84 protein-coding genes, 2 tRNA genes and 3 pseudogenes (1 of these 89 cut by a window edge) are annotated in these 87,690 nt (G+C 74.0%); 32 read left to right on the forward strand and 57 right to left on the reverse strand.

Annotated features, from left to right (window positions below):
- Nucleotides 1–375, forward strand: the 3' portion of a protein-coding gene (locus HCJ94_RS09735) for an ATP-binding protein (protein ID WP_168000647.1). It extends 33 nt beyond the left edge of the window; the window shows 375 of its 408 coding nt (coding positions 34–408); the start codon falls outside the window, past its left edge; it ends in the stop codon at nt 373–375.
- A 12-nt stretch (nt 376–387) separates the two neighbouring features.
- On the opposite strand, the gene HCJ94_RS09740 is transcribed toward HCJ94_RS09735, so the two are convergent.
- Nucleotides 388–777, reverse strand: a complete 390-nt coding sequence (locus HCJ94_RS09740; protein ID WP_168000648.1) for a hypothetical protein — start codon at nt 775–777, stop codon at nt 388–390.
- 43 nt (nt 778–820) lie between these two features.
- Between HCJ94_RS09740 and HCJ94_RS09745 the strand changes: the two genes are divergently transcribed.
- Together HCJ94_RS09745 and HCJ94_RS09750 are read left to right on the forward strand one after the other, a co-directional pair.
- Nucleotides 821–1,771, forward strand: a complete 951-nt coding sequence (locus HCJ94_RS09745; protein ID WP_168000649.1) for a diacylglycerol/lipid kinase family protein — start codon at nt 821–823, stop codon at nt 1,769–1,771.
- Nucleotides 1,772–2,214: 443 nt separating this feature from the next.
- The gene (locus HCJ94_RS09750) at nt 2,215–2,472 is read left to right on the forward strand and encodes a WhiB family transcriptional regulator (RefSeq protein ID WP_007072794.1); all 258 of its coding nucleotides are present in this window, start codon (nt 2,215–2,217) and stop codon (nt 2,470–2,472) included.
- Between the two features lie 92 nt (nt 2,473–2,564).
- Here the strand turns inward: HCJ94_RS09750 and HCJ94_RS09755 are convergent, their stop codons facing one another.
- The 4 genes from HCJ94_RS09755 to HCJ94_RS09770 form a co-directional block, all read right to left on the reverse strand.
- On the reverse strand, nt 2,565–3,293 hold the full coding sequence (locus HCJ94_RS09755) for a sirohydrochlorin chelatase (protein ID WP_309227213.1): 729 nt from the start codon (nt 3,291–3,293) through the stop codon (nt 2,565–2,567).
- Nucleotides 3,294–3,373: 80 nt separating this feature from the next.
- Nucleotides 3,374–4,135, reverse strand: coding sequence for a phosphoadenylyl-sulfate reductase (locus HCJ94_RS09760; protein ID WP_168000651.1), 762 nt, complete (start codon nt 4,133–4,135; stop codon nt 3,374–3,376).
- Entirely contained in the window at nt 4,132–4,290 is a 159-nt protein-coding gene (locus HCJ94_RS09765; RefSeq protein ID WP_168000652.1) for an IS1 family transposase, read from the reverse strand. The genes HCJ94_RS09760 and HCJ94_RS09765 overlap by 4 nt, the downstream gene beginning before the upstream one ends.
- Nucleotides 4,287–5,996: a nitrite/sulfite reductase gene (locus HCJ94_RS09770; protein WP_168000653.1), complete on the reverse strand. Its 1,710-nt coding sequence runs from the start codon at nt 5,994–5,996 to the stop codon at nt 4,287–4,289. Before HCJ94_RS09770 ends, HCJ94_RS09765 begins: the two co-directional genes overlap by 4 nt.
- 424 nt (nt 5,997–6,420) lie before the next feature.
- Here HCJ94_RS09770 and HCJ94_RS09775 point away from each other — a divergent pair, with 424 nt between their 5' ends.
- Nucleotides 6,421–7,974, forward strand: coding sequence for a glycosyltransferase family 39 protein (locus tag HCJ94_RS09775; protein WP_168000654.1), 1,554 nt, complete (start codon nt 6,421–6,423; stop codon nt 7,972–7,974).
- 40 nt (nt 7,975–8,014) lie between these two features.
- Here HCJ94_RS09775 and HCJ94_RS09780 read toward each other — a convergent pair whose 3' ends face one another.
- Together HCJ94_RS09780 and HCJ94_RS09785 are read right to left on the reverse strand one after the other, a co-directional pair.
- A complete protein-coding gene (locus tag HCJ94_RS09780; RefSeq protein ID WP_168000655.1) occupies nt 8,015–9,646 on the reverse strand; it encodes a PAS domain-containing sensor histidine kinase in 1,632 nt (543 codons plus the stop codon).
- A gap of 25 nt (nt 9,647–9,671) precedes the next feature.
- Nucleotides 9,672–10,703: an SIS domain-containing protein gene (locus tag HCJ94_RS09785; RefSeq protein WP_168000729.1), complete on the reverse strand. Its 1,032-nt coding sequence runs from the start codon at nt 10,701–10,703 to the stop codon at nt 9,672–9,674.
- 185 nt (nt 10,704–10,888) lie between these two features.
- Between HCJ94_RS09785 and HCJ94_RS09790 the strand changes: the two genes are divergently transcribed.
- Nucleotides 10,889–12,715, forward strand: a complete 1,827-nt coding sequence (locus tag HCJ94_RS09790; protein WP_168000656.1) for a tetratricopeptide repeat protein — start codon at nt 10,889–10,891, stop codon at nt 12,713–12,715.
- A gap of 140 nt (nt 12,716–12,855) precedes the next feature.
- Here the strand turns inward: HCJ94_RS09790 and HCJ94_RS09795 are convergent, their stop codons facing one another.
- A complete protein-coding gene (locus HCJ94_RS09795; RefSeq protein WP_168000657.1) occupies nt 12,856–14,436 on the reverse strand; it encodes an MDR family MFS transporter in 1,581 nt (526 codons plus the stop codon).
- 106 nt (nt 14,437–14,542) lie between these two features.
- On the opposite strand from HCJ94_RS09795, the pseudogene HCJ94_RS09800 reads away from it, so the two are divergent.
- A pseudogene (locus HCJ94_RS09800) lies at nt 14,543–15,299 on the forward strand (TetR/AcrR family transcriptional regulator).
- On the opposite strand, the gene HCJ94_RS09805 reads toward HCJ94_RS09800, so the two are convergent.
- Both HCJ94_RS09805 and HCJ94_RS09810 read right to left on the reverse strand, forming a co-directional pair.
- Nucleotides 15,203–15,706, reverse strand: a complete 504-nt coding sequence (locus HCJ94_RS09805; protein ID WP_168000659.1) for a GNAT family N-acetyltransferase — start codon at nt 15,704–15,706, stop codon at nt 15,203–15,205. The pseudogene HCJ94_RS09800 and the gene HCJ94_RS09805 sit on opposite strands and share 97 nt — an antisense overlap.
- On the reverse strand, nt 15,703–15,918 hold the full coding sequence (locus tag HCJ94_RS09810) for a biotin/lipoyl-binding carrier protein (protein ID WP_088973021.1): 216 nt from the start codon (nt 15,916–15,918) through the stop codon (nt 15,703–15,705). The genes HCJ94_RS09805 and HCJ94_RS09810 overlap by 4 nt, the downstream gene beginning before the upstream one ends.
- A 300-nt stretch (nt 15,919–16,218) precedes the next feature.
- On the opposite strand from HCJ94_RS09810, the gene HCJ94_RS31440 reads away from it, so the two are divergent.
- Nucleotides 16,219–16,293, forward strand: coding sequence for a 50S ribosomal protein bL37 (locus HCJ94_RS31440; protein ID WP_373684233.1), 75 nt, complete (start codon nt 16,219–16,221; stop codon nt 16,291–16,293).
- Nucleotides 16,294–16,383: 90 nt separating this feature from the next.
- On the opposite strand, the gene rsrA is transcribed toward HCJ94_RS31440, so the two are convergent.
- The 5 genes from rsrA to HCJ94_RS09835 all read right to left on the reverse strand — a co-directional run bounded on the left by rsrA (nt 16,384) and on the right by HCJ94_RS09835 (nt 19,773).
- Complete coding sequence (rsrA, locus tag HCJ94_RS09815) at nt 16,384–16,671, reverse strand: mycothiol system anti-sigma-R factor (protein ID WP_155330436.1); 288 nt, start codon at nt 16,669–16,671, stop codon at nt 16,384–16,386.
- Between the two features lies 1 nt (nt 16,672).
- Entirely contained in the window at nt 16,673–17,491 is an 819-nt protein-coding gene (locus HCJ94_RS09820; protein WP_168000660.1) for a sigma-70 family RNA polymerase sigma factor, read from the reverse strand.
- A 302-nt stretch (nt 17,492–17,793) separates the two neighbouring features.
- Entirely contained in the window at nt 17,794–18,405 is a 612-nt protein-coding gene (locus tag HCJ94_RS09825; RefSeq protein WP_168000661.1) for an alpha/beta hydrolase family protein, read from the reverse strand.
- Between the two features lie 58 nt (nt 18,406–18,463).
- Nucleotides 18,464–18,859: a WhiB family transcriptional regulator gene (locus HCJ94_RS09830; RefSeq protein WP_155330434.1), complete on the reverse strand. Its 396-nt coding sequence runs from the start codon at nt 18,857–18,859 to the stop codon at nt 18,464–18,466.
- A 194-nt stretch (nt 18,860–19,053) separates the two neighbouring features.
- Nucleotides 19,054–19,773 carry an SOS response-associated peptidase gene (locus HCJ94_RS09835; RefSeq protein ID WP_168000662.1) on the reverse strand — a complete coding sequence of 240 codons (720 nt, stop codon included), beginning with the start codon at nt 19,771–19,773 and terminating at the stop codon, nt 19,054–19,056.
- Between the two features lie 104 nt (nt 19,774–19,877).
- Between HCJ94_RS09835 and aroA the strand changes: the two genes are divergently transcribed.
- The 4 genes and pseudogenes from aroA to HCJ94_RS09855 all read left to right on the forward strand — a co-directional run bounded on the left by aroA (nt 19,878) and on the right by HCJ94_RS09855 (nt 23,813).
- Nucleotides 19,878–21,179, forward strand: a complete 1,302-nt coding sequence (aroA, locus tag HCJ94_RS09840) for a 3-phosphoshikimate 1-carboxyvinyltransferase (RefSeq protein WP_168000663.1) — start codon at nt 19,878–19,880, stop codon at nt 21,177–21,179.
- 97 nt (nt 21,180–21,276) lie between these two features.
- Nucleotides 21,277–22,055, forward strand: a pseudogene (gene rsgA / locus HCJ94_RS09845) (GTPase RsgA).
- A gap of 25 nt (nt 22,056–22,080) precedes the next feature.
- The gene (gene hisN / locus HCJ94_RS09850) at nt 22,081–22,899 is read left to right on the forward strand and encodes a histidinol-phosphatase (RefSeq protein WP_168000664.1); all 819 of its coding nucleotides are present in this window, start codon (nt 22,081–22,083) and stop codon (nt 22,897–22,899) included.
- A gap of 26 nt (nt 22,900–22,925) precedes the next feature.
- Nucleotides 22,926–23,813 carry a hypothetical protein gene (locus HCJ94_RS09855; protein ID WP_168000665.1) on the forward strand — a complete coding sequence of 296 codons (888 nt, stop codon included), beginning with the start codon at nt 22,926–22,928 and terminating at the stop codon, nt 23,811–23,813.
- 45 nt (nt 23,814–23,858) lie between these two features.
- On the opposite strand, the gene HCJ94_RS09860 is transcribed toward HCJ94_RS09855, so the two are convergent.
- On the reverse strand, nt 23,859–25,061 hold the full coding sequence (locus HCJ94_RS09860; RefSeq protein ID WP_168000666.1) for a glycosyltransferase: 1,203 nt from the start codon (nt 25,059–25,061) through the stop codon (nt 23,859–23,861).
- A 202-nt stretch (nt 25,062–25,263) separates the two neighbouring features.
- Between HCJ94_RS09860 and HCJ94_RS09865 the strand changes: the two genes are divergently transcribed.
- The 3 genes from HCJ94_RS09865 to HCJ94_RS09875 are packed head-to-tail and all read left to right on the forward strand — an operon-like array spanning nt 25,264 to nt 27,658.
- The gene (locus HCJ94_RS09865) at nt 25,264–26,262 is read left to right on the forward strand and encodes an SDR family oxidoreductase (RefSeq protein WP_168000667.1); all 999 of its coding nucleotides are present in this window, start codon (nt 25,264–25,266) and stop codon (nt 26,260–26,262) included.
- A 59-nt stretch (nt 26,263–26,321) separates the two neighbouring features.
- Nucleotides 26,322–27,035, forward strand: coding sequence for an ATP-binding protein (locus HCJ94_RS09870; protein WP_240944100.1), 714 nt, complete (start codon nt 26,322–26,324; stop codon nt 27,033–27,035).
- Between the two features lie 50 nt (nt 27,036–27,085).
- Nucleotides 27,086–27,658, forward strand: coding sequence for a DUF5709 domain-containing protein (locus HCJ94_RS09875; protein ID WP_168000669.1), 573 nt, complete (start codon nt 27,086–27,088; stop codon nt 27,656–27,658).
- Between the two features lie 31 nt (nt 27,659–27,689).
- On the opposite strand, the gene HCJ94_RS09880 is transcribed toward HCJ94_RS09875, so the two are convergent.
- Entirely contained in the window at nt 27,690–28,331 is a 642-nt protein-coding gene (locus tag HCJ94_RS09880) for a response regulator (RefSeq protein ID WP_168000730.1), read from the reverse strand.
- Nucleotides 28,332–28,427: 96 nt separating this feature from the next.
- The gene (gene macS, locus HCJ94_RS09885) at nt 28,428–29,549 is read right to left on the reverse strand and encodes a MacS family sensor histidine kinase (RefSeq protein WP_168000670.1); all 1,122 of its coding nucleotides are present in this window, start codon (nt 29,547–29,549) and stop codon (nt 28,428–28,430) included.
- Between the two features lie 120 nt (nt 29,550–29,669).
- Here macS and HCJ94_RS09890 point away from each other — a divergent pair, with 120 nt between their 5' ends.
- Nucleotides 29,670–30,128: an ATP-binding protein gene (locus HCJ94_RS09890; RefSeq protein ID WP_168000671.1), complete on the forward strand. Its 459-nt coding sequence runs from the start codon at nt 29,670–29,672 to the stop codon at nt 30,126–30,128.
- Between the two features lie 105 nt (nt 30,129–30,233).
- Here HCJ94_RS09890 and HCJ94_RS09895 read toward each other — a convergent pair whose 3' ends face one another.
- The 11 genes from HCJ94_RS09895 to HCJ94_RS09945 form a co-directional block, all read right to left on the reverse strand.
- Nucleotides 30,234–31,172 (reverse strand): ribose-phosphate diphosphokinase, encoded by a 939-nt coding sequence (locus tag HCJ94_RS09895; RefSeq protein ID WP_168000672.1) that lies wholly within the window; start codon nt 31,170–31,172, stop codon nt 30,234–30,236.
- A 79-nt stretch (nt 31,173–31,251) separates the two neighbouring features.
- On the reverse strand, nt 31,252–31,446 hold the full coding sequence (locus tag HCJ94_RS09900; RefSeq protein ID WP_168000673.1) for a DUF397 domain-containing protein: 195 nt from the start codon (nt 31,444–31,446) through the stop codon (nt 31,252–31,254).
- Entirely contained in the window at nt 31,443–32,225 is a 783-nt protein-coding gene (locus tag HCJ94_RS09905) for a helix-turn-helix domain-containing protein (protein ID WP_168000674.1), read from the reverse strand. Before HCJ94_RS09905 ends, HCJ94_RS09900 begins: the two co-directional genes overlap by 4 nt.
- Nucleotides 32,226–32,326: 101 nt before the next feature.
- Nucleotides 32,327–33,160 carry a phosphoribosylaminoimidazolesuccinocarboxamide synthase gene (locus tag HCJ94_RS09910; RefSeq protein ID WP_168000675.1) on the reverse strand — a complete coding sequence of 278 codons (834 nt, stop codon included), beginning with the start codon at nt 33,158–33,160 and terminating at the stop codon, nt 32,327–32,329.
- Between the two features lie 100 nt (nt 33,161–33,260).
- Nucleotides 33,261–33,509: a hypothetical protein gene (locus HCJ94_RS09915; protein ID WP_168000676.1), complete on the reverse strand. Its 249-nt coding sequence runs from the start codon at nt 33,507–33,509 to the stop codon at nt 33,261–33,263.
- A 111-nt stretch (nt 33,510–33,620) separates the two neighbouring features.
- Nucleotides 33,621–33,694, reverse strand: a tRNA-Met gene (locus HCJ94_RS09920).
- A 141-nt stretch (nt 33,695–33,835) separates the two neighbouring features.
- A tRNA-Met gene (locus HCJ94_RS09925) sits at nt 33,836–33,909 on the reverse strand.
- A gap of 103 nt (nt 33,910–34,012) precedes the next feature.
- Nucleotides 34,013–34,912 carry a hypothetical protein gene (locus HCJ94_RS09930; RefSeq protein WP_168000677.1) on the reverse strand — a complete coding sequence of 300 codons (900 nt, stop codon included), beginning with the start codon at nt 34,910–34,912 and terminating at the stop codon, nt 34,013–34,015.
- Nucleotides 34,902–35,411 (reverse strand): SigE family RNA polymerase sigma factor, encoded by a 510-nt coding sequence (locus tag HCJ94_RS09935; RefSeq protein ID WP_168000678.1) that lies wholly within the window; start codon nt 35,409–35,411, stop codon nt 34,902–34,904. The genes HCJ94_RS09930 and HCJ94_RS09935 overlap by 11 nt, the downstream gene beginning before the upstream one ends.
- Before the next feature lie 147 nt (nt 35,412–35,558).
- On the reverse strand, nt 35,559–38,552 hold the full coding sequence (locus tag HCJ94_RS09940) for a UPF0182 family membrane protein (RefSeq protein ID WP_205800963.1): 2,994 nt from the start codon (nt 38,550–38,552) through the stop codon (nt 35,559–35,561).
- A gap of 264 nt (nt 38,553–38,816) precedes the next feature.
- Nucleotides 38,817–39,830 carry a YlbL family protein gene (locus tag HCJ94_RS09945; RefSeq protein WP_168000680.1) on the reverse strand — a complete coding sequence of 338 codons (1,014 nt, stop codon included), beginning with the start codon at nt 39,828–39,830 and terminating at the stop codon, nt 38,817–38,819.
- Between the two features lie 182 nt (nt 39,831–40,012).
- Between HCJ94_RS09945 and HCJ94_RS09950 the strand changes: the two genes are divergently transcribed.
- Nucleotides 40,013–41,230 (forward strand): zinc-dependent metalloprotease, encoded by a 1,218-nt coding sequence (locus HCJ94_RS09950; protein WP_168000681.1) that lies wholly within the window; start codon nt 40,013–40,015, stop codon nt 41,228–41,230.
- Nucleotides 41,231–41,357: 127 nt separating this feature from the next.
- Here HCJ94_RS09950 and HCJ94_RS09955 read toward each other — a convergent pair whose 3' ends face one another.
- Nucleotides 41,358–42,164, reverse strand: coding sequence for a hypothetical protein (locus HCJ94_RS09955; RefSeq protein ID WP_309227210.1), 807 nt, complete (start codon nt 42,162–42,164; stop codon nt 41,358–41,360).
- Between the two features lie 103 nt (nt 42,165–42,267).
- Complete coding sequence (locus tag HCJ94_RS09960; RefSeq protein WP_168000682.1) at nt 42,268–42,786, reverse strand: M48 metallopeptidase family protein; 519 nt, start codon at nt 42,784–42,786, stop codon at nt 42,268–42,270.
- A 505-nt stretch (nt 42,787–43,291) separates the two neighbouring features.
- Here HCJ94_RS09960 and HCJ94_RS09965 point away from each other — a divergent pair.
- From HCJ94_RS09965 to HCJ94_RS09975, 3 genes and pseudogenes are all read left to right on the forward strand, one after another.
- Nucleotides 43,292–43,459, forward strand: a complete 168-nt coding sequence (locus tag HCJ94_RS09965; protein WP_007072829.1) for a DUF5679 domain-containing protein — start codon at nt 43,292–43,294, stop codon at nt 43,457–43,459.
- Nucleotides 43,460–43,651: 192 nt separating this feature from the next.
- Nucleotides 43,652–44,695: pseudogene (locus HCJ94_RS09970) on the forward strand (hypothetical protein); the annotation flags it as partial.
- 121 nt (nt 44,696–44,816) lie between these two features.
- On the forward strand, nt 44,817–46,163 hold the full coding sequence (locus HCJ94_RS09975) for an ABC1 kinase family protein (protein ID WP_168000683.1): 1,347 nt from the start codon (nt 44,817–44,819) through the stop codon (nt 46,161–46,163).
- A gap of 329 nt (nt 46,164–46,492) precedes the next feature.
- Here HCJ94_RS09975 and HCJ94_RS09980 read toward each other — a convergent pair whose 3' ends face one another.
- From HCJ94_RS09980 to HCJ94_RS09990, 3 genes are all read right to left on the reverse strand, one after another.
- On the reverse strand, nt 46,493–46,855 hold the full coding sequence (locus tag HCJ94_RS09980; protein WP_168000684.1) for a WhiB family transcriptional regulator: 363 nt from the start codon (nt 46,853–46,855) through the stop codon (nt 46,493–46,495).
- 130 nt (nt 46,856–46,985) lie between these two features.
- A complete protein-coding gene (locus tag HCJ94_RS09985; RefSeq protein WP_168000685.1) occupies nt 46,986–47,243 on the reverse strand; it encodes a hypothetical protein in 258 nt (85 codons plus the stop codon).
- A gap of 123 nt (nt 47,244–47,366) precedes the next feature.
- Entirely contained in the window at nt 47,367–49,529 is a 2,163-nt protein-coding gene (locus HCJ94_RS09990) for an ATP-dependent DNA helicase UvrD2 (RefSeq protein WP_168000686.1), read from the reverse strand.
- Between the two features lie 84 nt (nt 49,530–49,613).
- Here HCJ94_RS09990 and HCJ94_RS09995 point away from each other — a divergent pair, with 84 nt between their 5' ends.
- Nucleotides 49,614–49,856: a mycoredoxin gene (locus tag HCJ94_RS09995; RefSeq protein WP_168000687.1), complete on the forward strand. Its 243-nt coding sequence runs from the start codon at nt 49,614–49,616 to the stop codon at nt 49,854–49,856.
- A gap of 100 nt (nt 49,857–49,956) precedes the next feature.
- Here the strand turns inward: HCJ94_RS09995 and HCJ94_RS10000 are convergent, their stop codons facing one another.
- Nucleotides 49,957–51,225, reverse strand: a complete 1,269-nt coding sequence (locus HCJ94_RS10000; RefSeq protein WP_168000688.1) for an MFS transporter — start codon at nt 51,223–51,225, stop codon at nt 49,957–49,959.
- 160 nt (nt 51,226–51,385) lie between these two features.
- On the opposite strand from HCJ94_RS10000, the gene HCJ94_RS10005 reads away from it, so the two are divergent.
- The 3 genes from HCJ94_RS10005 (at nt 51,386) to HCJ94_RS10015 (ending at nt 53,162) form a co-directional block, all read left to right on the forward strand.
- Complete coding sequence (locus HCJ94_RS10005; protein ID WP_168000689.1) at nt 51,386–52,366, forward strand: helix-turn-helix domain-containing protein; 981 nt, start codon at nt 51,386–51,388, stop codon at nt 52,364–52,366.
- Nucleotides 52,367–52,441: 75 nt separating this feature from the next.
- Nucleotides 52,442–52,678 (forward strand): DUF397 domain-containing protein, encoded by a 237-nt coding sequence (locus tag HCJ94_RS10010; protein WP_168000690.1) that lies wholly within the window; start codon nt 52,442–52,444, stop codon nt 52,676–52,678.
- A gap of 208 nt (nt 52,679–52,886) precedes the next feature.
- Nucleotides 52,887–53,162, forward strand: a complete 276-nt coding sequence (locus HCJ94_RS10015) for a hypothetical protein (RefSeq protein WP_168000691.1) — start codon at nt 52,887–52,889, stop codon at nt 53,160–53,162.
- A gap of 196 nt (nt 53,163–53,358) precedes the next feature.
- Here the strand turns inward: HCJ94_RS10015 and nudC are convergent, their stop codons facing one another.
- From nudC to HCJ94_RS10030, 3 genes are read right to left on the reverse strand one after another with little or no spacing between them, the layout of a single operon-like run.
- On the reverse strand, nt 53,359–54,306 hold the full coding sequence (gene nudC / locus HCJ94_RS10020; protein ID WP_168000692.1) for an NAD(+) diphosphatase: 948 nt from the start codon (nt 54,304–54,306) through the stop codon (nt 53,359–53,361).
- On the reverse strand, nt 54,303–55,646 hold the full coding sequence (locus tag HCJ94_RS10025; protein WP_168000693.1) for a M16 family metallopeptidase: 1,344 nt from the start codon (nt 55,644–55,646) through the stop codon (nt 54,303–54,305). Before HCJ94_RS10025 ends, nudC begins: the two co-directional genes overlap by 4 nt.
- A 56-nt stretch (nt 55,647–55,702) precedes the next feature.
- Nucleotides 55,703–57,013, reverse strand: a complete 1,311-nt coding sequence (locus HCJ94_RS10030; RefSeq protein ID WP_168000694.1) for a M16 family metallopeptidase — start codon at nt 57,011–57,013, stop codon at nt 55,703–55,705.
- A gap of 237 nt (nt 57,014–57,250) precedes the next feature.
- On the opposite strand from HCJ94_RS10030, the gene HCJ94_RS10035 reads away from it, so the two are divergent.
- The 4 genes from HCJ94_RS10035 to HCJ94_RS10050 are packed head-to-tail and all read left to right on the forward strand — an operon-like array spanning nt 57,251 to nt 60,473.
- Nucleotides 57,251–58,315 (forward strand): ABC transporter substrate-binding protein, encoded by a 1,065-nt coding sequence (locus HCJ94_RS10035; RefSeq protein ID WP_168000695.1) that lies wholly within the window; start codon nt 57,251–57,253, stop codon nt 58,313–58,315.
- Complete coding sequence (locus HCJ94_RS10040; protein WP_168000696.1) at nt 58,312–59,091, forward strand: ABC transporter ATP-binding protein; 780 nt, start codon at nt 58,312–58,314, stop codon at nt 59,089–59,091. The genes HCJ94_RS10035 and HCJ94_RS10040 overlap by 4 nt, the downstream gene beginning before the upstream one ends.
- Nucleotides 59,081–59,965 carry an ABC transporter permease gene (locus HCJ94_RS10045; protein ID WP_168000697.1) on the forward strand — a complete coding sequence of 295 codons (885 nt, stop codon included), beginning with the start codon at nt 59,081–59,083 and terminating at the stop codon, nt 59,963–59,965. The genes HCJ94_RS10040 and HCJ94_RS10045 overlap by 11 nt, the downstream gene beginning before the upstream one ends.
- A 1-nt stretch (nt 59,966) precedes the next feature.
- Nucleotides 59,967–60,473, forward strand: a complete 507-nt coding sequence (locus HCJ94_RS10050) for an RrF2 family transcriptional regulator (RefSeq protein ID WP_168000698.1) — start codon at nt 59,967–59,969, stop codon at nt 60,471–60,473.
- A 64-nt stretch (nt 60,474–60,537) separates the two neighbouring features.
- Here the strand turns inward: HCJ94_RS10050 and HCJ94_RS10055 are convergent, their stop codons facing one another.
- The 7 genes from HCJ94_RS10055 to HCJ94_RS10085 all read right to left on the reverse strand — a co-directional run bounded on the left by HCJ94_RS10055 (nt 60,538) and on the right by HCJ94_RS10085 (nt 71,630).
- The gene (locus HCJ94_RS10055) at nt 60,538–60,726 is read right to left on the reverse strand and encodes a hypothetical protein (protein WP_168000699.1); all 189 of its coding nucleotides are present in this window, start codon (nt 60,724–60,726) and stop codon (nt 60,538–60,540) included.
- Nucleotides 60,727–60,951: 225 nt separating this feature from the next.
- Nucleotides 60,952–62,268 carry a DEAD/DEAH box helicase gene (locus tag HCJ94_RS10060; protein ID WP_168000700.1) on the reverse strand — a complete coding sequence of 439 codons (1,317 nt, stop codon included), beginning with the start codon at nt 62,266–62,268 and terminating at the stop codon, nt 60,952–60,954.
- A gap of 213 nt (nt 62,269–62,481) precedes the next feature.
- Nucleotides 62,482–62,685: a transcription antiterminator/RNA stability regulator CspE gene (cspE, locus tag HCJ94_RS10065; RefSeq protein ID WP_007464836.1), complete on the reverse strand. Its 204-nt coding sequence runs from the start codon at nt 62,683–62,685 to the stop codon at nt 62,482–62,484.
- A gap of 200 nt (nt 62,686–62,885) precedes the next feature.
- Nucleotides 62,886–66,380: an ATP-dependent helicase gene (locus tag HCJ94_RS10070; RefSeq protein ID WP_168000701.1), complete on the reverse strand. Its 3,495-nt coding sequence runs from the start codon at nt 66,378–66,380 to the stop codon at nt 62,886–62,888.
- 87 nt (nt 66,381–66,467) lie between these two features.
- The gene (locus HCJ94_RS10075; protein WP_168000702.1) at nt 66,468–70,031 is read right to left on the reverse strand and encodes an ATP-dependent helicase; all 3,564 of its coding nucleotides are present in this window, start codon (nt 70,029–70,031) and stop codon (nt 66,468–66,470) included.
- 199 nt (nt 70,032–70,230) lie between these two features.
- Nucleotides 70,231–70,776 (reverse strand): LOG family protein, encoded by a 546-nt coding sequence (locus tag HCJ94_RS10080; RefSeq protein WP_168000703.1) that lies wholly within the window; start codon nt 70,774–70,776, stop codon nt 70,231–70,233.
- 2 nt (nt 70,777–70,778) lie between these two features.
- Entirely contained in the window at nt 70,779–71,630 is an 852-nt protein-coding gene (locus HCJ94_RS10085) for an LOG family protein (RefSeq protein ID WP_168000704.1), read from the reverse strand.
- A 155-nt stretch (nt 71,631–71,785) separates the two neighbouring features.
- Between HCJ94_RS10085 and HCJ94_RS10090 the strand changes: the two genes are divergently transcribed.
- Complete coding sequence (locus HCJ94_RS10090; protein WP_168000705.1) at nt 71,786–71,956, forward strand: hypothetical protein; 171 nt, start codon at nt 71,786–71,788, stop codon at nt 71,954–71,956.
- Nucleotides 71,957–72,024: 68 nt separating this feature from the next.
- Here HCJ94_RS10090 and dapE read toward each other — a convergent pair whose 3' ends face one another.
- Nucleotides 72,025–73,098 (reverse strand): succinyl-diaminopimelate desuccinylase, encoded by a 1,074-nt coding sequence (gene dapE / locus HCJ94_RS10095; protein ID WP_168000706.1) that lies wholly within the window; start codon nt 73,096–73,098, stop codon nt 72,025–72,027.
- Nucleotides 73,099–73,122: 24 nt separating this feature from the next.
- On the opposite strand from dapE, the gene dapD reads away from it, so the two are divergent.
- Nucleotides 73,123–74,082 (forward strand): 2,3,4,5-tetrahydropyridine-2,6-dicarboxylate N-succinyltransferase, encoded by a 960-nt coding sequence (gene dapD, locus HCJ94_RS10100; protein WP_168000707.1) that lies wholly within the window; start codon nt 73,123–73,125, stop codon nt 74,080–74,082.
- Between the two features lie 21 nt (nt 74,083–74,103).
- Complete coding sequence (locus HCJ94_RS10105; protein WP_240944102.1) at nt 74,104–74,370, forward strand: maltose acetyltransferase domain-containing protein; 267 nt, start codon at nt 74,104–74,106, stop codon at nt 74,368–74,370.
- 10 nt (nt 74,371–74,380) lie between these two features.
- Here HCJ94_RS10105 and HCJ94_RS10110 read toward each other — a convergent pair whose 3' ends face one another.
- The 5 genes from HCJ94_RS10110 to fdxA are packed head-to-tail and all read right to left on the reverse strand — an operon-like array spanning nt 74,381 to nt 78,219.
- Complete coding sequence (locus HCJ94_RS10110; protein WP_168000709.1) at nt 74,381–75,028, reverse strand: nucleoside/nucleotide kinase family protein; 648 nt, start codon at nt 75,026–75,028, stop codon at nt 74,381–74,383.
- Entirely contained in the window at nt 75,028–75,669 is a 642-nt protein-coding gene (locus HCJ94_RS10115; RefSeq protein ID WP_168000710.1) for an SIMPL domain-containing protein, read from the reverse strand. The genes HCJ94_RS10110 and HCJ94_RS10115 overlap by 1 nt, the downstream gene beginning before the upstream one ends.
- A gap of 36 nt (nt 75,670–75,705) precedes the next feature.
- Nucleotides 75,706–76,782, reverse strand: a complete 1,077-nt coding sequence (locus HCJ94_RS10120; protein ID WP_168000711.1) for a prephenate dehydrogenase — start codon at nt 76,780–76,782, stop codon at nt 75,706–75,708.
- A 7-nt stretch (nt 76,783–76,789) separates the two neighbouring features.
- On the reverse strand, nt 76,790–77,896 hold the full coding sequence (gene dapC / locus HCJ94_RS10125; protein WP_305070250.1) for a succinyldiaminopimelate transaminase: 1,107 nt from the start codon (nt 77,894–77,896) through the stop codon (nt 76,790–76,792).
- The gene (fdxA, locus tag HCJ94_RS29580; RefSeq protein ID WP_088992046.1) at nt 77,893–78,219 is read right to left on the reverse strand and encodes a ferredoxin; all 327 of its coding nucleotides are present in this window, start codon (nt 78,217–78,219) and stop codon (nt 77,893–77,895) included. Before fdxA ends, dapC begins: the two co-directional genes overlap by 4 nt.
- A 79-nt stretch (nt 78,220–78,298) precedes the next feature.
- Between fdxA and HCJ94_RS10130 the strand changes: the two genes are divergently transcribed.
- Entirely contained in the window at nt 78,299–79,261 is a 963-nt protein-coding gene (locus HCJ94_RS10130; protein WP_168000713.1) for a GNAT family N-acetyltransferase, read from the forward strand.
- 229 nt (nt 79,262–79,490) lie between these two features.
- Here the strand turns inward: HCJ94_RS10130 and HCJ94_RS10135 are convergent, their stop codons facing one another.
- From HCJ94_RS10135 to mshB, 3 genes are all read right to left on the reverse strand, one after another.
- Complete coding sequence (locus HCJ94_RS10135; RefSeq protein WP_168000714.1) at nt 79,491–79,958, reverse strand: hypothetical protein; 468 nt, start codon at nt 79,956–79,958, stop codon at nt 79,491–79,493.
- 81 nt (nt 79,959–80,039) lie between these two features.
- Nucleotides 80,040–80,474, reverse strand: coding sequence for a hypothetical protein (locus tag HCJ94_RS10140; RefSeq protein WP_168000732.1), 435 nt, complete (start codon nt 80,472–80,474; stop codon nt 80,040–80,042).
- Nucleotides 80,475–80,491: 17 nt separating this feature from the next.
- Nucleotides 80,492–81,418, reverse strand: coding sequence for an N-acetyl-1-D-myo-inositol-2-amino-2-deoxy-alpha-D-glucopyranoside deacetylase (gene mshB / locus HCJ94_RS10145; RefSeq protein ID WP_168000715.1), 927 nt, complete (start codon nt 81,416–81,418; stop codon nt 80,492–80,494).
- An 86-nt stretch (nt 81,419–81,504) separates the two neighbouring features.
- Between mshB and HCJ94_RS10150 the strand changes: the two genes are divergently transcribed.
- Nucleotides 81,505–83,649 (forward strand): S9 family peptidase, encoded by a 2,145-nt coding sequence (locus HCJ94_RS10150; protein WP_168000716.1) that lies wholly within the window; start codon nt 81,505–81,507, stop codon nt 83,647–83,649.
- 105 nt (nt 83,650–83,754) lie between these two features.
- On the opposite strand, the gene HCJ94_RS10155 is transcribed toward HCJ94_RS10150, so the two are convergent.
- From HCJ94_RS10155 to HCJ94_RS10165, 3 genes are all read right to left on the reverse strand, one after another.
- Nucleotides 83,755–85,497, reverse strand: a complete 1,743-nt coding sequence (locus HCJ94_RS10155; protein ID WP_168000717.1) for an ABC transporter substrate-binding protein — start codon at nt 85,495–85,497, stop codon at nt 83,755–83,757.
- 145 nt (nt 85,498–85,642) lie between these two features.
- On the reverse strand, nt 85,643–86,629 hold the full coding sequence (locus HCJ94_RS10160) for an ABC transporter permease (protein ID WP_168000718.1): 987 nt from the start codon (nt 86,627–86,629) through the stop codon (nt 85,643–85,645).
- Between the two features lie 8 nt (nt 86,630–86,637).
- A complete protein-coding gene (locus HCJ94_RS10165; RefSeq protein WP_168000719.1) occupies nt 86,638–87,648 on the reverse strand; it encodes an ABC transporter permease in 1,011 nt (336 codons plus the stop codon).
- Between the last annotated feature and the right edge of the window lie 42 nt (nt 87,649–87,690).

Below are 87,690 nucleotides of genomic sequence, written 5' to 3' on the forward strand. Positions count from 1 at the left end.
GACGACGTGGTGCACCTCACGGTGCCCGCCGACGGCGGCTACCTGGGGGTGCTCCGCACCGCCACCGCCGGGCTCGCGGCGCGGCTCCAGTTCGCCCTCGACGAGATCGAGGATCTGCGCATCGCGGTCGACGAGGCCTGCGCGATGCTGCTCGCGATCGCCACCGGGGACGCCGAGCTGGACTGCCGGTTCTCTGTCACCGACGACGCGCTCACCGTCGAGGTCACCGTGCCGACCGTCCGTGGAGCGAAGCTGCCGGCCGAGTCGTCCTTCGCCTGGAAGGTGCTGACCGCGCTGACCACCTCGGCCTCCGCGACCGCCGCCGACGGTCGGGCCACGATCTCGCTGCTGACCCGCCGCGCGTCCAGCTGGTGACGGGCCCGCCCGTCACTCGAAGCCGAGCGCCCGGGTGGTCGGGGTGCTCACCAGCAGGGCGGTCACGCCGAGACCCAGCGCCATCAGTGGCACACCGAGCCAGCCCAGCCCACCCTGGAGCATGAACCAGCCGATCGGCAACAGCATGAGCTGAAGCACGATCGCGGGCGCCCGTGCGCCGGCCCGCCGCCGGGCCAGCGCCCCGCCCAGCGCCCAGAGCGCGGCCGCGGCGCCGGCCGCGAACGCCGTCACCAGCAGGGCCGACGCCAGGTCGACGGTGGGCGCCGTGAGATCGGCCCACAACAGCCAGACGGCGACCAGCCCCACGGCGACCGCCTCGCCGCGCAACAGCAGGACGGCCCAGCGGAGCGGGCCGGGAATCGGGGCGGAGGCGAGGGTCACGCGCGTCACGATACCCGTGGTACGGCGGGGTACAGTGCCGCCCATGCGGGCCGTCCTGGTGGTCAACCCGAAGGCCACCACCACCAGCGAACGCAGCCGGGACGTGCTGGTCCGGGCGCTGCGCAGCGAAGTCGACCTCTCCGTGCGGTACACGCGACGCCGGGGCCACGCCATGGCCCTGGCCCGCGAGGCGGCCGAGGAGGGCGTCGACCTGGTGGTCACCCTCGGCGGCGACGGCACCGTCAACGAGGTGGTCAACGGCCTGATGACGGCGCAGCCGCCGACCGTGTCGGGCGGCGCGGCCCCGGCCGACCGGTTGCCCGCGCTGGCCACCGTGCCGGGCGGCTCCACGAACGTCTTCGCCCGCGCCCTCGGCCTGCCCCGGGAGTGGCCCGAGGGCACCAGCATGATCCTCGAAGGGCTTCGCCTGGGCCGGCACCGCACGATCGGCCTCGGCCGGGCGGACGACCGCTACTTCACCTTCTGCGCGGGCTTCGGGGTCGACGCGGCCGTCATCCACCGCGTCGAGCAGGCCCGCCGGCGGGGGCGGGTCTCCACTCCGGCGCTCTACTTCCGGTCGACCGTCGCCCAGTACTTCCTCGGCTCGGACCGCCGCCATCCCGCCATCTGCCTGGAACGGCCGGGCGAGGTCGCCGAGGAGCAGTTGGCCACCGTCATCATCCAGAACACGGCACCGTGGACGTACCTGGGCGACCGTGAGGTGAACCCGAATCCGGAGGCGTCCTTCGACCTGGGGCTCGACGTGTTCGCACTGCGTCAACTCCGGGTGGCCAGCACGACACGCACGGTGAGCCAGTTCCTTTCGCGGCAGGCCGACCCGCACGGCAAGCAGGTGCTCCGGCTGCACGACGTGGCCGAGTTCACGCTGGTGGCGCGCCGCCCCCAGGCGTTCCAACTCGACGGCGAGTACCTGGGCGAGCGGGAGAAAGTCAGATTTACCTCCGTACCCGCGGCACTGAGAGTAATCTGCTAGGTCTCGGGTACTCCCCTAGGTTCACGCAAGCTCGCCGCACCCGGGCGGCGGGCGCCACACCGAGGGGCGAGCGCCGGAAATGTCAGCAATGTCACGCGCACCGTACTATATTGATCCTCGACTGTGGTACTCCGGGTAACCGGATCACCGGCAAATCTGGACAAATGGGTTGTGGGCTTGCTCACCGCACGGAGTTTTTCCGAGCGTCACCCTTGACATCGTGAGCGTTCGTGAAAGTATTCACAAGCGAACTTGAGTTACCGGGACATTGCCTGGATATGCTCGGCAGGTTGAGCTGCTCCAGCAGGTCCCCGGGGCCAACAGCCTGCTCACGCAATGCCGAATAGCCGTACGCGAACCGTCACGGCCGGCACTGCGGATGCATAAAGGAAAAGCACCACTGCACCATCTGCCACCCATCCAGAATGAGGAGTGTTGCCGCCATGGACTGGCGTCACCATGCTGTCTGCCGCGACGAGGACCCGGAGCTGTTCTTCCCGATCGGGACGTCCGGTCCGGCTCTCCTGCAGGTCGAGCAGGCCAAGGCCGTCTGCCGGCGCTGCTCCGTGACCGACCAGTGCCTGCAGTGGGCGCTGGAGTCGGGTCAGGACGCTGGCGTCTGGGGCGGGATGAGCGAGGAGGAGCGGCGCGCTGTCAAGCGTCGCGGCGGCCTCCGGGTGCTGCGCGCTCACTCCGCCTGATCACGAACCGAAGCAGAACGCCCCGGTCGGCTCCGCCGCCGGGGCGTTCTGCTGTCCGGCGGCGCCGCCGTTGCCGTCCAGGGCCCCGGGCGTCAAGCAGGGGCCCTCTCCCCCACCGCGTCCACCCGACGGAGGACCAGGTCGGCGAGTTCCGGGGCATCGGTGAGCGGGGCGGCCACGGCCACGGCGCCGGCGTCCCGCGCCGACGCGGTCGCCGCGTCGTGGAACAGCCCGGGCGCGAGGAAGTACGCCGCGACCGCCACGCGCCGCGCGCCACGGGCCCGGAGCCGCGCCACGGCGGCACCGGCGCCCGGCGGCGCGGCGGAGGCGTACGAGACGCGCGTCGGGGCGCTCAGCGCCGTACCGAGGGCCGCCGCGACCCGTCCCACCGAGGCGCGCGCGGCCGGATCCCTGGTTCCCGCCGCCGCGAGCACCAGGGCGTCGTACCCGCCGGGCTCGGCCTCGGCGAGACGCCGCCGCAGCCCGGCCAGCAGGGCGTGGTCGACGTCCGCGGCGGCCGGGCCGAGCACGTCGGTGACCCGTACCGCCAGGCCGGGCACCGTCTCGCGGGCCGCGGCCACCGCCGCCGGGATGTCCACCCGCCGGTGGTACGCGGCGGTGAGCAGCAACGGCACCAGGACCGCCCGGGAATGCCCGGCCGCACCCAGCTCGCGCAGCACCTCGGTCGGCCCCGGGCGGGTGTGGTCGAGCCAGCTCGGCAGCACCCGCAGGCCGGGCCGGGCGGCCGACACCGCCCGGGCCAGCGCGCGGGTCGCCTCGGCGGCCCGCGGGTCCCGGCTGCCGTGAGCGACCAGGACCACCGGGTCCGCGCACTCCCCGGCGTCCGCGACCGCCGGACCGCAGGCCCCGACGGCCGGGCCGCCCGGGACCGTCGCGTCGGTCAGACGTGCAGGCCGCACTCGGTCTTCTCGAACATCGCCCAGCGGCCGGCGCGCGGATCCTCCCCCGCCTTCGTACGGCGGGTGCAGGGCCAGCAGCCGATCGAGCCGTAACCGCGGTTGAACAACTCGTTGACCGGCACGTTCCAGCGGGAGATGTACGCGTCGACGTCGGCCTGCGACCACGCCGCGATCGGGTTGACCTTCACCTTGCCCCGGCGGGCGTCGAAGGTCACCACCGGCGTGTTCGCCCGGGTCGGCGACTCGTCCCGGCGCAGCCCGGCCGCCCACGCGTCGTAACCGGCGAGCGCCCGCTCCAGCGGCTCCACCTTGCGCAGCTGGCAGCAGTCGTCCGGAGACCGGTTGAACAGCCGGGGACCGTACTCGCCGTCCTGCTGGCCGACGGTGAGCCGGGGCCGGATCGACCGGACGGTGACCGGCAGGGTGCGGGCCACCTCGTCGCGGACCTTGAGCGTCTCCGGGAAGTGCAGCCCGGTGTCCAGGAAGACGACGTCCACCCCCGGCGCGACCCTGGACACCAGGTGCGCCAGCACGGCGTCGGCCATCGAGCTCGTGACGCAGAACCGGTCGCCGAAGGTCTCGGCAGCCCAGCGCGCGATCTCCAGGGCCGGAGCGCCCTCCAGGTCCCGGCCGGCCTTCTCGGCCAGCGCGCGCAGCTCGTCCGGGTCGCGCCGGGACGTGTCGGCCGGGTGTGGCCCGGCGGTGCCGACGAGGCCGAGGTTCACGGCGGAGACGAGACTCATCGGGTCACCGCCTTCGAGAGCAGGCCGGTGAACCTGACGGTGAAGACCCGGGCGCAGGCGTGGCACTCCCAGGCGCCGTGGCCGGCCTCGCTCGGCCGCAGGTCCTCCTCCCCGCAGTACGGGCAGTACAGCGGCACGGACCTGGACTCGCTCATCTGAGTTCCTCCTCGTCGACCCTGATCACCCAGTTGGCGAACGTCTCGCCCTCGTTCCGGCCGGCCAGGTAGCGGCGGGCCAGCCGTTCCACGTACTCCGGAAGCTCCTCCGCGGTGGTCTTCAGACCGCGCAGCTTGCGGCCGAAGCCGGCGGTCTGTCCCTCCGCCATGCCGAGACCACCGCCGAGGTGCACCTGGAAGCCCTCCACCTGGCGGCGGTCCGGGCCGACCACCAGCTGGCCCTTGAGACCGATGTCGGCGACCTGGGTGCGGGCGCAGGCGTTCGGGCAGCCGTTGATGTGGATGGAGATGTCGGCGTCGAAGTCGCGCAGCCGCTGCTCCAGCCGGGCCACCAGCTCCTCACCACGCGCCTTGGTCTCGACGATGGCGAGCTTGCAGTACTCGATGCCGGTGCAGGCCATGGTGCCGCGCCGCCAGGCCGACGGCCGTGCCTCCAGGCCGATCCCGCGCAGCGCCTCGACCAGGGACTCCGTCCGCTCCGGCGGCACGTCCAGGACCAGCAGCTTCTGGTACGGCGTGAGCCGCACCCGGTCGCTGCCGTGCGCCTCGACCACGTCGGCGAGCCGGGCGAGCTGGCTGCCGGAGACGCGGCCGACGACGGGGGCGGCCCCGACGTAGTGGCGCCCGTCGCGCTGCGGGTGCACGCCGATGTGGTCGATCGGCTTGGTCGGCAGGTCCGCCGGGGGCCCGTCCAGCAGGGCCCGGCCCAGGTACTCCTTCTCCAGCACCTCGCGGAACTTCTCCACGCCCCAGTCGGCGACCAGGAACTTCAACCGGGCCCGGTTGCGCAGCCGGCGGTAGCCGTAGTCGCGGAAGATGCCGACCACGCCCGCCCACACGTCCGGCACCTCGTGCAGGGGCACCCACACGCCCAGCCGCTTGGCGAGCATCGGGTTGGTGGAGAGGCCGCCGCCGACCCAGAGGTCGAAGCCGGGGCCGTGCTCGGGGTGCTCGACACCGAGGAACGCGATGTCGTTCGCCTCGTACGGGGTGTCGACCAGCCAGGAGATCGAGGACTTGAACTTGCGGGGCAGGTTGGAGAACTGCTTGTCGCCGACGTACCGGCGGACGATCTCGTCGATCGCGGGCGTCGGATCGACCACCTCGTCCCGGGCCACCCCGGCGACCGGGCTACCCAGCACGATGCGGGGGCAGTCGCCGCACGCCTCGGTGGTCTGGAGGCCCACCGACTCCAGCCGGCGCCAGATCTCCGGCATGTCCTCGACGCGGATCCAGTGGTACTGGATGTTCTGCCGGTCGGTGATGTCGGCGGTGTCCCGGGCGAACTCGCGGGAGATGTCGGCGATCACCCGGAGCTGGGCCAGGCTGAGCTGGCCGCCGTCGACCCGCACCCGGAGCATGAAGAACTCGTCCTCCAGCTCGTGCGGCTCCAGGACGGCGGTGCGCCCGCCGTCGATGCCGGCCTTGCGCTGCGTGTAGAGGCCCCACCAGCGGAACCGGCCGCGCAGGTCCTGGGGGTCGATCGAGGCGAAGCCCCGGTGGGCGTAGATGTTCTCGATCCGGGCCCGGACGTTCAGCGGGTCGTCGTCCTTCTTGATCCGCTCGTTGGGGTTGAGCGGCTCACGGTGGCCGAGCGCCCACTGGCCCTCCCCACGCGGACGGCGGGGAGCCCGGACGGGACGGGCCGGGTCCTCGGGCCGGGCCGGGATGCTGCTGACCGCCATCGCGGCGTCCTCCGTTGTCTGGTGTGGCTCGTGGATGCGCCGGGCGCGGCGGCCTGCCCGGTTACGGGCTGGAGACAACGGTGTCGGAACAGCCGGCGCGCAGCGCCCGAGACAGATGGGTCGGGCGTCGTCAGTGGGCCGGACAGATCGCGCTGCGCACGCGGCCGTAATCGACGTGGCGGCGGGCCACGAAGCGGCGGACGACAGCGGCGGTCATGACGTCATGCTGCCACAGCGCCACAGGGCCGGCCAATGCGTGCGTGCGGGATCCCACATCACGGGCCGAAGACCGCACGAACGCGGAAGACGGCACCGCCGGCGGGGGCGAGGCCACAACTTCCCGGATCGAGCACGATCTCGCGGCCTGCACCGCTCCGGCCCCGGGGCGCCGGTCCGCTGTGCGAGGCTCGGCGGCGTGGGCGGAATGTCCGTACTGAGGCGAGTGCCGGTGTGGGTCCCGCCGGCCCTGCTCACGCTCGCGGTCACGCTCACCGGGCTCGACCGCGCGCAGCTGTGGCGGGACGAGCTGGCCACGTGGAGCGGCGCGACCCGCTCGGTCGGCGACCTGCTCCGGCTCGCCGGCACCATCGACGCCGCGACCGGGCCGTACTACCTGGTCATGCACGCGTGGGTGGCCGTCGCGGGCGACTCGGCGACCGCGCTGCGCCTGCCGGCGGCGCTCGCGATGACCGGCGCCGCCGCCCTGACCGCGGTACTCGGCGGGCGGCTGCACGGCCCGCGGGTCGGGCTGCTCGCCGGCCTGCTCCTCGCCGTGCTCCCCGGCACCTCCCGGTACGGGCAGGAGGCCCGCCCGTACGCGCTGGCGACCCTCCTGGCCGTCCTGGCGACGCTCCTGCTCCTCGCCGCCCTCGACGCTCCGCCCGGCACCCGGCCGGCGTACCGCTGGGCCGGGTACGCCGCCGCCGTGGCCACGCTCGGCCTGACCCACCTGGTCGCCCTGACGCTGCTCGCGGCGCACGCGGTCGTGGTGCTCGCCGCCGCCCGCCGGCAGAGCCGGCGGATCCGTGAGGCACCGGCAGCCGTGGCCGGCGCACCGGCGGAGACGGCAGGGGCGGGCGGCGGCGCGACGCGAGCCGGCGCGGAGCCGGCACCCGACCACGAGGGCAGGCAGGCCGCCTGGCGGACGGTCGGCGCCTGGCTGGTCGCTCTCGTGCCGTCGGCGGTGCTGGTGGGCCCGCTGGCGCTCGTCGCCCGGGGGCAGCGCGCCCGCCAGCTCGACTGGGTCGACGCCGCCCGGCCGGAGGACCTGGCCGGACTGGCCGGCGGCGTGGCGCAGAGCGGGGTGGTCGGGGGCCTGCTGGCCGGGCTCGCCGCGCTCGGTGCGGCCCGGCTGGGACGGCGCGCGCTGGTGCCCGGGTCCGCCGTGCTCCTGCCGGTGCTGCTGGTCTTCGCCGCCGGGGTGCTCGTACCCCTCTGGGTTCCCCGCTACCTGGTCTTCGTGGTGCCGTTCGGGTGCCTGCTGGCCGGCGCGGCCCTGGCCACCGTGCCGGTGTCGCCCGCGCTGGCCGTGGTGGCGCTGGCCGGGGCGCTCGGCCTTCCCGACCAGGCGGCGCTACGGCGCACCCACGAGTGGCCCCGCTCCACGCCGGTCGACTACGCGGGCGCCGCCCGGATCGTCGCCGCCGACCAGCGACCGGGGGACGCGGTCGTCTACTCGCCCCGGGAGAGCTGGCTCTTCCTCGACCTCGGCCTGGCGTACCACCTCGGCGACCGCGGCCCCCGGGACGTGCTACTCACCGTGGACCAGGCGCGCCGCGGCGACCTGTGGGCCGCCGAGTGCCCGCGGCCGGCCGAGTGCCTGGCCGGCGTCGAGCGCGTGTGGCTGGTGGTGGCCGGCCGCCGCGCCGACCCACTCGCCGCCGTGCCGGGCGCCAAGGGGGACGCCCTGCGGGCCGGCTGGACAGTCGAGCGCGTCGAGCAGCGCCCCGGCCTGACGGTCGCCCTCCTCACCCGCTGACGCCCGGCGGGTTGTGGCCGCTCGCGGACCGTCCGCCGGGTCAGGCGCCGGCGCCGCGGGACAGCGGGACGACGAGCATCGCCTCGGTGCCGCCGCTGGCGCTGTTCCGCAGCTCGATCGTGCCGCGCAGCTCGCCGGTGACCAGCGCCCGGACGATCTGGAGGCCCAGGTTGCCGCCGCGCTCGGCGTCGAAGTCCGGGGGCAGGCCGCGCCCGTTGTCCGCCACCGACACGTGCAGCATCTTGCGGAAGCGGTGCGCCGAGACGACCACCTCGGGCGTCGGCAGTTCCGCCGTGGCCGACGCCGGGGGCACGACCGCCCCCGCCGGCTCGCCCGGCCCGGCCCCGGTCGGGGCCGGCGCGCCGCCGCCGGCGGGGCCCGTGCGGGCTGGTCCGGCCGGACCCGCCCCCTCGTCCGCCGGGAAGCCGTGCTCGACGGCGTTGAGCAGGAGTTCGTTGAGGACCATCACCAGCGACGTGGCGATCTCGGCGGGAAGCACACCGAAGCTGCCCTGGCGGCGCATCCGGACCGTCGTCTCGGTGGCCGCCACCTCGGTCGCCGCGCTCGCCACCCGGTCGACGATGCCGTCGAACTCGACCGCCTCGTCGCTGGACAGGGAGAGCGTCTCGTGCACCAGCGCGATCGAGGCGACCCGGCGTACCGACTCCTCCAGCGCGACCCGGGCCTCCGGCATGGCCACCCGGCGGGCCTGGAGCCGCAGCAGCGCGGCGACGGTCTGGAGGTTGTTCTTCACCCGGTGGTGGATCTCCCGGATGGTGGCGTCCTTCGTCATCAGGGCACGGTCGCGGCGGCGGACCTCGGTGACGTCGCGGACCAGCACCAGCGCGCCGATCGGCACCCCGGCGGGCATGAGCGGCAGCGCCCGGGTCAGCATGGTCGCCCCCCGCGCGTCGATCTCGCGGCGCGGCGGCGCCTCGCCGCGCAGGGCCGCGAGGACGCCGTTGGCCGCGTCGGTGCCCTCCAGCGGGTCGGCGGCGAGGCGACGGTGCAGCGCCGCGAGATCCTCGCCGACCAGGTGGGAGGCGTGGCCCAGGCGGCGGTACGCCGACTGCGCGTTCGGGCTCGCGTACGTGACCTTGCCGCTCGCGTCCAGCCGGACCAGCCCGTCGCCGACCCGGGGCGCCGACGTGGTCTCCCCCTGGTGCCGGGGCGGCGGGAAGGTCCCGTCGGCGATCATCTGCGCGAGGTCGTCGGCGGTGGTCAGGTAGTTCAGCTCCAGCTGGCTGGGCGTACGGGCGGTGGACAGGTTGGTGTCCCGCCCGACCACGGCGATCACCTCGCCGTGCTCCCCCTCGGCGGTCCGCAGCCGCACCGGGATCGCCTCGTGCCGGGCGGGCACGTCCCCGTACCAGACCGGATCGCCCTCCCGCCAGATCCGGCCCTGGCGGTAGGCGACCTCCAGGTGGGCCACCTCGGGCCCGCCGATGATCCGGCCCACCTGGTCGTCCTGGTACGCCGTCGGCGCGGTGGTCGGCCGGACCTGCGCCACGCAGAGGAACGTCCCGTCCCCGTCCACCGGCACCCAGAGCAGCAGGTCGGCGAAGGAGAGGTCGGAGAGCAACTGCCAGTCGCCCGCGATCCGGTGCAGGTGGTCGATGTCGGCCGGGCGGAGCTGGGTGTGCTCCTCGGCGAGGTCGCGCAGCGTGGACACGCTGACCAGCGTGCCACGCCGGGACTCACATCGTCGCGGTGACCTTCTTGAGCCCCCGGGGCGCGTCCGGGTCCTCGCCGCGGGCGAGCGCGAGGGCCAGCGCGAGGCGTTGCAGCGGCAGGATGTCCAGCAGCGGGGCGTACCGCTCGTCGACCTCGGGGACGGCCATCCGGGTCGCGCCCGGGACGTCGGCCGAGCCGACCACGACCACGTCGGCACGCCGCTCGCCGAGCCGCGGCAGCACCTCCCCCATCGACCGGCCACCGGGGCCCGAGCCGACCACGGCGAGCACCGGCACGTCCGGGTCGGTCATGGCGAGCGGGCCGTGCAGCAGGTCCGCACCCGAGAAGGCGAGCGCCGGCAGGTAGGACGTCTCCATCAGCTTCAGCGCCGCCTCCCGGGCGGTCGGGTACGCGTACCCCCGGCCGGTGGTGACCAGTTGCGCGGCGAAGCGGTACCGGGGCGCGAGCTGGGCGGGGGTCTCGTCGGCGAGGGTGCGGGCGGCCAGCCCGGGGAGCGCGTCGAGGGCCGCCCGCTCGTCGGCGGGGAGCGCCCCGTCGCCGGCCCGGATCCCCTCGACGAGCATCAGGAGGGCGAGCAGCTCGGCGGTGTAGGTCTTGGTGGCGGCCACGGCCCGCTCGTGACCGGCGGCGATGTCGACGCTCAGCTCCGCGACGCCGGCCAGTGGCGAGTCGGGCGCGTTGGTGACCGCGAGCGTGAGCGCCCCGGAGGCACGGGCGGTCCGCAGCACCTCGGCGAGGTCCGGGGAACCGCCGCTCTGGCTCACGCCCACCACGAGCGCGTCGGACAGGTCCGGCCGGGCGCCGTACACGGTGACGGCGCTGGGCGAGGCGAGCCCGGCGGGAAGGCCGAGGCGGATCTCGGCGAGGTACGCGCCGTAGAGCGCGGCGTGGTCGGAGGTGCCGCGGGCCGTGAACACCACGTGCCGGGGGCGACGGTCGGCGATGACGGCGGCGACCCGGGCGATCGCACCGGCGTGCTCGGTGGAGAGCAGTCGCGCGTACCCCGCCGGCTGCTCGTCGGTGTCGGCGGCCATGCCGGCCCCTGGACGCGTCATGGAAGCTCCTCCCAAATGCGCGATTGCCGCGCGTTTCCTGCTCAGTCTTGCACCTTTGATCGGATCCAAGCAATGCAACGAGCAGCATTGCGCAGATGATCACTAAGGTTCCTCAACATCACCTACGCTGACCCGACCTCACACACCACTGGAGCGAAGCGGACGTGTCCGAGCACGAGCGGGACCTGCCCGCGGCGGAGGAACTGGCCCTGGCCCGGTCGGCACTGGCCGACGGCGACCTGGCGCACGCCGCCACGCACGTGGCGGGCGCGCTCGCGCAGGCGCCGACCCTGCCCGAGGTGCACGAGGTTCTCGCCCGCCTCGCCGCCACCGGCGGGGGCGGACTCGACCTGTTCCCCCTGCGCCACAACGTGTTCGTCGGCACCGTGGTCGCCCGCGCCCACCTGCTCGCCGCCGCCGGCCGCCCCGCCGAGGGTCTGGACCTGCTCGTCGCGGCCACCGGCCACGCACCCGCGACGCCCTGGGCGGAGGTGCCCTGGGTGACCGCGCCCGAGCTGGCCGAGCGCCTCGACCCGGACCGCACCGCCCGGATCCTCATGCAGGTGTGCGCGGCCACGCCGGATCCGGTGCCCCCGGCGGGCCGGCCCGCCCTGGCCCCGTACCTCGTGCTCGCCCGCAACGCGGTCATCGTCCACCCGGAACACGCGCTGCTGCTCGGCGCGGCGTCCGCGCTCGCCCGGCGGATCGGCGAGGTCGCGGCCGCGATCCGCTGGGCCGGCCAGGGCGTACGCGCGGAGCCGTCGAAGATCGGCGAGGTGTGGCTCGGGTACGCGTACCGCAGCGCCGGCCGGATCCGGGAGGCGCTGTCCGCGCTCGAACGGGCCGTCGCGCACGACCCGGACGACCTGGCGGTGTACGCCGACATCGCCGGCACCCTCGCCGACCACGGCCGGCTCGACGAGGCGCTCGACTGGATCGACCGGGCTCTCGCCCGGGACCCGTCCTTCGACTGCGCCGTGCACACCGCGCACCGGTTGCGGTTCCGGCGCGACGGCGACGCGGCGCACCTCGTGGCGCTGGCCGACTTCACGCGGGAGCACCCGGACGACACCCACGAGCACGCGGACCTCGCCGAGGCCTGCGCCGGCCGCCCGTGGCTCGGGCAGGTCACACCCGCCGTCGGGCCGGCGGTCGACGCGCTGCGCGCCGTCCTCGCCGACGACCACCGCGGACTGGGCGTCACCGTCCGGCTGGAGTCGCCGACGCCGCCGAGCGCCCTGCGTACGCTCACCGCCGCCGCGCCCGGCCTGCGGGTGGAGGCGATCGACGGGCCCGGCCCGGATCCGCGCGAGCCGCGGCGGGCGACCGGCCGACGGCTGTGGCGGTACGACGGCGACTCGGTCACCCCCGCCCTGCCGGCGCCGTCGGCGGAGGCCGCCGCTCACCTCCGGCAGTTCGTGCACCCGGCCTGGCCGCATCCGCCGGCGGCGTACGACGCCGCGGTCGCACTGGCCACCCTCGATCTCGCGGACCTGCTCGGCCTGCTCGTCCACCCGCCGGCCGCCCCGCCGACCGCGCTGGGCCGGGTACTCGACGGTCAGGACCCGGCGCTGTGGGCCCGCAGCGTGCAGGTCTGGACCTGCCTGGGGCTGCTGCACCACCGCACCGACGAGCCGTGGGCGGGGTCGACCCGACGCCAGGTGCTGCTGGACCTGGTGTGGGGCGTCGAGGACTGGACCACCGAGGCGGCGCTGTTCGCCCTGGTCACCCTCGCCTGGGTGGACCCGTCGGTACGCCCCGACGTCGCGGCGGTCGTGGCGGAGCGGCTGGCCGACGCCGTGGAGGTGGCCCGGACGCGACCGGTGTCGATCGCCGTGTCCCTGGGTCACCTGGCACTGGCCACCCCCGACCTGTCCCCGGAAGCGCGGGCGCTGGCCCACGCCCTGACCGGCGGTCCGCCGGGCTCCGGCGGTCCCGGCGCGCTCCGCCGCCTCTGGCACCACCTGGCCACGCTGTTCCGCCGACCCTGACCGCGCCCTCCCACACCGGCGGCCCGCGCACGTACCCCGCGCACTTTCGCCGAAAGTGCGGCGTCCCGACGCGGGGAGGCCGCACTGTCAGTGCAGATGCGCGGTGGTGCGCGGGCGCTGCGCCACGCGGGGCGGCCGGGTCAGGGGGTCGGGGTCTTGGCGAGGGCGGTCTCCGCCTCGTCGGCCGGGGCCGCGGGCGGGGTGTTCGCGGTGCGCAGCGGGATCTCCTTGATGAACCAGGCGAGCACCGGCACCACGACGGTGAAGAGCACGGCCCACAGGAAGACCTGCGAGATCGCGTCGGCGAGGCCACCGAGGACCACCTCGCGGGCCTGCGCCGGCAGGTCCCGGAGCCGCTCCAGGTCCATCGCCGCGCCGGCCTCGCCGCCCCCGCCGAAGGAGCCGCCGGCCGGGGAGTCGGCCAGCCGGTTGGCGAAGATCGCGCCGAACAGGGAGATGCCGAACGAACCGCCGATCGAGCGGAAGAACGTGGCCGCACCGCTCGCCGCGCCCAGGTCGCGCTGCTCCACGCTGTTCTGCGCGATGAGCATCGAGGTCTGCATGAGGAAGCCCATGCCGACGCCGAGCACCACCATGTAGAGCGAGGACTCGACCTTGCTGGTGTGCACGTCGAGGCGGGCCAGCAGCGCCATGCCGGCGGTCATCACCACACCGCCGACGATCGGGAACGCCCGGTACCGGCCGGTCCTCGTGATCGCCCGGCCCACCACCAGCGAGACCACGAGCATCCCGAACATCAGCGGGAGCAGGAGCAGGCCGGAGTTGGTGGCCGAGGCGCCCTGCACGGTCTGCTGGTAGAGCGGCAGGAAGTTCATCGCGCCGAACATCGCGAAGCCGAGCAGGAAGCCGACCACCGAGATCAGCGCGAAGTTGCGGTTGGCGAAGAGCCCGAGCGGCAGGATCGGCTCCACCGCCCGCCGTTCGACGACGCCGAAGGCGGCGAGCGCGACCAGGGCGAACGCGGCCAGGCCGAGGATCTGCGGGGAGGCCCAGTCGTACTCGTTGCCGCCCCAGGTGGTGATCAGGACGATCGCCGTGATGCCCGCCGAGAGCAGCGCCGCGCCCCACCAGTCGATCCGGTGCTCGGTGCGGTGGCGGGGCAGGTGCAGGGTGGCGATCAGCAGCACCAGCGCGACCCCACCCAGCGGCAGGTTGACGTAGAACGCCCACCGCCACGACAGGTGGTCGGTGATGAAGCCGCCGACGAGCGGGCCGGCCACCATGGCGATCGCCATGATGCCGGCGATCATGCCCTGGTAACGCCCCCGCTCCCGGGGCGGGACCAGGTCGCCGATGATCGCCATCACGCCGACCATGAGGCCACCGGCGCCGAGGCCCTGGACGGCGCGGAACGCGATCAGTTCGACCATCCCGCCGTCGGCCCCGCCGAACAGCGCCGAGCCCGCCATCCCGCAGAGCGCGGAACCGATCAGGAAGACCACCACGGCGGTCAGGAAGACCGGCTTACGGCCGTAGAGGTCGCCGATCTTGCCCCAGATCGGGGTGGAGACGGTCGTGCCGAGGACGTACGCGGTCACGACCCAGGTGAAGTGGTCCAACCCGCCGAACTCGCCCACGATCCGCGGGAGGGCCGTGCTGACGATCATGTTGTCCAGCATCGCCAGCATCATGGCGATCATCAGGCCGAAGAGCACGAGCCGGACGTTCGGTCGTACCGGCGCCTGAGCTTCCTGGGTCATCGGTAGGCTCCCCCCGAGAAGTGTGCAACTTACTTGCCGCCCGGCTAGTCAGCTTACTAGCCGCACGGTAAGTTGGGCACCTAACAACGGTCAAGCGAGTCGGGTGGTGAGGGTGAGGGAGAGCACAGGCGGCACGCGAGAGCGCATCAAGGCCGTCGCGCTGGAGCTCTTCACCGAGCAGGGGTACGAGAAGACCTCGCTCCGGGAGATCGCCGAGCGGTTGAACGTGACGAAGGCGGCGCTCTACTACCACTTCAAGAGCAAGGACGAGATCGTCAGCAGCTTCGTCGAGGACCGCCTCGACCGCATGGACGAGCTCGTCGCGTGGGCCGAGGGGCAGCCGGCCACCCTGGAGACCCGGCGGGCGATCCTCGGCCGGTACGCCGACACGATGTTCGCCGGCGACCAGCCCTCGGTGATGCGCTTCTTCGAGCAGAACCAGACGGTCCTGAAGAGCCTCGCCGCCGGCCAGCAGATGCGGGACCGCATGTTCGGCCTGGCCAACGCGCTCTGCCGGGGTGACGACTCCCCCGGCGCCCAACTGCGGGCCGTGCTGGCGCTGTTCGCCGTGCACAGCAGCTGGTTCGCGGTACGCACCCCGGGCATCACCGACGCCGAGCGCCGGCGGATCGCCATGGAGGTCGCCGACGAACTGCTCGCGGCCATCGGCTCCCGACCGGACGAACGGTCCTGACCCCACGGCGCACGGCCGGGCATGCCACCGGCGCCGGACCGTTCACCCGGCGGCCGGTGGCCGCGGAACGGGTCAGGCCGTGAGGTCCAGCCGCAGGGCGAGCAGGTCCACGCCCGCCAGCGGCGACCAGTCCTTCGCCGGTACGCGGACGAAGCCCCGCCGCTGGTAGAGCCGCTGCGCGGAGGCCGCGTGGCCGTCCCGTACGCAGATCATCACGGCCGAGCAGCCCAACCCGGTGGCGCGCGCGACGCACGCGTCGACCAGCGCCGCCCCGACCCCCCGGCCCTGCGCGGCCGGGTCCACGGCGAGCATCCGGAACTCCGCCTCGCCCGGGCCGGACAGCTCGGCGTACCGGCTGCCGGGCAGCACGAAGGTCACCGAGCCGAGCACGGCGTCCGTGACCGGGTCGACGGCGACCAGCACGTCGCCGTGCTCCGCACGGGTGGCCACGTCGGCGAGCACCACGCCGTACCCGGTCTCGCCCTTGAGCTGCCCGTCGGCCTCGTACGCGGCGACCGTCAGCCGCGCCACAGCGGCGAAGTCGGCCGGCCCCGCCGACCGCACGAGGACACTCAATCGATCACCGCGATCAGGTCGCCGTCCTGCACGACGTCGCCCTCGTTGACAGCGAGCTGCTTCACGACACCGTCGGACTCGGCGACGACCGGGATCTCCATCTTCATCGACTCCAGGATCACCAGTGTGTCCCCCTCGGACACGGTGTCCCCGGCCGACGCGACGACCTTCCAGACGTTCGCCACCATCTCGGCGCGGATCTCCTCGGCCATGTCGGCCCTCCCTTTCGCGACTGCCTGCCGACGTATCCAATCATGTCGGCGGGCCGCGGTGGGCGGGAGCGGGTGGCCGGAGGCGTGATCCACTCCGACGTGCCGCTCCGCCGGCTCCCGGCGTGTCGGGCGGCGCGGCGTACCCGGAAAAGGGGCCCGGAGGGGGGCTGCCGGCGGTGACGGCACTAGGGTCTGTGTCGAAGTCCTCGGTCGGACCGAGGCGGAGTCGAGCCGGCCGGTGCGTGCCGCGGCGTCGCGGACGCCCACGGCGGTGGCAACGGCCATAACGAGGAGGTCACCATGGCGAAGAAGGCCCGTAGGAAGAGGGCTCGCAAGAAGAGCGCCGCCAACCACGGCAAGCGCCCCAACTCCTGAGGCGCCGGACCGGGCGTGCCAGCCCGGTCGGACGCTGGACGCGACGGTGGCCCGGGTCGTCTCCGACCCGGGCCACCGGTGTCTCACGCGTCAGTCGGCCAGTTCCCGTGACTCGCTGCTCTCGAAGACCACGAGCTCGGTCAGCTTGACCCGGAGCCGCTCGCGCAGCTGCTCGGGGGCCGTCTCGTTGCCGCAGCAGCGGGCGACCAGCGCCTTGACCTCCTGCTCGATGCCGTACTCGCGCAGGCAGTGCCCGCACTCGTTGAGGTGGTACCGGATCAGCGTGCGGCGCTCCTCGGCGCACTCCAGGTCCAGGTAGAGGTACACCTCTGCCAGCACCTCGCGGCAGTCCGTCTCGTGCGGCTCTCCACAGCTCACGTCACACCTCCCGGCCGGCGGCAGCGGTCGAGCCCTTCGACGACGAGGCGGAGCTGAAACCCCGCTCCGCCGCGTACTGCTCGAGCAGCTTGCGCAGATTACGTCGGCCCCGGTGCAGGCGCGACATCACCGTGCCGATCGGCGTACCCATGATGTCGGCGACCTCCTTGTAGGAGAAGCCCTCGACATCGGTGAGGTAGACGGCCAGGCGGAACTCCTCCGGCAGCGCCTGGAGGGCCTCCTTGACGTCGCTGTCCGGGAGCCGGTCCAGCGCCTCCGTCTCGGCGGACCGCAGCCCGCTGGAGGTGTGCGACTCGGCTTCGGCGAGCTGCCAGTCGGTGATCTCGTCGGTCGGCGCCTGGATCGGCTGGCGCTGCCGGCGACGGTAGGAGTTGATGTAGGTGTTGGTCAGGATCCGGTACAGCCAGGCCTTCAGGTTCGTGCCCTGCTCGAACTGGTGGAAGGCCGCGTACGCCTTCAGATAAGTCTCCTGGACCAGGTCCTCGGCATCCGCCGGGTTGCGGGTCATCCGCAGGCCGGCAGCGTAGAGCTGATCGACGAAGGGCATCGCGTCCCGCTCGAAGCGGGCCCTGCGCTCGTCCGTCTTCTCGGTGGTCAACCGCACATCCCCTCGCGTCGGATGCTTTCCCGCCGAGGATACGCGCACGGACCTGGCCGCAGATTCACTTCCGGCGGGTGTGCCCGCGCTCACCGGCTCGACCGGCGGCACCGCCGCGGGCCAGTCCGGCCCCTCGAGCAGCCGGCGCAGCTCCCGCGCGCCCCGCTCGTCCCGTTCCCGGGCCTGCGTCTCGGTCGGCACCGGTCACTCCTCTCGCCAGAAATGTCGTCCGGGGAGTGCAACGCGGGACCACGGGCCCGACATTCCGATCGCCGGCCCCCTTCCTGGTCCCGGCTCGACCTCGGCGGAGACCGACGCTGGGACCAGGAAGGGCCTGGGAGGACCGGCACCGCCGCCCCCAACCGGGCAATACGGCACCATCCGGTGCAACGAGGGTGCCCCATGCGGGTCACGCGCGCCGCGCAGGTCCACCCGTCCGGTCAGCCCTCGTGCGCGATCATGCCGACGTTCCTGCCGATGCGGCGTGGGCCCGGATCGCGGGCTCAGGCGGTGGCCCAGCCGCGGGTGCGGAGCCAGTCGAGGACGACCTCCGCGGTGCCCACCGGATCCTTCCGCAGGTCGTGCCGCTCCCCGGGGCGGGTCACCACCCGCACGGCCGGCCCGGCCTCCGGAACGCCGAACGGGTCCCGGTCGCCGTTCACCACCAGGGTCGGCACGCCGGTCACCAGTTCGTCGGCCCGGGACCGCTCCGGACGGCCGGGCGGGTGCAACGGAAACGCGAGGGCGACCACGCCGTCGGCGCCCACCGCCGTCGCGGTCCGGCACGCCACCCGCGCGCCGCTCGACCGCCCACCCACCACGAGGGGTACGTCCCACCGCTCCCGCAGCGCGGACACCACCGCCGTCCACGCCTCGTCGAGCTGCCCGGCGGGCGCGGGAGCGCGCCGCCCCGCCACCCGGTACGGCTGGGTGACCCGCGCGACCACGAGCCCGGCGACCACCACCGCGTCCCGGAGCGCGACCAGATCCGGAGCCTCGACCCCACCGCCGGCCCCGTGCCCGAGCACCAGCAGGGCGGTGGGCGTCCCGTCCGGGACGTCGATGTCGACCCGGGCCGGGCCACGCGGGGTGGCGATCTCCTCGGTCAGCGGCACAGGCACATTCTGCGGCTGTCCCCGCGCCCGTCTGTGGCAGACCCTCGGACGCGGCGGCTCAGCGGCTCAGCGGCACCAGGGTGAGCAGACGGTCCCGGACCGGTGGACCCGCCTCGTCGGCGGCGTCCGGGTCGGGCTGCACCTCACTGCGCCAGGCGACCAGCATGGCCCGGCGCTCGCGGGGCGTGGTGCCACCCCAGACGCCGTGGCAGTCGCCCACCTCCAGCGCCCAGGCCAGGCAGGAGCCCTGCACATCGCAGCTGCGGCAGAGAGCCACGGCCGCGTCGGCCGGCTCGTTCGGCGCCGGAAAGAACGTCTCCGGATCGACGCTCTGGCAGGTACCTCTGGTGCGCCACGCCTCGTCCTGCCGGCGTTCCCGTAGGGCCCGCAGCAGGCGTGGGTCTCGTCGTGCGGCGGCAACCTCGTGCGGACGGGGCATACGTGCCCGGGTCATCCACCCACCTCCCCCGTGGGACCGGCAAGATCGATGGACGTGTCCGCCCCGTGCGGATCGACGCCCACTACCGGCGCTGTGTTCTATCGCACTTCCGGACGTCAATACAAGGGGTTACGGAGAACATGGGGCAACAAGCACGGCACCTTTCAGCCGTAACTCTGGCAAATCACACCTGCCGATGCCCGTGACCGTCAGAAGAGCGTCAACTCCCCCGACTCGGCGGCACGGGCCGGCGGCACCGGCGCGGCCACCCGCTCGACGAGCTGCGGGCCGTCGTTGCGGACGTCCCCGACGGCCGGCCCCACCGGCCGGATCTCGAGCCCGGCGAGCCACTCCGGCGGTGGCGGGACGAGCAGGCCCTCCGGCTGCCCGGCCGGCGCCAGCCAGGTGCCCCACCGCTCGCGCGGCAGCAGCAGCGGCATCCGGTCGTGCACCTCGGCCAACTCGCCGAGGGCGGCCGTGGTCAGCACGCTGCACGTCAGCAGCGGGCCGCCGGGCCCCTCCCAGACCGACCAGATGCCCGCGAAGGCGAGCACGGAGCCGTCCCGGGGCGTCATGTAGTACGCCTGCTTCCCGCCCGGGTGGCGGACCCACTCGTACCAGCCGTCGGCCGGGACGAGGCACCGGCGGCGGGCGAACGCGCCCGCGTACGCCCGGCTCGTGGCCACCGTCTCGGCCCGGGCGTTGATCATGCGGGCGGCGCCGGCGGGTGACCGGGACCAGGCCGGTACCAGACCCCAGCGGCCGAGCGACAACGCACGGTGGCCCTCCGGGGTGACCCGGACCAGCGGCACCGGGTCGGTGGGTGCGACGTTGTGGTCCGGGCCGAGCCGGCCGTCCGTGTCGTCGTACGACTCGAACAGCGCGCTCAGGTCGCCCGAGGACCGGGTCGTCGCGTACCTCCCGCACATACCGCACACGCTAACGCGCCGGGCCCGGCCCGGCTGTCCCGCTGACCGGGAGTACCGGCGGGCGGCAGGCGTCGCCGGTCGGCAAAGGCGGCAGAATGTAAACCGTGGGGAATCTGACCGCGACCCGGCCGCCGCAGCCGTGGACCGCTCCGACCGCGTCGGACCCGGTCTCGACGACGCTGCGCCTGCCCGGCTCCAAGTCTCTGACCGCGCGGGCCCTGGTCCTCAGCGGCCTGGCCAGCGGTCCGTCGACGCTGGCCGGCCCGCTGCGGGCCCGGGACACCGAGCTCATGGCCGGCGGGCTGCGGGCGATGGGCGCGCACATGTCGATCAGCGACGACGCGCGCTGGCTGGTCCGCCCGCACCCGCTCGTCGGGCCGGCGCACGTCGACGTCGGTCTCGCCGGCACGGTGATGCGCTTCCTGCCCCCGGTCGCCGGTCTGGCGGACGGGCGGATCACGTTCGACGGCGACCCGCAGGCCCGGGTCCGCCCGCTCGGGCCGCTCATCGGCGCCCTGCGCAGCCTCGGTGTCCGGGTCGACACCCCGCCCACCGGGAGCCTCCCGCTGACCGTGCTCGGCACCGGCCGGGTCACCGGCGGGGAGGTCGTGATCGACGCCTCCGCGTCCAGCCAGCTCGTCTCCGGGCTGCTGCTCGCCGCGCCGCGCTTCGACCGGGGCGTGGTGGTCCGGCACGTCGGCCCGCCGGTGCCGTCCGCGCCGCACCTTCGCATGACGGTGCAGATGCTGCGGGCCGCCGGCGCGGCCGTCGACGACGCCACCCCCGACCTGTGGGCGGTCGAGCCCGGCCCGCTCGCCGGCCGGGGCTGGGAGATCGAGCCGGACCTCTCCGGGGCGGTGCCGTTCTTCGCCGCCGCCCTGGTCACCGGCGGCGAGGTGACCGTCCAGGGTTGGCCGCGCAGCAGTGCCCAGCCGGTCGAGCGGCTGCGTGCGCTGTTGCAGGCGATGGGTGGCGAGGTGACCCTGTCCACCGCCGGGCTGACCGTCCGGGGCACCGGCGCCGTGCACGGCCTGACCGCCGACCTGTCCGACGTCAGCGAGCTGACCCCGGTGCTCACCGCGCTGGCCATGCTCGCCGACTCACCGTCGCGGTTCACCGGTGTCGCCCACATCCGGGGCCACGAGACCGACCGGATCACGGCGCTCGCCCGCGAGTTCAGCGCGCTGGGCGCCGACCTCACCGAGTCCCACGACGGGCTGGAGATCCGGCCCCGGCCGCTGCGCGGCGGGGTATTCGAGACTTACCACGACCACCGCATGGCACACGCGGCGGCGGTCGCCGGGCTGGCCGTGCCGGGAATCGACCTGAGCGACGTGGCCTGCACCTCCAAGACGATGCCGCAATTTCCGGCACTATGGTCAGCGATGGTGACCGGCAAGAACTGACGCGACAGGGGGGCGGGTCCTGGCGACCAGACGACGGGAGTACGACGAGGACGACGTCCGGGTCCGGCCCGGGAAGTCCTCACGCCCGCGTACGCGGATGCGCCCCCGCCACGCCGACGCGGTGGACGGGTTCGTCACCGCCGTCGACCGGGGCCGGTACACGTGCGTCCTGCCCGGCGCCGACCCCGACGCGCCGCCGGTGACCGCAATGCGCGCCCGGGAGCTGGGCCGCAAGTCGGTCGTGGTCGGCGACCGGGTCGGGCTGGTCGGCGACACGTCGGGGGCGCCCGGGGCGCTGGCCCGGATCGTCCGGATCGCCGAGCGCAGCTCGGTGCTGCGTCGCACCGCCGAGGACGACGCGACCACCGCCGAGGGCACTCCGGGGTGGGCAAGTCGACGCTGGTCAACCGCCTGGTCCCGGACGCCGCCCGCGCGGTCGGCCAGGTCAGCGCGATCGGCCGGGGCCGGCACACGTCGACCAGCGCGGTGGCGCTGCGGCTCCCGCGGCTCGCCGGCCGCGACGACTCACGGCAACTCCAGCTCGGCGCGTCTGACGCCGCGCCGCGACCTGGAGCCGCCGAGGGCTGGATCATCGACACCCCGGGCGTGCGCAGCTTCGGGCTCGCCCACGTCTCCGCCGACAGCCTGCTGCACGGGTTCCCCGACCTGGTCGAGGGCACGGTCGACTGCCCGGCGAACTGCCCGCACACCGCGGACGAGGAGGCCTGCGGCCTGGACGCCTGGGTGGCCGCCGGCAAGGCCGACCCGCGCCGGCTGGCGTCGTACCGGCGGCTCCTCGCCTCGCGCGCCGGGGAGAGCGACCCCCGCGGCGAGCCCGACCAGCGGAATCCCGGCGACCCGCCGGCCGGGGCCTGACCGGGCCGCCGCTACCGTCTGCGCCATGACCGGGTACGCCGACGACCTCGCCCTCGCCCACCGCCTCGCCGACGCCGCTGACGCGGTCTCCACCGCGCGGTTCCGTGCGCTGGACCTGCGCGTCGACGCGAAGCCCGACCTCACCCCGGTGTCCGACGCGGACACCGCCGTGGAGCGGGAGATCCGCGCGCTGCTCGCCACCCACCGGCCCGGCGACGGCCTGCTGGGCGAGGAGTACGGCGAGCAGCCCGCCCCCGGTCCGGACGGGCGGCGCTGGGTGGTCGACCCGATCGACGGCACCAAGAACTTCATCCGGGGCGTACCGGTCTGGGCCACGCTCATCGCGCTGCTGGAGGGGGACCGCCCGGTCGCCGGGCTGGTCTCCGCGCCGGCGCTGGGCCGGCGCTGGTGGGCGGCGCTCGGTGAGGGCGCGTACGCCGGGCGCGACCTGGCCTCCGGCACGCCGATCCGGGTCTCCGGCGTCACCGGCCTCACCGACGCGAGCTTCTGCTACTCCTCGCTGACCGGGTGGGAGGAGACCGGCCGGCTGGAGGCGGTCCTGCAGATCATGCGGGACGCCTGGCGCAGCCGGGCGTACGGGGACTTCTACGGTTACATGCTGCTCGCCGAGGGCGCACTGGACGTGATGGTGGAGCCGGAACTGTCCCTGTGGGACATCGCGGCGCTGGTGCCCATCGTCACCGAGGCGGGCGGCACGTTCACCGACCTGGCGGGCCGTCCCGCCCCTGGTGACGCCGCGTCCGGCGAGATCAGCGCGATCGCCACGAACGGCCCGCTGCACGCCGACATCCTCGACCGCCTGGGTCGGGCAACCGCGCGCTGACCCTCGCGAGCCTCTATCCTCGCCAGGTGGTCTCCTCCGGTTGGTGCTTCCTCGCGTCGATGATCGTCGCCTACGGGATCGCCAACCTGCTCCAGTCGGTCGCGGCGGCCCGCACCACCGTGCACCACACGTTCGACCCGGGCCTGCTGCTGCGGCTCGCCGGCCACCGCACGTACCTGGTGGGTCTGGGGTGCCAGGTGGCCGGGTTCGTGCTGGCCTTCCTGGCCCGGCGGGACCTGCCGCTCTTCCTCGTCCAGGCGAGCGTCGCCGCCGGGCTCGGCGTGACCGCCGTACTCGGGGTGCTCCTGCTCAAGTGGCGGCTGCCCGCCGCCGAGGTCGCCCTGCTGGTGCTCCTCTTCGGCGGGATCGCCGCGCTGGTGGTGTCCGCCCGGCCGGCGCCGTCGCGGCAGCTGGGCACCGCCGGCCTGGTCGCCCTGGTGGTGGCCCTCGGGGTGATCGCCGTGCTGGGCTTCTTCGCGGTACGCCTGCACGGCGCGCCCGGCTCGGTGGCGCTCGGCTCGCTGGCCGGGCTGGCCTTCTCCGCCGCGGCCGTGGCGGCCCGGCCGCTGGCCTCCGCGGCGTCGGCGGAGGCGTTCCTCCGCGACCCGCTGCTCTACCTGCTCATCGCGCACTCGGTCGTCGGTCAGCTGCTGCTCGGCCTGGCCATGCAGCGCGGCTCGACCACGGCGGCCGTGGCGGCGATGGACGCCGCCGGTGCGGTGCCCGCGGCGATCGTCGGGCTGCTGCTGCTCAACGACAAGATCTGGCCGGGGCGGGAGTGGCTGGCCGGCGTCGGGTTCCTGGTCACCCTCACCGCGGTGATCGGGCTGACGCGGTACGCGGAGCCGCAGCACCACCACAAGGTCGCCGGGGAGCGGGAGCCGGCGATGGTGGGCGCCGGCCGCGTGGGCTGAGCGCGACACCCGACCCGGCGTCGCCCGACGGCACTCCGGCCGGGGTCAGGCCGCCTCGACCGGCCGCCGGCGGCCGACCACCCGCTCGTAGAGCCGTTCCAGCGCGCCGGCGGTCCGGTCCCACGTGTAGCTGCACCGCACCCGGTCCACCGCCGCGTGCCCGTACGCGAAACGCCCGGCGTTGTCGGCGAGCAGCCGGCGCAGCGTCACCCCGAGGGTCCGGACGTCGCCCGGCGGCACCAGCCGCCCGGTCACCTCGTCCACGACCGCGTCGGCGATCCCGCCCATCGCGTAGCCGACGACCGGTACGCCGCAGGCCATCGCCTCCAGAGACACCCGCCCGGCGGACGAGTAGCGCGGGGTGCAGGCCACCACGTCGGCCGAGCGGTACCAGGTGGCCATCTGCTCGTGCGGCACCGCCCCCACCAGGGTCACCTGGTCGGCCACCCCGCTGCGCTCGGCCAGCTCCCGTAGCTGGCGCGCCTCGGCGTGCCCGGCGAGCTGCTCGGCGGGCGGGCCGCCGGCGATCACCAGCTCGGCGTCCCCGACCAGCCGCATGGCCCGGATCAGGTCCTCCTGGCCGTGGCCGGCGTCGAGCGCGGCCACCGACAGGATCCGGGGCCGCGCCTCGCGCGGCGCCGCCTCGCCGTCGGGGTGGAACCGCCCGGTGTCGACCCCGGGGGGCACCAGCGCCACCGACGTGCGTTGCAGGCCCATCCGGGTCAGCTCGTCGACCTCGTCGTTGGACTGGGCCACGGCGATGTCCACCGCCCGGATGAGCGCGCGCTCCAGCGGGATCCGCTCGTCCGGCGCGTCGTAGCGGGGGCCGAGATGGCGGAGCTGCTCCACACCGAGCGAGTGGAAGGTCTGCACGACCGGGATGTCGGTCTCGCGGACCGCGTGCGCCGCGGCCAGCCCGCCCACCCAGTAGTGACCGTGCACCACCTCGGGCGCCCACTCCCCCGCCCACCGGTCGGCCAGCCAGCGACCGAACTCGGCGACGTGCGGGACCAGCTCGGCGGTGGGCAGGCCCGCGGCCGGACCGACCGGGACGCGCTCGACGAGGTACCCGTCGACCGTCTCCGTCGCTTCCTGCCCCGGGGCGTCCCGGCGCTCGTACACCCGGACGTCGTGGCCCCGTACGGCCAGCTCGGCGGCGACCCGCGCGATGTGGTGGTGGGTCCCGACGGCCGGGCCGCCGGCACGCCGCGACGGGTCGGCGTGCGCGCAGACGAGGCCGACGCGCATGGGTCACCTCCAGGGGATCTTCTCCGCGGTGCTCCTCCCGGTCAGAGGGTCCCATTAACCCCGGGCCGGGGAGCCGAAACCTGGCAGATCGGAAAGAGGCTGACGGGTGCCGCGCATGGTTGCCCGGTAGCAAGGATCAAGGGACCTGGATCCGGGCGGGATTCGTCCGCATGACCCCCACCTGGTGGGGTACGGGCGGAGAATGCCTCTCACCCGCAGACTCACCGACGCCGTCGTGGTGATAACCGGGGCCTCCAGCGGGATCGGCACGACGACCGCGTACGCCCTCGCCCGCCGGGGCACCGCCGTCGTGCTGGCCGCCCGCAGCGACCCCGCCCTGCACCGGGTCGCGCAGCGCTGCCGCGAGCTCGGCGGGCGCGCCGCCGCCGTCCCGACCGACGTGACCGACCCGGCGGCCGTGGAGCGGCTCGCGGAGCAGGCGGTGGCGGAGTTCGGCCGGATCGACGGCTGGGTCAACAACGCCGCGGTCAGCGCAGTCGGGCTGTTCGACGAGATCCCCGTCGAGGAGTTCCGCCGGGTGCTGGAGGTCAACCTGCTCGGCGCCGCGTACGGCATCCGCGCCGCGCTGCCCCACCTCGCCGCGGCGGGCGGTGGCGTGGTCGTGAACAACGCCTCGGTGCTCGCCGAGGTCGCCATGCCGTACCAGTCGGCGTACAACGCGACGAAACACGGGATCCGGGGGCTGGCCGACACGGTCCGCCAGGAACTGCGTGTCACGGGTCGGGGTGACATCTCGATCTGCACGGTGCTGCCCGCCACCATCGACACTCCGTTCTTCCGGCACGCGGCCAACCACAGCGGGCGGGAACTGGTGCCACCGCCACCGGTCTACCCGCCGGAGGTGGTGGCGCAGACGATCGTCCGGATGCTGCGGCGACCGCGCCGCGAGGCGTACGCGGGAGGCGCCTCCCGCCTCATCGGCCTCCAGTGGCGGGTCGCACCGGCGCTCGCCGAGCGTGCGCTCGGCTGGTACGCCCACCGCACCCAGTTCGGCCCGGCCGCCCGCCTCGACAGCAGCGGGAACGTCTTCTCGCCCGACGCCGCCGCGGAGCGCAACGGCGGCTGGCACGGCCGGCGCCGGCACCTGGTCCGGATGGGCGCCGCCTTCGGCCTCGCCGCCGCCGGCACGGCGGTCGGGACGGTCGCGGCGATGACCCGACGGGGACGGACGGACCGCTGATGGACCGGGTCGAACAGCCGGATGCGAGGCTCCGCCGGGGCGTGCACAGTAGGACGATCATGCCGACGGACGTGCGCTACCTGGTGGAGACGGACGAGTCCTCCGGGGTGGTCCGCGTGAGCGGCGTGCTCGACGCGTCAGGCATCGGCACGGTACGCGACGCGCTGCTCGGGCGGCTCTGCGACCGGCCCGGCCCACTCGTGGTCGACGTGACCGGGCTGCGGGCGACCGACCCGGCGAGGTGGGACGTCTTCGGCGCGGTACGCCGGGCGGTCCTCGACTGGCCCGCCGCCGACCTGCTGCTCTGCGACCCCTCCGGCGCGGCACGGGACGTGCCGGCCTGGCCGACACTCGACGGCGCGTTGGCGGCCCTCGCGGCCACACCGCTCGCCGCGGTGCTCACCACCGACCTCGAACCGGTGGTGGGAGCCGCCCGGCAGGCCCGTCAGCTGGTCGGCGACGGCTGCGACCGCTGGGGCGTGCCCGAGCTGATTGAGCCGGGCACCATCGCCGTCACCGAGATGGTCAACAACGTGGTCGCCCACGCGCGGACGCCGATGACGGTCCGGCTGGCCCCGCGCGACAGCGCGCTGCATGTGGCGGTCCGCGACCACTCGTCCCGGCTGCCCTCCTTCACCGGGTTCGCGCCGCTGCACACCGCCGGCGGGCGGGGTCTGCTGCTGATCGACACGGTGTCCGAGCGCTGGGGCACCACGCCCGTACCGGACGGCAAGGTCGTCTGGTGCGTTCTGCGCCCCGAGGACCGGAGCTGACGGGCCCGGCCGGCGGTTACGGGGTGGTGGGCAGTGGGTAGAGCACTGGCATGCGCGACGACCAGTACCCGACCCCGGTGTCCGATCCCGAGGCGGAGGGCCTGCCCGATACCGCCGACGACGACTCGACCGCCAACGACGACGTCCTGACCGGGCGCGAGGCGGACGGCCCGGAGCCGGCCCAACTGCCCGGCGACCGGACGCCGGTGGCGGTCGACCGGTTCGGGACCACCGCCGACGAGCAGCTCGACGGCGAGTCGCTGGACTACAAGCTCGGCCGGGAGCAGTACGAACGTCCCGCCGACGACCCGCTGGCCGGTCCGGTCGACCCGGACATCGCCGCGGAGGCGGACAGCGAGGAGCAGGCCGCCCAGGCCCAGCTCGACGCCGACGTGATGGATCCGGGGCCGACGTCCGACCCGAAGTCGCCGGTGTCGCTCTACGACCACGGCCAGCTCGGCAGCACCGCCGACGCGCAGGTGGGCCGGCTGGTGGAACCGGACGAGGGCGCCCACACCGACCAGGAGACCGACTCCATCGCGTACGACGCCGGGTCGGCCGGCGGTGGCGCGACCGCCGAGGAGCTGGCCATCCACGAGACGCGCCCGCCCCACTCGGTCTGAACCAGGACACGTTCCGAGGCCCGACAGCCTCTCAGTCGTCGAGCCCGCGCTCGATCGCGTACCGGGTCAGCTCGACCCGGTTGTGCAGCTGGAGCTTGCCCAGCGTGTTCTGCACGTGGTTCTGCACCGTCCGGTGCGAGATCGCGAGCCGCTCCGCGATCTGCTTGTACGACATCCCCTTGGCTACCAGGCGCAGCACCTCGGTCTCCCGGTCGGTGAGCCGGGGCGTGCCCGCCGCTTCCGGATCGGGAGCGGGTGGGCCGGCCGCCAGGCGGCGGTACTCGCCCAGCACCAGACCGGCCAGCCCGGGCGTGAAGACCGGCTCCCCCGCCGCCGTCCGTCGCACCGCGTCCAGGAACTCCGCCGGGGCCGCGGACTTCACCAGGTATCCGGTGGCGCCCGCCTTCACCGCGTCGAGCACGTCCTGCTGTTCGCCGCTGGCCGACAGCATCAGCACCCGGACCTCGGGCAGCGCGGCGCGCAGCCCGCGGATCACCTCAACCCCGGAGACGTCCGGCAGTTGCAGGTCGAGGACGACCACGTCGGGCCGCGCGGCGGGCGCCACCCGGACCGCTTGACGTCCCTCCCCCGCGGTGGCCACCACCTCGTGACCGGCCTCGGTCAGGTCGCGGGCCACCCCTTCCCGCCACATCGGGTGGTCGTCGACCACCATCACCCGCGCCACGTCGCCTCCTTCACCGCACTCCGACCCGACGCTCCCCGCCGTACCCCGTGTCCCGGAGTCGGCGCCCGGCCGCGCCGGGACGCTTCATGTCCGCTGCCGGGGAACGGTCAGCTCGACCTCGGTCCCCGTGCCCGGGGTGGAGGTGATCCGGACCGTCCCGCCCAGCTCCTCGATGCGCCCCCGGATGGACCGGGCCACCCCCAGCCGCCCCTGCGCCGCCGCCTCGGCCAGCCGGCCGTCGGCGAAGCCGGGGCCGTCGTCGCGGACCGACACGGTGACCGTGTCCTCCTCGTCCTCGACGAGCACCCACGCCCGGCCGCCGGCGTGCCGGGCCACGTTGTCGAGGGCCGCGGCCGTCGCGGCGGCCAGTTCCCGGGCCACCGGGGCGGGCAGTGGCACCGGACCCGCCGGCGCGGACAGCGAGACCGACGGCGACGCGTACCGCCCGAGCAGCGCGCGCAGGTCCGCCGGCCCGTCGTCGGCCGGTGGCGCCGCGGCGCCGGCGATCAGGGCGCGCAGCGCCGCCTCCTGCTCACCGGCGAGCCGGGCCAGCTCGGCGGCCTCCCCGTCGAGGTGGGCGCCGCGCCGCTGCACCAGCGCGAGGACCTGGAGCACGGAGTCGTGGATGTCGCGCGCCAGCCGCTCCCGCTCCCGGGTGGCGGCCTCCAGCTCGACGGCCCGTTGCAGCCGCTCCTCGGCGGTCACCGCGAGCCGGGCCACGTGCCCGACGACCACGCCGGCGAGGAGCAGCAGGATCACGCCGGTGAGCGAGGACTCGCCGATCCGTTCCCGGGTGGCGAGGTCCGCCGCGCCGAGCACCAGCGCGGCGACGGTGCCCCGGCGCCGTCCGCCGGACACCGCCCAGGCCAGCACCGGGCCGGCGAGCCAGGCCACGCCCAGCGTGGGGACGCCGGCGGCGAGCGCCGCCCGTCCGACCACCCACGGGGTCGCGAGGACGACGCCGAGGACGACCCCCAGGTCGGCCAGGAGCAGCGGCCAGCCACGCCGGGACGGGCGCGCGTACCCGAGCGCGGTCACGACGGTCCAGGCCGCCATCACCAGAACCACAGCGGCGGCGGCCAGCGGGTGGGCGTACCGGTCCGCGTGGCGCAGGGCCACCACGCACACGTACGCCAGGGACGCCACCCGGAACACGGCGATGGCCCGCCAGAGCGGGACCTCGAAACCACCGGGGGACGTCGGCACGGTCGACACGATGCCACAGCGCGACGAGCGGCCGGTGGGCCCGGCTGATGCGCGTCGGGAAACGCTGACGTACGGTGGAAATGCCGCGAAAGACACGAGATCCACTGCGGAGACGGGGCCATGACGAACGCAGAACCGGACGCACCGCGTACGGTTGTGCCCATCGACTCTCCCCTCCTGATCGCCGAAGCCTTCGACCAGGCTCAGGTGACCGAGCTACGGCACTCGGTCACCTCCTGCGCGCACGCCTCGGGGCTGCGGGGGCAGCGGCTGGACGACTTCGTGCTGGCGGTCAACGAGCTGATCACCAACGCGGTCCGGCACGGCGGCGGCCGCGGCTGGCTGCGGGTGTGGCGGCAGCGCAGCGCCCTGCTCTGCGAGGTCGCCGATCACGGGCACGGGATCAGCATGCAGCGGCTCAACGACCGCAGCCGCCCCGCGCCGGACACGGCGGGCGGCTGGGGCCTGTGGCTGGCCCGGGAGCTGAGCGACTCGATGGAGGTCGAGACCGGCGACGCCGGCACGATCGTCCGCATCACGACAGCCCTCGTCCCCGCGCCCCAACCCACCCACGACTGACCTCCGGGGGAATCCCCGCGATCTTGCAGTTTCGGCCCCTGGTACGTCCCGTAAGACCGGTATGTCAGGGCAGAAAGTGCAAGATCGCGGAGAGTACCCGGGGGATCAGCCGAACAGGGCACTGACGGACTCGCCGTTGTGGATGCGGCGCATGGCCTCCGCCAGGGCCGGCGCGACCGAGAGGACCCGCAGCTTCGGCACCCGCTTGTCGGCCGGAATCGGCACGGTGTTCGTGCAGACGATCTCCAGCACCCCCTCCTGGTCGCTGAGCCGTTGCAGCGCCCCACCGGAGAAGAGGCCGTGGGTGCAGGCCAGCCGGATCGAGCGGACGTTCAACCTGCGCAGGTGCTCCATCAGCTCGATCACCGTGCTGCCCTTGGCGATCTCGTCGTCCAGCACGATCACGTCCCGGTCCGCGACGTCGCCGATGACCGCGCTGATCTGGACCCGGTCGTCGCTGAAGCGCTGCTTCGCCCCGGCGGCGACCGGCGTGCCGAGCCGGCGGGCGAACGCGGCGGCCTCCTTGGCGTTACCCAGGTCCGGGGAGACCACGACGGTGTTGCTCAGGTCGTGACCCGTGAAGTGGAGGGCCAACTCGCGCAGCGCGTGCAGGTGGTCGACCGGGACGCTGAAGAACCCGTGGACCTGCGGCGAGTGGAGGGTCATCGCGAGCACCCGGTCCGCGCCGGCCGAGGTGAGCAGGTCCGCGACCAGGCGGCCGCCGATCGAGATGCGCGGTGCGTCCTTCTTGTCCGACCGGGCGTACGCGTAGTGCGGCAGCACCACCGTGATCCGGCCGGCCGAGGCGCCCCGCGCCGCGTCGATCATGAGCAGCAGCTCGACCAGATGCTCCTGCACCGGCGGCACCAGGGGCTGGATCAGGAAGACGTCCCGCTCCCGGCAGTTGGCCTGCAACTGCACTTCAAGGCAGTCGTTGGCGAACCGGGAGACCCGGACCGGGTACAGCGGGACACCGAGGTGGGCGCAGATCTCGACGGCGAGCTCGGGATGGGCGGTTCCGCTGAAGACGGCGATGTCACGCACGTCTGCACATCGTACGGACGGCGGGGGGCGGACCGTCGGCCGCCGCGCGGCATCCCCGGGGTCGGGTGGTGTCGACAGCTTAGCCCGCGGACTTGACCAGCTCGACGAAGGAGCGCCACGCCACCGGCGCGAAGGTCAGCATGGCGCCGCCACGGTCCGTGGAGTCGCGGACCAGCACCCGGTCGGGCAGGTTGTCGGCCACCTCGACGCAGGTGTTACCGCCGTTGCCGGACCGGCTCGACACCCGCCACCGAGGGGCGGGGGCAGTGTTCACAGCTCGCTCACCAGCTTCCCGATCAGCTCGACGGACACGCTCGCGGGGAGGGCCTCGCTGAGCAGCGTGTCCCACATGACCCTGATGGTATCGACGGCGTCCGGCCGGTCGACAACCTGACCGTAGACTCCGTCCACGTAGGCCACCTCGTCCCCGTCCGGAAGCGTGGCCAGCACGAAGCCGCCGGCCAGCCCGGGGTGCGCGCCGACGGCGGCCGGGACGACGTAGAGCCGGATGTGCGGCAACGCGGCCAGCTCGACCAGCCGCTCCAGCTGCGCCCGCTGGACGTCCCGGTCACCGACCACCCGGCGCAGGGCGCCCTCGTCCACGACCGCGGTGAACCGCTTCGGGTCCTCGCCGGTCAGCAGCGCCTGGCGGGCCATCCGGCCGGCGACGAGCTGGGTCACCTCGTCGGGGGTGTGCGTGCCCTGGGCGCTGAGCACCGCGTGGGCGTACGCCTCGGTCTGCGTCAGACCGGGCACCAGCGACGGCTCGGACGTGCGGAGGGCGACCGCGTCGGCCTCGATCCCCCGCCACGGCGCGAACCAGGCTGGTGACTGCTGCCGGGCCGCCGCCGCCAGCAGCTCGGCGAGCAGGCCGCCGGTGCCCAGCGCCTCGTCCGCCGCCGTGGCGAACTGGGGCGTCGGCCGGCGCCGGCCCGTCTCGATCGCCGCGATGGTGGACGGACTCCACCTGATCAGCTCCGCGAGGGCCTCCTGGGAGACGCCCGCGCTGGCGCGGGCCGCCTTGAGCGCCCTGATCCACATGTCGCCGTTCATCCGACCGTCCCGAGAGCCACACGAGCACCAAAGGTGACGGGAGCATCCTCGACGGTCACCGGCCGGCGGGTCCAGCCCGACCCGGATAATCGGGGTATCGATCAGTCCCAGCGGTTCCCGGTGAGCTTCTCGTAGACGTCGACGTAGCGGGCCCGGGTCGCCTCGACGACCTCGGCCGGCACCTCCGGCGCCGGACCCTGCCGGTCCCAGCCGCTCGCGGTGGCCCAGTCCCGGACGTACTGCTTGTCGTAGGAGAACTGGGCGCGCCCGGGCTGGTACGACTCGGCCGGCCAGAACCGGGAGGAGTCCGAGGTGAGCAACTCGTCGCCGATCATCAGGCTGCCGTCGGCCGCCCAGCCCAGCTCGATCTTGGTGTCGGCGATGAGGATCCCCCGGTCGGCGGCCAGCTCGGCTCCCCGCCGGTACACGTCCAGGGTGATCCGGCGCAGCCGCTCGGCGGTCTCCGCGCCGACCTTGTCCACCACCTCGGCGAAGGTCATCGGCTCGTCGTGCTCCCCCACCGGCGCCTTGGTTGAGGGAGTGAAGATCGGCTCCGGGAGGATCGAGGCCTCGACCAGCCCGCGCGGCAGTTCGACGCCGGAGACCGCGCCGGTGCGCTGGTACTCGGCGAACCCGCCCCCGGTCAGGTAGCCCCGGGCGACACACTCCACCGGGACCATCTCCAGCCGCCGGCACCGGATCGCCCGGCCGGCGAACTCGGCCGGCACGTCGGTGGCGGAGATCACGTGGTTCGGCGCCAGGTCGGCGAGCTGCTCGAACCACCACAGCGAGAGCGCGGTGAGCAGCTTGCCCTTGTCCGGGATCGGCGTCGGCAGCACCACGTCGTAGATGGAGATGCGGTCGGAGGCGACCAGGATCAGGTCCTCGCCGTCGGCGTAGACGTCCCGGACCTTGCCCGAGTGCAGAAGTTCCACGCGGCCTAGTACACCACGTGGCCTGCGTACGGCCCGCGCCGGTGGCCCGGGGCACCGGCGCGGGCGTTGACGTCCGCGCCGTCGCCAGCAGCCGCCTCGGTCAGCGCGGGCCGCCGCCGCGACGGTTGCGCATCATGCGCAGGATGAGGTAGACGATCACGGCCACCACGGCCAGGCAGCAGAGCAGCCCGAGGAACCCGAAGCCGCCGCCACGGCGCCGCCGGACGGCCTCGACCGCCACCTCACCCGGACCGGTGGACGCCCAGGCGGCCACCGGCACGAACACCGACAGGACGACCACACCGAGGACGGCGCTCAGCCGGCCCCACCACTTGCCGAAAGCAGACATGGCCCCATCCTCGCCGAGAAGTGCAAGCGGGGCACGACAGTCGGCGCGGATGGCGGGCAGACTGCGGCAACGACGAAGGCCCCGGAGGGATCTCCGGGGCCTTCGAACGAGTAGCGGGGACAGGATTTGAACCTGCGACCTCTGGGTTATGAGCCCAGCGAGCTACCGAGCTGCTCCACCCCGCGTCGGCTTCACTACTGTACCCCATCGCACTCGACCATGATCCGCGCCCCCCGGACACCGGTAGCGCGGCACGAGTGGGCGGCACCACGACGCGCCCGGACACGACGAAGGCCCCGGAGGAGTCTCCGGGGCCTTCGGACGAGTAGCGGGGACAGGATTTGAACCTGCGACCTCTGGGTTATGAGCCCAGCGAGCTACCGAGCTGCTCCACCCCGCGTCGGTCCGTCAACCGTATCGCACCACCCCGGCCCGCCGCAAAACGACCGGCCACCCCGCCGAAAACGTGGAGGATTCCGGAGGCCGGAATCCCCCACGTGTCGTCAGCGCTGGCCGAGCCAGGACTCGATCGCCGCCACCGCGCGGCGGCTGTCGGCGTCGACCTGCGTACGCTCGGCCGAGGTGCCCTCCCAGCCCTGCTCCCACAGGATCGTCACCACGTCGTCGATCCGGATCGCGCGGATCAGCCGGACCTCCTCACCCTCGACCGGGTTCCCCTCCAGGTCACGGGCGTCGCTCCGGATCTCGAAGAGCACCGAAGCGTCGCCGTAGCCACGGTCGTCGAGCAGCCGCAGCCGGTACGTCACCGGGTTCTCACCCGTACCCTGCTGCTCCGGGCAGGCCTGGACCGCCTCGCGCAACTCGCGCAGCGCGTCGTCGGCGCGACCCGCCTTGTAGATGGTGATGGTGTGGATGTAACTGCCGTCCGGGACGTAGTCGGCGGGATTCTTGGCGAACTTGTAGGCGAGGGACCGGGTCCGCCGTTGCACGATCGTGTCGTCGCTGGGGAAGCGGGCCCCGCACACCGACGGCAGCGCCTCGGTGTCCTGGAACGACTCGAGCCCCTTGTCGTTCGCCGCCGCGAGCCGGAAGAACGCCTTGTCCGGGATCGAGGTCGGGCCCGGCCGAGCCGGGGACGTCGAGGTCGACGCCGAGGTCCGCGGCGTACCGCTGGGGGTCGTCAACGGGGTCGGGGACGTGGTCGGCGACGGCGCCGTCGGACTGCCGCCGGGCGGCGCCACCGGGGTCGGCTCGGCGGAGAGCGCGAGCCGGGTGCCGGTCGCCACACCGGCCACCAGGACCGCCGCCGCGAGGGCGGTGCCGGTCATCCGGACCCGGGCGCGCCGGTCGGCGGCGCGCCGGAGCGTCTCCGGGACGGGCAGGGTTCGGGCGTCCGCCTCGTCGGCGAGCGACCGGTAGAAGTCGTACAGGTCACGCGACATCGTTCGCCTCCAGTCGTTCGTCGGTGAGGTCGGGCAGGAGGGCCGCCAGCCGGGCACGTCCCCGGGACAGCCAGGACTTCACGGTGCCGGTGGGCACGTCGGTCTCGCGGGCGATGTCCTCCACCGACATGTCGTAGAGGTAGTGCAGGGCGAGCGCCTGCCGTTGCGCGGCCGGGAGCTGCCGGAGCGCGCCGACCAGCAGCACGGTGTCCTCGTTCGGTGGCGGAACCGGGTCCGGTGGGCCGGTGCGGCGGACCACCGCGCGCCAGCCGGTCAGCCGCCGCCAGCGGTCGGTGGCCAGCCGGGCCACCACCAGCCGCAGCCACGCCTCCGGTGCCGGGTGCGTGGTGAGCCGGCCCCACTGCCGCCAGGCCCGGGCGTACGCCTCCTGCACCAGGTCCTGCGCCTCGCTGTGGTCGCCGGTGACGGCGTAGCCGTAGCGGAGCATCCGGTGCGCGGTGCTCCGGTAGAACTCGTCGAAACTCTCCGCGTCCCTCATGTCGCCATCACGTGTCCCCAAGGTCCGTCGCTGTCGTTGTCCTGAGAACGGGCCCACCGTCCCGCCGGTTGCATCCAGGCTGTCGGGAAGACGACGGCGCCCCCGGACCCCAATCCTGGGGTTCCGGGGGCGCCGTCGGTCGCGGTGTCAGCCGCCGGGCCTCGGGGAGGCGCTGCCGCTCGGCGTGGGTGTGCCGCCGGGGGCCGCCGTGGGCGCGGCGGTCCCCTGGGCCTGCTGGAAGGCGGTGATCGCCTCGTCGAGCGCCTTCAGCGCGCGCCCGTACCGTTCGAAGTCGCCCGAGGCCTGCGCGGCGCGGACCTCCGTGATCGCGGTCTGGACGCGGTTCGCGGCCTCGGCCAGCTCACCGGTGAGCGGGGGCGGCGTCGCACCCGGACTCGGTGAGGGCGGCGGGGTCTCGCCGGGCGGTGGCGGCGGGGTGGGCGTGGCGCCGGCCCGCTTGCCCTGCTCGACGAGCTGCTTGATGCCGTCGGTGAGGTTGTCGGCGAGCACCACGTACGAACCGCCGTCGCCGTACGACAGGAGCACCTTCTGGAGCAGCGGATACGCGTCCTGCTGGTTGCTCTTCACGTAGACCGGCTCGACGTAGAGCATGCCGTTGCCGAACGGCAGGGACAGCAGGTTGCCGTACTGGACCTGTGCCTGGTTCGACGAGAGCAGGTTCAGCTGCTGCCGGATCTGGGCGTTGTTGGTCATCTGCTGGTGCACCTGCACCGGACCGGAGATCCGCGTCTGGTCCGGCAGCTCCAGCACCTCCAGCCGTGGCTGCCCGTCCACGTACGACCCGGAGATCAGCGCGGCCAGGTTCTGCCGGCCGTTCGGGGTGACCGCGGCGGTGAGCTGGAACCGCGGGGACTCCTGCCCGGGGAACTGGGTGAAGAGGTAGTACGGAGGCTGCTTCTGCCCGCTGTCCGGCGCGTCCGGCACGTTCGGCACCTGCCAGAAGTCCTGGCCGGAGTAGAAGTCGCCGGGGTTGGTCACGTGGAACCGGGTGAGCAGGTTGCGCTGCACCTTGAACAGGTCGGCCGGGTACCGGAAGTGCGCGGTCAGGTCGGCCGGGATCTCCGACTTCGGCTTGACCAGGTCACCACCGAAGGCCTTGTTCCAGGCCTTGAGCACCGGGTCGCTCTCGTCGAACTCGTACAGCGTGACGGTGCCGTCGTACGCGTCGACGGTGGCCTTCACCGAGTTGCGGATGTAGTTTACGTTCTCCCGGGCCAGCTGGAAGGTGCCGCGGCCGGTCAGCTCGTCGGTCGTCTCCTGCTGGAGGTTGACCCGCTCCGCGTACGGGTAGGTGGCGGCGGTGGTGTAGCCGTCGATGATCCACTGGACCCGGCCGCCGACCACCGCCGGGTACGGGTCGCCGTCCACGGTGAGGAACGGGGCGACCTTCTCCACCCGCTCGCGGGGGTTGCGGACGTAGAGCAGCTTGGAGTTCTCGTTGACCGCTTCGGAGAGCAGGAAGTTCGACTCCTGCTCCTTGATCGCGTAGAGCAGCCGGCGGGTGAACGAGCCGATCTCGACACCGCCGGAGCCGGTGTACGTGTAGTAGGACTCGGGGCCGTTGTCGCCGCCCTCGCCCACCGGCCGGTCGAACTCGGCGGGGTTCGCGTCGGGGTCGGCCTTGCCGACGATGGCGTAGTCGCCGTCCTCCATCCGCTCGCCGTAGTAGATGCGCGGCTGGCTGGACGGGATCTGCTCGGTCTGCGAGGAGCACGCCTCCTGCGACTTTTCGCCGAGGAAGCCGCTGACGAAGAACGGCTGGCCGCCGCAGACGACCTGGTTGGCCGGGGCGGCCACCACGCCGTACCCGTGGGTGTAGACGGTGTGGCGGTTGATCCAGTTGCTCTGCTGCGCGGTCAGCTCGCTGTAGTTGATCTCACGGACACCGACCACGTAGTCCTGGGTCTTGCCGCTGACGGCGTAGCGGTCGATGTCGAGCTTGGGACCGAAGTCGTAGAAGCCGCGGACCTGCTGGAGCTGCGTGTACGTCTCGCTGACCAGCTGCGGGTCCAGCAGGCGGGCGTTGGGCACGACCGCCGTGTCCGTGGCCAGCGTCGCCGGGGGCGTCAGGTTGCTCGCCGCGTACGGTGTGGTCTCGGCCCCGGTGAGGCCGAACGCCGCCCGGGTCGCGTCGATGCTGCGCTGGATGTACGGCGCCTCCTTGTCCCGGGCGCTCGGCTTCACCTCGAACGTCTGCACCGCCCACGGGTAGATGCCGCCGATCGCGACCGCGGAGACGCCCAGCAGGGCCAGCGAGATGCCCGGCCAGACCAGGTTCCGCATCCAGGCGTTCGAGAAGACGATGATCGCGATCGCCACCACGACCGAGATGTAGGCGAGGATCTCCTTCGCCGGGAGCAGCGCGTTGACGTCGGCGTACCCGGCGCCGTACACGTTGGCGCCGTCGTTGTACTCCAGCAGCATCGCCCGCCGGTCGAGCACGTACGCGATGGCCTTGAGCAGCACGAAGACCGCGACCAGCGTGCTCAGGTGGGCGCGCGCGGCGTTGCTCATCCGGTCCCCGACGCCCTGGAGCCGGACGCCGCCGAAGATGTAGTGAACGGCGAGCGCCCCGATCAGCGCCAGCACCACGGCGGTGAAGGCGACCCCCAGCAGGTAGCGCCAGAACGGCAGGTCGAAGACGTAGAAGCCGACGTCGACCCCGAACTCCGGGTCCTTGACACCGAAGTCGCCGCCGTTGCGGAAGAGCAGCCACTGGTTCCACCGGCTCTGCGCCGACAACCCGGCGAAGAGGCCGACCACGGCGGCGACCAGCGCGATCCAGGTGCCGAGCCGCGGGCTCAGCAGCATCCGGTAGCGCTCCAGGGTGGCCTGCTCGGGGGACTGCGGCCGCATCCGGGGCCGCAGCCGGTGGGCCAGCCAGAGGTTGCCGCCCACGACGACCGCCATGCCGAGCCCGACCGCGAGGAAGAGCAGCAGCCGGGTGGCGAGCACCCCGGTGAAGACCTCCTTGTAGTCGACCTCGTCGAACCACAGCCAGTCGGTCCACGCCTGCACACCCCAGCCGAGCAGGGTGAAGAGCACGAACACCCCGACCAGGACACCGATCGTGACGCGACCGCGTCGGCTCATCCTCGGTAGGGGGGCGCTGCTACGCATGACCACTGTTGGCTCCGCACGCTCGATGTGATCGGCTCCGACCAGGCAACCAGAGTACGGGGTCTTCCTGAACGTGTCGGTCCACGGTCGCGCCGGGTCGGCCGTGGCGGGGCGGGCCCGTCGCCGTGACCTGGCTAGATGGGGGTCGGCCCGGGTGCCGGCGACGATCGGAAGCGGTCAAGGGGTGGGTCGCGAGCGTGCCGGCCGGCACCCCCTGGCAGCGAGCGTGCCGGCCGGCACCCCCTGGCAGCGAGCGTGCCGCCCCTAGCAGCGGGCGGGTTGGCCGCCGGAGCGCAGCGCCTCCAACGCCATCAGCGCGTCGTCCAGCGTGGCGACCCTCAGCAGCGGCAGGTCGGGCTGCGGGTTGCGGACGGCCTCGGCGCAGTTGTCGGCCGGGACCAGGAACGCGGTGGCGCCCGCGTCCTTCGCCCCGACCAGCTTCTGAGCGATACCGCCGATCGGGCCGACCCGGCCCTCGTCGTCGATCGTGCCGGTGCCGGCGATGATCCGGCCGCCGGTCAGGTCCTGCGGGGTCAGCTTGTCCACGATGCCGAGGGCGAACATGAGGCCGGCGCTCGGGCCGCCGATGTCCTCCAGGTCGATCGTCAGCGTGAACGGGTGCGGCTGCTGCTGGTCGATCTCGATCCCGATGCGGGGCCGGCCGTCCTGCTCACGGCTGGTGATCCGGGCGGTCGCGGCGGCGCCGTTCCGGGTGTAGCCGATCGCCAGGGCGGTCCCCGCCGGCTTGGCGCGGATCAGCTCGGTGAGCCGGGCCGCCACCGTGACGGGCTGCCCGTCGACCGAGGTCACCACGTCGCCGGGCTTGAGGACGCCGTTCGACGGACCGTCGGCGGCGACCGTCTTGACCACCACCTGCACCGGGTACCCCAGCTCGCGCAGCGCCGCCGTCTCCGCACTGGTCTGGGAGACCTTGAAGTCCTCCGCGTTGCGCTCCTCGACCTCCTCCTGGCTCTCCCCCGGCGGGTACACCAGCTCGCGGGGCACCACCGCCTCGTCGTCGGAGAACCAGCCCTGGATGGCCGAACGCAGCTTGACCGAGGGCTGCACCCCCACCGTGGTCAGCCGCAACTGCCCCGCCGAGGTGGAGGTCTCCCGGCCGGTGATCTGGATGACCTCCTTACCGTCCTCGGCGCCCAGCGTGTTGACGGTCGGACCCGGGCCGAGCACCACGTACGGGATGGGCGCCGCGAGCACGCCGATGCTGAGCAGAGTGGTGAGCAGGGCACCGAGCAGGACGGTCACGCCGCGACGTCTCATGCGGCAGAGCGTACCGAGCGGGCCGGTCGGCGCCGGCGGACGAGCCGGGACTTCGCCCTGAGCGCAACGCCAGCAGGCGCGACCTGGGGCGCGGCGCGCGTACCGTAGACCTCGTGCCTGATATTCCGTTCGGTTTCGCGCTTCCGGGTGGGCAACCGCCAGACCCCAACGACCCTGCGCAGATGCAGCAGTTCATGTCGCAGTTGCAGCACCTGCTGTCGGCGCCCGGCAGCGGCCCGGTGAACTGGGACCTGGCCCGCCAGGTGGCCGCGAGCCAGCTCGCCGCGTCGGGTGACCCGGCGGTCTCGCCGTACGAGCGCAACGCGGTCGAGGAGGCACTCCGCCTGGCCGACCTGTGGCTGGAGCCGGCGTCGGCGCTGCCCTCGGGCATCCACACCTCCGTCGCGTGGAACCGGAACGAATGGATCTACAAGACGCTCGACGTCTGGCGCAAGCTGTGCGACCCGGTGGCCAGCCGGATGGTCGGCGCGATGGGCGACCTGGTGCCGCCGGAGGCGCGCGCCCAGCTCGGCCCGATGCAGTCGATGGTGGCCACCCTCGGTGGCGCGCTCTTCGGCGGCCAGCTCGGCCAGGCCCTCGGCTCGCTCGCCGCGGAGGTGCTCTCCGCCGGTGACATCGGGCTGCCGCTCGGCCCGGCCGGCACGGCCGCGCTGATCCCGGCCAACATCCGGGAGTACGGCGCCGGCCTGGAGCTGCCGGAGGACGAGGTCCGCCTCTACGTGGCGCTGCGCGAGGCCGCCCACCAGCGGCTCTTCGAGCACGTGCCGTGGCTGCGCGGGCACGTCCTCAGCGCCGTGGAGATGTACGCCTCGGGCATCCGGGTCAACCGGGAGGCGATCGAGGAGGCGATGGGCCGGGTCGACCCGACCGACCCGGAGTCGATGCAGGCGATCGCCCTGGAGGGCATCTTCACGCCGGAGGACAGCCCGGCGCAGAAGGCGTCGCTGGCCCGGTTGGAGACCGCGCTGGCCCTGGTCGAGGGTTGGGTGTGCCACGTGGTGGACAGCGCGGCCGGGGGCCGGCTGCCCAACGTCGTCCGGCTCGGCGAGGCGCTCCGGCGGCGCCGGGCCGCGGGCGGGCCGGCCGAGCAGACCTTCGCCGCCCTGGTCGGCCTGGAGCTGCGCCCGCGCCGGCTGCGGGAGGCGGCGGCGCTGTGGGCGGCCCTCACCGAGCACCGGGGCATCGCCGGCCGGGACGCCCTGTGGGGCCACCCCGACCTGCTGCCGTCCGACGACGACTTCGCCGACCCGGTGGCGTTCGCCCGGTCCCAGCCGGATCTCGGGGAGCTGGAGAGTTTCGACTTCAGCGCGCCGGGCGGCCCGGAGGAGAAGGCCCCGGGCGAGCCGGGCGAGGGACCCGAGGAGCCGCCGGCGCGCTGACGGGCCAGCGTCTGATCGTCTCGGGTTGCGGGCGGGTCGGGGTGTCCGGCCGCCGCCGGATGCCACCGACATCCCGCAACCCGGGTCGATCTCGACCGGCGCCGCGTCACGGCGGCGCGGGCGCGGGTCAGCGTAGGCGGCCGGTGCCGGAGAGCAGGGCTCGCGTGGTGTCCCAGCCCTCCAGGGCCGGGTTCAGCAGGGCCAGGTCGCCCGGGCCGCGCAGGCGGTGCCACGCCGGCGTCACCGCGAGGTCACCGGGGCGGGGCGCCGCCGCCCGCACGGCCGCGGGCCGCGCGCTGTCGAGGTCCAGCGTCGGCAACCACTCCGGTACGGGCAACCGCGCCGCCACACCGAGCAGGCCGGGACCGCCGCCCTCGGCCGGCGCGACCGCGACCGGCCTGGTGGTGAGGGGCCGGAGCAGCTTGCCGATGACCAGCCCGGGCAGGTCCGGGGCGTCACCGGCGATCACGGCCACCTGGTCGTAGCGTCCGGAGGGCACTTCGCGGTCGGCACCGGCTGGACGACCGGCCTCGGCCCACGCCGCCCGCTCGGGCAGTGCGGCCCGCCCACCCGGCCCGGCCTCGGGACCCGGCCCCGCCTCGGAACCGTTGACCGGGCCTGGCGCGCCGCCCGGCACGCGTTGCGACGGGTCCCGGGCGAGGCCCGGACCGGCAGGGCGGTCCGGCCCGCACGCGTCGAGCACGGCGTTGACGGTGGGCTCGGGTATCTCGTACACCCGCGTGCCGGGCCAGACCACGGCGTCGGCCAACCACCGGTCGGTCGGGGTCACCGCGACCGCGGTCTCGACCTCGTTGAGCGTGGCGAGCAGGTCGACGACGTCCTCGGCGAGCGCGGTCCGCCACTCGATCGGATCGATACCCGGCGGGGACCACGCCACCGGACCGAGCAACGCCACTACCAACCGTCGAGCCACGGACCGACCCTACGCCCGGTCTCGTTCGAGATCGACTCCATGTCGCTGGCATCGCTCGATCACCGGACCCGGACACCGCCGTGCCGCCGTCATGGCGTGGCGGTCAGGAGCCGGAGACCGCGGCGACACCCTCCAGGTAGCCGCGGGCGCGCTCGGTCTTCGGGTACCGGCCGACCAGCTCCCAGAACCGGGCGTTGTGACTCGGCACGATGAGGTGGGCCAGCTCGTGGAGCAGGACGTAGTCGATGACCCAGTCCGGCATGTCCTGGACCCGGTGCGAGATGCGGATCGTCCGGTCCGCCGGGGTGCAGGAGCCCCACCGGCCGTTCTGGTTGGTCACCCAGCGAACGCTGCTGGGCACGGCGTCCAGCCCGTGGTCGGCCAGGTAGAGCGTGATCAGTCGGGTGGCGCGGGCGAGCAACTCGGCGTCGGACCGGGCCAGCCGGCCCTCCCGGGCGGCGAGCCGGGCGAGCATCCGGTCGACCCACTCGCTCTCCTCGGCCCGGGAGAACTGGTCGGGGATCAGGACGACGACGCGCTCACCGTCGCGGTACGCGGACACCGTCCGTCGCCGGCGCTGGCTGCGCCGTACCTCGACGACCGGCTTTCGCGCCCCTGCCATCAGCGGGCCGCGCAGCCTCGGATTCCTGTCACGAGGGAAAGCTACTGCGTGGTGACCAGGGGTCCGCAAGAGTCAACACGACGACACGCGCCCGGAAAGTGGGGATTGGTCGCCAGGAGTCCCGAAAATTTCTGTGACAGAGAGTCCCCAGCCACGGTCCGTAGCGGGCCGAGGCGTCCGTCGACCGCGTCCTTTCACCGTAAGTGATCATCCAGGCGTACGCCACGCGGGGGTGTCCTGATGGACGTTTTACGGGCATCCGGTCGGCGTGTCCCCGCCAAACTCACTTATCCGACCTAATTCGCCATGCACACTCTCGACGTCAACTTGCTCACAGAGTCGATGCAGAGCTGACATGGAACTGCCCACACCTGGGTAGGGTCCGCGGACCAGCGGTCACGACAGTGGCCGCGACGAAAGGCCCAGCGCCGGAGCCATCCCGTGGCCCGCCGCCGGGAACACCGCCGGATGAGGGTTCGCCGGCGGACGAGACGAGGAGGGCACCGTGGCCGACCAGGCCCAGACCTACAACGGTTACTGCGTCAAGTGCAAGGAGAAGCGGGACTTCGAGGGGCACATCGAGGTCTCCAAGACCGGAATGAACATGGCCAAGGGCAAGTGTCCGGTGTGCGGCACAACAGTGAACCGCATCCTGGGCAAGGCGAAGGTCTGACCCGTCCGGGTCGCGTGGAAGGGGTGGCCACGGCCACCCCTTCCGCCGTATCCGGCAACTGTCAGTTGCCGGACAGGCACACACGGCTCCTGTGGATAACCCGCCGCTCCCTGTGGACAACCCTGGACAGGGCGATGCGCACCTGTGGACAACGATCGACGGACAGCAGGGACTCGGTCACGATTCGTGGTCATGACCCGTGCCGCGCTGCCCCGACCCACCCTCCTGCCCGGCCTCACCCGCCTCTGGCGTGACCGGCACACCCTGCAACTGGGTGTCGACCCCGGCCGGGCCGTCCTGCTGGAGATCGCCAACCCTCGGGCGGCGCGGCTGCTCGACCTGCTGGACGGCACCCGCAGCGAGCGGCACGTCCTGGAGCACGCGGCCACGATCGACGTCGGCCGGGACGAGGCCCGCACGCTGCTCGACACGCTGCGCGGCGCCGGTCTGGTCGTCGCCGCGCACACGCTGGTGCCGCGCGACCTGGCCGGCCCGCCACGGGCCCGGCTGGCCACCGAGGCCGGGGCTCTCGCCCTGGCCGCCGCGCGACTACCGGGCACGCCGGCCCAGGTGCTGCGCCGCCGGCTGGCCGCGCGCGTGGTGCTCGCGGGCGCCGGCCCCCTCGGCGCTCCCATGGCGCTCGCCCTGGCCCAGGCCGGGATCGGCCACGTCCGGCCCCAGCTGACCGGGCCGGTCGGTCCGGCCGACCTGGTCGGCACCGGGATCCCGGCCGCCGATCTCGGCCGCCCGCTCGGCGACGCGGTCCGCGACGCGCTCGCCCGCACCGCCCCCGGCACCGCCACCGGTCCGCTCCGCCCCGGCCGGGCCGACCTCGTGGTCCAGCTCGGTACGGACCGGCCGGCCGCCCTGGTCGCCGCCGCCCACGCCCAGCGCCGCCAGGTACACCTGCTGGTCGACCTCCGCGAGGGGGTACCGGTGGTCGGCCCCCTGGTCCGGCCGCCCGTCGGGCCCTGCCTCAACTGCCTCGACCTGCACCGCACCGACCGCGATGCCGACTGGCCGGCGCTCGCCGCCCAGCTCGCCGCCGGAGCGCCCGAGGCGATGTGCGCGACGCCGACGCTGCTGGCCGCGACGGCGTACGCGACCGCGGAGGCGCTGGCCCACCTCGACGGGAGCACGCCGGAGACGCTCGGCTGCGCCGTCGAGGTGACCGGCGCGGGTCGGTTGCGCCGCCGGCTCTGGGCTCCCCATCCGTCCTGCGCCTGCTCCCGGCGACCGCACCCCGCGCGGCCGGAGCGCGCCGCCGCCGACGCCGCCACGACGGTCGGGTCCCGCGGAACGGCCCAGCCCGGCCGCACGGCAGCCGCGGGCCCGTCGAGTCGGTAACAATGACCGGGTGACCGACATCCCGCGCCGGGCCGTGTCCCGGACCGCCAAGCTCGCCGCTCTGCCGCTCGGCTTCGCCGGCCGGACCGTCCTCGGCATGGGTAAGCGCGTCACCGGGCTCGCCTCCGACGTGATCTCCGCGGAGATCCAGCAGCGCACCGCCGAGCAGCTCTTCAGCGTCCTCGGCCAGCTCAAGGGCGGCGCGATGAAGTTCGGCCAGGCGTTGTCGGTCTTCGAGGCGGCGCTGCCCGAGGATATCGCCGCCCCCTACCGACAGGCGCTGACGAAGCTTCAGGAGGCCGCGCCGCCGCTGCCGGCGGCGAGCGTGCACAAGGTGCTCGCCGAGCAGCTCGGCCCCGACTGGCGGGACCGTTTCCTCGAGTTCAACGACACCCCGGCGGCGGCCGCCAGCATCGGCCAGGTGCACCGCGCGCTCTGGCGGGACCCGGGCTACGGGCCGGCGGGCGCGCCGGCCAGCCGCGAGGTCGCCGTCAAGATCCAATATCCGGGCGCGGGCGACGCGCTCCTCGCCGACCTCAAGCAGCTCTCCCGGCTGGGCGCGATGTTCCGCGCGATCCAGCCGGGGCTGGACGTCAAGCCGCTCCTGGTCGAGCTGCGGGAGCGGATCACCGAGGAGCTCGACTACGAGCTGGAGGCGGAGTCGCAGCGCGCCTTCGCCGCCGCGTACGCGGACGACCCGGAGATCTACATCCCGGCGGTGGTCTCGGCGTCGCCCCGGGTCCTGGTCACCGAGTGGGTCGAGGGCACGCCGCTGGCCGACATCATCCGTGAGGGCACCGAGGAGCAGCGCGACGAGGCCGGCCGGCTGATGGCCACCCTGCACCTCTCCGCGCCGCAGCGCGCCGGGCTGCTGCACGCCGACCCGCACCCGGGCAACTTCCGGCTGATGCCCGACGGGCGGCTCGGTGTGATCGACTTCGGGGCGGTGGCCCGGATGCCCGAGGGCACGCCGGAACCGATCGGCCGGATCGCCGCGCTGGCGCTGCGTGGCGACGCGGAAGAGGTGGTCGCGGGCCTGCGGGAGGAGGGGTTCGTCAGCTCCTCCGAGCCGATCGACGCCGAGGCGGTGCTCGACTTTCTCCATCCGATGCTGGCGCCGATCGCCGCCGAGGAGTTCCGGTTCACCCGGGCCTGGCTGCGCGGCGAGGCGGCCCGGCTGGCCAACCCCCGCTCCCCCGCGCACCAGCTCGGCCGGCAGCTCAACCTGCCCCCGTCGTACCTGCTGATCCACCGGGTGACGCTCGGCTCGATCGGGGTGCTCTGCCAGTTGGAGGCGAAGGCGCCGTACCGGGGCATCCTGGAGCGGTGGTTGCCCGGCTTCGCGCCGGTCGCCTGACACTCGGGCGGGCGCGCCCGGAACGACCGGACGCGCCCGACGTGACGGGTACGAAAGAAGGGCCCCTCCCTCGGGAGGGGCCCTTCGCACCTACAGAACGCCCAGCTCGCGGGCCGACCGGCTGCGGGCGGCCATGGCGACGGTACGGGCGGAACGGGTTGCCTCAGTGCTCGTGGTGGTGCGACCGGCCTGAGGCCGGAGCATTCGAGCCCGGGACAACGCTTCGTTGAGTAGTTGCGTCTCGGTGGTGTTGAACAGGTTCAGCATTCTCGTCAGCTTTCTCGCGGCCGGTGGGTCACCGGCGGTTGGTGGAACGGATCGGGTAGTTGTCAGGCCGCCAGCCGGACCGCGTCACGCGTGGACAGCCCACTGGCCGCCAGGCGCGCCTCGGCCTCGACCCGGAGCGCGGCGTCACGGGCGACGTCCTCCTTGCGCGGACGGCCACGGGGCCGCTTGCGCGGGACGACCGCGCCACGCTCGAAGATCTCGCCACCCCAGACGCCCCAGGGCTCGGCCCGCTCCACCGCACCGGCCAGGCACTCGACGCGCAGCGGGCAGTCCCCGCAGAGCGACTTGGCCAGCTCGAGCTCGGTGGGCGAGTCGGAGAACCACAGGTCGGGGTCGAACTTCCGGCAGGGCAGGTTCGCCTCCAGCTCGACGTTGATGTCGAGCGGGGCCAACGCCAGACTCATCGCCCGGTCACCTCTCTCTCACTTCGATCTCGTGGATCGCACTTCCGACGTACTTCGGCGGGGCAAAAAACTGAGGCCGCGGATCCCGGTGTGCGGGTTCCGCGGCCTCGAGGTGAGCCGGTGGTCTGGTTCAGACCGGTCTACCTCGAGGTGGAACACCGCGGACGTCCATGCGCCGCTTGGCGACATCGACACCCTTGCCCGTGAAGCCACTGGTCCCCTGGGTACCGTTCGGTGCCGGCGCGAGAATCAGCTCGGCCTGAGTCTCGGCCTGGTGCACCTGCGGAACCGACGGTCGCGCAACGGCGTGGGCAACCTGGACAGCCGACAGCGGAGCGACGGCAGCGGGCAGCGCCGCCGGACGCTCGTTGATGTAGAAGATCTCCATTGGTGCCACCTCCTCTGACGTTCCTCGTGCCGACTGGACCCACACCCGTGAGCAGCCCGAATGCCGCCGCTCGCGAGGTGTGCCATGAGGCTATGACGCCCGCGGGGGCGAGGGCAAACGAATTTACGACGAGATTTCGAAAGTTTTCTCCGGGCAGATTTCGTCCACCGCCGCACCGGCCACCAGCGCCAGCACCGCCTCCCCGTAGAGCCCCAGCTTGCGCGGCCCGATCCCGGCGATCGCCGTCAGGTCCTGCGGCCGGCTCGGCCGCCGCTCGGCCAGCGCGACCAGGGTCGCGTCGGTGAAGACCACGTACGCCGGAACCCGCTGGCCACCGGCCACGCGGCGTCGCCACTCGCGTAGGCGCTCGTGCAGCTCCTCGTCGATGTCCGACGGGCAGGTGGCGCAGCGGCCCACCTTGCGGTCCGGACCGGCGAGCAGTGTCGCGCCGCAGATCCGGCAGGAGACGATCTGGGTACGCCGCCGCTCGGCGGTACGCCGGACCCCGCCCGCCCCGGCCCGCTCGGTCCCGCCCGACCGGTCCAACTGGGGCAGGAACCGGCAGGGCCGCCTAGCCCGCCCGCCCGGCGAGCGGGCCGAGGCGTACGAGAGCCAGAGCCACTCGCGGGCCCGGGTGATGCCCACGTACAGCAGCCGGCGCTCCTCCTCCACCTGCTCGGGAGTCTTCGCGTACGTGGTGGGGAGGGTGCCTTCGGAGAGCCCGACCAGGAACACCGCGTCCCACTCCAGGCCCTTCGCCGAGTGCAGGGACGCGAGGGTCACGCCCTCGACGGTGGGCGCGTGCTGGGCGGCCGCGCGCCGGGCCAGCTCGTCGGTGAAGTCGGCCAGCGTGACCGGGCGCTCCACCGAGGCGGCCGGCCCGATCGGCAGGACCGGCGGGGTGGCCGCGTACTCCTCGGCGAGCTGGACAAGCGCGGCGAGCGCCTCCCACCGCTCGCGGGCCGCGCCACCGGCCGGCGGGCTGTCGGGTGCCCAGCCCACCGCGCCGAGCGCCTCGACCACGGCGACCGGCAGCGGGGTCTCCCCCGGGATCGAGCGGGTGGCGGCCCGCAGCGCGACCATCGCCTGCCGCACCTCGGCGCGCTCGAAGAACCGCTCCGCCCCCTGAACCTGGTACGGCACCTCGGCCTCGGTCAGCGCCTTCTCGTACGCCTCGGACTGCGCGTTGGTGCGGAACAGCACGGCGATCTCGCGGGCCGGTGTGCCGGCGTCGACCAGCGCGCGGCAGCGGGCGGCGACGGCGGCGGCCTCGGCCGGCTCGTCGGTGAAGATCCGCAGATCCGGCTCCGGGCCGGCCGGTCGCTGGCCGACCAGCTCCAGGCGCAGCCGGGCCTCGGTGCCCCGGGCCTGCGAGATCACCGCGTTGGCGAGGCCGACGACCTGGGGGGTGGAGCGGTAGTCGCGGACCAGCCGGACCACCGTCGCGCCCCGGTGGCGACGCGGGAAGTCGACGAGGTACGCCGAGGTGGCGCCGGTGAACGAGTAGATGGTCTGGCTGGCGTCGCCGACCACGGTCAGGTCGTCGCGCCCGCCCAGCCACGCCTCCAGCAGCCGCTGCTGGAGGGGGTTGACGTCCTGGTACTCGTCGACGACGAAGTGCCGGTACTGGGCGCGGACCTGCTCGGCCACGTCCGGGTGCTCCTCGATGCCCCACACCGCGGCGCGCAGCATGTCCTCGAAGTCGATCACACCGCCCGACCGCTTGAGCTTCTCGTACGCGGCGAAGACGTCGGCGACCTTCGCCGGCTCGTACGGGGTGTCGCGCAGCGCCTTGGCCGCCGCCACCACGTACTCCCCGGGCTCGACCAGGGACGACTTGGCCCACTCGATCTCACCGGCGAGGTCCCGGGCGCCCGCCCGGTCGGCCCGCAGCCCCACCTTCCCGGCGGCGAGGGTGACCAGCCGGACCTTGCTGTCCAGCAGTTCGGGCATCGCCCGACCGTCGAGGAGCCGGGGCGCGAAGTACCGCACCTGGCGCAGGGCCGCCGCGTGGAACGTCCGCGCCTGCACGCCGGGCACCCCGAGCGCGGTGAGCCGGCTGCGCATCTCGGCGGCGGCGCGGGCGGTGAAGGTGACGGCGAGCACGTGCCGTGGCGAGATCTCGCCGGTCAACGCCCGGTGGGCGATCCGCGAGGTGACCGCCCGCGTCTTCCCGGTGCCGGCGCCGGCCAGGATGCAGACCGGGCCGGCCGGGGCGGTCACCGCCGACCGCTGCTCCGGATCGAGCCCGGCGAGCACGCGCTCGGACGTTGAGTGAACCACCACAGCGAGGAATTGTCTCAGCTCCGCCGGACGTTGCTCTGGTTAGCCTCAGCTTGATTCACGACTGCGACCTTGGAGGACCCGACGATGCTGACGATGTATTCCACTTCCTGGTGCGGCTACTGCCACCGCCTGAAGTCGCAGCTGGACCGGGAGGGCATCGGGTACGAGGTGGTCGACATCGAGCAGGACCCGAAGGCCGCCGAGTTCGTGATGAGCGTCAACGGGGGCAACCAGACGGTGCCGACGCTGCGCTTCGCCGACGGCAGCGCGCTCACCAACCCGTCGGTCAAGCAGGTCAAGGAGCACCTGGCCAAGCTGGCCGCCTGACCGTGGATCAACACCCGAGCGGCCGACCCCGGCGGGGGTCGGCCGCTCGTCGCGTCCGGGGCCAGCCGTCCCGGCCGGCGCGCAGGTCGCCGGCGAACGATCAGGACGTGCGGCGTCGACGTGCCGCGCCCACCACCTCCTTCTCGACCCGACGGCGCGGGAGCGGGACCGGCGGGTGCGCGTGGGCCGGTGGTGGGGTCAGCGCCCGACCCCGCCAGAGGTAGGCGCCGGCCACCAGGGTCGCCAGGCCGACCGTCGCGAAGAGCAGGCGGTAGTCGAGGACGCCGACGAGCAGCGCGCCGGCGCCGATCGAGAACGCCTGCGGGCCGCTGACCACCGCCTCGGAGGCGGCGGCGACGCGGCCGATGAGCCCGGGCGGCGTACGCCGCTGGATCAGCGTGTGCAGCCCCACCATGGTCAGCGGCAGCGACACCCCGGCCAGCAGCACCGCGCCGAAGCCCAGCCACAGGCTGGGGTACGCCAGCGCCAGCGCGGCCGGCCCGAACAGCGCCACCCCGGCGGCCAGCGCGCCCACCTCGCCCACCCGTCGGACCACGCCGGGCGACAGGAGCCCGCCGACCAGTCCCCCGATCCCCTGCACGGTCACCAGCACGCCGACGAACGCGGCGTCGCGGCGCAGCCCCTGGTCGACGTACGCGAAGATCAGCGACTCACTGAAGCCCATCACCAGCGAGCCCAGGCCGTAGCCGAGCAGCGCGCGGCGCAGCGCCGGCTCGCCGGCCAGGTGCCGGATCCCGGCGCCCAGCCCGGCCGGCCAGCGCGCCCCGCGCGCGTCCCGGGGCGTCTCGGTGACCCGGAGCACGCCCACCACCGCCCCGGCGGTCAGGAAACCCGCCATCGCGACGCCGGTCAGCAGCCAGCCCCCGGCGGCGGCGTAGAGACCGGCGCCGGCCAGTGGGCCGACGAGGCGCAGTCCCTGGCGCACGGTCTGGAGGACGCCGTTCGCGTCGGCGAGCAGCTCGGCCGGCACCAGTTGCCGGATCAGTCCGCTGAGCAGGGCGCTGAGCGTGACGTACGACAGCCCGTACAGCGCCGCGACCAGGTAGATGATCCACACGTCGGCGCCGTCCCGGACGACGAACAGCGGGGTGAGCAGGACCGCGGTGACGAGGTTCGCGCCGACGAAGAAGGGCCGGCGGGGCACCCGGTCGACGAACCAGCCGACCAGCGGTGCCAGCGTCATCGGCGCGATGATCGCGAAGATGGTGGCACCGGCCCGCCCGTCCGACCCGGTCAGCTCCTTCACCCAGACGGCGAGTGCGAGCAGCAGGATCGACTCGGCCGCCATGCTGGCCAGCAGGCCGGCGAAGAGCAGCCGGAAGTCCGGGCGGCGCAGGACGGTGCGCATGTGTCCTCCGTCGAGGTGGTGCGCGGCGTGCCCGGTTTCCGACGAGACACGCCATTGGCCGGAACCTCCGGCGCCGGTCACGCCGTCCATACTGACGGTGGGGGGCGAATTTCATACAGTTACCGTCGCGTCCGCGGCGGTCTACGGGAAAGAGGACATCGTGCCTCCAGCCTCACCCAGTCCCATCCTGCGACGGCGCAGGCTGGGCATCGAGCTGCGCCGGCTGCGCGAGGCCGCCGGTCTCACCGGGGACCAGGTCATCGAGCGGGTCGGGTGGGCCTCCGCGTCCAAACTCTCCCGGCTGGAGAACGGTCGCAGCCGGCCGGACCCGCAGGACGTCCGTGACCTGCTCGACCTCTACCGGGCCGACGGGGCGTTGCGCGAGGAGCTGCTGGCCATCACCGGGGAGGCCGGCGACATGCGGGGGTGGCTGAGGAACTACCCGGTGATGACCCAGCAGCAGCGCAGCTTCGCCGAGCTGGAGGCGGGCTGCGTCGAGATCTCCGAGTACAACCCGGTCCTGGTGCCGGGGCTGCTCCAGACCCCGGGGTACGCCCGGATCCGGATCGCCTCGGCGCGTGAGGTCGACGAGGCGGCCGGGGAGCCGGAGGTCGCCGAGGACATCGAGACCGAGGTGGGCGCCCGGCTGGCCCGCCAGTCGCTGCTCACCCGCGCGCCGGACGCGCCCCGCTACACCGCCGTGCTCGAGGAGGCCGCGCTCGGCGGCCGGGCCGGCCCGCCGGACGTCCTCCGGGAGCAGTTGATGCAGCTGTGCGAGCTGGCCATGCTGCCGAACGTCGTGCTCCACGTGCTGCCCGGGGACACCCCGGTCGGTGACTGGTACCTGCCGCCGACCGCGTTCTCCCTCTACCGCTTCGCCGACCCTCAGGACCCGGAGACCGTAGCGATCGAGGGCGGTTTTCTCAACGTCATGTCGACGGAGGTAAAAGCCCTAAATCGCTATAAAGTAGTGTTCGAGTGGTTGTGCACGGCGGCGCTCTCCGCATCGGACACTCTCTCCTGGCTGATCCAGGCCACGGGGCGGCTGCCCGACGCGGCGGCCCCGTCCACAGTGGCGTACGGGCCGGCAACGGCGCCGACCCAACGCCGCCGGCACCACGGGCGCCTGACGGAACGGTGAACGAGCCGGCACCCCGCCGTCGGGTCGTGCGGCACCACTCGTTCCATCGGTCGGTTCACCCACAGGAGTGAGACCATGCACGAGATCCGCAACACGCCGTCCGTCCTTCCCGAGCTGGCCGACGTGCCATGGCGCAAGAGCACGCGAAGCCAGACCTCCAACTGCGTCGAGGTGGCGCCGCTGCCGACCGGCCCGGCCGCCGTCGCCCTGCGGGACAGCAAGGACCGCGGCGGCCCGGTGCTGCTGTTCGACCGGGCCGGGTGGCTGGGCTTCCTGGCCGGGACGAAGGACGGCCAGTTCGACCGGGCCTGATCGTCGTACGCCTCGGGGCCGCCGGCATCGTGCCGGCGGCCCCGTCGCGTGTCCGGATCGGACCCACCGGCCTCGCCTGATCGGACGAGCCGCCCGGCCGATGGTCGCGTTTCACTTGCTGGGACAGCTACGCGGCGTAACATGGCCCGTGAATGACGTGGAACTTCCACCCCGTTCCTCGATCGTCGCGGCACATCCGGAGACCGACATGCGGTTCCTGATCGTACGCACCGACGTCCGCGCGGCAGCCGACGTGGACATCGCCGCCGCCTGGGCCGGCGGTGGCCGCCTGCGCGACGAGACCACCTCCCCCGAGCCACGCCGCCAGGTCGTGCACGCCGACGACCGGGACGCCGCCCTGGTGCTGGCCCGGGCCCTCGCCTCGGTCGGCGCGGTGCGCGCCGGCAAGCAGCGGGTGAAGGTGCTCCCGCTCGACGAGCCGACGGCGGCCTGGCCGGGCTGGACGGTCGACCGGGGCAGCTGACCACGAGACGTCCGTCGTGGCCGGCCCGGCTCCCCCGCCGTGTTCCTTGCCCCAGCCGGCCACGACGGCCCCGGGTTCCCGGCCCGTGACCGTCGCGGCAACGGCGGCCACGGGCCGGGACCCCGTTTTCACGCCCGCCCGGCAACCGACCGTTGCGGCGGCCGTCCGCCGCGCCCGCGGGCGGGTCCGGCGGCGGTCAGCAGTGGCCGTCGAGCCAGCGGTGGACCAGGAACAGGGCGATCGACGACGGCGGCGGCAGCACCAGCCGGTCGCCGTCCACGTCGACCGTCCGCCCGGCCAGTGCCGCGCCGATCTCGCCCCGGGTGAACCAGCGGGCGTACGCGATCTCCGCCGGGTCGACGCGGACCGGGTGCGCCGGATCGGCCGTGGCCAGGAAGCCCAGCATCAGCGAGCCGGGGAACGGCCAGGACTGGCTGCCCGCGTACGCGATGTCGGTGACCGGGACGCCGACCTCCTCGTGGACCTCGCGCAGCACGGCCGCCTCGGCCGACTCGCCCGGCTCGATGTAGCCGGCGAGGCAGGAGAACCGGCGCTCCCCCGGGACGCGCGGCCAGGTGGCGTTGTTGCCGAGCAGACAGCGCCCGTCCGGGCCGGGCACCCCGTCGTGCACCAGCACGATCATCGCGGGGTCGGTACGCGGCCAGACCCGCTCGCCGGCCGGGGCGACCCGGGACCAGCCCGCCTCGTCCATGGCCGTCGGCTGTCCGGTGACCGGCGAGAAGGCGTGCCGCCGGTGCCAGTTCAGCAGGCCCAGCCCGGTGGTGAACAGACCGGCGTCGCGGTCGCCGAGCAGGTGGCCGATCTCGCGCAGGTGCGCCGGACGGGTGCCGGGCAGTTCCGGCAGCGGCGCGTCGACGAGGAACACCGGCACACCGTCGGGCTCGACGCCGAGGAACATCGCCCGCTCGACGGCCTCCTCCGGCACGTCCTTCGGGCCGACGAGCGCCAGCGTCGGTGGCGTGGCATCGGCGTCCACCAGCGCCCGCCCCTCGGAGTCGCCGTCCAGCACCAGCACCCGGGCCCCGGCCCACGCCTGGGCCAACCAGCCCGGATCCGTACGCCGGTGCGCCGCCCGGTCCAGGGTGGATCGGGCCAGCGGTGGGGCCTGCTCCCCGCCGCTCACTGCCCGCCCGGTTCGGTGACGATCGGGGTGAGCGCCTCGAGCTGCGGGGCGACCCGCTCGGCGTCGCCCAGGACGACCATGACCCCCCGGGCCGGCGCGAGGTACCGGGCCGCCGCCTCGGCGACATCGGCCACGGTCGCCTTCGCCAGCCGGGCCGCGTGCTCGGCCAGGAAGTCCAGGCGGAGGCCGCTGCCGGCGTACGCGCTGGTCAGCGACGCCAGCCCGGCCTGCGTGGACATGCCGAGCTGGAGGGTGCCGAGGGCGTACTGGCGGGCCTGCTCCAACTCCTCGGCCTTCGGCGGTACGGAGGCCAGCCGGCCCAGCTCGTACGTGGTCTCCAGCAGCGCTGGCCCGGTCACCTCGGTGGCCACCTCGGCGGCCGCGACCAGCACCGACCCGGCGACCGAGTGCTCGACCAGCGAGTGCGGCCCGTACGTGTAGCCCTTGTCCTCGCGGATGTTCTCGACCCAGCGGGACGAGAAGTAGCCGCCGAAGATCAGGTTGGCCAGTTGCAGCGCGGCGTGGTCCGGGTGGGTGCGCGGCACCGCCGGCAGCGCCACGCGCAGCGACGACTGCACCGACCCGGGACGGTCGACGAGCAGCAGCGGCCCCGGCTCCAGCGGCGGCGTGGGCGGCAGCTCGGCCACGTGCCCCGCGCCGTTCCAGCCGGCGAGCGCCTTCTCGGCCGCGTCCAGCGCCCGGTCCGGCTGGACGTCCCCGACCAGTACGAGGACCGCGTCGGCCGGGTGCACCCGCTGGGCGTGCAGGGTCCGCAGCACACCCGGTCGCACCGCCCCGACCTGCTCCGGATCGGGGGTCTGCACCGCGTACGGGTGCTTGCCGTAGATCCGCTTGAGCAGGGCGGTGCGGGCGAGGTGCGCCGGCTGGCTCTGCGCCACCTGGATCCGGTCGATCAGCCGGTCCCGCTCGGTGGCGACGTCGTCGGCCGGGTACGTCGCCCCGGTCAGCACGTCGGCCAGGATCTCCAGCGTCCGGTCCAGGCCGGTGACCAGCCCGGCGCCGGAGAGCATCAGCCGGTCCGGGTCGATCCCGGCGGACAGCCCACCGCCGACCTTCTGCAGCTCGGCGGCGATCTGTACGGCCGTCATCGTCTCCGTGCCGGAGAGCAGGGTCTGCGCGAGCATCGCGCCCCGGGCGAGGTGCACACGCCCGAAGGGCATCCAGAGCCGCAGCTCGACCAGGGGCACGGCCGGCCGGCGTACGGCGATCACCGTGAGCCCGTTGCCCAGCGTGCGCTCGGCCTGCTTCGGCAGCTTGAGCTTGCGGGTGGGGCCGAGCGGCGGCAGCGTACGCGGAGCGGTGGGGGCGACCGTGGTCACCGGGCCCTTCTTCGTACGCGACCGCGGGGCTCGCAGGCCCGGCTCACTCCTCGCGCTCACCGGGCACCGCCGGCGATGACCTCGATGGAGGCGCGGCGCTCCGGGCGCAGCGTGGCGGCGGCGGCCTGGACCGCCTCCTCGGTGACCTCGCCGACCAGGCGGGGCAGCTCGTTCAGCAGGCCCGGTTCACCGCGCTGCTGCTCCAGGACGGCCATCCGCAGGGCCCGCCCGAGCACCGCGTCGGTGTCGCGCAGCAGGTGGGTGGCCATCCGCGCCTGGGTGCGGGCCAGCTCGCCGTCGGCCAGCCCGTCGGTGGCGAGCCGGTCCAGCTCCTCGTCGACCGTCCGCAGCACCTTGTCCACGTCGCCGCCGGGCGGCAGGTGCGCCTGGAGCAGGAGGGCGGTCGGGTCGCGTACGTCGAACGGGTCGCCCATGAAGCTCAGGTACCCGCCGACGCTGGTCACCGTCCGGTCCCGCAGGACCAGCCGCTCGACCAGCCGGGAGGCGTCGCCGTCGGTGAGCACCTCGGCGAGCACCACGTACGGCAGGTAGCCGGCGAAGTCGCCGACCGGGTCGGGCACCCGCCAGGCGGAGGCGACCGCGGGGAGCGGGGCCAGCGCGTCGGTGTACGACGTGCGGCGCTCGGCGGTCAGGTCCGGCTCGTCGAAGCTCGGCCGCTCGGGGGCGGGGCGGGCGGGCACGTCGCCGAAGTGCCGCTCGATCAGCTCGGCCGCCCCGGCGACGTCGATGTCCCCGCTGACCGCCAGCACCGCGTTGCCGCTGGCGTAGTAGCGCCGGAAGAAGTCGGCCGCGTCGACGACGGTGGCCGACTCCAGGTCGTCGAAGGAGCCGTAGCCGTCGTGCGCGTTGGGGAACGTGTCGAACATGACCGGCGGGAGGGTCAGCCAGGGGAAGCCCCCGTACGGGCGGTTGAGCACGTTGACGCGGATCTCCTCCTTGACGACGTCGACCTGGTTGCGCAGGTTCTCCTCGGTCAGCCGGGGGCCGCGCATCCGGTCCGCCTCCAGGAACAGCGCCCGCTCCAGGGCGTTGCTCGGCAGCGTCTCGTAGTAGTCGGTGTAGTCGAGGTGGGTGGAGCCGTTGAAGGTGCCTCCCGCGCCCTGCACGTGCCGGAAGTGGGCCAGTTTCTCCAGGTTCTCCGAGCCCTGGAACATGAGGTGCTCGAAGAGGTGCGCGAAGCCCGTACGCCCCTCGGGTTCCGAGCGGATGCCGACGTCGTAGACGACCGCCACCCCGATCACCGGGGCGCTGCGGTCGGGTGTCAGGACCACCCGCAGGCCGTTGTCGAGGGTGAACCGCTCGACCGGATACCTCGTCGCTGGGATCTTCGCTCTGCGCGTCGGCACGGCTCGACCCTAGCGCGTCGGCACCCCCCGTACCGCCGACCTACCGGCACCGGACACGGCCGGTCCGGCAGGTACGCCCCGCCGCCCCGGACGGATGCCGCACAACCTATCAAGCTAGTAGGAATAACCGTCATCACCGGGATCGCCGTCCCGCGATGTGGATGCGTCTTGACTGAGGCCAGCCCCTGGCCCACTCTTCCTACCTATTAAGTAGGAATACTGCGGATTGGATGGACGATGAGACGCTCTCCCCTGCGCCGGCTGGTCTCCCTGGCCGCCGTCGCCGTCGTCGGCGCGGCGACCCTGGGCACCGCCGCCGCCTGCGGCGACGACAGCGAGAGCGCGGGTGGCGGGTCCGGCCCGGTCACCCTGCGGCTCGGCTACTTCCCCAACATCACCCACGCCCCGGCCGTGGTCGGCGTCGAGAAGGGCATCTTCGCCGACAAGCTGGGGGACGGCGTCGACCTGAAGACCACCACCTTCAACGCCGGCCCCGCCGCGATCGAGGCGATCTTCTCCGGCGCGCTCGACGCGACGTACATCGGTCCGAACCCGACGGTCAACGCCCACTCCAAGTCCAAGGGTGAGGCGGTCCGGGTCGTCTCCGGCGCCGCCTCCGGCGGTGTCGCGCTCGTGGTGAAGCCCGAGATCACCTCCTGGGAGCAGCTGCGGGGCAAGAGGATCGCCACGCCGCAGCTCGGCAACACCCAGGACGTGGCGATCCGCCACTGGCTCAAGGAGAAGGGCCTCAAGACCACCAAGGAGGGCGGCGGCGACGTCACCATCGTCCCGCAGGAGAACGCCCAGACCGTGGAGACCTTCGGCACCGGCGCCATCGACGGCGCCTGGGTACCCGAGCCCTTCGTCTCCCGCCTGGTGAACGCCGGCGGCAAGGTGCTCGTCGACGAGCGGGACCTCTGGCCGGGCGGCAAGTTCGTCATCACCAACCTGATCGTCAGCACGAAGTTCCTCAAGGAGCACCCGGACGTGGTGCAGAAGCTGGTCGAGGGTCAGGTCGCGGCGAACGAGTTCGTCAACACCAAGCCGGACGAGGCCCAGCAGGCGATCTCCGACCACATCGGCAAGATCACCGGCAAGCCGCTGGACCTCAAGCTCATCAAGCAGGCGTGGTCGACGCTGGAGTTCACCAACGACCCGATCGCGTCCTCGCTGAAGACCGGCCTCGACCACGCCGTCGCGGTCGAGCTGACCCAGCCGGTGGACCTCGCCGGCCTGTACGACCTGAGCTACCTCAACACGGCGCTCAAGGCGCAGGGCAAGGCCGAGGTCGTCCAGCCATGACGTCGACCACGACGGCGCCGTGCAGCGCGACCACCCCGGTCGCGCTGCACGGCGTGACCAAGGTGTACGGGCGCGGGACGAACGCCGTCCTCGCCCTGGACGGGGTCTCCCTGGACGTCGCGCCCGGCGAGTTCGTCTGCCTCGTCGGCGCGTCCGGCTGCGGCAAGAGCACCCTGCTGAACCTGGTCGCCGGGCTGGACCGCCCGAGCGGCGGGCGGATCGAGCTGCCCGACGGCGTGAACCCGGGACTGATGTTCCAGGAACCGGCGCTCTTCCCGTGGCTGACCGTCGAGGGCAACGTCGAGGTGCCGCTGAAGCTGCGCGGGCTGCCCCGGGCCGAGCGCCGGGAGCGGGTCGCCGAGCTGCTGCGCACGGTGCACCTCGCCGACTTCGGCCGCAAGCGCCCGCACGAGCTGTCCGGCGGCATGCGGCAGCGCGTCGCGCTGGCCCGCACCCTGGCCCTGGACACCCCGGTGCTGCTGATGGACGAGCCGTTCGGCGCCCTCGACGCGATGACCCGCGACATCCTGCACGACGAGCTGGAACGGATCTGGACCGAGCGGAAGCTCACCGTGCTCTTCGTGACGCACAACGTCCGGGAGGCCGCCCGACTGGCCGACCGGATCATCCTGCTGTCCAGCCGCCCCGGCCGGATCATCCACTCCACCCGGGTCGACGTGCCCCGGCCCCGGCGCATCGACTCCCCCGAGATCGCCGCCATCGCCGCCGACGTCACCGACCGGATCCGTACGGAGGTGGGCCGCCATGGCCAGTGACACCCTCACCAGCGCCCAGCGCAGCGACGTCGAGATCTCCGGACTGGACGCGTTGGAGATCGCGGGTCGCGACAAGGAGCAGTCCCGCCTGAACCGGCTCTGGGCGGGGATCTGGCCCAAGGTCGCCGCGCTCGCGCTGACCATCGGCATCTGGCAGGTCGTGGTCTGGACCGGCTGGAAGCCGCCGTACGCGCTGGCGCCTCCCGGCCCGGTCTTCGCGGACCTGGTGGACTACGTCACGAGCCCCGCCCTCTGGGACGGTCTGGCCGCGACCGGGCGGCGCGCGGCACTCGGGTTCACCGCCGCCGTCGTGATCGGACTGGCCCTGGGGCTGGCCGTCGCCCGGGTCCCGGTTCTGCGCGCGGCGATCGGCTCGATGATCACCGCGTTGCAGACCATGCCGTCGATCGCCTGGTTCCCGCTGGCGATCCTGCTGTTCGGCCTCACCGAGCAGGCGATCTTCTTCGTGGTGGTGCTGGGGGCGGCGCCGTCCATCGCCAACGGCGTCATCTACGGCGTGGACTACGTACCACCGCTGCTGCTGCGGGCGGGTCGCAACCTCGGGGCGCGGGGCCTGAACCTCTACCGCTACGTGATCGCCCCGGCCGCGCTGCCCGCCATCGTCGCCGGTCTCAAGCAGGGCTGGGCGTTCGCCTGGCGCAGCCTGATGGCGGGCGAACTGCTCGTGGTCATCGCGAGCACCACCTCGATCGGCACCCAGCTCACGTACGCCCGCGAGCTCAGCGACGCGGAGCGGCTGATCTCGGTCATGATCGTGATCCTGTTCATCGGCCTGCTGGTCGACGCGGCCTTCGGCGCGGCGGACAAGGCGATCCGGCGGCGCTGGGGCGTGCTGGACCCGGCCGGTCAGTGACGTGTACGTCTCCGCGCGCAGCGACTACGCCCTCCGGGCGATGCTCGCCGTCGCCGCCGGAACCACCGGCGACGCGGCGACGACGGGCGGCGACCGGAAACCGGCGGGCGCCGACGGGCACCCGCCGCCGGGTGGCGAGCTGGTGAAGGCGGCGGCACTGGCCGAGGCCCAGGAGATCCCGCTGAGCTTCCTCCAGGGCATCCTGGTCGACCTGCGCCGGGCCGGGCTGCTGCTCAGCCACCGGGGCACCGAGGGCGGGTACGCCCTGGCCCGGCCGGCGGAGGAGATCACCGTGGGCGACGTGCTGCGCGCCGTCGGCGGCTCACTGACCACGGTGCGTGGGCTGCCCGCCGAGCGGGCCGGCTACCAGGGGGTCGCCACCGGGCTGCGGGACGTGTGGCTGGCCGTACATGGGGCCATCGCCCTGGTCGTCGACCAGACCACCCTCGCCGACCTGCTCTCGGCCGGGCAGCGTCCGACCGCCGACGCACCCCTCGCCGGCACCTGACGGCGGGTGGCTCTGGTCGGGGCCATGCCCCGGATCCCGACCAGAGCCCGTCCCGCGTGGCCTGCTAGCTCTCGGTCGGGGCGGACGCCCCGTCCGGGCTGTGCAGCTCCACCGGCGCGGCCGGGTTGGCACCGCCCGGCACGGCGTGCCACGGGGTGAAGACCGCGACCAGGGCGAGCAGCACCCCGGCGGCGGCGACCGCCACCACCAGCAGCAGTTCCCGTACCGCACCCGAGCCGGTGTCCCCCGTCATCGCGCCCTCCCCGCCGGGCGGTCGGCCCGGCTCTGTCCCCCGGGCACACTGTCACCTGCCACGGTGTAGGGCACAGTCGCCGATCGGACGAGAGCGGTGCTGATTGCCGACTCAAGCCACGCGCCCACACGAGGGGCCGGAACGCACCGGCGGGGTGTTCATCCGGCCCGGCCCCGGCGCCGGGGACGGGCCGCGGGAGGGGCCGGCCGGACGGCGGCCGGCCGGTCAGCTGGTCCGGGGACGGCGGGTACGCCGAGGGCGGCCCGAGGAGCGGTGGCCGGCCCGGCCTCCCGTACCGCCGGCCTGGCCCGCCGCGTCGCCCCGGCGCGGTGCGGGAACCGCCGGCGGCGGCGCGATCGTCACCGGGACACCCGACGGCTCCCGGGCACCGGTCACCCGGACCAGCTCCGGGTGACCGGGGCGTACGCGGGTCGACTCGGGGCTGATCCCGGCCGTCGCCATCAGCCGGGACACCTCCTGCCGCTGCTCGGGCAGGACCAGGGTGACCACCGTGCCCGACTCCCCCGCCCGGGCGGTCCGGCCGCCTCGGTGCAGGTAGTCCTTCGCGTCGGTCGGCGGGTCCACGTTGACCACCAGGTCGAGCCCGTCCACGTGGATGCCCCGGGCCGCCACGTCGGTGGCGACCAGCGCGGTCACCTGCCCGGTGCGGAACTGCTCCAGGATGCGGGTGCGCTGCGGCTGGGACTTGCCGCCGTGCAACGCGGCCGCGCGGACGCCCTTGGCGAGCAACTGGCGGGCGACCCGGTCGGCACGGTGCTTCGTGCCCATGAACATGATGGTGCGGCCCTCCCGGGCCGCGATCCAGCTCAGCGCGGCCGGCTTGTCGACCGCCTCCACGTGCAGCACGTGATGGGTCATCGCGGTGACGGTGGCCGTGCCCGGGTCAACCGAGTGGGTCACCGGGTCGGTCAGGAAGCGCCGGACCAGCCGGTCGACGCCGCCATCCAGGGTGGCCGAGAAGAGCATCCGCTGGCCGTTCGGGGCGACCTGTTCGAGCAGGCGGGTGACCTGCGGCAGGAATCCCATGTCGGCCATCTGGTCGGCCTCGTCCAGCACGGTGACGCCGACCTGGTCGAGCCGGACGTCGCCCCGGTTGATCAGGTCGTGCAGGCGCCCGGGCGTGGCCACCACCAACTCGGCGCCGGCCCGCAGCGCCTCCGCCTGCCGGTTCAGCGACAGGCCACCGACCACGGTGGCGCAGCGCAGCCCGACCGCCCGGGCGTACGGGTCGAGGGCCGTAGTCACCTGCTGGGCCAGCTCACGGGTGGGCACCAGCACGAGCGCGAGCGGGCGCCCCGGCCGGGCGCGGCGGCCGGCGGTGCGGGAGAGGAGTGGAAGCCCGAAGGCCAGGGTCTTGCCGGAGCCGGTACGGCCGCGGCCGAGCACGTCCCGGCCGGCGAGCGAGTCCGGCAGGGTCGCCTCCTGGATCGGGAACGGCGCGGTGATGCCCTGCGCGGCCAGTTCGGCGAGCAGCGCCGGGGCGAGCCCGGTGTGGGCGAACGACGGTGCGACGGTGGTCATGGTGAGCCTTCCTCGACGCGGCACGTGTCGAGGGAGGGCGCCGGGCGGCGCTGTCGACCGGCGGAACCGTCCGCCGGGACTCACAAGCACGAACCGAAAAGGTACGGGGCCGGCCCGCCCCCGCGTCGCCGCCTGGTTGCCAGGTCGACGGCGGGGCGGGCCGGTCCCGTCACCACGCCCGGAGGGCATGGTGGGTGTTACCCGATCCGAAGATCAGAGCGGGCGGATGTTCTCCGCCTGCGGGCCCTTCTGGCCCTGGGTCACCTCGAACTCGACCCGCTGGTTCTCGTCCAGGCTCCGGTAGCCGGAGGACTGGATGGCCGAGAAGTGGGCGAAGACGTCGGCGCCGCCGCCGTCCGGGGTGATGAAGCCGAAGCCCTTGTCAGCGTTGAACCACTTGACGGTGCCAATTGCCATGTTCGTCTCCTTGACGGAACGTCGAACCCGCACCTGTTGCGGGCTCGAGAGGAGCGGACCGCGCCGGATCGCGCGGCCTGCCTGTCGCTTCTGGTCGCCCCGCCCGGAGAACTCCGGACACAACAAAGAGCGCCTGGGGCCACAATCCGCCAGGCGCACACAGAGTCTCTGGGAACCATAACTGCAACGGCACCAACCTATCACGGATGGCCGGAAACGCCACCCGCTTGCGGACTTTCCGGCACCGAAGCGATCAGCGCGGTCAGCCCGGCGACGTCGAGCAGGTCCACCGGCCGGACCGTCACCCCGTCCCGGACGTAGTGGAAGGCCGCCCCGATCCGGTCGACCGGCACGCCGACCAGCTCCGCCCAGGCCAGCCGGTACACGGCGAGCTGCACCGCCGCCGCCTCGGCCGCCGGCCCGGTCGGCTGCCGGCCGGTCTTCCAGTCGACCACGTCGAACCGGCCCCCCGGGCGGGCGAAGACGGCGTCCATCCGACCACGGACCACGATGCCGGCGATCACCGTCGCGAACGGAACCTCCACCTCCACCGGCGTCCGGTCGGCCCACTCGCTGGCAAGGAAGCGCTCCTGGAGCTCGGCCAGCGCCTCGTCCGGCGCGGCGTCCGCGTCCGCCGCGCCGGGCAGTTCGTCGACGTCGAGCAGCCGGTCGGCCCCGAAGCGCTGCTCCAGCCAGGCGTGGAAGGCGGTGCCCCGCCGGGCGTACGGGTTGGGTTCGCTGGGCAGCGGACGGCGCAGCGTCCGGGCGAGGCCGGCCGGATCCCGGCGCAGGGCCACGAGCTGGGTGACCGAGAGCTGCCCGGGCAGCGCGACCTCGACCGGACCGGACTGCCGGGTCAGCTCGGCCCGCTCGGCGAGGAGCAGGTCGGCCTCCCGCCGCCACCGGGTCACCTCGGGATCCTCGGCGACCACGTCGGCGGGCGCGCCGCTCGTCGGCCCGCTGTCCACAGCGCCCGTCGGATCGCTCGCGCCGACCGGGCGCTCGGCGGACCCGTCCGAGAAGCTCCCGCCGGCCGCGGGCGCGTCCGTGGCCGGGCGGGCACCGGCGCCGTCGGCGAGGTACCGCCGGACCAGCGCTGCCGCCTCGGCGAGGGCCGGCCGGCGCCCGCCCAGGGGATCGGCCGGCCACTCGGCCCGGAGCACGACCTCGGTCGTCGGGTTGACCGCGTCCGGGGCGGGCTCGGGAGCCCACTCGTCGACCACGTGCCCCGCGCCACCGTCCAGGCAGGCATCGTGCACCTCGCGCAGCAGCACCGACGGGCCGCGCGGACGCTTCGTGCCCTCACCCCACCAGTGACCGGAACACAGCAGGAGCCGGCGGGGACGGGTCACCGCCACGTACGCCAGCCGCCGCTCCTCCCGCTCGTCGTGCGCGCGCCAGGCGTCGGTGAAGTCCTCCAGCGCCCGCGCCACCCCGCGCTGGTCCCCGACGTCGGCGAGGGCCAGCGCGGGCAGGCCGTCGGCGTCACCGCGCAGCGGGAACGGCAGCACGCCCAGCCCGCCCAGCCAGTGGTCGGAGTTGCGCACCAGCCCCGGCCACACACCGCGGCTGAGCCCGGCGACCGCCACCACGTCCCACTCCAGGCCCTTGGCGGCGTGCGCGGTGAGGATCTGCACGGCTCCCTCGACGACCTCCACCTCGCCGGGGGTGAGACCGCGCTCCTCGTCCTCGGCGGCGGCGAGGTAGGCCAGGAACGCCGACAGGGTCGCCCCCGGCGTCTCCCCGCTGAACCGCGCCGCCACGTCACCGAGCGCGTCCAGGTGACCGCGGGCGAGGCCGGCGTCGCCCGCCCCGTCCCGGCCGGCCCGCACCGCCACCTCCACGTCGAGGCCGATGGTCCGCTCGACGTCCGCGATGAGGTCCGGCAGGGACTGGTCCAGCCGGTACCGCAGCAGGCCCAGCTCGCGGGCGTACGCGCGCAGCCGCGCGTAGCCCTCCGCCGAGTACGCCTGCGCCGGCCCCAGGTCGGCGAGGGCCTCCACCAGCGTCGCCTCGTCCAGCGCGTCCGGGACGATCTCCGGCTCGTCCCCGGCGGCGAGCCGCCGGCGGGCGGACGCGATGGCCTTCGCCCGGCGGTGCAGGGCCACCAGGTCGCGCGGCCCGATGCGCCAGCGGGCGCCGGTCAGCAGGCGCAGCAGCGCCGCGCCGTCGGTCGGGTCGGCGAGCACCCGCAGGGTGCACACCACGTCCCGCACCTCCGGCGTGTCCAGCAGGCCGCCCAGCCCCACCACGTCGACCGGCAGGCCCCGCGCCCGCAGCGCCGACTCGATCGCCGGGATCTGGCTGCGCAGCCGCACCAGCACCGCCGTGGTGGGGCGCGCCGCCACCGGGATGTGCTCGGGCAGCACCCCGGGTGTCCCCGCCGTCCCCTGCCAGGCGCGCAGCACACTGTCGGCGATCCAGTCCGCCTCGTCCGCGTACGTCGGGAGGAGCGCACAGTGGACGGTGCCGGCCGCGGCTCCCCGAGGCGTGCGGTGCGGGATCGGGTCCTTGACGCTCAGCGCCGCGTGCAGTTCCGGCACCCGGGCGCCGGCCGCGCGCAGCGGCGTGGCCAGGGCGTTCGCCACGGCGAGGATCTCCGGGCGGTTGCGCCAGCTGGTGGTGAGGCTGCCTACCGCGGCCGGCGTGCCGTCGGCGCGGGCGAACTCGGTGGGGAACCGGTCCAGCGTGCCGGCGCTGGCCCCGCGCCAGCCGTAGATCGACTGGCACGGGTCGCCGACGGCGGTGACCGGATGGCCGCCGCCGAAGAGCGCGTTGAGCAGCACCACCTGGGCGTGGCTGGTGTCCTGGTACTCGTCGAGCAGCACCACCCGGTACCGGTCACGCTCGACCTCGCCGACCGCCGGGTGGTCCCGGGCGACCCGGGCGGCCCGGGCCAACTGGTCGGCGAAGTCCATCGCCTCGAAGTCCTCCTTGCGCCGGGCGTACGCGCGCACCAACGGGAGCAGCTTCAACCGTGTCTGCTGGAGGGTGAGGGCCTTCTTGACGTCCGCGTAGACGCGGCCGGGCCGCGACTGCACGTCGGCGAAGAAGCGGCCGGTCCAGGCGGCCAGGTCGTCCGGATCGACCAGGTGCTCGTCCAGCTCGCCGGCGAGGGCCAGCACCGCGTCGGTGATCGTGCTCGGCATCCGGTCCACGTCGGACATGTCACCGTCGTAGTTGCGCACGATCAGGTCGACGAGCTGCCAGCGGGACGCCTCGGTGAGCAGTCGCGTGGACGGCTCGTACCCGGCCCGCAGCCCGTGCTCGGTCACGATGCGTCCGGCGTACGAGTGGTACGTGGAGACGGTCGGCTCGCCGGACAGCGGGTCGTCGAACGGGTCCCGACCCCGCCGGCCCAGCCTCCGGACCAGCTGGTCGAGCCGGGCGCGTACCCGGTGCGCCAGCTCCCCGGCCGCCTTGCGGGTGAACGTGAGGCCGAGGACCTGCTCGGGACGGACGTACGAGTTGGCCACCAGCCAGACCACCCGCGCGGCCATCGTCTCGGTCTTGCCCGAGCCGGCGCCGGCCACCACCAGCAGCGGCTCCACCGGAGCGGCGATGATCGCCGCCTGCTCCCGCGTCGGCGCCGGCAGCCGCAGCAGCTTCGCCAGCTCGACCGGCGTGTAGCGGGGGCCGGCGTCCGCCACCCTCGGGGCCGGCGTCGCGGAGCTGAACAGGGTCGGCTGGCTCACGGTGTCGTCCGCGGCTGCGGGGCTGGCACGCTCACTCCTCGCCCTCACTCACCTTGTCCTCGTTCGCGACCGCGGGGCTCGCAAAGCTCACTCCTCGCGCTCACGGGTCTCCGGCCGGGGGATGACGGTCGGCGGTTCGACGACCTGGCGCCCCTGCCCGGACACCGGGCAGCTCGTGCGTACCGGGCAGACCCGGCACTTCGAGTTGGCGACCGCGGCGAAGGTGGCGGCGGCCATCGTATCGGCGGTGCGCCGGACCAGGGCGGTCGCCCAGCCGGCCTCCGGCCCCTCACCGGCCGGCGGCTGGGTCTGCTCCTTCGCGTCCTTGGCGCCGGTGCCGAGCTGCACCAGGGCGGCGCCGCCGGACTCCTCCCCGTACGCGGCGAACGCCCCCGACTCGACCGCCGCCTGGTACGCGCCGAGCTGCGGGTGCTCCGCGAGGTCCGCCGCGGTGACCGCGGTCGACTTGCCGGTCTTCAGGTCGACCACCACGAGCCGGCCGTCCGCGTCGACCTCCAGCCGGTCCACCCGGCCGGCCAGCTCGACCGGCCGGTGCGGATCGTCGAGCCGGACGGCGAACTCGTGCTCGATGGCGAGCAGCCGGCGCGGGTTGGCGGCCAGCCAGCGCAGCAGCTTGTCGACCATCGCCTCGGCGCGGGCCCGCTCCGGCCCGGCCATCCAGCGGGCGGCCAGCTCGATCGCGTCGAACCGGGCGGCGACGTAGTCGAGCAGGGCGCCCCGGTCCGCACTGGCGTCCTCGGCGAGCATCGCGGCGGCGTGGACCAGGTTGCCGACACCCTGGGCGGTGCTGGCCGGCGCGCTTCCGCCGTGCCGTTCCAGCAGCCAGCGCAGGCTGCACCGCAGGGCGCTCTCCATCGCCGACGGGGTGACCCGGACCGGCTCTCCCTCGTCGACCAGCGGCCGGTCGTCCGAGAGGGGGCGCAGCCCCCACCAGTCGTCCGGGTGCGCGCCGGAGACCCCGGCGGCGGCCAGGCGGGCCAGCTCGGCCGCCGCCGCGTGCCGCCGGGCCGCCGGCGCGGCCGGGTCCGTCACCGCGGTACGCAGTTCGGCCACCAACGACGCCAGGGTCAGTGCCCGGGGCGGCCGGCTCACCGGCAGCGTGGTCACCCGGTCGGGTTCGGCGTCGCCGTCCGCGGCCGGCGCGTCGCCGTCCTCCCCCGGAGTCGACGCCTCGTCGATCGGCAACGTCAGCGCGGCGACGTCGCCGGGTCGCCGAGCCGCCGAATCCTCGCCCTCCGCGGGGACGTCCCCGGTCGACGGCTGGCCACCGTCCGACGGGGACGGTCCGGCGGGCCGGGGCCCGGCACCGTCCGGTGCGCCACCGGTCGGGCCGGCACCACCCGTGGGCGGGTCGGTGGGGCCCAGTTCGTAGAGGAAGCGGCTGGGCTGCTCCTCGTGGTCGTCCCCGCCCACGGCCGCGGAGGCGACCGCGCTGACCAGCAGCCGGTGCCGCGCCCGCGTCACCGCGACGTGGAACAGGCGCCGCTCCTCGTCCAGCAGGGCAGAGGTCTGGCCGACCACCGTGGCGAGCCGCCCGTCACCGGCCGAGCGGCCGGCGAGCACGTCGACGAGGCGCTCCGAGCCGAGCAGGCTGCCCCGCAGCCGCAGGTCGGGCCAGACGCCCTCCTGCACGCCGGCGACGGCGACCAGGTCCCACTCCAGGCCCTTGGCGGCGTGCGCGGTGAGCAGCCGGACCGCGTCACCCCGGTCGGCGGTCGGGGCGAGTGTGTCGGCCGGCAGGTCCTGCCCGAGCACGTGGTCGAGGAAGACCTCGGTCCGCGCGCCGGGCAGCCGGTCGGTGAAGCGGGCGGCGGCGTCGAACAGCACCATCACCGCGTCGAGGTCCCGGTCGGCCGCCTCCGCCCGACGGCGACGGGCGACGTCCCCCTCCCCCGTCGTCGCCGGAGTCCGGGCCAGCGCCGCCGACCACAGGTCGGCGAGCCCGCTGGCCCGCCAGACCGCCCAGAGCACGTCCTCGGCGGTGGCGCCCGGCCGGGCGGCCGTCTCCCGGGCGACCGCCAGCAGGCCGGCCACGGTCTGCGCCGGCTCCGCCCACCGGCGGTCGATCCCGGCCAGCTCGGCCGGATCGCGCAGCGCCTCGACGATCAGCTCCCCGGACGGGCGGCGGTCACCCGCCGCGAGCGCCATGACGCGGAGCCCCTGCCGCAGCCGCCGCTCGGCGAGCGGGTCGGCCCCGCCCAGCGGCGAGTGCAGCAGGGCGACGGCCGCCTCCTCGTCGAGCCGCTCCGGCTCCAGCGCGCAACGCAGCAGGAGCAACAGCGGGGCGACCGCCGGTTGCAGGTGCAGCGGCAGATCCTCGCCGTGGACCACCGTCGGCACGCCGGCGGCGTGCAGGGCGCGGCGCAGCGAGGGCAGCTGCCGGGCGGTGGACCGCACCAGCACCGCCATCTCCGACCACGGCACTCCACCGAGCAGGTGCGCCTCGCGCAACGCGTGCGCCAGCCAGGCCGCCTCGCTGGTGGCGGAGCGGAACGTGCGGACCTCCAGCGTGCCGGGGGACGCGTCGGGCAGCGGGCGCAGCCGCCGGTGCGCCGCCGGGCCACGCAGCCGGCGGGCCAGCCGGGCGCTCGCCGCCAGCAGGCGGGGGCCGGCCCGGTACGAGGTGGTCAGCACCACCTGGGCGGCGGGCGCCCCGGAGGCGGTGCGGAACCGGTGGGTGAAGGTCGGCACACCGGTCGGGTCGGCGCCCCGGAAGGCGTACGTGGACGAGTCGGGATCGGCGAAGGCGACGAGGGTCTTGCCGCCGCCGGCCACGGTCGCCAGCAGATCCTGCTGGGCGGGGTCGGTGTCGGCGTACTCGTCGACGTAGACGTACGCCAGCCGGCGCCGCTCGGCCTCCAGCAGCTCCGGGTCGTCGAGCAGCATGCCGGTGACGGCCCGGACCAGCTCGGCGGGGTCGTACGCGATCGAGCCCCGGTTGCTCACGTCGCGCAGCGCGAGCACCGCCACGTACTCCCGGAGGAAGCGCGCGGCGGCCGGCCAGTCGGCGCGGCCGAACTTCTCACCCAGCCGGGCCAGCTCGACCGGGCCGACGCCGCGCTCGGCGGCGCGCATCAGCAGGTCCCGCAGCTGCGCCGCGAAGGCGCGGGTGCGCAGCGCCGGGCGCAGGTCCTCCGGCCAGCCCACCGGGTCGTCGCCCGGCTCCTCGCCGACCAGGTCGAGCAGCTCCCGGATGATCAGATCCTGCTCGGGACCGGTGAGCAGGCGTGGCGACGGCTCGCCGCGCTCGGCGGCGGCGCGCCGCAGCAGCCCGAACGCGTACGCCGGGAAGGTGCGCACCAGCGGTTCCCGCAGCACGCGGTGCCCGTCGGCGGCGACCCGTGCCTCGATCCGCTGCCGCAGCGCGGTGGCCTGCCGGCGGCCGAACGTGAGCACGAGGACGTGCTCGGGATCGACCCCCTCGGCCACCCGGGCGGCGACCGCGTCGACGAGGGTGGCGGTCTTGCCGGTGCCCGGGCCGCCGAGCACGAGCATCGGCCCGTCGGTGTGCCCGACCACCTCCGCCTGCCGCGGGTCGGCGACCCGCGTGCCCCTCGCCGCCGGCCCGCCGGAGCGGCGGTCCCCCGGGGCCGCGTCGGCAGGCCGGCGCACCAGCCGGTACGCCTGCATCCCCCCATCCCACCAGACCCCACCGACATGCCGCCGCACCCCACCCCGATACCGGGCAACGCGTTACGACGCCGCGGCGCGGCGCGCCGCTTCGCGATGCGACTCCGTAGCCACCGCAGTGAGACCGTGGTCGCACAGATGGGGCAGCTCGACAGTTGCCGAGGACGTTCACGAGCCCGCGTCGGGCGAGCGGCCCGGGTCAGACCAGCTGGGACTCCAGGGCGTCGAGGGCGGCGGGAACGGTGTCGACCACCGTGAGCAGGGCCAGGCCCGCCGGCTTCAGGAAGGTCTGGTCGGTGAGGCCGCCCAGCCAGTCGAGCAGGGGGCGGTAGAAGCCGTCGGTGTCGACCAGGACCATCGGCTTGGCGTGCAGGGCCAGCGTGGCCGTGGTCCAGACCTCGAACAGCTCGTCCAGCGTGCCGAGGCCGCCCGGAAGGGTGAGGAACGCGTCCGACTTGTCGAGCATGAGCGTCTTGCGGTCGGCCATCGACTCGGTGACCAGCAGCTCGTCCGAGGCGAGGTCGGCGACCTCGAGGTCGACCAGGGTCTGCGGGATGATCCCCAGCGTCCGCCCGCCCGCGGCCCGCGCGCCGTCCGCCACCGCGCCCATCATCCCGACGCAGCCGCCGCCGCTGACCAGCGTGTGGCCGCGCCGGGCGATCTCCGCGCCGGTCTCCGCCGCGAGGTCCAGGAAGCGCTGGTCGAGGGTACGGGAGGACGCGCAGAACACGCAGATGGCCGCCACGGTCAGTCCCTGCCGCCCTCGTCGGCGGCGACCCGTTGGTCCGCCGCGGTGCGTGCGACCGCCTCCTCGCGGACCGCCTCCTGCTCGGCGGAGAGCATCGCCTCCGCCTCCACGATGTGGCGGACCGCGTCGTTCACGTCGTCGGTGAGGCAGATCAGTTCCAGGTCCACCGGGCCGATCTTGCCCTCGGCGGCCATGGTGTCGCGCAACCACTCGATCAGACCGCCCCAGTAGCGGGTGCCCATCAGCACCACCGGGAAGCGCGTCACCTTGCCGGTCTGCACCAGCGTGAGCGCCTCGAACAGCTCGTCCATGGTGCCGAAGCCGCCGGGGAGGACCACGAACGCCTGGGCGTACTTGACGAACATGGTCTTGCGGGCGAAGAAGTAGCGGAAGTCGATGGCCAGGTCCACCCAGTCGTTGATGCCCTGCTCGAAGGGGAGCTCGATGCCGAGCCCGACGGAGAGCCCGCCGGCGTCGCTGGCGCCCCGGTTGGCGGCCTCCATCACGCCCGGCCCGCCGCCGGTGATGACCGCGTACCCGGCCCGGGCCAGCTCGCCGCCCAGCGCCTCGGCCATCCGGCACTCCGGGCTGTCCGGGAGGCTGCGGGCGGAGCCGAAGACACTGACCGCCGGCGGCAGGTCGGAGAGGGTGTCGAACCCCTCGACGAACTCGGAGAGGATCCGCAGCGCCCGCCACGCGTCCCGGGTCTTCCAGTCGCTGCGCTGCCGCGAGTCGAGCAGCCGCTGGTCGGCGGTGCTGCTCGTGATCGCCGCGCGGCGCAGGGTGACGGCGCCCCGGTGCCGCTCCCGCCGCGGCCCGCCCTCCGCCGCCCGCCCGTTGCTCTCGCTCATGGGAGCAACCGTAGTGGAGTCGCACGCATCGGGCGTGCAGGGCCGAGCAGGCCAAAAATTCGTCGCGATCACGGGCAACTATTTCGGTCGCCCGTACGTCTTACTATTCACATACCGGGTATGCCCCGGCGCGCGCCTTCGGGGGAGGAACCAGCGTGATCACCAACAACGAGAGGATGCGGATCCGCCGTCAGATGCAGCGGCGGATCCAGGACGTGGTGGCCGAGCGCCGCCGCGCCCGCCTGATGGAGCCGACCGCCACGGAGCTGGCCGGCGATCCGGCGGAGTCCACGGCCGGCGGGTCCGCCCTGACCCGGACGGCCTGAGCCGCACGCGCCGCCGCCGGCCGGAAGGGTCCCGGGGGCTGGCCTCCCGGCCGGCGGGGCGAGGTGGATCAGGCGGGGGCGAGCCAGCGGTGCAGGGTGGCCGCGCCCTCGCGGATCTTGCCGATCTCGACGTGCTCGTCCTTGTGGTGGGCCAGGTTCGGGTCGCCGGGGCCGAAGTTCAGCGCCGGGATGCCCATGGCCGCGAACCGGGCCACGTCCGTCCAGCCCAGCTTGCCGATCGGCGCGGCGCCCACCGCCGTCAGGAACTCCTGCGCCGGCGGTGCGTCCAGGCCCGGCAGCGCGCCCGCCGCCGCGTCGGTGACCTCGAGCTCGAAGCCGTCGAAGACCTCGCGCAGGTGCGCCTCGGCCGCCGCCGGGTCACGGTCCGGCGCGTACCGGTAGTTGATCTCGATCTCGCAGTGGTCCGGGATGACGTTGCCGGCCACGCCACCGACGATCCGGACGGCGTTCAGCCCCTCCCGGTAGTCACAGCCGTCGAGGGTCACCCGGCGCGCCTCGTACGCCGTCAGCCGGCGCAGCACCTCGCCCGCTCCGTGGATCGCGTTCACCCCGTGCCAGGACCGGGCCGCGTGGGCCCGCTCGCCGTGCGTGGTGACGATCGCCCGCATGGTCCCCTGGCAGCCCGCCTCGACGATCCCGTACGTCGGCTCCAGCAGCACCGCGAAGTCGGCCCGCAGCCACTCCGGGTGCGCCTCGGAGACGAGGAAGAGACCGTTGTACTTCGACTCGATCTCCTCCGCCTCGTAGAAGAAGTACGTCACGTCGTACCGCGGCTCGGGCAGCGTCACCGCCAGGTGCAGGGCGTACGCCACGCCGGACTTCATGTCGGAGGTGCCGCACCCGTACATCAGGTCGCCACGCATGGTGGACGGGAAGTTGTTGTTCAACGGGACCGTGTCGAGGTGCCCGGCGAGCACCACCCGCTGGGCGCGACCCAGGTCCGTACGGGCCATGACCGTGTTGCCGTACCGGTGGGTCGTCAGGTGCGGCACCCGGAGCAGCACCTCCTCGACGCAGTCGGCGATCGCCTTCTCGTTGAGGGAGACGGACTCTATGTCGACCAGTGCGCGGGTCAACGCCACCGGATCAGCCAGGACCTCGGGGGTCAGCGGGTTCTCCATGTTTCGCACGGTACCGTCACAGTCGTGACGACCGCACAGTCTGCCTGGGGCATCGGCCTGGCCACCGTTACCGCTGACGATCAGGTGCTCGACACCTGGTACCCGACCGGCAAGCTGGGGCTCGGCGACCTGCCGCTGGTCCCCGGCGAGGACGAGGCGGACGTCCTCGACCTCCCACCGGGCGCGGTCGGCGACCGGGCGCTGCCGGGCCTGCGTACCGTCCAGGTGGTCACCGTGATCGGCTCGCTGGAGGACCCGATCAAGGACGCCGCGGACGCGTACCTGCGCCTGCACCTGCTCTCCCACCGCCTGGTACGTCCCAACGAGCTCAACCTCGACGGCATCTTCGGCAAGCTCGCCAACGTCGCCTGGACCTCGGCCGGGCCCTGCCCGCCGGAGCGGGTTGACGAGCTGCGCGTGATCGAGCGGGCCGCCGGCCGGCACCTGGCGGTGTACGGGGTGGACAAGTTCCCCCGGATGACCGACTACGTCGTCCCCTCCGGCGTGCGGATCGCGGACGCCGACCGGGTCCGGCTGGGCGCCCACCTCGCGCCCGGCACGACGGTGATGCACGAGGGCTTCGTGAACTTCAACGGCGGCACGCTCGGCACGTCGATGGTCGAGGGCCGGATCGTGCAGGGCGTGGTGGTCGGCGACGGCTCCGACATCGGCGGCGGTGCCTCGATCATGGGCACCCTCTCCGGCGGCGGCACCGAGAAGATCCGCATCGGCGAGCGGAGCCTGGTCGGCGCCAACGCGGGCGTCGGCATCACGCTCGGCGACGACTGCGTGGTGGAGGCCGGCTGCTACGTCACCGCCGCCTCCAAGATCACGCTGCCGGACGGCCGGGTGGTCAAGGCCCGCGAGCTGTCCGGCGTGGACGGGCTGCTCTTCTGGCGCAACTCGGTGACCGGCGGCCTGGAGGCGAAGCCGCGCACCGGCAAGGGCATCGAGCTGAACGCCGCCCTGCACGCCAACGACTGAGGCGGTCGCCGGATGCCGTCGATGAAGGAGCGCATGCTCGCCGGTGAGCCGTACATCGCCGACGAGCCGGAGATCCTCGCCGACCTGGACCGGGCCGCCCGGTTGATGGAACGGTTCAACAGCAGCTCGGCGAGCGACCCGGACGGCCGGCTCGCCGCGCTGCGGGACCTGCTCGGCGGGCTCGGCGAGGACACGGTGGTGGGTGCCGGCGCCGTGGTCACCAGGGACCTACCGCCGAACGTCGTCGCGGTCGGCAACCCGGCCCGGGTGGTCCGCGAGCTCGCCTGACTCCCGGCCGTCACGGGGGCGGCGGCTCGGTGAGGCGTACGACCAGGTCGGCCCGGTCCGCCGTGGCGGCCACCAGCGCGGCGTTGGCCTCGTCGCTGCCGCACGCCCAGGCCCGGGCCTCCTCGGGCGACCGCCCGTACGCCTCGTGCCGGGCGGTGAGCCGGCGCAGCCGCAGCTCCGCGTCGAGGTCCAGGAACCACGCCTCGTGCAGCAGCGGCCGGATCTCCTCCCACGGGTAGTCGGGCAGCAGCAGGTAGTTGCCCTCGGTGACCACCAACCGGACCTCCGGCGGCACCTCGATCGCCCCGGCCACCGGCTCCTCCAGGTCCCGCCGGAACTCCGGGGCGTACACGGACGTGGGCTCGAGGCGGCGCAGGCGGCGCAGCAGCGAGACGTACCCGTTGGCGTCGAAGGTGTCCACCGCGCCCTTGCGCTCGGCCCGGCCCAGCCGGACCAGCTCGGCCTGCGCCAGGTGGAACCCGTCCATGGGGACCAGCCGGGCGGCCGGGCCCACCGCGGCCACGATCTGCTCGGCCAGTGTCGACTTGCCGGCACCGGGCGCGCCGGCGATGCCGAGCAACTGGCGCGGGCCGGCGTCGGCGAGCGCGCGGGCACGCGCCACCAACTCGTCGAGGGGGACGACCCGGGCCGGCGCCATCAGCCGAGGACCGGCTCGCTGATCGTGAACCGGGCGTGCACCGCCGCCTGCACGGCCTGCGGTTGTGGGTCCAGGTCCAGCTCGGGCGGCCCGCCGGACTCGCCTCCGCCCCGGTACGCCACCTGCGCGAACATCGGCCGGTCGGTGTCGGCGTCGGCCAGTTCGAGGAGCGCGACCACCCGGGCGCCGAGCGCCTCGGCGTACTCGCGGGCCCGCAGCAGGGCGTCGGCGATGGCGGCGTGGCGGGCCTCGCGGTACACCGGGCTATCCGGGCGCAGCGACCACCACGGCCCGGCCACCTCGACCTGGTCCTGGTCGGCCAGGCGCAGCATCAGCTCGCCCAGCGCGGTGAAGTCCCCGACGGTGACGGTGGTGCTCACGCTGCCGTGGTACGCCACGACCCGCTCCCCGGACCGCCGGGTCTCCGGCCGGACCCGCAGGTCGCCGGTCTCCCGCCGCTCGACGGCCGGGCCGTACCCGTCGAGGAGCACCCGGACGGCGGCGGCCCGTTCGGCCAGCCGGCTCAACGTGGTCTCGCGGTCCCGGTCCCGGGCCATCGCGGTCACCGTGAAGCGGGCCAGTTCCGGCGCGACCTCCCGGTGCGCCTCGCCCCGTACCGCCACCACCGGTCCATCCACCATGCCCTCACCCTATCGGCGTCCCGCCGGATGGAGAGATCAGTCGGCTGCCTGCCGTGGCCCGGGCGGGTCCGGGACGTGGGCGGTGTAGGCGACCCGGTCGGCCCGGACGTGGCAGCCGCCCAGGTGGCCACCGGCGGCACCCAGCTCCCGCAGCCAGGCGACCTCGTCGGCGTGGTCACCGCTGGCGGGGAAGTCCCGGACCCGGGTGGCGTACGCGCGACCGGACAGCAGCTCACGCGCGGCGCCCGCCTCGGCATGCAGCGCGGTCAGCCGCTCGGCGTCGCCGGACCGCAGCGCGTCGGCCAACTCGTCGAGGTACGCGGTCACCCCGGCCAGCTCGCGCAGCACCCGCTCCCGGTTGCCGAGCAGCATGTTCGCGGTCCGCACCGCCGGGGTGCCGGCCACCCGCGTGCCGTCGCGGAAGCTGCCGGCGGCCAGCGCGAGGACCGCGTCCCGCAGGGTCGCCCGGCGGACCGCCCCGGCCAGCGCGCCCGCGAGCAGGTGCGGGACGTGCGAGGCGAGGGCGGCGGCGGTGTCGTGCGCGGCGGCGGCCATCGGCACCACCCGGGCGCGGAACACCTCCAGCAGCAGCCCGGTGAGCCAGCGGAACGCCCCGGTCGCCGGCCCCGCCGCCGGGCAGAGCACCCAGGCGGCGCCGTCGAGCAGCGTCGGCGCGGCGGCGGTGAGCCCGGCCGACTCGGCGCCGGCCATCGGGTGCCCGGGCACGAAGCGGTCGAGCAGCCCGTGCCGGGCGGCGGCCGCGGCCACCTCGGCCTTGGTGCTGCCCACGTCGGTGAGGACGCAGCCGGGCGGGCTCGCCGCGGCCACCAGCGGCAGGGTGGCCGGCAGGGTGGGCAACGGCCCGCACAGGAACACGACGTCCCGCCCGGCGACCGCCTCCTCGACGGTCTCCGGGGCGGTCACCCACTGCCGGCGCGCGTGCTCCCGGGTGGCCGGGTCCGGGTCCCACCCGGTGACGTCCAGCCCCGCGTCGCGCAGCCGCAGCAGGACGGATCCGCCGATCAGGCCGGTGCCGACGACCGCGGCGCGGACGCCTGCGTACCCCCCGCCGGCCTCCGGACGGCCCGGGCCGGCGGTCCCGTCGCCCGTCATCGCGACCTCAGGCGGCCAGCCGGCCGGCGACCGCCGCGACGTGCTCGTCGGACTCGGTCAGCGCCACGCGCACGTGCCGGGAACCGGCCGGACCGTAGAAGACGCCGGCCGCGACCAGGATGCCGCGCCGGGCCAGCCAGTCGACGGTCTCCCAGCAGTCCTCGTCGCGGGTCAGCCACAGGTAGAGGCCGGCCTCCGAGTGCTCGGCGGTGAACCCGGCGCCGGTGAACGCGGCGTGCAGCGCCACGCGCCGGGCCCGGTAGCGTTCGCGCTGCTCCTCGGCGTGCCGTTCGTCGCTCAGGGCGGCCACCATGGCGGCCTGCACCGGCGCGGGCACGATCATGCCGGCGTGCTTGCGTACCTTCAGCAGCTCGGCGACGAGCGCCGGGTCGCCGGCCACGAAGCCGGCCCGGTAGCCGGCGAGGTTGGAGCGCTTGGAGAGCGAGTGCACGGCGAGCACGCCCTCGTACGAGCCGCCGCAGACCTCCGGCGACAGCACCGAGACCGGCTCGGCGTCCCAGCCGAGCGGCAGGTAGCACTCGTCGCTGGCGACGACCGCGCCGCGCTCCCGCGCCCAGTCGACCACCTTGCGCAGGTGGGCGGCGGGCAGCACCCGGCCGGTCGGGTTGCCGGGCGAGTTCACCCAGACCAGGCGCACCCGGGGCGTCGGGCCGACCGCGGTCAGCGAGTCGGCGCGTACGACGGTGGCCCCGGCCAGCCGGGCGCCGTCCTCGTAGGTCGGGTACGCGATCGACGGCACCACCACCACGTCCTCCGGCCCGATCCCGAGCAGCGTCGGCAGCCAGGCGACCAGCTCCTTCGAGCCGACCGTCGGCAGGACGCCGAGCCCGTTCACCCCGGCCCCGCAGGCGCGCGCGACCCAGGCCGTGATCGCGTCACGCAGGGCCGGCGTGCCGGCGGTGAGCGGGTAGCCGGGAGCGTCCGACGCGTCGGCCAGGGCCTGCCGGATCAGCGGGGGCACCGGGTCGACCGGCGTGCCCATGGAGAGGTTGATCAGGCCCTCCGGGTGCGCCGCGGCCAGCGCGGCCGCGGCGTCCAGAGTGTCCCAGGTGAACTCGGGCAGCCGAGCCGAGACCGGCGCGGGCCGGTTCAGTGGCCCTCTCCACGCGGCGGCTGGGCGGCGACGAAGGTCGCGTCCTTCTCCACCTTGCCGATCTTCGAGGCGCCGCCGGGCGAGCCCAGGTCCTCGAAGAACTCGTAGTTGGCCGCGGTGTAGTCCTTCCACTGCTCCGGTACGTCGTCCTCGTAGAAGATCGCCTCGACCGGGCAGACGGGCTCACAGGCACCACAGTCGACGCACTCGTCGGGGTGGATGTAGAGCATCCGGTTGCCCTCGTAAATGCAGTCGACCGGGCACTCCTCGATGCATGCCTTGTCGAGCACATCCACGCACGGCTCGGCGATGATGTAGGTCACCGGTCTTCTCCTCCGCAAGACGCGCCGCGATCACCCGCGACGGTAAGAGCCTAGTATCTCGGCGGGGAGGAGGTCGATCGTGCTCCGACAGCAGGACGTGGGACACCGCATCGTGGTCCGCCGCATTGTGGGGATTCGCGAAGGCAGACCGCTCTTCTCCGACGCGCTCGGCGAACTGGTCGAGCTGAGCGAGACCCATCTCACTCTCGCCACCGCACAGGGCCGGATCGAGGTCCCGGTGGCCGAGGTGCACCGGGCGAAGCGGGTCCCGCCGGCCCGCCGGCCGACGGCCGCCGCGGTGGCCGCGCTGGAACTCGCCGCCGACGAGGCGTGGCCGGCGCCGACCCGGGCCCGTCTGGGTGACTGGCTGCTGCGCAGCGCCGACGGATGGACCGGGCGGGCCAACTCGGCGCTGCCGGTCGGCGACCCGGACCGACCGCTGCCCGCCGCGCTCGACGCGGTGGAACGCTGGTACGCCGACCTCGGCCAGCCGGCGCTGGTCAACACGCCGCTCCCGCTCGCGGCCCCGGTCGGCGCCGAACTCGACGCGCGGGGCTGGACCAGCCGCCCGACGGTGCTCGTGCAGACCGTGCCGCTGGCGGCGATGCCCCCGGGCGCCCCCGAGCCGGCCGGGTCACCGCCGGTCGGGCTGGCGACCGCGCCGTCCGAGGACTGGCTGGCCATCGCCGCCGGCCGCAAGGGCGGCCTGCCGGACGCCGCCCGCCACGTGCTCACCGCCGTGGACCAGGTCCGCTTCGCCGAGGTGTACGCGGACGGCCGGCTGGTCGCCGTCGGCCGGGGCACCGTCACCGGGGCGGGCCGCTGGCTCGGTCTGAGCCTGATCGAGGTGCTGCCCGAGGCCCGCCGGCAGGGGCTGGCCGGGCGCGTGATCCGCGCGCTGGCCGGCTGGGGTGCGGCGGCCGGTGCCACCGACGCCTTCCTCCAGGTCGAACAGCGCAACACGGGGGCGGTCGCCCTCTACCGCACGTTGGGCTTCACCACCCATCACACCTACCTGACCCGGGTCGCACCGCCCGCCTGACCACGGCAGGGTTTGCGCAGGTCCGACGGTCCTCGAACCCGGAGCGGACCGACCCGCGCGGCGGTGACCACCGCGCGGCCCCCCCGCCGACGGACGGCAGGAGATCCGTCCCGCGTCCGCTACCGGACCCGGCGTGCTCGGGCCGGCCGCTCCCGACCGGTGCCCGGCCCGGACCTGACAGCGGCGCCAGATCCCACCTGGCGCCGCTGTGAACGCCGCGAGGCCGAGGTCAGCGGCGGACCGGCTTGCGGGGCTTGGCGGCCTTCGTCTCGGCGTACCGCTTGAGCCGCTGCGACCGGTGGTCGAGGCCGAGCGCGACGGCCAGCAGGTAGCCCAGGAGCACACCGATGCCGGACGCGGCGGCGTACAGCCAGATCTGGGCGAAGAAGGTGCCCGCGCCGTCGCCGAACGGACTCTTCCCGACCAGCAACGGCCCCACGAAGAGAGTGAGTGCCAGCGCGACGCCGATCGCCGCCGCCACGTCCGCCCCCCACTCGGCGGCCGGCCGGTGCCGGCTCCAGACGAAGGCGACCGAGGCCAGGATCAGCCCGAGCGTCACGAACATCCCGAGTGTCACCCGGTCGGCGGCCGCGGTGTCGTCCGCGTCGAAGCCGAACCGGATGATCAGCCGGGCGACCACGTTGACCACGAACAGCGCGAGCGCGAGCATTCCGACCGCGCGCCACCGCTCCCTCATCGCACGCCTCCCGCCGTACCGCCCGCCGCCCTCCGGCGGGCCTCCCTGGCAGGAATATCTACCACCAGAAGCTGTGCGTCGTCAGGCCCCGGGTCGGGTGGGCGGGGTCGCGAGCACCCGCCGGAAGCCCATCACGGCGAACGTCATCGCGCCGGCCACCACGAGCAGCAGGTCCACCCACGTCCCGGTCAGCAGCACGTCGCCCTCGGAGGTGCGGATACCGGCGACCGCGACCATGACGAACCACGGCACCGCCGGCAGCGCCACCGCCCACCGGCGCGCGACCGTGGCGTGGGCGAACCAGCTCAGCGCCACGTTCGCGCCGACCGCCACCAGCACCGCGACGCCGATCAGGTACCCGCCGACCCGGACCGGGGCGAGCAGCAGCTCCAGCACCGCGCTCACCACTCCGCCGACGACGGAGAGCAGGCCGCCAGCGACCCGCAGGACGAGGTCGACCGCCCGGCCGGAGCGGTCCGGCAGCGGTGGCACGCCCTCGTCGGGCACGACCGACATCGGCGCGGCGGGGAGGGTCACCGGGAACCGGCCGCGCCGACCGGTGACCGGTCCGGACCGTCGGCGACCGCGAGCCCGGCGAACAGGTCGTCCTCCCAGCCGTACGGGCCGGAGCCGGGGCCCTTCTCGCCGACCGCGAGGGTGTAGTACTCCACCCCCATGAACTCGCTGCCGAAGTTGCCGGCGATCGAGTACAGCCAGGAGTTGTCCGGGATCTGGGTGGCATGGGCCCGCATCGCCGCCTCCTTGGCGGCGTGCTGGTCGGTCGCGTCGATCCGGGCGGCGATCTGCGGGTCGGGGGTGCAGAAGGGCAGCTCGGTGGCCTCCTCGATGCCCACGAACGGGTTGTCCGACGAGCCGGCGAAGTGGGCCATTCCGGCCTCCAGCACGCTCTGCGGCATCGCCGTCCAGTAGATCTTCGCCGGGCCGAAGCCCTCGGCGCCGGCCAGCTCGGCGGCGCGCATCGCCACCCGGTGCGCCTGGATGTGGTCGGGGTGGCCGTAGAAGCCGTTCCCGTCGTACGTGATCATGACCTGCGGCCGGATCTCGCGCATGATCTCGACCAGGTGCCCGGCGGCCTCGTCGAGGTCGGCCTGCCAGAAGGCGCGGGGGTGCTCGTTGGTGGCGAGGCCCATCATGCCGGAGTCCCGGTAGCGGCCGGCGCCGCCGAGGAACCGGTGGTCGGCGACGCCGAGCGCGCGGCAGGCCGCCGCCAGCTCACCGATGCGGTAGCCGCCGAGCTGGTCGGCCTCGGCCGCGGCGAGCTGCGCCAGCGCCGGCACGTGGATCTCGCCCTCCTCGCCCAGCGTGCAGGTCACCAGCGTGACGTGGGCGCCGGTGGCGGCGTAGTGCGCCATCGTCGAGCCGGTGCCGATGGCTTCGTCGTCGGGGTGCGCGTGGACCAGCAGGAGCCGGCGGTCGGGCAGCGTCGTCACGTCCGTCACTCTATCCGGCGGTTGTCCCCGACCGGCCCGGACGCGTCCACGCAGGTCGGCCACATCACCTCCGGCGCCGTCCTACGATCCGACGTGTGGACTTTCCGGAGCTGGCCGCACGTACCCGTCGGTTCCGCCACGGGGCACCGCGCGCCGTCTCCGTGGCCGACGACGGCGCCCGGGTGGTCTTCCTCCGCTCGGCCGGCCCGGAGGACCCGGCCGACGCGCTCTGGCTCCTCGACGTCGCCACCGGGGAGGAACGGCTGGTCGCCGACCCGGCGGCGCTGCTCGGCGGCGACGCCGAGGCGCTCAGCCCCGGTGAGCGCGCGCTGCGCGAGCGCCTGCGCCTGAGCGCCTCCGGCATCGGTTCGTACGCCCTCGACTCGGCCGGCCGGGTGGCGGTCTTCGCTCTCGGCGGCCGGCTGTTCCGGGCCGACCTGGTGCACGGCGACGTGGTCGAGGTCGCCACCGCCGGCCCGGTGCTCGACCCGCGGCCGGACCCGACCGGGCAGCGGCTGGCGTACGTGACGGACGAGGCCGACGGGGTGCGGCGCGGCGAGCTGCGGGTGGTCGAGCACGACGGCACCGACACCATGCTGGCCGGCGAGGACTCCGGCGTGACCTGGGGCCTGGCCGAGCACATCGCGGCGGAGGAGTTCGACCGGTTCCGGGGCTACTGGTGGGCTCCGGACGGGCGGTCGGTGCTCGCCGCGCGGGTCGACGAGTCCCGGCTGGAGCGCTGGCACCTGCACGACCCGGCCGACCCGGCGAGCGCGCCGACGGGCGTCGCGTACCCCCGGGCCGGCGGGCCGAACGCGGAGGTGAGCCTGCACCTGCTCGACCTCGACGACGGCTGGGTCGATGTGCACTGGGACCGGGAGACCTACCCATACCTGACGACGGTGCACTGGGCCGACGGCGGGCCGCTGATCACCGTGCTGCGCCGGTCCCAGCAGCACGGCCTGGTGCTGGCCGTGGACCCGCGTACCGGGGAGACGCAGGTGCACGCCGAGCTGGCCGACCCGCGCTGGGTCGACCCGATCCCCGGCACGCCCGCCCACCTGCCGGACGGCCGCGTGCTGGTCGGCGGGGAGCTGGCCCACGACGGGTACGACGCCCGCTGCCTGTTCGCCGACGGCACGCTGCTGACCCCGCCGTCGCTGTACGTCCGCCGGGTGGTGGGCCGGCTGCCGGCCGTCTCGGGCAGCGGGCCGGCCGACCTGGTCGTGGAGGCGAGCGAGGGCGAGCCCAGCGAGCAGCACCTGTTCCGGGTGCGCACCACCATCGGCGGTGGCGTCGACGCCCGCCGGATCACCACTGACTCGGGCTGGCACGTGGCGGCCGTCGGGGGTGACGTCCTGGTGGTCGGCAGCGCCTCGCTGGACCACGCCGGCCTGCGCTGGACGGTGTGGCAGGGCGACCGGGAGGTGGCGGAGCTGCGGTCGTTCGCCGCGACCCCGCCGTACTCGCCGCTGCCCCTGCTGGAGCGGGTGACCGACCGCCGACTGCCGGCGGCGGTGCTCTACCCGGACAACCACGTCACCGGCCGCCGGCTGCCGGTGCTGCTCGACGTGTACGGCGGCCCGGGCCACCAGGAGGTCCTCGCGGCCCGGTCGGCGTGGCTGGAACGGCAGTGGTGGGCCGACGCGGGGTTCGCGGTGGTGGTGGTCGACAACCGCGGTACGCCGGGCGTCGCGCCGTCGTTCGAGAAGGCCATCCACCGGCGGATGGCGGACGTGGTCCTCACCGACCAGGTGGAGGCGCTCACCGCGCTCGCCGACAAGCACCCCGACCTGGACCTGGGCCGGGTGGCGGTGCGGGGCTGGTCGTTCGGGGGCTGGTTGGCGGGGCTGGCCGTGCTGCGCCACCCCGAGCTGTTCCGGTGCGGGATCGTCGGCGCGCCGGTGACCGACTGGGCGCTGTACGACACCGCGTACACCGAGCGGTACCTGGGCCTGCCGGACGACGGGATGGACGTGTACGCCCACCACTCGCTGGTGGAGCTGGCCGCGGAGCCGGTCACCGGCCCCGACCAGGCCCGCCCGCTGCTGCTGGTGCACGGGCTGGCCGACGACAACGTGGTGGCCGCGCACACCCTGCGGCTGTCGGCGGCGCTGCTGTCGACCGGGCGTCCGCACTCGGTGCTCCCGCTGACCGGCGCCACGCACATGGCGGCCGGCGGCACCCGCGAGCGCCTGCTGAAGCTGGAGCTGGACTTCCTCCGTACCCACCTGGGGTGAACGGAAGGGCCCCCGTCAACGCCTCCGTGGCGGAAGGGGCCCTAGTCAACGCGGAAGGCCCCGGCCGACGACGCTGTCGACCGGGGCCCGCTTCCGCGGTACGGGTTACGGCTTCACGTGGGCGTTCACGAAGGACGGGTACCCGAAGACGCTGGAGATGAACACCCCACCGGCCTTCGAGCCGTGCACGACGTACGCCACGTCCACGTAGAGCGGCACGACCGGCGCGTGCTCCTTCATGATCCGCTCGTCGAGCTTGCCCCACTCCGGACCCTGCTCGGCCGGCGGCAGGGCCAGGATCCGGTCCATCTCGGCGTTGATCGCCGGGTCGTTGAAGTACGACTGGTTGCTGTTGCCCTCGGCCTTGATGGTGCGGCCGTCGTAGAGCACCGGCAGGATCGAGGCGCCGCTCGGCCAGTCGGCCGCCCAGTTACCGATGTACAGGTCCCAGGGGTTGTCCTTCTTCTTGATCTCGTCAAGCTTCGCGTCGTCCGGGATGTTCCGGACGGTGATCTTGAAGCCGGCCCGCTCCAGGTTGGCCTTGAGCTGGGCGCCCTGCTGCTGCTCGGTGCTGTTGTCGGCGACACCGAGGACCAGCTCCGGGGTCTGGCCGCCGAGCAGCTCCTTGGCCTTCTCGACGTTGCCGGTGGCCCCGGCGGGGTACGCGTCGTACGCCTTGTAGCCGATGGTGGATGGCGGCATGAGCGTGGTCATCGGGGAGGCGACGGTCTGCCCGCCGAGCGCCTTGACCATGCCCTCCCGGTCGATGGCGTAGTTCAGCGCCTGCCGGATCTTCAGGTCCTTCACGCGCTGGGTGTTGATGACGAGCTGGTTGGCGCTCGGCGTCGGGGACAGGATGGTCCGCGACTTCAGCGCCTGGTCGTTCGCGACCTTGGCCACCAGCGAGGCCGGGACGAAGTTCCAGGCCAGAGCGCTCTGGTCGGCGCCGTTGTCGGCGATCACCCGGTTGTTGGCGGCGTCGGCCGTCGGGCCGAACGACCACACGAACCTGTCCGGGTACTGGTGCCGCACCGGGTCGGTGTTCGCGTCCCAGTGCTCGTTGCGCTCCAGCACGATCTCGGTGCCGGCCGTGTACTTCGTGATCTTGTACGGCCCGGACGAGAACGGCTGGTTGTCCAGGTTGACGCCGGTGTCCTTGTCGGCCGGCAGCGGCGCGGTCGTCGGCAGGGACACCGCGAACGGCAGGTCACAGCGCGGCTTGGCGAACTCGAAGCGCAGCGTCTTGTCGTCCGGCGTGGTCAGGCCCGGGGGCAGCGAAGCCTTGTTCGCCTTGAAGTCCCACTTGGTGTCGTACTGCGGGGTGTCGGCGAGCCACTCCTGGATGTAGGTCGGTCCGCCGGTCAGGTCCGGGTCGAAGGAGCGGGCGATCCCGTACGCGATCTCCTTGCTGGTGACCGGGCGGCCGTCCTCGAACTTGATCCCGTCCTTGATCTTGAATTCCCAGACCTTGCAGTCGTTGTTGACGTTGGTGCCCGGCGTCTCGGCCAGGTCACCGACCAGGACCAGGCCGCCCTTGCCGTCGTCCTTCCAGGTGGTCAGGTAGCGGGAGAAGAGCGGGGACGCCATCAGGCCCGCGAACGAGTACGTCCGCTGCGGGTCCAGGTGGGAGATGGGGGTCTCCCGGATGATGGTGAAGGTGCCGCCCTTCTGGGCGCCGGGAACCTCCGCCGCCGGGCCCTTCGAGGCCTTCGGGTCGGTCGCGATGACCCCGGTCTGCTGCCGGTTGGTGTCCACCGTGGTGCCCTCGCCCGTGTTCTTCGAGCACGCACCCAGGGCCACCACCAGTGCGATCGCGCCGCCTGCGGCGGCCGCCACGCGTGGTCGCATTCCTACCTCCTCCACCCCGGTCGCGCCGGTGGACCACCGGCGTCCCGAGGATCGTAAAGAAGAAAATCTACGAGTTGTGTAACAGTTGTCGATAAATTTCACCGCCGCCCGGCCGGCGGCCACCCGCCTCGTGAGCGGGTGGGAGTCAGCCGAGCCGGACGCGGGGGTCGATGGCCGCGTACAGGAGGTCCACCAGGACGTTGGCCACCACCACGAAGACCGCCGCGATCAGCACGGTCGCCATGATGGTGGGCAGGTCGCCGGCCCGGACCGCCTCCACGGCCGTACGCCCCAGCCCCTGCAGGCCGAAGGTGGTCTCGGTGATGACCGTGCCGCCCAGGGCCGCGCCGACGTCGAGGCCGGCGATGGTGACCACCGGCGTGATCGCCGCACGCAGCGCGTGCCGCCCGTACACGGTCGGTTTGGCCAGCCCCTTCGCCCGCGCGGTACGGACGAAGTCCTCCGAGAGCGTCTCCAGCATCTGCGCCCGGGACAGCCGGGCGTAGATCGCGGAGAAGAGGAAGGCCAGCGCCAGCCAGGCGAGCACCAGGCCGCTCGCCCATCTCAGCGGATTCTCGAGGATCGACGTGTAGCTGGGCACCGGCAGCAGCCGCAGGTTGTAGACGAACACCAGCAGCAGGACCGCGCCGACGAAGTAGAGCTGGAGCGAGGCGCCGGTCAGCGAGAAACCGATCGCCGCCCGGTCCAGCCAGGTGCCCCGGCGCAGCGCGGACACCATGCCCAGCCCGACGCCCAGCAGCAGCCAGAGGATCGCGGCCGGGATGACGATGCTGAGTGTCACCGGCAGCACCCGGGTGATCGTGTCCAGCACCGCCTCGTTGTTCACGTACGACCAGCCGAGGCAGGGGGCGTCGCACCGCCCGCCCTGCGCGCTGCCCAGGTCGCGGCCGGTGAAGATGCCCTTCATGTAGCCCGCGTACTGGGTCAGCAGCGGGTCGCGCAGGCCCAGTTCCTGGCGCACCCGCTCCAGCCGCTCGGGGTTGCAGTTCTTCGGGCACATGCCGCTGACCGGGTCGCGCGGCAGCGCGAAGAACATGAGGAACGTCAGCACGCTCACCGCGAAGAGGGTGAGCACGGCGGAGAGGATCCGCTTGATCAGGAAGCGCGCCATGTCAGCACCTACCGGGACGACTTCGGGTCGAGCGCGTCGCGCAGCGCGTCGCCGAAGAGGTTGAACGCGAACACGAGCGCGAAGATCGTGATGCCGGGGAAGAAGACGAACGCCGGGTCGGTCTGGAGGTAGTCCAGGCTCTGGTAGATCATCCGGCCGAAGCTCGGCGTCTCCTCGGTGAGGCCGACGCCGATGAACGACAGGGCGGCCTCGCTGGTGATGAACTGCGGCACCGCGAGCGAGAACGCCACCAGGATCGGCGCCCAGATGTTCGGCAGCAGTTGCCGGAACAGCATGTGCCCGAGCCCGGCCCCGCTGGCCCGCGCCGCCTCGACGAACTCCCGCTCCCGCAGCGCGATCACCTGACCCCGCACCAGCCGGGCCGTGCTCGTCCAGCCGAAGATGGCGAAGACGGCGATCAGCACCCCGACCCCGAAGGCCGGCGGTACCGCGTCCCGCTCGCCGTAGAAGCGCAGCGTGAGCGTGGGGGTCAGCGCCAGCGCGATGATGAGGAACGGCATGGCGAGGGTGAGGTCGGTGATCCAGTTGACCACCGCGTCCAGCCAGCCGCCCAGGTAACCGGCGAGCGCCCCGAGGACGATGCCGATCACCGTGGTGATCACCGCCGCCACGAAGGCGATGAACAGCGACGTCCGCAGCCCGTGCACCAGCCGGATGAAGATATCCCGGCCGAGGCCCGGCTCCAGTCCGAAGAAGTGGTCGCCGGACACGCCGCCGGCGTAGCCGAGGGGCATGCCGAAGCCGTCCAGCTTGTTCTGGAACTGGTCGCGTGGTCCGATCCCGTACAGCGCCTCGATCAGCGGCGCGGCCAGCGCCACCAGCACGAACAGGATCAGCAGGGCACCGCTGACCATGGCCGTACGGGCGCGCCGCAGCCGCAGCCAGGCGAGCTGCCCGGGTGAGCGGCCGACGAACCGCTTCTCCCGGGGCGCGCGGGCGTCCCCGCCGCCGGACTCGATCTCGGCCAGGGCCACGCCCTCCACCGGGGACAGGCTCATCGCGACACCTCCTCGACGGCTGGCTGTGCCCCGTTGGTGAGC

The organism is Micromonospora thermarum, assembly GCF_012034245.1.
GTDB lineage: Bacteria > Actinomycetota > Actinomycetes > Mycobacteriales > Micromonosporaceae > Micromonospora > Micromonospora thermarum.

Coding starts and splice junctions, on each gene's coding strand:
- HCJ94_RS10115 (WP_168000710.1), bottom strand. CDS start 75,669: ATGGTGGATGGACCGGTGGTGGCGGTACGGGGCGAGGCGCACCGGGAG.
- HCJ94_RS10075 (WP_168000702.1), bottom strand. CDS start 70,031: ATGCAGGCGTACCGGCTGGTGCGCCGGCCTGCCGACGCGGCCCCGGGG.
- HCJ94_RS10155 (WP_168000717.1), bottom strand. CDS start 85,497: ATGCGACCACGCGTGGCGGCCGCCGCAGGCGGCGCGATCGCACTGGTG.
- HCJ94_RS10165 (WP_168000719.1), bottom strand. CDS start 87,648: ATGAGCCTGTCCCCGGTGGAGGGCGTGGCCCTGGCCGAGATCGAGTCC.
- cspE (WP_007464836.1), bottom strand. CDS start 62,685: ATGGCAATTGGCACCGTCAAGTGGTTCAACGCTGACAAGGGCTTCGGC.
- HCJ94_RS10140 (WP_168000732.1), bottom strand. CDS start 80,474: ATGTCGGTCGTGCCCGACGAGGGCGTGCCACCGCTGCCGGACCGCTCC.
- HCJ94_RS10035 (WP_168000695.1), top strand. CDS start 57,251: ATGAGACGCTCTCCCCTGCGCCGGCTGGTCTCCCTGGCCGCCGTCGCC.
- HCJ94_RS09830 (WP_155330434.1), bottom strand. CDS start 18,859: ATGACCCGGGCACGTATGCCCCGTCCGCACGAGGTTGCCGCCGCACGA.
- HCJ94_RS10015 (WP_168000691.1), top strand. CDS start 52,887: ATGCGGTTCCTGATCGTACGCACCGACGTCCGCGCGGCAGCCGACGTG.
- HCJ94_RS09860 (WP_168000666.1), bottom strand. CDS start 25,061: ATGCGCGTCGGCCTCGTCTGCGCGCACGCCGACCCGTCGCGGCGTGCC.
- HCJ94_RS09875 (WP_168000669.1), top strand. CDS start 27,086: ATGCGCGACGACCAGTACCCGACCCCGGTGTCCGATCCCGAGGCGGAG.
- HCJ94_RS10010 (WP_168000690.1), top strand. CDS start 52,442: ATGCACGAGATCCGCAACACGCCGTCCGTCCTTCCCGAGCTGGCCGAC.
- HCJ94_RS10040 (WP_168000696.1), top strand. CDS start 58,312: ATGACGTCGACCACGACGGCGCCGTGCAGCGCGACCACCCCGGTCGCG.
- HCJ94_RS09765 (WP_168000652.1), bottom strand. CDS start 4,290: ATGAGCGAGTCCAGGTCCGTGCCGCTGTACTGCCCGTACTGCGGGGAG.
- HCJ94_RS10160 (WP_168000718.1), bottom strand. CDS start 86,629: ATGGCGCGCTTCCTGATCAAGCGGATCCTCTCCGCCGTGCTCACCCTC.
- HCJ94_RS09870 (WP_240944100.1), top strand. CDS start 26,322: ATGCCGACGGACGTGCGCTACCTGGTGGAGACGGACGAGTCCTCCGGG.
- HCJ94_RS09945 (WP_168000680.1), bottom strand. CDS start 39,830: ATGAGACGTCGCGGCGTGACCGTCCTGCTCGGTGCCCTGCTCACCACT.
- HCJ94_RS09795 (WP_168000657.1), bottom strand. CDS start 14,436: ATGACCCAGGAAGCTCAGGCGCCGGTACGACCGAACGTCCGGCTCGTG.
- HCJ94_RS09770 (WP_168000653.1), bottom strand. CDS start 5,996: ATGGCGGTCAGCAGCATCCCGGCCCGGCCCGAGGACCCGGCCCGTCCC.
- HCJ94_RS09905 (WP_168000674.1), bottom strand. CDS start 32,225: ATGAACGGCGACATGTGGATCAGGGCGCTCAAGGCGGCCCGCGCCAGC.
- HCJ94_RS10060 (WP_168000700.1), bottom strand. CDS start 62,268: ATGACCACCGTCGCACCGTCGTTCGCCCACACCGGGCTCGCCCCGGCG.
- HCJ94_RS09785 (WP_168000729.1), bottom strand. CDS start 10,703: ATGGCCGCCGACACCGACGAGCAGCCGGCGGGGTACGCGCGACTGCTC.
- HCJ94_RS09760 (WP_168000651.1), bottom strand. CDS start 4,135: ATGAGTCTCGTCTCCGCCGTGAACCTCGGCCTCGTCGGCACCGCCGGG.
- HCJ94_RS09985 (WP_168000685.1), bottom strand. CDS start 47,243: ATGGAGATCTTCTACATCAACGAGCGTCCGGCGGCGCTGCCCGCTGCC.
- HCJ94_RS09890 (WP_168000671.1), top strand. CDS start 29,670: ATGACGAACGCAGAACCGGACGCACCGCGTACGGTTGTGCCCATCGAC.
- HCJ94_RS09995 (WP_168000687.1), top strand. CDS start 49,614: ATGCTGACGATGTATTCCACTTCCTGGTGCGGCTACTGCCACCGCCTG.
- HCJ94_RS09915 (WP_168000676.1), bottom strand. CDS start 33,509: ATGTCTGCTTTCGGCAAGTGGTGGGGCCGGCTGAGCGCCGTCCTCGGT.
- HCJ94_RS09880 (WP_168000730.1), bottom strand. CDS start 28,331: ATGGTGGTCGACGACCACCCGATGTGGCGGGAAGGGGTGGCCCGCGAC.
- HCJ94_RS09745 (WP_168000649.1), top strand. CDS start 821: ATGCGGGCCGTCCTGGTGGTCAACCCGAAGGCCACCACCACCAGCGAA.
- HCJ94_RS10105 (WP_240944102.1), top strand. CDS start 74,104: ATGAAGGAGCGCATGCTCGCCGGTGAGCCGTACATCGCCGACGAGCCG.
- HCJ94_RS09960 (WP_168000682.1), bottom strand. CDS start 42,786: ATGGCAGGGGCGCGAAAGCCGGTCGTCGAGGTACGGCGCAGCCAGCGC.
- HCJ94_RS09810 (WP_088973021.1), bottom strand. CDS start 15,918: ATGGCCGAGGAGATCCGCGCCGAGATGGTGGCGAACGTCTGGAAGGTC.
- HCJ94_RS09950 (WP_168000681.1), top strand. CDS start 40,013: ATGCAGCAGTTCATGTCGCAGTTGCAGCACCTGCTGTCGGCGCCCGGC.
- HCJ94_RS10120 (WP_168000711.1), bottom strand. CDS start 76,782: ATGACGGGCGACGGGACCGCCGGCCCGGGCCGTCCGGAGGCCGGCGGG.
- HCJ94_RS10110 (WP_168000709.1), bottom strand. CDS start 75,028: ATGGCGCCGGCCCGGGTCGTCCCCCTCGACGAGTTGGTGGCGCGTGCC.
- HCJ94_RS10055 (WP_168000699.1), bottom strand. CDS start 60,726: ATGACGGGGGACACCGGCTCGGGTGCGGTACGGGAACTGCTGCTGGTG.
- HCJ94_RS09835 (WP_168000662.1), bottom strand. CDS start 19,773: ATGTGCGGGAGGTACGCGACGACCCGGTCCTCGGGCGACCTGAGCGCG.
- HCJ94_RS10085 (WP_168000704.1), bottom strand. CDS start 71,630: ATGAGCGAGAGCAACGGGCGGGCGGCGGAGGGCGGGCCGCGGCGGGAG.
- hisN (WP_168000664.1), top strand. CDS start 22,081: ATGACCGGGTACGCCGACGACCTCGCCCTCGCCCACCGCCTCGCCGAC.
- HCJ94_RS09930 (WP_168000677.1), bottom strand. CDS start 34,912: ATGTCGCGTGACCTGTACGACTTCTACCGGTCGCTCGCCGACGAGGCG.
- HCJ94_RS09940 (WP_205800963.1), bottom strand. CDS start 38,552: ATGCGTAGCAGCGCCCCCCTACCGAGGATGAGCCGACGCGGTCGCGTC.
- dapE (WP_168000706.1), bottom strand. CDS start 73,098: ATGGAGAACCCGCTGACCCCCGAGGTCCTGGCTGATCCGGTGGCGTTG.
- HCJ94_RS09865 (WP_168000667.1), top strand. CDS start 25,264: ATGCCTCTCACCCGCAGACTCACCGACGCCGTCGTGGTGATAACCGGG.
- HCJ94_RS10135 (WP_168000714.1), bottom strand. CDS start 79,958: ATGAGGGAGCGGTGGCGCGCGGTCGGAATGCTCGCGCTCGCGCTGTTC.
- HCJ94_RS10045 (WP_168000697.1), top strand. CDS start 59,081: ATGGCCAGTGACACCCTCACCAGCGCCCAGCGCAGCGACGTCGAGATC.
- HCJ94_RS09775 (WP_168000654.1), top strand. CDS start 6,421: ATGTCCGTACTGAGGCGAGTGCCGGTGTGGGTCCCGCCGGCCCTGCTC.
- HCJ94_RS09935 (WP_168000678.1), bottom strand. CDS start 35,411: ATGAGGGACGCGGAGAGTTTCGACGAGTTCTACCGGAGCACCGCGCAC.
- HCJ94_RS09980 (WP_168000684.1), bottom strand. CDS start 46,855: ATGAGTCTGGCGTTGGCCCCGCTCGACATCAACGTCGAGCTGGAGGCG.
- HCJ94_RS10000 (WP_168000688.1), bottom strand. CDS start 51,225: ATGCGCACCGTCCTGCGCCGCCCGGACTTCCGGCTGCTCTTCGCCGGC.
- HCJ94_RS09750 (WP_007072794.1), top strand. CDS start 2,215: ATGGACTGGCGTCACCATGCTGTCTGCCGCGACGAGGACCCGGAGCTG.